Genomic DNA, 115,343 nt, shown 5'->3' on the forward strand with positions numbered 1-115,343 from the left:
ACAAGTGGCTCTGAAAGGCAATACTGGGTGGCTCTCAGGCCCTCAAATACTCAACCGGGTCATCGATGCCGGCATGCGGGTCTCGTGGTTCACCCTGGAGTCCCTGGCCACCGCGATCGGCCGGGCCGCCGTGGACGGCTCGACCAGCAAGGTCCTAGCCAGGATCACCCGCGCGCCGAGCTCGTGGTCGTTGACGACATCGGCATGCTCCCCACCGGGCAAGCCGCCGCCGAAGCGTTCTACCGACTCGTCGATGCCACCTACGAACGCCACAGTCTGGCCGTCACCAGCAATATCCACCCCGCTGGGTTGGATTCGTTCATGCCGACCACCCTGGCCACCGCTGCCGTGGACCGGCTGCTGCACCATGCTCACGTCATCGTCACCGAAGGCGCCTCGCTACGCCATGCCGAGGCCACCGCCGGACGAGGAGACAAACCCCTGACCTAACCGACAGGGAGATCAACTGACCGCCCACAGGGAGATAACCTGTCCGCCGACAGGGAGACTCCTTGTCCGCCCACGGGGAGATCACGGTGTCCCTTGACAGCTGGTCAGTGTGAATACCACGACGGCGCGCCGGCAGGTGCTGCCCAGAATCCCGCGGATCCATCACCCCCGCTGGATGGCCCAAGCCAGGCACCATCGTGATCCGGCGGAACCCTGGCCCCGTCGAGCACGTCCACGTGCTCCGGTGGCTGATGACGCCGCTGAGGGGCTTTCATGGCCTCGTGGACGCTAGTGGGCTGTGATGGTGGCCGCGAGTCGAGACCGGACTCGGCCTCGCTAACTCCCCCGGGCCCGCAACATCATGACCGACCGACACCTGGAGACAACAAAGCGGCTGAGGCCGGGAGACCCACGAGGGGACTCCCGGCCTCAGCCGCTGCTACTGCCACTACTGCAGATCAGAGGGGATCAGTGGGCGTGATCGCCCTTCGAGTACTCGAAGACCCAGCCGACCAGGAAGTAGATGCCCACACCGACGCCGATGAAGGCGATCCACGCATCGATGGCGAGACCGAGCACCAGTGCAGCGCAGGCCAGGCCGAGGCCCAGCGGCCACCAGCTCCACGCAGCAAAGCTCCCGTAGGTACCGGCGTACTGTGAGATCTCTCCGTGTTCGTCGTCATCCGGACCCTGACCGAACTTGCGCTCGGTGAGCCACAGGAAGACGGCGACCATCAGGGAGAGGCCAGCCACGGCGTAGAGGGCCGGGATGCCGGCCCACTCGGTCCACTGGACCCAGAAGCCGTAGACCGTGGCCACGACGATCAGGAATACACCGAGGATCGTGAACAGCTTGACGTTGGTTCTCACTTGGCAGCCGCCTTTTCTCCGAAGACCTCGGGCTCATGCTGCGGGGACGTCGGCAACAGTTCAGGGTGGTGCAGGTCCAAAGCCGGACGCTCCGAACGAATCCGCGGCAGGGAGTGGAAGTTGTGGCGCGGAGGCGGGCAGGACGTAGCCCACTCCAGGGAGCCACCGAAGCCCCAGGGATCGTCCACGGTGATCTTCTTGCCCTTGCGCGCTGTGATGTACACGTTCCAGAAGAACGGGATCAGCGAGGCGCCCAGGACGAAGGAGAAGATCGTGGAGAACTGGTTCATCAGGGTGAAGCCGTCCTCGACCATGTAGTCCGCGTAGCGGCGCGGCATGCCCATGACACCCAGCCAGTGCTGGATGAGGAAGGTGCCGTGGAAGCCGATGAACAGCATCCAGAACTGTATCTTGCCCAGACGCTCGTTGAGCATCTTGCCGGTGAACTTGGGCCACCAGAAGAAGAAGCCCGCGAACATGGCGAACACCACGGTGCCGAAGACGACGTAGTGGAAGTGTGCCACCACGAAGTACGTGTCGGAGACGTGGAAGTCCAGCGGCGGCGAGGCCAGGATGACACCGGTCAGGCCACCGAAGAGGAAGGTGACCATGAAGCCCAGGGACCACAGCATCGGATTCTCGAAGGTGATGGACCCCCGCCACATGGTGCCGATCCAGTTGACGAACTTCACGCCCGTCGGTACCGCGATCAGCATGGTCATCAGCGAGAAGAACGGCAACAGCACCGAGCCGGTGACGTACATGTGGTGGGCCCACACGGTCACGGACAGTGCGGCAATGGCCGTGGTGGCGAAGACCAGCGTCTTGTAGCCGAAGATCGGCTTGCGGCTGAAGACCGGGATGATCTCCGAGACGATGCCGAAGAACGGCAGGGCGATGATGTAGACCTCGGGGTGGCCGAAGAACCAGAAGAGGTGCTGCCACAGGATGGCGCCGCCGTTCTCCGGATCGAAGATATGACCACCGAAACGTCGGTCCATGCCCAGGGCACCCAACGCCGAAGCGAGCGGGGGGAAGGCCATGATTACGAGAATGGCGGTGATCAAGGTGTTCCAGGTGAAGATCGGCATCCGCCACATGGTCATGCCCGGGGCGCGCATCGTCAGGATGGTGGTGATGAAGTTAACGCCACCCATGATCGTGCCGAAGCCCTGCAGGAACAGGCCGAAGACCCAGAGGTCACCGCCCACTCCCGGCGAGTACGTCGTATTGGACAGCGGCGCATAGGCGAACCAGCCGAAGGAGGCGGCACCCTGCGGGGTGAGGAAGCCGGCCACGGCGATGATGGAGCCGAACAGGAAGAACCAGAACGCCAAGGCGTTCAGGCGAGGGAACGACACATCCGGCGCACCGATCTGCAACGGCATGATGACATTCGCGAAGCCGATGAACAGCGGGGTGGCGAACATCAGCAGCATGATCGTGCCGTGCATGGTGAACAGCTGGTTGTACTGCTCCTTGGTCTGCAGCAACTGCATGCCCGGTTCGAAGAGCTCGGCGCGGATCAGCAGCGCCATGACGCCACCGATGCAGAAGAACATGAACGAGGTGATCAGGTACATGTACCCGATGGTCTTGTGGTCAGTACTGGTGATCCAGTTGACGATGATCTTGCCCTTGGACTCGGGCACGACCCGCGGCTGAGCCGCGGCGGCGTCATCCGTGGCGTATTCGTAAGTGGTCATCAGTTATCTCCCTCGACCGTCGAGTCTTCGCCACCGGTCGGGCCGCCAGCGTCCTCGCGGGTGGTTCCGTCACCCTGGAGGGGCACTTCCTGGTTCTGAGCGCCATCCGGGTGCTCATTCGGGTTGCGGTTGTATTCGTCGCCCACGTGGCCGTCTTCCATCTGGGACAGCTGCGAGGTGAACTCCTGTTCAGAGACGACCTCGACGTTGAAGAGCATCTCCGAGTGGTACTCGCCGCAGAGTTCGGCGCACTTGCCCTGGAAGGTGCCCTCCTCGGTCGGCGTCAGGTACATGAAGTTCGACTTGCCGGGGACCATGTCCAGCTTGCGCAGGAACGCGGGAACCCAGAACGAGTGGATGACATCGCGCGACTTCAGCTCGAACTCGACCGGAACATCGACCGGCAGGTACAAGGTTGGCAGGGTCTCCTCGACACCCTCGGTGCCGTCGAGCTGCGCCTGGATGCCCTGGTAGTGCTTCTCTTCGCCCTCGTAGCTGTAGTTGAAGTCCCAAGCCCACTGCTTGCCGTAGACCTCCACGGTCAGCGGGGAGTCTTCCACGGGGGTGTCGATCTCACGCTGGACGCGGTCGGTGAAGCCCCACAGGGTCAGCACCATGATGACCGGGACAACAGTGAACAGCGTCTCCATCGGGACGTTGTACGCCATCTGACGTGGGTAGCCCTTGTCATGCTTCCGCCGGCGGTACGCGACCATGCACCACAGCATCATGCCCCAGGCCGCCAGGCCCACGATCAAGGCTGCGATCCAGGAGTTGACCCACAAATCGGTGATCTGGGCGGACTGGTTGGTGGTCTCCCGCGTGCCGGGCAGGAATCCTCGTTGAACCTGCTCCGAACAACCGGACAGGACCATGGCTGCCATGACGGCAAGCGCTCCCCCCTTCAGGAGACGCCTGCCACGGCTGCCGGCTTGATTCTGCGATCTCACAGACGGCCCTTCCTCTTCAATCTCGAGTGCGAATGCCTCCCGTGACCGCACTCCATCCAGACAGTGTCTGAACTGGAGCGACAAGGCCACAGGGGGACCCCTAGGTTTACTACCTACTGTAGAGCTTACCGCCCTGGTCGTCTGCCCTATGACACGCAAAAACGTCGGGCATCCGAACCAATTCCTGGCTCGGATGCCCGACGTCGCATGGTACGGAAGACCTAGTGGAAGGAATCACCGCAGGCACAGGAACCGCCGGCATTCGGGTTGTCGATGGTGAAGCCCTGCTTCGAGATGGTGTCCTCGAAATCGATCGAGGCACCGCTGAGGTAGGGGACGCTCATCTTGTCCACGATGACCTCGACGCCGTCGAAGTCGCGCAACGTGTCGCCGTCCAGCACACGCTCATCGAAATAGAGCTGGTAGATCAGTCCGGAGCAACCGCCCGGCTGCACGGCGACGCGCAGACGGAGGTCGGTGCGGCCCTCCTGCTCCAGCAGGGTGCGCACCTTGGCGGCGGCCACTTCACTCAGCTGGACCTCATGGGCGTCCAGGCCTTCTGCCGGCTGGGCAGTCGGGATCTCGGTCTCGGTGGATTCTGCGGAAACGCTCATGCTCGCTCCTTCATCTGCGTGCGTGCTCCCCCGGCTCGGCGACGGGCCGATCGGTGGTGCGGCCCGGAGGCCACTCTCCCCGGTCCCAACACCCGGTCCGGACGGTTCATTCCCGACGACCGGATCGAGACCTTCGGTGTCTGTCGAGTCTAGGTCAGTGACCGACCGCGGCCAACAGCAGGGCCTCCGCCAGCACGGCATGGCGGAAGTCGCCCAGATGCAGTGACTCATTGGCCGAATGGGCCCGGGAATCCGGGTCCTCGACGCCGGTGATCAGCAAGGTCGCCTCCGGGAACATCTCCACCAGGTCGGCGGTGAACGGGATGGAGCCACCCATGCCCGCCTCGACCGGCTCGGCCCCGAAGGCCTGCTGGAGGGCCGCCATCATCGTCCGGGCGGCGGGAGCAGAGGTGTCCGTGGCGAAGGGCTGCCCCGACTCCCCCGGCTCGAAGATGACCTCCGCACCCAACAGCGCGGTGGACCGAACCGATTCCACGTGGGAACGCACGGCGGCCATCGCCGTGACCGGATCCATGCCCGGACCCAGGCGCAGGCTGAACTTCGCGCGCGCCTCAGGCTGCAGGGTGTTGGACGCGACGTCGAGCCGGGTCACGTCCGTGCCGATGATGCTCAGGGCCGGCTTGTTCCACAGGCGGTCGGCCAAGGGGCCCGTACCGGCCAGCCGCACGGAGTCCAGCACGGAGGAGTCGGCGCGGTAGTCCGCCTCTGGATACTCGATCGACGAGTGGTGCTGCTGCTCGAGACCGGAGATGGCCACATTCCCCTCCTCGTCATGCAGGGTTGCGATCAGGCGTGCCAGCAAGGTCGGAGCGTCGAGCACCGGGCCGCCGAACATGCCGGAGTGGACGGCGTGGTCCAGGACCCGGACGCCGATGGTGCCGTCCACGAGTCCCCGCAACGAGGTGGTCAAGGCCGGGACACCGACCCTCCAGTTAGCGGAGTCGGCCACCACGATGACGTCTGCCGCCAGCTTCTCGCGGTGTCGCTCGAGGAAGGCCCGGAAGGTCGGAGAGCCGGCCTCCTCCTCCCCCTCGATGAAGAAGGTGACGCCCACACCTGAGTCCGCGCCGGCGTCGAGCATGGCCTGCAGTGCGGCGAGGTGCACCATGATCCCCGCCTTGTCATCCGCCGCTCCACGGCCATAGAGCCGGCCGTCCTTCTCCACGGCGGTGAACGGATCGGTCTCCCAGAGCGCCAGCTCCCCCACCGGCTGGACATCGTGGTGCGCGTAGAGCAGCACGGTCGGCTTTCCCGGCTGCGCCGGACGGCGTGCGACGACGGCCGGTCCCCCCGGGCGTTCCGAGCCGTCCGACTCCACCAGCGTCTCCGTCAGGATCTCCACGTCCTCCAGCCCCAGCGCCCGGATCAGTTCGGCGACGGCCTGGGCGGAACGTTCGAGCGGATCGCGGTCGAAGGAGTCCCAGGCGATGCCGGGGATGGCCACGAGCTCCTGGAGCGTGGCCACCGTCTGCGGCAACCGCTCCTCCACGGCAGTGGTGATCCGCGAGATCGTCTCGGGATCGAGGGGAAGGGCGGGCGGGGTCTGGGGTGTCTCAGGCATGAGGCCCAGCCTAGCGAGATGACAGCCGTCACAGCATTGACTCGGGGTGGCTTCGGCTCCGCCTAGAATGGATGGGTGTTTGGACGCAAGAAGACCGAGACCCCCGCCCCTGAGTCGGCGCCCGTGATCGAGACCCCCGAGCAGACGGCCGCGCGCCATCAGGCCAAGAAGGGGCCGACGCCGACGCGCGCGGAGCGGGAGGCCGCCCGCCGCCGTCCGCTGGTGCCGGAAGATCGCAAGGCGGCCCGCAAGGCCGCTCGCGATGCGGAGATGGTCGAACGCCAGAAGATGCGCGTGGCCATGGAGACCGGCGATGAGCGGAACATGCCGCTGCGCGACCGCGGCCCGCAAAAGCGCTACGCCCGTGACTGGGTGGACGCCCGCACCGGTGTCGGCGAATGGCTCATGGTGATCGTTCTGGTCTACGTCTTCCTGGCCTTCCTGCCCCAGTCGGACCTGCAGATCTGGCTGACCTTCTCCCTCTGGGCCATCGTGCTGCTCGTGGTGCTGGAGGGAGTCCTCATCTCCTTCCAGTTGAAGAAGCGTCTGGCGGAGAAGTTCGGGGAGGTCGAGCGCGGCGTGCGCTGGTACGGCGTCATGCGGGCCATGCAGCTGCGCAAGCTGCGTCTGCCCAAACCGCAGACCAAGCGCGGTCACTTCCCCGACTGATCCACGCCAGCTGGTCCCCGGGGACAGACTCCCTGCCCCCGGGACACGACTACCGTGCCAGCTCGCGGTTGATCCGGGCAGCCCAGAACGGTCCCTCGTAGAGGAACGCCGTGTAGCCCTGCACCAGGTCCGCCCCCAACTCAAGCCGCTCTCGGACCTCCGCACCGTTGGTGACTCCACCCACGGAGATCAAGGCCACCGATTCCGGCAGCGCGCCGCGCAGTCTGGTCAGCACCTCCAGCGACCGTTCCTTCAGCGGTGCACCCGACAGGCCCCCGGCCCCCATGGTCTCAACCTCTGCAGCGGGCGTGGCCAGCCCGTCCCGGGCAATCGTCGTGTTCGTGGCGATGACCCCGTCCAAGCCCAATTCCACGGCCATCGCGGCCACGGAGTCCACGTCCTCGTCGGCCAGGTCCGGGGCGATCTTCACGGCCAGCGGCACGTGACGGCCCGTGGTCCGATCCGCCTCCTGGCGCACTGCGGCCAGCAACGGCGCCAGCGCCTCGATGTCCTGCAGTTGGCGCAGCCCCGGCGTGTTGGGTGAGGACACGTTGACCACCAGATAGTCGGCGTGGATGGCCAGGGCGGCTGTGGAGGCCAGGTAGTCCTGCGTCGCCTCCTCGAGGGCCACCGTCTTCGTCTTGCCGATGTTCACCCCGAGCACCGGCCGACGCCGGCCGAAACGCCGGGTCAGCGTCTGCCGGGTGGCCTTCAGCCGCGGAGCCACCGCGCGGGCGCCGTCGTTGTTGAAACCCATCCGGTTGATGAGCGCCTTGTCCTCGACCAGGCGGAACAGCCGCGGAGCGGGGTTGCCCGGTTGTGCCTCACCGGTGATGGTGCCGACCTCGATGTGGCCGAAGCCGAGGTCCGCCAGGGCCGCCGCGCCCAAACCCTGCTTGTCGAAGCCCGCCGCGAGCCCGAACGGCGAGGGGAAGTCCAGGCCCATCACCCGGGTCGTCAGCGTCTGCGCCGGACGCGTGGCCCGGCGCAGGGCCATTGAGGCACCGGTGGACTCCGCGGCGCGGATCATCGAGAAGCCCACGTGATGCGCCTTCTCGGCGTCCATGCCCTTGAAGAACGTGTTGAAGAAGGCGGGATAGAGGCGAGCCTCGCGCGGCAGAGCAGTCATGCACTCATGGAACCACGATTCCGGTGCTGGTCCGGCCCACGTTTCGGCCTTAGCATGGCGTTCATATGAGCGCCACCGACCAGCCGTCCGGGGACACCCCGTTCTCGCCCTCTGCGGAGGCCACGCTCCTGACGGATTCCCCGCCCGGGGTGTGGGTCCCCGATCTGCTGGAGGGCTTCGAGCGGCTGACGATCCCCCTCGAGGTGGACGAGGAGGGCCCCAACGCGGCGACCCTGGTCCGGACGGCTCGCACACCTGCCTCCATTCCGGTCCACATCCGGGCCCCCGCGCCGGCGGACGACGTTACGCGCGAGCCAGGCGACGCCCCAGACGAAGCGAACGCGATCGGTGCCCGGCCGGCGTCGCGCATTCCGGTCTTGTACGTCCACGGATGGTCGGACTACTTCTACAACGCACCGCTCGCCGGCCACTTCGAGGAGCGCGGCTACGCCTTCTACGCACTGGACCTGCGCAAGTACGGCCGTTCGCTGCGTCCGGGGCAGACGCCGGGGTACGTGGACAGCCTCGAGGTGTACGACGACGAGATCGGCCAGGCACTGCGGATCATCGACCGCGACCATTCCCAGAAGCCCGTGTTGATGGGCCATTCCACGGGTGGGCTCATCCTCTCCCTGTGGGCCTCCCGGCACCCTGGCCGGGCCCGGGCGCTCGTGCTGAACAGCCCGTGGCTGGAAATGCAGGGCTCAGCGCTGGTCCGCCACATGGCCACTGCCGTCCTGGACCCGGTGGTGCGGCTGCAGCCGAAGAATTTCCTCAAGTTGCCCCGGGTGGACCACTACTGGCGCACGGTGTCCTCCGCCGCCGACGGCGATTGGGACCTGCACCCGTTGTGGCGTCCGCAGTACGCCTTCGAGGTGCCCGGAGGTTGGCTCAAGGCGGTGATGACGGGACATGCCGCCGTGGCCGAGGGGCTTGGCCTGGCGGAGCCGGTCTACGTGATGCTCTCGGACCGCACGGTGTTCTCGGCGGGGTGGCGCCAGGACATGACGGCCGCGGATATCGTGCTGGACGTGGAGATCCTGGCCCAGCGCGCCACCCGGCTCGGTCGACACGTCACCGTCGTCCGGCACGCCGGCGCCCTGCATGACGTGATGGCCTCGCCACAGGCCATCCGGCAAGACGCGGCTCGCGAGATGTTCCGCTGGCTGGGGGCCTACGCCGGTCCTGCCTGATCCACCGCTCCCCCATACCGGCGGTCGCGGCGGGCATAGACCTCGACGGCGTCCCACAGGGTCGTGCGGTCCACGTCCGGCCACAGGGTGTCCAGGAACACGAGTTCGGCGTAGGCCGACTGCCAGAGCAGGAAGTTGGACAGCCGCTGCTCGCCGGAGGTGCGCAGGAACAGGTCCACGTCCGGAACGTCGGGTTCGTCCAGGTGCCGGGCGATCGTCTCCTCGCGGATCCCGCCAGACGTCAACCGGCCCGTCTCCACCTCACGAGCGATGGCCTTGACCGCATCAGTGATCTCGGCGCGGGACCCGTAGTTCACGCACATGGTCAGGTTGCACCGGGTGTTGCCGCGGGTCTGCTCCTCCGCGATCTCCAACTCCTTGACCACGGAGGTCCACAGCCGGGGGCGGCGGCCGTTCCAGCGGATCCGCACGCCCCACGAATCGAGGGTGTCCCGCTGGCGGCGCAGCACGTCCCGGGAGAAGCCCATGAGGAAGCGGACCTCGTCCGGGGACCGCTTCCAGTTCTCGGTGGAGAACGCGTAGACGGAGACGTGTTCGATGCCCAGCTGCACGGCACCGGCCATGACGTCCAGCAGTGCGGCCTCCCCGGCCCGGTGCCCCTCGGTGCGCGGCAGTCCGCGCTGATTGGCCCACCGCCCGTTACCGTCCATGACAATGGCCACGTGGCGCGGGATGAACCGCGGATCCATCTGCGGCGGCCGGGCTCCCGAGGGGTGCGGATACGGTTCGGCGAGGGCAGGCCGGCGGGCAGAGGGGCGGGAGGGCATGTGCTCGGTCCTCGGGTTCAGGGGCTCTGGTCCATGACGGACAGGGACTTCAGGTGGCGTTCCAGGTGGAACTGGAGGTACCCGGACACGATACCGGCCGCCTCCCGGCGCGCCTGGTCCGGCGCGGCATCGGCGACCTCCCAGCGGCCTGACTGCAGGGCCGCGAGCAGTTCCACGGTGGCCGGGGCCGGAGTGGCCGAGCCGGGCGGGCGGCAGTCGTCGCAGACGCTGCCGCCGAGGGTGACGTTGACGGAGCGGTGGGGCCCAGGAGCTCCGCATTTGGAGCAGGTGGTGAAGCTGGCTGCCCAGCCTGCGGTGGCCAGGGACCGCAGCAGGTAGGAGTGCAGCAACAGCCGGGGGGCATGGGCGCCGCGGGCCAGGGCCGCCAGTGCCCCGTGGAGCAGCCGGTACTGGCTGGGTGCCTCCACCCGCCCGTCCGGCCGGGGCGGCTCCCCGCGCTCACCCACCTCCCCGATATCGCTCACGGTCAGCCGCTCGGCGGTCTCCACCATGGCGGAGGCGGCGGAGTAGGCATCGTAGTCCTGGGCGATCCACTGCCCGTAGGGCGTGACGGATTCGGCCTGCGTGATGATGTCCAGGTTCCGTCCGCGCACCAGTTGCAGCCGGGAGAGCATGAAGGGTTCCAGGGTGGCGCCGAACTTGGATGTCGTCCGGCGGACCCCCTTGGCCACGGCCCGGATCTGGCCGTGGCCAGGGGTCAGCAACACGATGATGCGATCGGCCTCACCGAGTTTGTAGGTGCGCAGGACCAGGGCGTTCGTGCGGTAGCTGTTCGCCGCATAGCCTGCGCCTCCCCGCCCCGTCGAGCGTCCACCCGAACCGGACACTAGGCCCTGGTGTCCATCCCGGCCCCCGGACCCGCCACGGCCTGGGCGAGCTCCTCATCGTCCCGGAGGGCACGGTTGACGGCGGAGACGACCGCCTTCAGCGAGGCCATGGTGGTGTTGTAGTCCAGGCCGGCCCCCCAGAGCACACGATCCCCCACCGCGCACTCGACGTAGGCGGCGGCCATCGCCGATCCGCCCTCGGACAGCGCGTGCTCGGAGTAGTCCAGCACCCGGATGTCCAGGCCGTCGTCAGCGAAGATCTTCACGAGGGCGGCGATGGGGCCGTTGGCGGTGACGGTGCGTTCCCGCTTCTCGCCGTCCACCTCTGCCTCGGCGGTCATGGTGAAACTGCCGTCCTCCTCCGTCGTCGAGCTGACCTGGCCCAGGCGGTAGCGGCCCCAGCGGGCGTTGTCATCAGCCGGGTCCTCGGCCGGCAGGTACTCGTCCTGGAAGACCTGCCAGAGCTGATCACCGGTGACCTCCCCGCCCTGGGAGTCGGCCATGTTCTGGATGACGTGGGAGAACTCGATCTGGGCGCGGCGCGGCAGGTCGAGATTGTGCTCGCTCTTGAGCAGGTACGCCACGCCGCCCTTGCCGGACTGCGAGTTCACCCGGATGACGGCCTCATAGGAGCGGCCGATGTCCTGCGGATCGATCGGCAGGTAGGGGACTCCCCACGGGATGCCGTCCCGGTCGGTGCCGGCCTCGGCGGCATCCGCGTCCATGAACTCGAAGCCCTTCTTGATGGCGTCCTGGTGGGAGCCGGAGAAGGCGGTGAAGACGAGGTCTCCCCCGTAGGGCACGCGCTCAGCGACCTGGAGCTGGTTGCAGTACTCCACGGTGCGGCGGATCTCATCCATGTTGGAGAAGTCGATCATCGGGTCGATCCCTTGGCTGTACAGGTTCATGCCCAGGGTCACCAGGTCCACGTTGCCCGTGCGTTCCCCGTTGCCGAACAGGCAGCCCTCGATGCGGTCCGCTCCGGCCATGTAGCCCAGCTCAGCAGCCGCCACGCCCGTGCCGCGGTCATTGTGGGGGTGCAGCGAGAGGATGATGCCGCTGCGGTTCTCCAGGTTGCGGTGCATCCACTCGATGGAGTCGGCGTAGACGTTTGGGGTGGCCATCTCCACGGTGGCGGGCAGGTTCAGGATCATCTGGCGGTCCGTGGAGGCCTCGAGGATCTCACCGACCGCGTTGGAGATGCGGGCGGCGAACTCCAGCTCGGTGCCCGTGAAGGACTCCGGCGAGTATTCATACACGATCTCCGTGCCCGTCATCTGCTCCTCGTACTTGCGGCACAGGCGGGCGCCGGTGGTGGCGATGTCCACGATGCCGTCCATGTCCTCGCGGAACACGACGCGCCGCTGGAGCACCGAGGTGGAGTTGTACAGGTGCACGATCGCCCGGTGGCAGCCCTCGAGGGCCTGATAGGTGCGCTCGATGAGGTGCTCACGGGACTGGGTGAGCACCTGGATGGTGACATCCTCGGGGATGCGGTCCTCGGTGATCAGCTGACGCACGAAGTCGAAGTCCGTCTGCGAGGCGGAGGGGAAGCCGACCTCGATCTCCTTGTAGCCCATGGAGACGAGCAGTTCGAACATCCGCATCTTGCGGTCCGGGCCCATGGGGTCGATGAGGGCCTGGTTGCCGTCCCGGAGGTCCACGGCGCACCACCGCGGTGCCTGGGTGATGACCTGGTCCGGCCAGGTGCGGTCCGGCAGATGGACCTCGATCTGGTCCTGGAAGGGGGTGTACTTCTGGAACTTCATCCCGGAGGACTTCTGGAAGTTGCGCATGGGGCTGGACGCCTGCCTTTCGTGAAACCCGGTGCGTGCACCGGAGGGGTCTGGCTGGTGGAAGGGCCGTGGAGCTACCTCCGCAACGGGGTTCCGGCCCGGCCAGGGTGCGATGCCCCCAGTGCGTCAGAGCGTGGCGGGCGCCACGACCGACGGCTCAGCCCCGTTGCGGCGGCGTAGTAGCAGCCCTTCAACGGTGTCCGGGGTGATCCCGGCGAGGTCCAGTCGGTCGAACATGATTTCAGCCTAGCACCGCCGGGACCGAGGGGATCAAAACCCGAGCCGGCCCAGCTGCTTGGGGTCGCGCTGCCATTCCTTGGCCACCTTCACCCGCAGGTCCAGGTACACGGCGGTCCCGAGGAGCTTCTCGATGGAACCCCGCGCCTGGGAGCCGATGGCCTTGAGGCGGGAGCCGCCCTTGCCGATGATGATGGCCTTCTGGCTGTCCCGCTCCACGAACACGTTGGCGTGGATGTCCAGCAGTGGACGGTCTGCGGGCCGTCCCTCGCGGGGGTTCATCTCGTCGACCACCACGGCCACCGAGTGCGGCAGCTCGTCCCGCACGCCCTCCAGGGCCGCCTCCCGGATGAGCTCGGCCACCATGGTCAGCTCGGGCTCGTCCGTGAGCTCACCGTCCGGATAGAGCGGAGGGGACAGCGGCAGCCGTTCGGCCAAGACCTTCGCCACCTCCTCCACCTGGTGGCCCTGGACGGCGGAGACAGGGACGACGGCGGCGAAGCCGGCCCCCTGGTTCTCCGGCCCGAGCACCTCGTCGCCGAGGGCGGTGACGGCGAGCAGCTGGGCCGCGATCGCGTCCGGCTTCACCTTGTCCGTCTTGGTCACCAGGGCGACCACGGGCTTGCGGTTGAGCAGTGCCAACTGGCTGGCGATGTACCGGTCGCCGGGGCCGATCTTCTCGTCCGCGGGGATACAGAACCCGACCGCGTCCACCTCGCCGAGGGTCTGGGTGACGAGGTCGTTGAGCCGCTGACCCAGCAGGGTCCGCGGACGGTGCAGCCCGGGCGTGTCCACGAGGACCAGCTGGAAGTCCTCGCGGTGCACGATCCCGCGGATGGTGTGACGGGTGGTCTGCGGCTTGGAGGAGGTGATGGCGACCTTCTCCCCCACCAGGGCGTTGGTCAGCGTGGACTTGCCGGCGTTGGGCCGGCCCACCAGGGAGACGAAGCCGGCGCGGAAGTCCTCCGGGGCGTTGCTGGGGTCGAACAGGGTGGTCATGGGGTCTCCCGGGAGGCTGGGGTGGATGCCGAGGCGGCGTGGCGATCGGTCAGGTGGGCTGGCAGCAGGTCGGTGCCGGGCCGGCGTCGGGCGTGGCCACCGTCCCGCGGGGACTCCCGCACCACCAGGCGCGCGACGCGGTTGCGCCGGCCCTGCAAGGATTCGGCCGTCAGTTCGATGCCCTGGACGGCCACGTGCGAGCCCTGGATGGGGACGCGGCCCAGCGTCTTGGCAAGGAGGCCGCCGACGGTGTCCACGTCCTCCTCGTCGTCCAGATCCATGCCGAACAGCTCGGCGAAGTCATCGATGCCCATGCGGGCGTCCACGCTGAACGAGCCGTCTTCAAGGGGTTCGACCTCGGGACGGTCCTGGCGGTCGTACTCGTCCGAGATCTCGCCGACGATCTCCTCGATGAGATCCTCGAGCGTCACGAGGCCTGCGGTGCCGCCATACTCGTCCACCACGACCGCGATGTGGGTGGACTCGCGCTGGAGCTCCTGCAGCAGCACAGACACCGGCTTGGACTCGGGGACGAAGCGTACGTCCCGGGCCACGGCGTCCACGGGGCTGGCCGGATCCGCAGCGCCATCTCCCAGGCCACGGTGCAATGCCCGGGCCACGTCCTTGAGGTAGACCATGCCGAAGACCTCGTCCGCGTTGTCCCCGATGAGCGGGATGCGGGAGCAGCCGGAGCGCAGGAACAGGTTCATCGCGTCTTCCAGGGTGGTGCCTGTCTCGACGGTGACGACGTCGGTGCGCGGCACCATCACGGCGCGCACCAGGGTATCTCCCATGTCGAACACGGAGCGGATGAGCTCGGCCTCGGCATCCTCCAGGACGTCGGCGTCATTGGCCCGGGCGACGAATTCACGGAAGTGGCGCTCCTCGATCTCGGCGGCTTCCTCCTCCTCGTCCTCCGACCTCGGACCGGGTGCCGCCACGCGGGCCGGCAGCGAGCCGAGCAGGGCGGTGAGGAAGCGGACGAGGCCCGCGGTGCGCTGGGCGGCCGCGACATCGTGCTTGGTCCCCACCTGGCGCGGCGAAAGCACGGTCAGCAGCAGGGCGACCAGCCCCATCAGCAGGAGGGACAACAGGGCGGTGATCCAGATGGTCCCGGTGAGGGAGTGGATGAACAGGGTGCCGGCCACGGCGGCGGTGGTCTCGGCGAACAGTCGCCAGAACCGCAGGGCGTGCAAGTGCTCCGGCAACCGGGCCATGACCGTGAGGATCGGGCTGCGCGGGCGGCGCATCGCGATTCCCTCGGCCTCCTTGCGGGACAGGTAGCCCAACGAGGCCTCGGCGACACCGAGGATCCAGGACAGGAACAGCAATGCGGCCAGCAGGACCGCCAGGATGAGGGAGGTGAGCATCAGGCTTCGGTGGGGTCTGGGGCCGGGCGGCCGAGGAAGTCGCTGAGCAGCTGGCGCTGGAGCGCGAACATCTCGTCCTTCTCCTCGGGCTCCTCATGGTCGAAGCCGAGCAGGTGGAGCAATCCGTGGACGAGCAGCAACAAGACCTCGTCTGCGGCGGAGTGTCCGCCGCGGGCGGCCTGCACGGCGGCGACCTGCGGACAGATCACCACGTCGCCCAGCAGCCCCTCCGGGCCCGGGTCCTCGGCGGTGCCCGGGCGGAGCTCATCCATGGGGAAGCTCATGACGTCCGTGGCGTCCGGCAGGTCCATCCACTCCAGGTGGAGCTGTTCCATGGCGGCCTCGTCCACGCACACCACGGAGAGTTCGGCACCCGGATGCACGTGCAGCGAGTCCAGGACGGAGCGGGACAGGGCGAGCAAGGACTCCTCGTCGACCTCAGCGCCGGACTCATTGACGATCTCAACGGCCATCGGTGTTCCCCCCAGCGTTCTCGTAGGCATCCACGATCCGGCTGACGAGGCGGTGGCGGACCACATCGACGGACTGCAGCCGGATGACGGCGATGTCCTCCACGCCCTCCAGGATGGAGACGGACTGCGCCAGGCCCGAGTTGGTCCCCCGCGGGAGGTCCACCTGACTGGTGTCGCCGGTGACGACCATGTGAGAGCCGAAGCCGAGACGGGTCAGGAACATCTTCATCTGCTCGACCGTGGTGTTCTGGGCCTCGTCGAGGATGATGAACGCATCGTTGAGCGTGCGTCCGCGCATGTAGGCCAGGGGCGCCACCTCGATCGTCCCGTCCGCCATGAGCCGCGGGATGGACTCGGGTTCGACCATGTCATGCAGGGCATCATAGAGGGGCCGTAAGTACGGGTCGATCTTCTCGCTGAGCGAGCCCGGCAGGTACCCCAACCGCTCCCCCGCCTCGACCGCCGGCCGGGTGAGGATGATCCGGTTGACCTCCTTGGCCTGCAACGCCTGGACCGCCTTGGCCATGGCCAGGTAGGTCTTGCCGGTGCCGGCCGGACCAAGCCCGAAGGTGATGGTGTTCTGGTCGATGCTCTCCACATAGTGCTGCTGGTTCGCCGTCTTGGGCCGGATCTTCCGGCCGCGGCTGGAGAGGATCGAGGCGGAGAGCAGTCCGGAGGCCTGGGCCCCGGAGCCACCCCGCACCAGGCTGGTCACCTGTTCGATGACCTCGGGGGTGATCGAGGTGCCGCGCCGGGCCAAGCCGTGCAGGTCCTCGATCACCTGGCGTGCCTGCCGCACGTCCGGTGCCGGGCCCTCCACGTCCAGGTCCTCACCGCGCACGGAGACGGTCAGATCCGGATAGAGGCCGTCCAGGATCCGCAGCAACAGGTCCTGCGGCCCAAAGGTCCGCACCATCGTCTCCGCCGAGGTGAAGGTGATGGTGATGTGGTCACGTTCCGTGGAAAGACTCAAGGGAGGTGCTTCAGCTCCTGGCTGGTGGGACAACTACTGGGACAAAGAGTGGGACGGGTGGACTACGAGGCCAGTCTACGGCCGCGGCCCGAACCGTCCCAGCAGCTGCTGGAGGACGGCGACGGCGGCCGGCCCGGCGGTGGAGGACCGGAGCACATGGTGCCCCAACAGCACCGGCCGTCCCCCGGCCTCGGACAGGGCTGCGGTCTCGGCCGGGCTGATGCCGCCCTCGGGGCCGACCACGAGCACGATCCGTTCCACCCGTTCTACGGTCTCGCCGGTCAGCATCCCCGCCTCGGCAACCGCGTCGCCCAGCGACTGCCGAGCGTCCTCGTGCAAGACGAGCACCAGGGAACCGGGGCCACAGACCGAGGCGACCCCGACACCGTCGAGCACCTTCTCCGTGCGGGGCACGCGGGTACGGCGTGCCTGCTTCGCGGCCGAGAGCAGGGCACCCTCCCACTTGGCCACGGCTTTGGCTGCCTTGTCCCCCTTCCACCGCACGATGGAACGTTCGGCCTGCCAGGGGTGCACGGCATCGAGGCCCAGTTCCGTCGCCGTCTGGATGGCCAGCACGTCCCGGTCGCCCTTGGCGAGGGCCTGGACGAGCACGAGCTCGGGGTACGGCGCCGGCTCGTCGTGGACGGTTTCGACGGTGACCTCCACCCGATCGGGCGCCGCGGAGTGCACGATGCCGCTCACCCGCCGGCCGGATCCGTCCGCCACGTCCACGCGCTCCCCCGGCGACAGCCGCATGACCTGGGCCGCGTGCCGGGCCTCGGCACCCGAGACCACCACGGTGGCCCCCGCCGAGGCGGGGGCCAGCTCGCCGTCACCGACGTAGAAGAGGGGGTTGCTCACAGGTTCTTGAGGTTGTCCCGGAACTTGGAGAACAACCCGCGGTGTTCCGTGGTGCCGTGCACCAGGTCCTCACCGCGCAGACCGGCCAGCTGCTCCAGCAGGGCGCGCTGCTCGTCGTCGAGTTTGGTGGGGGTCTCCACCCGCAGGGTCACCTTGAGATCCCCCCGGCCAGAGCTCCGCAACCGGCCGACGCCCAGGCCCTTGAGGGTCTGGACCTCTCCGGACTGGGTGCCGGCCTTCACCGGCACCTCCTTCTCACCGTCGAAGGTGTCCAGCGTGAGCGTGGTTCCCAGGGCGGCGGCGGCCATCGGCACGCTCATCGTGGCCAGCAGGTGATCGCCGTCGCGGACGAACACATCGTGCTGACGCACCTCGATCTCCACGTAGAGATCGGCATTCGGGCCACCACCGGGGCCGGCTTCGCCGCGGCCGGCGAGCTGGATCCGGGTCCCCGTGGCCACACCGGCGGGGATCTTGATGGTCAGTGAGGTGCGCTCACGGATGCGGCCCTGCCCGGAGCATTCGCGGCACGGATCCGGGATGACGGTCCCGAAGCCCTGGCAGGCCGAGCAGGTCTCGGCGGCCATGACGGTGCCGAGGATGGAGCGGACCGGCCGGCGGATGGCGCCCTGGCCATTGCAGATGGTGCAGGTCTCCGGATGCGTGCCCGGCTGGCTGCAGCTGCCGTCACAGGTGGGGCACACCACGGCGGTGTCCACCTCGAGGGTCTTCTCGGTGCCGAAGACCGCATCGCTGAGGTCGAGCTTGGCCGTGATGAGGGCGTCTTGTCCCCGCCGCGCACGACTGGCGGGGCCACCGCCCCTGCCGCCGCCCATGCCGCCGGAGCCGCCACCACCGAAGAACGTCTCGAAGATGTCCTGGAAACCACCGAAGTCGGCGCCACCGAAGCCGCCGCCCATGCCGCCGGTGCCGTTCTCATGGCCCGTGGCGTCATAGTTGCGGCGCTTCTCCTGGTCCGAGAGGACCTCGTAGGCACGCGTGACGTTCTTGAACTCCTCGGAGGCATCGGGAGCCGGATTCACGTCGGGATGGAGCTTGCGGGCCAACTTGCGGTAGGCGCGCTTGATCTCCTCGGCGGAGGCGTCCCGGCCAACGCCGAGCACCTCGTAGTGGTCAGCCACGGTCTGCGGTGTTCCTTCCGGTGGTGGGGTGGTGGATGCAGGTCCTGGCCGCTACTGCGACAGGATCCGGGACAGGTACCGGGCGATCGCCCGCACGGCGGTCATGGTGCCCGGGTAGTCCATGCGGGTGGGGCCCACGACGCCGAGCTTGGCGCCGGAGCCGGGGCCGTAGCCCGCGGCGACGACGGACGCCTCGGACAGGGAGCCGGTGTTCTCGGAGCCGATGCGCACGCTGAGGCCACGCACATCCTGCTCCATCTCGGTCAGCAGGCGCAACAACACGACCTGTTCCTCGAGGGCTTCCAGGATGGGGCCGATCGAGAACGGGAAGTCCCCGGTCGAGCGTGCCAGATTGGCCGTGCCGGCCATGATGATCCGGTCCTCCCGGCGTGCCGCGAACATCTGGTCCAGTTGGGCGGCGAAGGCCAGGGCAAGATCCCGGTCCTCCGCAGGCACCTCGGCCAGCGCGAGCCGGAGTCCCTCGGCAGCCTGGACCGGGGTCAGCCCGTCCAGGTAGCGCAGGAACTGCTGCTTCAGCACGGTCAGGGATGTCTCGTTGGCCTCGACATCGAGGCTGAAGGCCCGCTGGTCCACCTGTCCGGTGGACAGGATCACGACGACGAGGGCCCGGCGGGGCGCCAGGAAGACGAATTCGATGTGCCGGATGGTGGACGAGTCCACATGGGGATACTGCAGTACGGCCACCTGGTTGGTGAGCTGCGCGAGCAGCCGCACGGTGCGGGCCATCATCTCGTTGAAATCGCCATTGGCGTCCAGCAGCGTCTGCACCGCGCGCTTCTCGGCGGCTGACAGCGGCTTCACCTCGGAGATCTGGTCCACGAAGATCCGGTAGCCCTTGTCCGTGGGGATGCGTCCGGAAGAGGTGTGCGGGGCCACGATGAGCCCCTCCTCCTCGAGGGCGGCCATGTCATTCCGGACAGTGGCCGAGGATACGCCCAACTGGTGGCGGTCTACCAGGGCCTTGGAACCGACGGGCTCGCGGGAGGACACGTAGTCCTCCACGATGGCCTGCAGCACCTGCATGCGGCGTGGTTGTTCGCTCATCGGTTCCTCCCGCCTTTGATCCGATTTAGCACTCGACGCTTTGAAGTGCCAAGTCTAGTCCTTGTGTCCAATCGACGTACCACCACTTCTCCACGGCCCTGCGGGTGCCGGCCGGTTGCCTCCCCTCGCTAGCCCAGTGCCGACCGCGTGCCGCGCGAGCCGGTGCACGGCTACGCCGGGTCCTCTTGCTAGCGTCGGTGCCCGTGGAATGGAACAACTGGGGCCCGGGCACCCTCGACGGCGGCTTCCGCCCGACCGCCCGCACCGTAGAGCAGGTCCCCGCGAACCAGGGTGCCGTCCTGGAGGACACGGAGACCGGATTCACCGGTGCCGTCCTGCGGGTCGAGAAGTCCGGCGGCGTGCACCTGGTCGTCCTGGAGGACCGCCGGGGACGCACGAAGTCCTTCCCCCTGGGTTATGGCTTCCTCGTGGACGGTGAGCCCGTCGAGGTGGTGGCCCCCGCGCCGGGCCGTGCCCCCGGTGCCTCCCCAGCGAAACCGGCCCGGACGGCGTCGGGCTCCCTGCGCGTGGACAACGCCCGGGCCCGCACGGCGCGAGCCTCCCGCATCTGGGTCGAAGGGCTGCATGACGCCGAGCTCGTGGAGAAGGTCTGGGGTGAGGACCTGCGCCTGGAGGGGATCGTCGTCGAGCCACTCCACGGGGTGGACGACCTGGCTGGCGCCATCAGGGACTTCTCGCCCGGTCCGCAACGCCGGCTCGGCATCCTCGTGGACCACCTCGTGAGCGGGTCCAAGGAGGAGAGGATCGCCGCCGAGGCCATGAAGGTGCCCGGGGCCCGCGGCAACGTGCTGATCGTCGGCCATCCCTATGTGGACGTCTGGCAGGTCATCAAGCCCGCCGTCCTGGGCATCGGTGCCTGGCCCGTGGTGCCCCGGGGCCAGGACTGGAAGACGGGCATCCTTGCCGGCCTCGGATGGCCGCACCGGACCAAGGAGGACATCGGCCTGGGCTGGAAGCGGCTGCTGTCCCAGGTGCGGACCTATGCCGACCTGGAGCCGACCCTGCTGGGGCGGGTGGAAGAGGTCATCGATTTCCTGACCGCCGCGGAGCACTGACGGCTGACCGACCTGCAGGGAACTCCCGGAACGCGGCGGTACACTGGCGACCGAACGCCACCCATCACCTCCGAACGGAAAGGCCCAGGACGTGTCCCAGCAGCAGCCCGGCAGTCCGCACCGCCCGCGCCCCGGCGCCGCCCCCCGGCGCGACCAGCAGCTGCAGGGGTCACCGGATCAGGCCGAGCCGCTGACGCCGGCCGAGGACCGTCAGTGGGCCACCCTTGCGCACTTCGGCGGCTTTCTCGGATGCATCCCCTCCCTGGTGATCTACCTGGTCTTCCGCCACCGGGGCCCGTTCACGGCCCAGGAGGCCAAGGAGGCCCTGAACTTCACGCTGCCCCCCACGGTGCTGGCCATCGTGGCGAACCTGCTGGCCCTCATCCCGATCGTCGGAGGCATCTTCGGCATCGTCGCCATGCTCCTGTGGCTGTTCATGACGGTCTCTGGCGTGGCGGCGGGCATCCAGTGCAACAAGGGCCGCCCCTACCGCTACCCGCTGAACCTGCGCCTGATCCAGTAACGCCGGTCTGGAGCCGGCGCTAGAACCCGGCGAGCCGGCGCACGATCGCGTCGTCCAGCAGCCGCCCCTGCAGGGTGGGCACCACCCGGCCGGCCAGGGCCGCCCGCCCGTCCAGCAGTCCCTCACCGATCATCGCGGCGATCTCCCGCTTGGCCTGGGCGCCGCCGTCGGGCGCTTCCTCCAGGGCGGCCGTCGGCAGCCCGTCTGAGAGCCGGACGCCCAGCATGACGCGCTCCAGGAAGCGCGCTTCGGCATCGGGCTCCTCCCGGCCGACGGACGGGGAGATCCCGGTGGCCAATCGCTGCGCGTAGGCCGCCGGATGCTTGGCGTTCCAGAACCGGACGCCCGCCAGGTGTGAGTGGGCGCCGGGCCCGGCGCCCCACCAGTCCTGGTCACGCCAGTAGGCCACGTTGTGCCGGGCGCGGTGGAGACCTGAGCCGTCCGGGTCCAGCGCCCAGTTCGAGATCTCGTACCAGCGGTAGCCGGCCTCGGCGAAGAGCCGCTCGGCCAGCAGATACTTGTCCGCCTGGTCGTCCGGGTCCACGTCCGCAACGGTTCCGCGCTTGACCTGTGCGCCGAACTTGGTGCCCTCCTCCACGATGAGCGAGTATGCCGAGATGTGGTCGGGACGCAGGGCCAATGCGGCTTCCACGGTCGTCCGCCAGTCCTCCAGGGACTCCCCCGGGGTCCCGTAGATGAGATCCAGCGAGACTTCGAGCCCGGCCTCCCTGGTCCAGCCGACGGCGGCCGGCACGTTCTCCGGGCGATGGGTGCGTTCCAGCGTGGCCAGCACGTGCGGCACCGCGGACTGCATCCCGAAGGACACCCGGGTGAAGCCCCCGGCGGCCAGTTCCTGCAGGGATGCCGCAGTGACCGAGTCGGGATTTGCCTCGGTGGTCACCTCGGCATCAGCGGTCAGCCCGAAGACGTCCCGGGCGCGCCCGAGAATGCCCACCAGGTCCGCCGCGGGCAGCAGGGTCGGCGTGCCGCCGCCGAAGAACACGGTCTCCAGGGTGCGGTCCGGGATATCGGAGGCACGGAGCGCTTCGGCGGCGAAGTCGAGCTCGCCACAAACGGTGTCAGCGTACGAGGTCCGGGACGCGCCGGGACCCAGGTCCTCGGCGGTATAGGTGTTGAAGTCGCAGTAACCGCACCGCACTGTGCAGAACGGCACGTGCACGTACAGGCTGAAGGTGCGCGGGCTCCCGGCATCGGCCGCCGAGCGGATCCGGCGCCCGACCTCAGCAGGGAACCGGCCGTCGTCGGGCGCGGGGTCGCCGAGGGGAAGGATCGAAGGCAAGGTGTGGTCGTCCCCGCCCTACTTCTTGGCGCCGGTCTCGGAGCCCGCACCGTCCGAGGACAGCGCGGCGATGAAGGCCTCCTGGGGGACCTCCACGCGGCCGACCATCTTCATGCGCTTCTTGCCCTCCTTCTGCTTCTCCAGCAGCTTGCGCTTCCGGGAGATATCGCCGCCGTAGCACTTGGAGAGCACGTCCTTGCGGATGGCGCGAATGTTCTCGCGGGCGATGATGCGCGAGCCGATGGCGGCCTGGATCGGCACCTCGTACTGCTGGCGCGGGATCAGTTCCTTGAGCTTGCCGGTCATCATCACGCCATAGGCGTAGGCGTTGTCCTTGTGGGTGATGGAGCTGAACGCGTCCACGGTCTCGCCCTGGAGCAGGATGTCCACCTTGACCAGGTCGGAGGTCTGCTCGCCGTCGGCCTTCCAGTCCAGCGAGGCATAGCCCTTGGTGCGGGACTTCAGCAGGTCGAAGAAGTCGAAGACGATCTCCGCCAGCGGGATCCAGTAGCGGATCTCCACGCGCTCCTCGGAGAGGTAATCCATGCCCTTCATCTGGCCGCGCTTGCCCTGGCAGAGCTCCATGACGGAACCGATGAACTCGCTGGGGACGATGATCGTGGCCGACGCCATGGGCTCGGCGACCTCGTTGATCTTGCCCTCGGGGAACTCGGACGGGTTCGTCACCGTCACGACCGTCTTGTCCTCCTTGGTGACCTCGTAGACCACGTTCGGGGCGGTGGAGATCAGGTCCAGGTTGAACTCGCGCTCCAGGCGCTCCCGGATGATCTCCAGGTGCAGCAGGCCGAGGAAGCCCACGCGGAACCCGAAGCCGAGGGCCACGGACGTCTCGGGCTCGTACACCAGGGCGGCATCGTTGAGCTTGAGCTTGTCCAGGGCGTCACGCAGCACGGGATAGTCGGAACCGTCGATCGGGTACAGCCCCGAGAAGACCATCGGCTTGGGATCCTCATAGCCGCCGATCTGTTCCTGCGCCGGATTGCCGGCACCCGTCACCGTGTCACCGACCTTGGACTGGCGGACGTCCTTGACGCCGGTGATGAGGTAGCCCACCTCGCCGACGGAGAGCCCCTTGGAGGGCTTGGGCTCCGGGGAGGACACGCCGATCTCGAGGAGTTCGTGCGTGGCCCCCGTGGACATCATCCTGATCTTCTCGCGCGGGGACAGCTTGCCGTCCACCACCCGGACATAGGTGACCACGCCCCGGTAGGTGTCATACACGGAGTCGAAGATCATGGCCCGGGCCGGGGCGTCCGGGTTGCCCGTGGGAGCCGGGATCGCCTCCACCACACGATCGAGCAGTTCCTCGACCCCGACTCCGGTCTTGCCGGAGACCCGCAGGATGTCCTCCGGCTCGCAACCGATGAGCCCGGCGATCTCCGCGGCATACCGGTCCGGGTCGGCGGAGGGCAGGTCGATCTTGTTCAGCACAGGGATGATGGCCAGGTCGTTCTCCATGGCCAGGTAGAGGTTGGCCAGGGTCTGCGCCTCGATGCCCTGGGCCGCGTCCACCAGCAGGATGGCGCCCTCACAGGCCGCGAGGGACCGGGACACCTCGTACGTGAAGTCCACGTGCCCCGGCGTGTCGATCATGTTGAGCGCGAAGTCCGTGCCGTTGAGACTCCAGGGCATGCGCACGGCCTGCGACTTGATGGTGATGCCACGCTCGCGCTCGATGTCCATCCGGTCCAGGTACTGGGCCTTCATGTCCCGCGGCTGGACCACGCCGGTGGACTGCAGCATGCGGTCCGCCAGGGTCGACTTGCCGTGGTCGATGTGCGCGATGATGCAGAAATTCCTGATGACCGCGGGATCGGTGGCGGCGGGCGCGGGGGCGTTGCTCGCCATGGGCGACACGGGCATCTTCCTTCAACTCTGACAACAAGGGAGGGCCATCCCCTGGAACCAGCGGGTGGCTGATCCTCCATTCTTCCACGTTTCCGCGAAGACGGCCGCCCGGCATGACCGTCGGTTGTCACCTTGTGGCCCCGGCGTTGAACTTCAACCTGATGCCGTCCATCGGCCGGCTGGACCAGCGGGTGTTGGAGACCGTGTCCCAGCGGCTCCGGGACCGCAACGGGTGGTCGTGATAGACTAACTAGCTGTGTGTCCGCGCAGGTCGACGGGCACTCCCGGAACGGCTCAACAGGTATCCCCACGCCGCTCAGTCGCCGGATTCGGGATTACCCCTCACCGACCACGTCAGAAGACAACAGAAAGACCTTTCCTTGGCAAACATCAAGTCCCAGAAGAAGCGCATTCTCACCAACGAGAAGGCCCGCCTGCGTAACAACGCGGTGAAGTCCGAACTGCGCACCGCCATCCGCGCCGTGGACAAGGCCGTCGCCGCGGGCGACCAGGCTGCCACCACTTCCGCCGTCGCCCTGGCCAGCAAGAAGCTGGACAAGGCTGCCAGCAAGGGTGTCATCCACAAGAACCAGGCTGCCAACCGCAAGTCCGGTATCGCCAAGCGCGTCAACCGGGTGAACACTGTCGAGGCCTGAGCCTCTCAGATCTGGCCCGGCCCCTGACGGGGTCGAGGCACCGAAGCCCCCGTCCTGATGGACGGGGGCTTCGTGGTTAAGGACTACCGTCGAGCGGTCAGGGCAATCCGGGTGACGGCCCGCTCGACCGCATAGTCGGAGTCCTTGGACAGACCCTTGGCCTCAGCGTCCGCCTGGGCCACCCACTCGATCGCGGCCGCAATGGTGGCGGGGTTCCAGAACCGGACGGTCTCGGCCACGCGCTTGGCCTGCCACGGCGCCATGCCCAGCACGCCGGCGATCTGACCCTGGCCCACGCGAGCATCCACGATCCGGGCGATCTGGCGGGTCTTCATGGCGAGGGCGCCGGTGATGGCCGGCGCGGACACTCCCGTGGCCAGGGCATGGCGCAACAGGGCGGTGGCCTGCCCGGCTCGCCCCTCGATCGCGGCATCGGCCACCCGGAAGGCCGTGGCCTCCACCCGGCCGCCGTAGTAGCGGTCCACGATCTGGCTCGTGACGGTGCCCTCCGTGTCCTCGGCCAGCTGCTGGCAGGCGGCCGCCAGGTCCGTGAGCGAGCCACCGGCGGCATCGAGCAGGGAACGGACCGCTTCCGGATCGATCGAGCGGCGCCGGGACCGGAACTCGCCGTGGACGAAATCGGACTTCTCGGCGTCGGACTTGATCGGTTGGCAGTCCACGAGAACACCGGCGGCTGTGGCGGCATCCAGCAGCTTCTTGCCCCGGTTGCCTCCGGTGTGCCGCAGGATCAGTGTGACGTCCTCCGCCGGACTCTTGACGTAGTCGAGGCAGTCCGTCAGGAACGCCTCGTTCATGTCCTGGAGTCCGTCCACCTGCAGGATCTTGGCTTCACCGAACAGGGAGGGACTGGCGAGGACGGAGAGCTGGCCGCCCTCGTAGTCAGCCGCGTCCAGGCGGTGGACCTCGAGGCCCGGGTCCCGTTCCCGGAGTGCTGTGCGGACCCGGTCGATCACCCGGGCGGCGATGAAATCCTCGGGACCCTTGAGCAGCATCATCGGGGCCGGGCTCACGGTGCGCCAGTCTGCCCCGGAACTCGTGGATCGTCGGCTTCGACTCGGTGCGGGCATGCTTGCCATCCTATCCGTCCTCGCCCGCCTGCCGGGTGCCGGAGACCTCGGGTGCTCGGGCACCGGTGAGGGTGGGCACCAGCTCCCCATCGCGCAAGGACACCACCGTGGTCCCGTGGAGGTCGGTGCGGATCACCGGCCCGTGCCGCTCCAGCTCCCCGATGACCGAGGGGTGCGGGTGGCCATAGCCGTTGTCCCGGCCGACCTGCACCACGGACAACGCCGGGTCCACGGCCCGCACCACGTCCAGGCCCCCGTTGCGGGCACCGTGGTGGGCCACCTTGAGCACGTCCACGGACTCCGGCAGCACGTCCAGGCCCAGCAGCGCCCGGCTGGCCTCCTCCTCCATGTCCCCCGTCAACAGCACGCTGTAGTCACCCTCGGGGGTGTGCACGGTGGCGGTCATCTGCAGCGAGGCATCGTTCTCATTGTCCGCCTCCGGGTCCGCTTCCAGCACGGTCCAGTCCACCCAGTATCCCGACGCCGGCCGGTCACCGGCCCGGCCCGTCTCCCTGGGGACCGGCTGCCGGGCACCGGCGGGGACGCCCGGGCCGGGCGTCGACTCCAGGGTCGAGTACAGGATCTCGATGGGGTCGCAGCAACCGACGATGTCCGCCGCGGCCCCGGCATGGTCCTGGTGCAGATGGGACAGCACCAACAGGTCCACCCGCTCCACCCCGATCCGGTCCAGGCAGGTGGTCGCCGCGGCCGGGTCCGGCCCCGTGTCCACCACCATGGCGGCCCGCTCCCCCGTCCGCAGCATGAGCATGTCCCCCTGGCCGACATCACAGGCGGCCAGGGACCAGTCGGCTGGCAGGGATCCGGAGGGCGGCGCGATGACCAGGCCGAGCTGACTCCCGGCGGCCGCGCAGACCGTGGTCCACGCCGCGGCGAGGGACCAGCGGAGCTGTCCGGCCGGCGTCGGGCGTGGCCTGCCGTGCATGCCGAGGCGCCGGACCCGGGCCGGACGACTGCGCTCCCACCGCATCAGCAGCCACAGGAGGGCGAGGGAGGCGGCCACGTGCATCACCACCAGACCTGCGCCCAGGAACCCCTCCGGCCACGCATGGAGGGCGCCCGGCCAGCCGGAGACCTCGGAGGCGATCCAGCCGATCCCGGCGGCCGGCCAGCCCACCACCCAGAAGACCGCGGCCGCGAGTCCGGGCCACGGCACCGCCAGGACGGCGGCGAAGGTGCCGGGCACGGTGACGAACGGGACGAGGGGCGCCGCCAGCAGGTTGGCCGGCACCGAGTAGGCACTGAACTCGCCGGTCATCCCGACGAGGATGGGCTGGCAGGCAACCTGCGCGGTGACGGTCACGGCGAGGGCGGCGCCCAGGATCCCAGCCACGGGACCCGGCAGCGCGCGGCGCAAGACGGCGGTGAGCCACCGCTCCACGGGCCGGGCCGCCAACACGATGCCGGCCGTGGCCGCCAGGGAGAGCTGGAAGGCCGGCTCCCCGGCGAGTCCCGGTTGCCAGCACAGCAGCACGCAGGCCGCCAGGCACAACAGGGGCAAGGCCTGGCGGCCCCGGCCGAAGAACACGGCCCACGCCCCGAGGGCGCCCATCACAGCGGCCCGGATCACCGAGGGCTCGGGGCCCACGACGATCACGAAGACGACCAGCACCCCGAGGACCGCACCGAGCACGACCGGGCGGCGCATCCGCACCGACCTCAGCGCCATGGTGACGGCGCCGGCGATGAGCGTGCAATTTGCCCCGCTGACAGCACTCAAGTGACTGAGTCCGGACGTCTTCATGGACTCGTCCAGCGCCGGGTCCTGCGCGGACCGGTCGCCCAGGATCAGCCCGGGCAGCAACTGGGGCGCCGTGCCGACAGTCCCGGCAGCGGCCTGATGCACGGCCGCGCGGACGACATCCCGCCCCGTGGGGGCACCGTCCTGGCCTGGCACCCCGGTGTCACCGGAGCAGGATCCGGTCTGCGGCGCGGTGGAGGCGCGGGCGAACACCGTGGCTCCCTCGGCCTCCGGCGACGCGGTGAAACAGACCGCCGCGCCAGACTGCAACCCCTCCCAGTGACTGCCACCCGACACCACCACCTCCGCACCTCCCGGAATCTCACGGGACGGGTGTCCGAACGCCTCCACGGTCACCGTGAGGTGCCAGCTGTCGCCGAACGTCCCGGTACGCAGGACGGCCGGCCCGGCGGCTTCGCCCGACAGCCGCAACGGTCGTTCAGCGGCCACCGCATCCTCCCAGCCCGAGTCCCTGACCGGCGCACGATCGCCCACAGCCTGGACGGCGGCGACGGCCGCGATCCACAGGGCAATCGCGGCCAGGGCCGTGATGGCGGTGGTTCGGCCGCGGCGACGGCCCACGGTTGGGGCCGGGGCGTCCCCCGGTCTATGGCCTTGACCCGGAAACTGAAACTGGCTCCGACCCTGACCGGCGGATGCCCACATCATCAGGCCGGTGGCGCCGACCGCCATGATCGCCAGCACCCACGGCACCATGAGGGCCGCCTCGTAGGGAATCAGCGGTATCGCCAGACAGACCGAGAGGGTCAGCACCACGGCGGGGACCAACCGGAGGTCGACGGCCGCCGGAACGCTGCCCCGGGCCTGGACCATCACCAGGTGACCAGGCCGTCGAGGCGCTCCATCATGGCCGGTCCGATCCCTGACACGGCATCCAGATCCTCCAGAGAGCCGAACGGCCCCACCTGGTCCCGGTGCTCGACGATGCGTCCGGCCAGGGCCGGTCCGATGCCGGGCAGCTGCTCCAGGGCGGTGACATCCGCCGTGTTCAGGTTGACGGCTCCCGCCGCCTCCGGAGTGCCACCCGAACCACCGTTCGCCCCTCCTTCGGAGAGAGGAACGCCGGCCCCGTCCGCCCCGGCCGCTCCCCCGGACAGACCGTCCGGACCGGGCACGAGGATCTGACTGCCGTCCACGGCGGGGGCGGCCAGGTTCAGCAGTTCCAACGCAGCCTCCCCCGTGGGACCCCGGCGGCCTGCAGGGCATCGTCGACGCGGGCGCCAGCCGGCAGGGCCACGAGGCCGGGGTCCTGGACCTCCCCGGCCACATGGACGGTGACGGTTCCCTCGGTTCCGGCCGGGCCGGCGTCGGCCCCGGCCGACGATGCTCGATCCTCCCTCCCTGGGCCCGGTGGCGCAGTGGCGCCCGGACTGGCAGGGCCTGCCGCCGAACCGGGAGGAGCGGGATCAGCCGAGCTGGGCGGGGCATCCTCCACGGAGGCGGCCACGGGAACACTCGGACCACCCGGACCGGCCGGTGAGGTCAGCCAGCCGACCGCCCACCACGTCCCCGCGACAACGGCCAGGAGCAGCACGGCCGAACGGACGACGCGGGTTCGCCACAGGGGCGCCGGCGGCGGCGGTTCCTCCCAGTCATCCTCGTCCGGATCACTGAGCCCGTGGTTGTGGCGTCCCATGGGTTCCACCCTGGCCGCCGACGGGCGGGATCGGCAGGGGCAGGGTCAGCTGCTGGGGACGGCTCGCGGCTAGTGGGGTCGCTGTGCAGGAGCCACCGGGTTCAGCGTGACGCCCAGGGCGCCCAGGCCCAGGTGGGCAGCCAGCACGGCCGGGAGACGGATGACCGGCACCGGCATGGCAGAGAGGCTCTGCAGACGTCCGGCGAGCTCATGGGCGGCCGGCTCGTTGCCGAATCCGTGGACGGCGATCCGCTCGCCCCGGCCCTCGGACCCGGACACGAACTCCTGCGTCAGCTCCACGAGCCGCTCGGTGGCTCGGGCGGAGGTCCTCGGACGGTCCACGAGGGAGACGATCCCGTTGTCCAGGGTCAGCACCGGCTTGACGTGAAGCAGTGTCCCCAGCAACCCCGCCAGGGTACCGATGCGCCCGCCGCGCCGCAGTTGGTCCAGATTGGGCACGGTGAAGAAGACCCCGGCCTCCTGGGTGGCCTCGTCCACGTCCGCCAGCAGTTGTTCCGGTGCCATACCGAAGCCGGCCGAGATCACCGCGTCCAGCACCACGGTCCCGAGCGCGAACCCGCTGAGGTGGGAGTCCACCACCGTCACGGGGATCAGCGCGTCCCGCCCGGCGAGCCGGGCCGCCTCCACGGTGCCGGACAGCTGCCCCGAGATGTGGATCGAGATGATCTGCTCGAAGCCGGACTCCGCCAGTTCCTGATACACGGCGCTGAAGGAGCCGGGCGAGGGCCGGGAGGTCTTGACGGCGGTGCCCGCTGCCAGCGCCAAGGGCAGCTCACGCATCAGCTCTGCCGTGCCCTCGGCGTGAATCTGCTCGCCCACCATGACGGGCATGGGCACCTGACGCAGTCCCTTGGCCAACGGGTGCGCCAGCAGTTCAGCGGGGATGGAGGCCGAGGAGTCGGTGACGATCGCGGTACGGCCCTTGCGGGAGGGCGGCAGACCAAGGCGGACCCAGCCCGACTGCGTGCTGCGCACCTGCCGGATGTGCGTGAGCATGGCGCTCTGCCACTCGGCCAGATCGGCCATGCCCGCTCCTTCCCGCTAGGTCCCGCCCCGTGGTTCGCCGGCTGTCCTCAGACGACGATGTTGACGAGCTTCGGCTCGCGCACGATCACCTTGCGGATCTCGGCACCGTCCAGGGATCGTTGCACGGCCTCGGAGGCCAACGCCAGCTGTTCGAGGTCGGCGGCAGAGATGTCCACTGGGACCTCGAGGCGGTCGCGGACCTTGCCCTTGACCTGCACGACGGCGGTGGCGGTGTCCTGCACCAGCAGCGCCTCGTCCACGGCAGGCCAGCCCGCACGCGCCACCGATGGCTCGTGGCCGAGCTTGGCCCACATGTCCTCGGCGGTGTACGGCGCGAACAGGCTCAGCAGGATGGCGACGGCCTCCACGGCCTCGCGGACAGCCGGGTCGCCGGCCCCCAGGCCGGCTGCTCCGGCCGTCCCGTCGATCGCCTTGCGAACGCCGTTGACGAGCTCCATGGTACGGGCCACGACCACGTTGAACTTGTGGTCGTCCAGCAGCCGGGCCGCGTCCGCCACCGTGCGGTGGGTGAGCTGGCGCAGGGACCTCTCGCCGCCGTCGGGATCCGTGCCCGGAGCGGCACCGGACGACTCCACGTCCTGGGCCAGTCGCCACGCGCGCGCCAGGAACTTGGCCGAGCCACCGGGTGAGACGTCCGCCCAGTCCACATCGTCCTCCGGCGGGGAGGCGAAGATCATGGTCAGGCGGACGGCGTCCACACCGAAGGTGTCCAGCTGCTCGCCCAGGTCCACGCCATTGCCGAGGGACTTGGACATCGCCTTGCCTCCGTTGAGCACCTGGCCCTGGTTGAGCAGCGCCTTGAAGGGCTCCGTGAAGGAGATCAGGTCCATGTCATACAGCGCCTTGGTGAAGAAGCGCGAGTACAGCAGGTGGAGGATGGCGTGCTCCACGCCGCCCACGTACTGCTCGACGGGCAGCCACCGGTCCACGGCGGCACGGTCGAACACCTGGTCGTCGTCGTTCGGGGACGCGAAGCGCATGTAGTACCAGGACGAGTCCACGAAGGTGTCCATGGTGTCGGTATCCCGCCGGGAGGCCCCGCCGCAGCGGGGGCAGGTGGTGTTGACCCAGGACTCGATGCCGGCCAGCGGGGACTTGCCCTTCGGGGCGAGCTGCTCGCCGGCCACATCCTGGGGCAGCAGGATCGGCAGCTGATCCTCGGGGACGGGGACCTCGCCGCAGTCCGGGCAGTGCACGATCGGGATGGGCGCCCCCCAGAACCGCTGACGGGACAGCAGCCAGTCCCGCAGCCGGTAGTTGACGGTGCCTCGGCCGGTGCCGCGCTCGTCCAGGATCTCGATCGCCCGCGAGATGGCCTCGGCCTTGGCCAGGCCGTCCAGCTCGCCGGAGTTGACCAGCGTGCCGTCCCCGGTGGTGGCCGTCCCGGTCACCGCCGGATCCTCCTCACCGGTGTCCAGGACGCGGCGGACGTCCAGGCCCATGGTGCGGGCGAAGTCGAGGTCACGCTGATCGTGCGCCGGGACGGCCATGATGGCGCCGGTGCCGTAGTCGGCCAGCACATAGTCCGAGGCCCACATCGGCAGCCTCTCCCCGGTGAGCGGGTTGATGGCATGACGGCCCAGGAAGACGCCGGTCTTGGAGCGGTCGGTGGCCTGGCGTTCGATCTCCGAGACATTCTTGAGCCCCTCGCGGTACGTCTCGAGTGCCTCCCGGTGCTCGGCATCCACGAGCTCCAGGGCGAGATCCGCGTCCGCGGCGACCACCATGAAGGTGGCGCCGAACAGGGTGTCCGGACGGGTGGTGAAGACGGTGATGTCCTGGCCCGGCTGGCCATTCTGGCCCGCGGTGGCGGCCGTGGGCTCCACTCGGAAGTCCACATGGGCCCCCTCGGAGCGGCCGATCCAATTCCGCTGCATGGCGAGCACGCGTTCAGGCCAGTGGCCCTCGAGCTGCTGCATGTCCTCCAGCAGGCGATCCGCGTACTCGGTGATGCGGAAGTACCACTGGTTCAGGGACTTCTTCGTGACCGGAGTGCCACAGCGTTCGCAGGAGCCGTTGACGACCTGCTCGTTGGCCAACACCGTCTGGTCCTTGGGGCACCAGTTGACCGGCGAGTCCTTGCGGTAGGCCAGGCCCTTGGCGTGGAACTGCTGGAACAGCCACTGGGTCCACCGGTAGTACTCGGGGTCCGAGGTGTGCAGTTCGCGGGACCAGTCCGCCGAGATCCCATACCGCTGGAAGGAGGACTTCTGCGTGTCGATGTTCTTGTAGGTCCACTCCGCCGGGTGCGCGTTGCGCTTGATAGCGGCGTTCTCGGCCGGCAGCCCGAAGGAGTCCCAGCCGATGGGGTGCAGGACGTCATAGCCCTGCTGCATCCAGTACCGGGCCACCACGTCTCCCATGGCAAAAGCCTCGGCATGGCCCATGTGCAGGTCTCCCGAGGGGTACGGGAACATGTCCAGCACGTAGCGGCGCTCGGCGGAGCCGTCATCCAACGGCGCGAAGGTGCGGTGCTGCTCCCAGTAACCGCCCCAGCGCTCCTCGAGCGCCGCGAACGAGTACTCCTCGGTCTCGTCCTGCTGGGGAGTACCTTGCGCTGGCTGGCTCACGGAGGTCCTGTCCTTAAGTGTGGTGGTCGGAGAACGACGCCGGCCCGGTTCCCCGGGCGGTCGACGCGCCCAGCCATCCTACTCCGGCGGGCCGCCCCCTTCTGAATCCGGAGCCGCTGCCTGACCGGCGCCGTTCAGCCCTGGTCGGCCCATCCGAGGGACCGCTGGACGGCCTTGTCCCACTGGCCCAGGAGGCGATCCCGTTCCCCCGAGGACAGGGCCGGCTCCCATCGCCGGTCCTCCCGCCACAGCCCGGCCACCTCGTCGAGGTCCCGCCAGAGTCCGGAGGCCAGGCCGGCCGCATGTGCGGCCCCGACCGCAGTGGTCTCGACGAGTTCCGGACGCACCACGGGCAGGCCGAGGATGTCCGCCTGGAACTGCATGAGGTGGTCATTGACGGTCATGCCGCCGTCCACCCTCAGTTCCTCGGGCCGGTGGCCGGCGTCCGCCACCACGGCCTCGAGGACGTCCCGCGACTGATAGGCGGTGGCCTCCAGGGCCGCCCGGGCCAGGTGGCCGGCGGTCGCGAATCCGGTGAGCCCGGCGATGAGCCCGCGGGCGTCCGGACGCCAGTACGGCGCGTACAGCCCGGAGAAGGCCGGCACGAAGAACACCCCGCCGTTGTCCTGGACCGAGGCGGCGAGGGTCTCCACCTCGGCCGAGCTCCGGATGATCCCGAGGTTGTCCCGCAACCACTGGACCAGCGAGCCGGCGACCGCCACCGAGCCTTCCAGGGCGTAGTAGGCGGGCCCATCCTCCAATTGGTAGGCGACCGTGGTGACGAGGCCGTGGTCCGAGATCTCCGGCGTCGTGCCGATGTTCTGGAGGAGGAAGCAGCCGGTGCCGTAGGTGTTCTTCACGTCTCCCCGGTTGAAGGCCGACTGGCCGAAGGTCGCGGCCTGCTGGTCGCCGAGGATGCCGCACACCGAGAGGCCGCTGAGGGGTTCGGCGCCGATGATGGTCCCGAACTCCCCCACGGAGGGGTGGATCCGCGGCAGCATGCCCGCTGCCAGCTCGGGATCGATCCCGAACAGTCCGGTGAGGTCGTCGTCCCAGTCCAGGGTCTCCAGATCCATCAGCAGGGTCCGTGAGGCGTTGGTGACGTCCGTGGCATGGACGCCGCCGTCAGGACCGCCCGTGAGGTTCCACAGCAGCCAGCTGTCCATGGTGCCGGCCCGCAGGCGGCCGCTCCGTGCCAGTTCTCCGGCCTCGGGCACGTTCTCCAGGATCCAGCTGATCTTGCCGGCCGAGAAGTAGGAGGCCAGGGGCAGCCCGGTCCGGGCGCGCACGGCGTCCTCGTGCCCGTCCGCCTTGAGCCGGTCCATGAGCGCATCCGCCCGGGTGTCCTGCCAGACGAGCGCCTGGTGGACCGGACGCCCCGTGACCGCGTCCCACAGGACCGTCGTCTCGCGCTGGTTCGTGATCCCGACGGCGGCCACATCCGAGGTGCGCAGGCGTGCGCGGGTGAGGGCGAGACCGGTGAGTTCGCGGGTGTTCTCCCAGATCTCGACCGGGTCGTGCTCGACCCATCCGGGGTGCGGAAAGTACTGGCGGTGTTCTCGCTGGGCGCTGGCCAGGACGGAGCCGTCCTCGGCCATGACCACCACCCTCGTCGAGGTGGTTCCCTGGTCGATGCTGATGACGGCACGGCGCGAGGCCTTGGCCGTGGAGACGTCGCTGCTGGCTGGCTGCATGTCGGAAGCCTATCCACCCCCGCTCGTCCGATCCGGGCGCAACGGCGGAGCAGCCAGAGGTCCCCGGCGAAAAGCTGGTTAACCTGAGGGGGTGAGCACTCCCCCACGCCCGGTCACCGCACGCCCCCTGCCCATCCGTCTCCGCGATCGCGTGGTGGTCCCACCGGCCCCCCGGGACACCTCGGTCATCACGGGGTTCTCCGCGCGGACCCCGGAGCGGATCATGGTCGAGGTCCCGGACCCGGTGTCCGGCCGGCCCACGCCATTGGCGGTGTGGCACTACGCGGAGGAGTCTCCGGCCGGCGGGGATCGGACGCCGATCGTGGCCATCCACGGGTTCAGGGGGGACCACCACGGCTTGGCCCTGCTGGCGGACTGCCTGCCCGGCATGGAGATCTTCCTGCCCGAACTGCCCGGCTTCGGGCATTCGCCGGCCTTCCCGGATGCCCCGCACACCGTCGCCCACTATGTGACGGCCCTCGGCAGCGCCGTGGAGGCACTCAAGCTGGTACCGGGAACCTCCGCCGGCCGGCGCGCGGCCGCCCCGTCCGCCGGCCTGCCCCGGCCGACGCTGCTGGGACACTCCTTCGGTTCCGTGATCGCCGCCCAGCTGGCGGCCGCCGACCCGGACCGCTGGGAGGGCCTGGTGCTGCTCAACCCCATCTGTGAACCCGCCCTGACGGCGGATGATTCCACCTCCAAGGTCCTGATGTCCCGCATCGCGGAGGGCTATTACGAGGTCTCGGCGGCCCTGCCCGAACGGCTCGGGAGCGCCCTGCTGTCCTCGCCGATCGTCGTCTGGATCACCGGGACCGTCATGGCCAAGACCGCGGACCGCCACACCTTGGCCTACCTCCACGACCAGCACCAGAACTACTTCTCCGCCTATGACCACCGCCAGGTGCTCGTCGAGGCCTACCGGGCCTCCACCACGGGTTCGGTCCTGGACGTGGCCGAGCAGTTGCGGCTCCCGGTGCTGCTCGTGGCTGGCGCTGACGACGAACTGGGCTCCATCCGCGGACAGAAGAAGCTCGCCCGCCGCGTCGGCAGGGCCTCGCCCCGCGCCCAGCTGGAGATCCTCGACGGCGTAGGTCACCTCATCCACTACGAGCGCGCGCCCGAAGCGGCCGCGCTGATCTCGGCGTTCCGGGCGGAGCTCGGCCGGGCCTGACCGCGGTACCGCGTCACCGCGGCTCTGCCTCCGGCCGGTCACCGTCCGGAACGGTACGTCAGCTTCCGGAGCAGGACCTCGGCAGGCCCACGCCGGCCCGAGCGCTCCAAGGCATAGGCGCCTGCGACGGTCAGTGACCAGGTGGCCAGGGCCACTACTGCTGCGGACCAGCTGGACAGATGCGCTCCCAGACCGAACCCCCAGGCGGCCAACAGTGGGATGAAGAGCACCGACTGCGCGAGGTAGCCACTCAGGGAGCGGCGCCCCAGCGCGACGACGGCCTGCACCGGGACGAGACGGTCAAGGCCTCGCTGCGTGAGTGCATGGGCGACGAGGCCGAACAACGCGACATAGCCGATCCCCTGGCCGATGCCCGTCAGGAAATGCAGGGGCGAGAACACGCTGCCCCCGGCGGCGGTGACGATGCCGCTGTGCTCAAGGGCCAGCCCCACGCCGCCGAGAACACCACAGGCGATGCCGATGATCGCGAGACGACGCAGCAGCGGCAGGTGGCGCTCCGGTTCCTCCAGGACCCGATGCCGGGCGGCCAGCAGTCCTGCGAGGAACGCGGTCGGCAGCGCCAGGGTCAGGAGGCCCGAGGCCAGACCGACCACCCACATCCCGGTGCGATACAGCGCCGAGAGCACATAATCGGGCTCGGCCATGCTCAGCCGCTGCAGATCGGCCGGAACCACCCCGGCCGCAGTCGTGGGCGCCAGGACCGCGCCGAGGGTGGAGAGGAGCGCCCCGAGGGCGGAGACGGACAGCAACACGACGATCCAGACGCGCAGCGTGCGGTCACTGCGCGTCAGGAACAGCGGCACGAGGATCAGGCCGAGCAGGCCGTAGGTGCCCAGGATGTCCCCCTGCCACAGCAACACCGCATGCAGCGCCCCGAACACGATCATCCACCGGTGTCGGCGGCCCAGCAGGCGGCGCACCTCCGGCTCACCGACCCCGCGGGCATGCTGTCTCGAGTACATCTGTCCGATCCCGTAGGCGAACAGGAACGCGAACATCGTGTGGGTGCGTGCATCGACGGCGATGATCGTCATCACCTGGGCCCAGCGATCGACAGCGCTTCCCACGATGGGATGCATGCCCGAGACGCCCGCCGGCAGGTGGTACAGGAACCACGGAACGTGGGCGAGGGCGATGAACAGCAGCATCAGGCCCCGGGCGAGATCCGGGGCCAGTGCGCGGGCACTGAGCGGGGTGGTGGTGGCTCGTTCTGGTTGGGGCGTGGTGTGGACGCTCACGGCGCCTGAGGGGTCATTCATTGCAGTCCTCCACGTTCTGGAGCGGTGGGAGCCTTGCTGAACACCGCCGTCCCGTACACTGTGCTAGCTCCAGGACACAATGTAGCACAGTGTACCGGTACGCCGTACTAGTGCTGGTGGGCCCTGGCGGACCCACCGGGGAAAGGACCTCATGAACGACACCCGCGATCGCATCGTGGCAGCAGCAACGGCCATCGTGGTCGAAGGCTTGGAGACCCGTCCCAGCGTGCGCGCCGTGGCTGCTCGGGCCGGCGTGGGCGCGAGCACCCTACGCCACCACTTCCCCACGCAGCGTGAACTCCTCGAAACGGTGTGGGAGAAGATGTTCTCGGATCAGTATCCGGACGAGCGCATCCACGACACCTCCGTCCCAGCACGGGAACGGCTCCTGGAATGCCTGATGAACCTGCTGACACCCATCGGCGAGGGAGGCCAGGCCCGCGAGTTCTGGGTTCAATTGCTCCGCAGTTTCGAGGGGATCGTCTCGAACACCCGGACCAAATCCGCCTTGGCAGACTTCAGCCGCGGCGCGGACGCCCGAGTCGAGTCCTGGCTGGACGTGCTCAGCGCAGAGGGAGCAGTGGCCCCCGGTGACCGGTCACGCCAGGTTCTGTTCCTGCTCACCGTCATCGACGGCGTCGCCATCGGGCGGGCCATGCCCGCGTCCGGCGACCTGGACCGCGCCAGGGAACGGGGTGTGCTGGAGGACGCCATCGATGCGGTGCTGACGCCGTAGAGTCAAGGACCTGACGGACCCCGAGGCTGGCCCCCTACGGCAGGTCGAAGGGATCGATCCGCAGTCGGACGGGTTCGGTCAGACGACGTGCGCTCGAGGCGGAGCGGGCTGCCCGCAGCGCCTCGACGACGCTCCGAGCCGCGCCGTAGGGGAAGAACAACAGCGCCCGGTGTCGCAGCGGCTCAGCGCTGCCTGCCGGCCCGGAACCACCGCCGGTACCGCCCCTCCCCTCACCGCTGGCCCAGTCCTCCACCGGCACCGGTCCGATCCACGGCAGCTCCTTGGAAGCGCCCGGCAGTTCCACGAGGTCCATGAACGCCGTCACCGCGTTCGCCGGCCCCGAGACCTCGGCCATGCGGACGGCGGGCGGCAGGTGCAGCTCCCGCCGCTCAGCCAGCTGGCGGGACGCGTACCCGGCGGGGTCCATGCGCACGAGAGCCCCCACCACGTCCTCCTGGGACGCCGTGACCACCACCACTCCCCCGTCCTGGCGTGAGCGCACCAGGGCCGCCGCCGCGAACCAGCGGGACAGGACCTGCCCCGGAGTGCGCAGCCCCTCACGCTGCAGCTGCGAGTCTCCGTCCAGCAGCAGTGCCGTGGCGTAGCCCCCCGGCACCACGGGCTCAGCGCCGATCGTGGCGACCACGAGGGCCGGAGCGTCGTCCACGGTGGCGAGGATGTGGTCCCCGGAGGAGGAGAGCACCGGGAGGTTCGGGAACGCGCGTCCGAGCTCCTCGGCGGTCCGGTCCACGCCGCGGGAGCCGGCCCGCAGCCGCGAGGAGTCGCATTCGGGGCACTCGAAGTGCCGCTCGCGCCGTCCACACCACCGGCAGGCGGCCTCATTGCGGGCCGAGGAGGTGCGGTCCGGGAACCCCAGCGGGCCGGTGCAATGGCGGCAGCGGGCCGGAGTCCCGCAATCCCGGCAGATCAGCGCGGGGATGAAGCCGCTCCGGCCCACCTGCACCAGCACCGGCCCGGGTGCGCCGTGCTTGCCCTCCAGCCCTTCTCGCGCGGCTTTCCACGCTGCCTGCGGCAGCCGGGCGCGAGCCAACAGCGGATCACGCTCGGTCTCCCAGGAGTCCGCCGTGGACACCACGCGCGGGGTCACCGCGTGGATCGTCTCGCGGCCCACCCCCAGTTCCCCGAGCCACCCGGACTCCACCATCCGCTGCACCTCGGGGGTGCGCGAGGTCGAGGCCAGCAGGAGCCCGGCGCCGGCCAGCTCGGACCGCACCAGGGCGACGTCCCGCACGTGCTGATACGGAGACCGCTGTTCGGCGTGCAGGGAGTCGTCGTCGTTCCAGACGGCAACCAGGCCGGGATGCTCCACGGGTGCCCAGATGGCTGAGCGGGTGCCCACCGCGATCCGGCGCAGGCCTCGGCGCAGCTGCAGGAACGCACGGTACCGGGGTGTGGGGCCGTCGTCGGCGGTCAGGCGGGCATAACCCTCCGGGCCCACCCGCCGGTCCAGGGCACGGCACAGCCGTTCGAGGTCGCGCTGATCGGGCACCACCACCACGGCGGCCCGGCCGGCCTCCGCGGTCCGGGCGGCAGCATCCGCCAGGAGGGAGGCGGTGTCCCACGCGCCGTGGGCGCTCGGCACGGTGAGGGCTGCGCGGGGGCCGTCCCCGGCCCGGATCTGCTGGAAGAAGGCCTCGGCGCCCGTCAGCGGGGACCAGTCGAAGCCCTCGGCCGCAGTTGCGCCGGAGAAGCTACGGGCAGCCGGCGTACCCGTGGCCTCCGGCGCCTCCGCCTCGGCGTTCAGGGCCTTCTCGACCTTCGCCACGCGCGGCGGCACGGCCACCCGCAGCACATCGGCCACGTTTCCCGCGTAGCGCGCCGCCACGGCGCGGGCGAGGTCCAGGATCTCCGGGGTCAGCACCGGCTCCGGGGAGACCACCGAGCGCAACGGCAACAGTTTCGCGCCGGTGGAGGGTTCTGAACCGCGAGAGGTCAACCAGCCGAGGACGTCCTGGTGGCCGAAGCGCACGCGGACGCGCACGCCGGGACGGGCGTCGTCATCGAGGGAGCGGGGCACCAGGTAGTCGAATTCACGGTCCAGGTGCGGCACGCCAGAGTCCAGCAGCACACGGGCCACGGGATCTTCCGGCCAGCCGCCGGCCACCTCCGGCAGTCCCGTGACCGGTGGGGGCACGGGCAAATCGAAGAGGGGTTCGCCGGTCACCAACCGACGGCGGCGCGCACGGCGTCGACGCGGTCCAGCCGCTCCCACGTGAAGTCGGGGTCCTCACGGCCGAAGTGACCGTTGGCGGCCGTCTTGCGGTAGATCGGGCGGAGCAGGTTGAGGTCCCGGATGATGGCCAGCGGGCGCAGGTCGAACACCTCGTTGACGGCCTCGATGATCGTGGCCCGGTCCACTTTCTCGGTCCCGAACGTGTCCACGTACAGGCCGACCGGCCGGGCCTTGCCGATCGCGTAGGCGACCTGGAACTCGGCGCGGTCGGCGAGGCCGGCGGCGACCACGTTCTTGGCGACCCAGCGCATCGCGTAGGCCGCGGAGCGGTCCACCTTGGACGGGTCCTTGCCGGAGAAGGCGCCGCCGCCGTGGCGGGCCATCCCCCCGTAGGTGTCGACGATGATCTTGCGCCCGGTGAGGCCGGCGTCGCCGACGGGTCCGCCGATGACGAACTTGCCACCGGGGTTGACGATGAACGTGGCACCGGAGGTCTCCAGCCCGGACTGGGCCAGCACGGGCCGGATGACGTGCTCCACCACGTCCTGACGCAACTCATCGAGGGTGACCTCGTCCAGGTGCTGGGTGGAGACCACCACGGTCTCCACGGTCTTCGGCAGACCGTCCTCCCCGTAGCCGACGGTGACCTGTGTCTTGCCGTCCGGCAGCAGGTACGGCATGGGCGTCTGCTCCAGGTGCCGCACGGCGGTGAGCCGCTCGGAGAGCCGGTGCGCCAGGTAGATCGGGGCCGGCATGTACACCGGGGTCTCGTTCGAGGCGTAGCCGAACATGATGCCCTGGTCCCCGGCGCCCTGCAGGTCGATGTCGTCCGCGGAGCCCTCCCGGTTCTCCAGCGACTTCAGCACGCCATCCGAGATGTCGGAGGACTGCTGGCCGATCGAGATGTTGACGCCGCAGTTCGCGCCGTCGAAGCCGTTGGACGAGGAGTCATAGCCGATCGCCAGGATGGTGTCCCGGACGATCCGCGGGATCTCCACGTAGGCGGAGGTGTTGACCTCGCCGGCCACCTGCACGAGGCCCGTGGTGGTCAGGGTCTCGACGGCCACCTTGGCGTTCGGGTCCTGGGCGAGGATCGCATCCAGGATGGAGTCCGAGATCTGGTCGCAGATCTTGTCCGGATGACCGCTCGTCACGGACTCGGAGGTGAACAGCCGGAGCTCGCCTCCCCCGATGCCCTGGTAGGACTCGTAGCCGGTGGCACCCGGATTCTCTGCCTTCACTGTCTTCTCTGACTCAGTCACTGATCCATCCTATCCAGCCGGTCGAGCGGGCCCAGCAGGCCCGCCAGTTCGGTCACAATCGCCACGCCCACCTCCGATTTGTCTCCCGCCGCGGCCACCGGCTCCCGCCCGTCGGCGAAGAGCATGGTGACCTCGGTGGTGTCCTGACCGAAGACCTTGTCCCGGCCGACCTGGTTGACCACGAGCATCTCACAGCCCTTGCGGGCGAGCTTGGCGGCGCCGAATTCCAGCACGGATGCGGTGGCGTCACCGGTCTCGGCACCGAATCCGATGATGGCGCCCGGCATCGGCTGTCCGGCGGCTCGGGCCTGCACGGTCTCCGCGAGGATGTCCGGGGTGCGCTCTAGGCGGATGACCGGGTTGGAGCCGTCCTCCGACTTCTTGATCTTGGCGTCCACGTACTCCGCGGGGCGGAAATCGGCGACGGCGGCCGCCATCACCAGCGCATCGGCACCCGGTGCGTGGGCCATGACCGCATCGTGCAGCTCCTGGGTGGATTCGACACGGACCACCTCCGCCGCGGCGGGGGGCTCCACGCTCATGGCCCCTCCAATGAAGGTGACACGGGCGCCGGCGGCCAGGGCGGCCGCGGCCACGGCCACACCCTGCTTGCCGGAGGACCGGTTGCCGAGATAGCGCACCGGATCCAGGGCCTCCCGGGTGCCCCCGGCGGTCACGACGATGGTGCGTCCGGCCAATGCGCCGTTCTGCTGGGCCGTGGGGCGGCTGGTCCGCAGGCCGTCGGCCACGAGGTGCTGCGCCTGGGCCCAGATACGGTCCGGCTCGGGGAATCGCCCGGGGCCGGTGTCCTGTCCGGTGAGCCGCCCGGAATCGGGATCGAGCACGGTGATGCCGCGGGAGCGAAGCAGGTCGACATTGGCGGCGGTGGCCGGGTGGGTCCACATCTCGGTGTGCATGGCCGGGACCATCAGCACCGGGCAGGTGGCGGTCAGCAGGACGTTGCCGAGTAGGTCCGGGGCGAGGCCGGCAGCGGCGCGGGCGAGGGAATCAGCGGTGGCGGGCGCCACCACCACGAGCTCGGCCTCACGGCCCAGCCTCACATGGTTGACCGTCTCGACGGCCTCGAAGGTGTCCGTCCGCACGGGGCGCCCGGAGAGCGCCTCCCAGGTGGCCTGTCCCACGAAATTCAGGGCGGCAGGCGTGGGGACCACGTCCACCTGGTGACCGGCTTCGGTCATGAGCCGCAACAGCAGTGCGGACTTGTAGGCGGCGATACCGCCGGTGACTCCGAGAACGATCCTCATAGGGTCAAACCTAGTCGGCCCGTTCCCGGAGTCGAAAACGAGGTCAGGCCTGCTGCTCATCCTCGTCGGTGGTGTCGGTGTCAGCGATCTCGGTGATCTCGGTCGTCTCTGAACCGGCCTCTTCGCCCACGCCCTCGGCGGAGAACGCGTCGTCGGAGAATGCGGCCTCGGCCGAGCTCTGCAGGTCGAACGTGCCGAAGTCACCCTCGGCTTCGGCGGCGATCTGCTCCTCGGTCATCGGGGTGGCCTCGAGGAGGTCCTCCTCGATCTCCCGCATGGAGATGGACAGCGGCTTCTCGTTGAGCTTGGTGTCCACCAGCGGGCCGACGTACTCGAACAGGCCCTCATGGAGCTGCGAGTAGTACGCGTTGATCTGGCGGGCACGCTTGGCGGCGAAAAGCACCAGGGCGTACTTCGAGTCAACCTTCTCCAGCAGGGTGTCGATGGGCGGGTTGACGATGCCTTCGTACTGTTCGGTCACTAGTTCTCCACGGTTGGTGATTCTGTTGCTGATGCGTTGCCGGCGGGCTGCCGACGACCGCTCACGGTCCTCGCGCTGCGGTCCGGCCGAGCGGCCTAGAGATGGTCGTCAGGGTCCAATCCCATGATGCGGACCAGCTCCTGTGCGGCGCGTTCCACGGTGTCATTGACCACCACGGCATCGAACTCCGGCTCGGCAGCGAGTTCCATTCTAGCCGTTTCCAGCCGTCGGCGCTGTTCCTCCGGAGATTCCGTGCCGCGGCCGACCAGCCGATGCACCAATTCGTCCCAATTCGGTGGCGCGAGGAAGACGAACGTCGCCTCCGGCATGGCCTGCCTGACCTGCCGCGCCCCCTGCAGGTCGATCTCCAACAGGACGTGCTGGCCGTCGTCGAGGGCCCGCTGGACCGTGTCTCGACGGGTGCCATAGCGGTTCACGCCATGGACCACCGCCCATTCCAGCATCTGGTCCTGGGACACCAGCTCATCGAAGTGGTCGGACTCCACAAAGAAGTAGTGCTGCCCCTCGCGTTCGTTGGGCCGGGGCTTCCGCGTGGTGGCTGAGACGGAGAGCCACACCTGGGGATAGTGCTCCCGGATGAACTGGGAGACCGTGCCCTTGCCGACGGCGGTCGGTCCCGCGAGCACCGTGACGCGCGGGCGTTCCGCACCCGCGGCGGGCCGGTGTTCGGGTCGGAGGCTGACCGGCCGGGCGGCGGGGACGTCGGGGGTGGTCAATGAACCTCCTGTGGGGCTGGTGTGGCCCGGAAAAGGGCTACCGGCCAATATAGGCGATCAGTGCCTCCCGCTGCCGGCGGCCGAGGCCGCGAAGGCGCCGATTGGGGGAAATCCCACACGATTCCATGATCTTCGCGGCCCGCACCTCGCCCACTCCCTGCAGGGTCTGCAGCAGGTCCACCGTGCGCATCCGCCCGATGGCGGCGTCCTCGTCCGCCGCTGCGAAGACCGATTCGAGACTGGACTTGCCCGACCGGAAGGACTCCTTCAGGTCCGCACGCGCGGTACGTGCCTGCAGGGCCTTACTCCGGGCCGCTTCCCGTTCTGCGGCAGACAATTCCTTCAGGGCCATGACGTTCCACCTCGGGGACTAGGTTTCAACCATCACGGCAATATCGCCGTGACTTGGACGTAAGGTACCCGATGTACCCCGGTCAGGTCTGCAGCCCGCTATCGGGCAGCTGAAGTTTATCGAACGGTGATGCAGGTCACCCTCCGGGGCGCCGGCAGGCCACCACAGGTCACGATCAGGTCACGGCAGGGCCTCCATGCCGCGCATCGGAGGTGCATCACTACCGGCGCAGATCCTCCAGGGCCTCCCGGATGCCCTCGCGCAGTCCGCCGACGGACGGCCCCCGGCGCAGGATGGCGCGGCTGGAGGTGGCCAGCACGGAAGGCCAGGCCGAGCCGAAGCCGGCACGCATCCCGGCCCCCGAGGCCCCCTGGGCGCCGAATCCCGGAGCCAGCAGCGCGCCACGGACGCCGGCAAGGTCCAGGCCCAGCCGCTCGGCCTGGCCGGCCACGGTGGCGCCGACCACGAGACCGACCGGGCCCAGGGCCGGGCGGACCGCGGTGCCGCCCCCGGCCCCGGTCCCGGTCCCCTCGTTGACGCCGGTCGAGCCGGTGGTGCCGTTCGTGTCGGCGGTGCCGTTCGCGTCGGCGACGTGACCGGAGGCCAGCGCCCGTGCGTTGTCCCGGGCTGCCGAGGCGGTGATGGACCGGGCCACGGATCCCTCCAGACCGCCGGCGTGCTGGACCGAGGCGCCCTCGGGATTCGAGGTCAGGGCCAGGACGAACACTCCCCGCCCGGTGGCCACGGCGAGTTCGAGGGCCGGAGCCAACGAGTCATAGCCGAGATAGGGACTGAGGGTGACGGCGTCGGCGGCCAGCGGTGAATCGTCCGAGAGCCACGCCTCGGCGTAGCCGGCCATCGTGGACCCGATGTCCCCGCGCTTGGCGTCGGCGATCGTCAGCACCTGTTCGTCACGGGCCTCCCGCAGCAGCCGCTCCAGGACCGCGAAGCCAGCCGAACCATGCCGCTCATACAGGGCGACCTGCGGCTTGATGGCGGCGACGGCGGAGGACCCGTCCTCCCCCGCCGCGGCCTCCAGTGCCGTCATCGAGAACCGTTCCAGGCCCACGGGCGTGTCCGGAAGGTCCCAGTCGTGGAGGAGCTGCGGATGCGGGTCGATGCCCAGGCACAACGGGCCGGCCGCGTCCATCGCGGCCGCCAGCCGGGCACCCCACGGTGCCCGGCCGGCGTCTCCGGACCCGGCCGCCGGTGCTGTCATGCCCCGGAACCGGAGCGCGCGACGGCCGCGGCCAACCGCGCGTCGTGCTCCTGCAGGGAGGTGACATCCCACTCGTACTCGCGCAGGGCCTCCATGGCCTGGATGGCGGCGCCGAAGAGGGCGAGCGTGGTGATCGTGGGGATCCCCATCGAGGTGGCCGCCGCGCGGATCTCATAGCCATCACCGCGGGCGTCACCACCGGAGGGCGTGTTGACCACCAGGGCGATCTCACCGGCCTCGATCTGCTCGAGGATGGTGCCGGCGCCGGTGTTCCCCGGCTCCGTGCCGGCGCCGGCGTCGGCGATCTTGTCCACCACGTCCGCGTGGATGCCGTTGCGGCGCAGGACCTCCGCGGTGCCGCCGGTCGAGACGATGGTGAAGCCGAGGTCCACCAGCCGCTTGACGGGCATCACGAGTCCGCGCTTGTCCCGGTTCGCGACGGACACGAAGACCCGTCCGGAGGTCGGCAGCGGGTTGTTCGCTGCCGCCTGGCTCTTGGCGAAGGCGGTGTCGAAGTACTTGTCGATCCCCATGACCTCGCCGGTGGAGCGCATCTCGGGTCCCAGCAGGGAATCGACGACGCGACCCTCGCTGGTGCGGAAGCGGGCGAACGGCAGCACGGCCTCCTTGACGGCCACGGGGGCGTCGAGGGGCAGGGACGAGCCGTCATGACCGGAGGGCAGCCGGCCCTCGGCCTTGAGGTCGGCGATGGATCGTCCGGTGCCGATCAGCGCGGCGGCCTTGGCCAGCTGGACACCGGTGGCCTTGGAGACGAACGGCACGGTCCGCGAGGCGCGCGGGTTGGCTTCGATGACGTAGAGGATGTCCGAGGCCAGGGCGAACTGGATGTTGATCAGTCCGCGCACGCCGACTCCGGCGGCGATGCCGCGGGTGGCCTCGCGCACGCGGGCCAGGGTGTCCGGGCCGAGGTTGATCGGCGGGAGCACGCAGGCGGAGTCGCCGGAGTGGATGCCGGCCTCCTCGATGTGCTCCATGATGCCGCCGATGTACAGGTCGGTGCCGTCGAAGAGGGCGTCCACGTCGATCTCGATCGCGTCCTCGAGGAAGCGGTCCACCAGCACGGGGTGGTCCGCGGTGATCTCCGTGGCGTTGGTGATGTACCGCAGCAGGGATTCCTCGTCATACACGATCTCCATGCCGCGGCCGCCGAGCACGTAAGACGGACGGACCAGGACGGGGTAGCCGATCTCGTCAGCCACACGCTTGGCATCGGCGAAGGAGACGGCGGTGCCGTTCTTCGGGGACACCAGCCCGGCCTCGTCGAGGACGCGGGCGAACTCGCCACGGTGTTCGGCGAGATCGATCGCAGCCGGCGAGGTGCCGAGGATCGGTACGCCGGCGTCCGCCAACTCCTGGGCCAGCTTCAGCGGGGTCTGGCCGCCGAGCTGGACGAACACGCCCAGGACGCCACCGCTGCGCTCCTCGGCCGCGATGATCTCCAGCACGTCCTCCAGGGTGAGCGGCTCGAAGTACAGACGGTCGGAGATGTCGTAGTCCGTGGAGACGGTCTCGGGGTTGCAGTTGACCATCACGGTCTCGTGACCGGCCTCGCGCAGGGCCATGGTGGCGTGCACGCAAGAGTAGTCGAACTCGATGCCCTGGCCGATCCGGTTCGGGCCGGAGCCGAGGATGATCACGGAGGGCTTGGCATGGTCCGTGACCTCGTCCTCCAGGTCATAGCTGGAGTACCGGTACGGGGTGTAGGCCTCGAACTCGGCGGCGCAGGTGTCCACGGTCTTGTACACGGGGCGGATGCCCAAGGCGTGCCGGACGCCGCGCACCACGGCCGGGTCCAGGTGGCGCAGCTGGCCGATCTGGGTGTCCGAGAAGCCGTGGCGCTTGGCGTGCCGCAGAACGGTGGCGTCCAGCTCGGGGGCCGCGGCCACGTCCGTGGCGACCTCGTTGATCAGCACCAGCTGGTCGAGGAACCAGGGATCGATCTTGGTGGCCTCGAAGAGCTGCTCGAGGCTCGCGCCGCCCAGCAGCGCGCGCTGGACCTGGGCGAGGCGGTCCGTCGTCGGGATCCTGGACCGCTCGATCAGGGTGGCCACCTCGTCCGCATCCGGGATGTCGAAGGAGAGTTCGGCGCCCTTCTGCTCCAGGGACCGCAAGGCCTTCTGCAGGGCCTCGGAGAAGTTGCGGCCGATCGCCATGGCCTCGCCCACGGACTTCATGGTGGTGGTCAGGGTGGGGTCTGCCGCCGGGAACTTCTCGAAGGCGAAGCGCGGCACCTTGACGACCACGTAGTCCAGCACCGGCTCGAAGGAGGCCGGGGTCTTCCGCGTGATGTCGTTCGGGATCTCGTCCAGGGTGTAGCCGAGCGCGAGCTTGGTGGCGATCTTGGCGATGGCGAACCCGGTCGCCTTGGAGGCCAGGGCGGAGGACCGGGAGACGCGGGGGTTCATCTCGATCACGATGATGCGCCCGGTGGCCGGGTCCACGGCGAACTGGATGTTGCAGCCGCCGGTGTCCACACCGACCTCACGGATCACGGCGATCGAGATGTCCCGCATCGCCTGGTACTCGCGGTCGGTCAGGGTCATGGCCGGGGCCACCGTGATGGAGTCGCCGGTGTGGACGCCGACCGGGTCGAAGTTCTCGATGGAGCAGACCACCACGACGTTGTCGTTGCGGTCCCGCATCATCTCCAGCTCATACTCCTTCCAGCCGAGGATGGACTCCTCGAGCAAGACCTCGGAGGTGGGGCTGTACTGGATGCCGGCGCCGGCGATGCGGCGCAGGTCCTCCTCGTTGTAGGCCAGGCCGGAGCCCAGGCCGCCCATCGTGAAGGAGGGGCGGACCACCATGGGGTAGCCCAGCTTCTCCGCCGCGGCGAAGGCCTCGTCCATGGTGTGGACGATCTCGGACTTGGCGGACTCGGCGCCGCAGCGCTCCACGACGCCCTTGAACAGCTCGCGGTTCTCGCCGAGCTCGATGGCCTCGATGTTGGCGCCGATCAGCTCGACGCCGTACTTCTCGAGCACCCCGTTCTTGTCCAAGGCGATCGCGGTGTTCAGGGCGGTCTGGCCGCCGAGGGTCGCCAGCACCGCATCCGGACGTTCTGCGGCGATGATCTTCTCGACGACCTCGGGGGTGATCGGCTCCACATACGTGGCGTCGGCCAGCTCGGGGTCGGTCATGATGGTGGCCGGGTTCGAGTTGACCAGCACCACGCGCAGGCCCTCGTCCTTCAGGACCCGGATCGCCTGGGTGCCGGAGTAGTCGAACTCAGCGGCCTGGCCGATGACGATCGGGCCGGAGCCGATGACCAGGACGGACTTCAGATCGGTGCGCTTGGGCATCGGGGCTCAGGCTCCTTCGGAGGTAGAGGACTGCTCGGTCATCATCGCGATGAACCGGTCGAACAAGGGAACCGAATCGTGCGGGCCGGCGGCCGATTCGGGGTGGAACTGGACGGAGAAGGCGGGGCGGTCCAACAGGCGCAGGCCCTCGACCACCTGGTCGTTCAGGGACCAGTGCGAGACCTCGACGCGGCCGTAGGAGGCCTCGGGCGCCATGACGGGCTCGCCCAGCGGGGCGTCCACGGCGAAGCCGTGGTTCTGGGAGGTGATCTCCACGCGCCCGGTGGTCTTGTCCATGACGGGTTGGTTCGGGCCGCGGTGGCCGAAGGGCAGCTTGTAGGTGCCGAAGCCCAGGGCCCGGCCGAAGACCTGGTTGCCGAAGCAGATGCCGAAGAACGGCAGCCCGGCGTCAAGGACCTGCCGGAGCAGTGCCACCTGGTCGTCGGCGGTGGCGGGGTCGCCGGGACCGTTGGAGAGGAACACGCCGTCCGGGTCCAGGGCGGCGATGTCCTCGAAGGTGGAGGTCGCGGGCAGCACGTGGAGCCGGATCCCGCGGGCGGCCAGGTGCCGTGGCGTGGCGGCCTTCAGACCGAGGTCGAGGGCCACCACGGTGTGCAGCGGATCGCCCTCCCAGCCGTGCTCGGCCGGCTCGACGACGTAGGCGGACTCCGTGGTCACCTCATCCGCCAGGCGGGCACCGGCCATGGACGGCTGTGCCACCACCTCGGCGACGAGGTCGGCCAGCGGACGCCGGGCGGCCGCGCCGGAGAAGATCCCGGCCTTCATGGAACCGGCGGAGCGCAGGTGCCGGGTCACCGCACGGGTGTCCACTCCCTGGATCCCGACGACGCCCTGGGCTTCCAGCTCATCGTCCAGGCTTCGCTGGGAGCGCCAGTTCGACGGGACGCGGGCCGCCTCGCGGACCACGTATCCGGCGGCGAAGATGGCCCGGGACTCGGCATCCTCGTTGTTGACGCCGGTGTTGCCGATGTGCGGGAACGTCTGCACGATGATCTGGCGGGCGTAGGACGGATCGGTCAGCGTCTCCTGGTAGCCGGTCATGCCGGTGGTGAAGACGGCTTCGCCCAGGGTGGTTCCGGTCTGGCCATAGGCCTGGCCGTGATGGACGGTTCCATCGGCCAGGACCAGTACGGCCGGCTCGCGGTTCAAGAGGCTCACGAGTTGTTCTCCATCTGCGGGTGTGTCTGCGGGTGTGTGGGGTAGTCGTGCGGTCTGGTGTGCGGCGCGTGCTGCATCGGTCGGCTAGGCGTCCGGCGAGGACGCGGAGGTGGCCTTCGGGGCGGCCGGGGACTCACCGTCCACCAGGGCCTGGACGGCGGTCAACAGCGGATCACGGTCATCGGCGGCGCGGGTCCGGAATCCAGTGGAGACCTCGCGATCGCCCAGGGTCCACGAGACCACCAGCAGGCCGCCCTTCTCCACGAACTTGCCGCTCATGCCGGAATCGAGACGGACCTGGCGGAGGTCGGCCTGCGGGATGAACAGGTTGGTCCCGCCCTCCCGCAGCAGGGCCACGCCGGAGCGGTGCACCTCCAGCCGGGCATTGGTGCGCAAGCCGAGGCCGTGGACGGCGATCCGGTCCAGGTAGTCCTGCCCGCGCACCGTGGCGACGTACATGCCCTCGGCCGCGGCGAGGGGCTCGGACTCCAGAATCCCGGCAGGCACGGGGAGCGGGGCCGCGATGTCCTGCTGTCGTCGCTTGCGGTTACGCCATCCCCACCACATGAGCAGAAGCACCACGGCCAATCCGATGGCGGTGAGGATTCCGATGAGGGTGTACTCGGCGCTGTAATCGTTCACTGCTGGGTGCTTCCTGTCTGCTGCTGGTGGTGGTCCTGCTGGTGCTGCGTCCGCGGCGTGGCCAGGGCGCGGTCCCGGACCACCGGGTGCCCGTGATTGAAGACGTCGGTGACCTGACCCGGCAACTCCATCCCCCGGAAGGGACTGTTGCGGGACTTGGTGGCGTGTGACTCCGGGTCCACGGTCCGGGTGACCGTGGGGTCGTAGACGGTGAGGTTGGCGGGGGCCCCGATCTCGAAGACACCGTCCGGGGAGATCCGGCCCTGGTCCGCCACGCGGGCGATGCGGGCCGGCGTCGAGCTGAGGATCCGGGAGATGCCCGCCCAGTCCATCAGCCCGGTGTCCACGAGCGCCTGCTGGACCACCGGCAGGGCGGTCTCCAGGCCGGTCATGCCCATGGCCGCGACCGTCCACTCGCATTCCTTGGTCTCCGCGGTGTGCGGCGCGTGGTCGGTGCCGATCGTGTCGATCGTGCCGTCCGCCAGGCCCTCGCGCAACGCCATGACGTCCTGCTCCCGGCGCAGCGGCGGGTTGACCTTGTAGACCGGGTTGTAGGTGCGGACGAGTTCCTCGGTCAGCAGCAGGTGGTGCGGGGTCGCCTCGGCGGTGACCTCGATCCCGCGCTCCTTGGCCCAGCGGATGATCTCCACGGAACCGGCGGTGGAGACGTGACAGACGTGCAGTCGGGAGCCCACGTGCTGGGCCAGCAGCACGTCCCGGGCGATGATGGCCTCCTCCGCCACGGCGGGCCAGCCGGCCAGGCCCAGGACCGAGGACAGGGCGCCCTCGTTCATCTGGGCGCCGTCGGTGAGCTTCGGCTCTTGGGCGTGTTGCGCGATCACCCCATCGAAGGCCTTGACGTACTCCAGCGCCCGGCGCATCAGCACCGGGTCCCAGACGCACATGCCGTCATCGGAGAACACCCGGACCTCCGCCCGCGACTGCGCCATGGCACCGAGCTCCGCAAGGCGTTCGCCGCCCAGGCCCACGGTGACGGCACCCACGGGGTGGACGTCGCACCAGCCGGCCTCACGGCCCAGCTGCCAGACCTGCTCGACGACGCCCGCCGAGTCCGCGACCGGCGTGGAGTTCGCCATGGCATGCACCGAGGTGAAGCCGCCGAGGGCCGCGGCACGGGTGCCCGTCTCCACGGTCTCCGAGTCCTCACGGCCGGGCTGGCGCAGATGGGTGTGCAGGTCCACGAGCCCCGGGAGGACGATGCGGCCGGTGGCATCGATCATCTCAGCCGCCTCGGCCGAGGGCGTCGCGCCGCCGCGCATCCGGGCGTCCTGCCCGACGGCGGCCAGCAGGCCCTCCTCGATGAGGACATCCGCGGTGGTGCCGTCCGGCAGGGTGCCGCCGGTGATGAGGTACCGGTTGCGGTGGTCAAACGTGGCGCTCATGCGGTGGCCTTCCGGTCAGACGGTGCGGACGGTGCAGTCGGGGTGGACGGTTCAGGGCTGTCGGAGGCGGAGAGCAGCAGATACAGCACGGCCATCCGGACCGAGACGCCGTTGGCGACCTGTTCCAGGGCCGTGTTGCGCGCGGAGTCCGCGGCCGCCGCGGAGATCTCCAGGCCACGGTTCATGGGGCCCGGGTGCATGATGACCGCGTCATCCACACCGTTGGCCTCCAGCATCCCGAGCCGCTCATCCGTCAGTCCCCAGGACCGGGTGTACTCGGCGGCCGAGGGGAAGAACGCGTCATGCATGCGCTCGGACTGGACGCGCAGCATCATCACGGCATCCGGTGCGCCCGCCAGGGCCTCATCGAGTGAGTACGTCACGGTACAGGGCCAGTCCCCCACGCCCACCGGGACCAGGGTCGGTGGCGCGGCCAGGGTGACCTCGGCGCCGAGCGTGGTCAGCAGCCACAGATTGGAGCGGGCCACCCGGGAGTGCAGGATGTCCCCGACGATGACGACCTTCATCCCGGCCAGGTCCGTGCCGTGCGGCGCGGTGCCGTGGCGCAGCGCCAGGCGGCGGCGCAACGTGAAGGCGTCCAGCAACGCCTGCGTGGGGTGCTCGTGCGTGCCGTCCCCGGCGTTGACCACGGAGGACCGGATCCAGCCGGAGTCCGCGAGCTGGGCTGCCGCCCCGGAGCCCCAGTGGCGCATCACGATCGCGTCGGCCCCGATCGCCTCGAGGGTCTGGACGGTGTCCTTCAGGGACTCGCCCTTGGAGACGGAGGTGCCCTTGCCGGAGAAGTTGATGACGTCCGCGCTCAGGCGCTTGGCCGCGGCCTCGAAGGAGATCCGGGTCCGGGTGGAGTCCTCCAGGAAGAGGTTGACGACGGTGCGGCCGCGCAGGGCGGGAAGCTTCTTGACCTCGCGGCCGGAGACCGCGGCCATCTCCTCGGCGGTGTCGAGGATGCGCAGGGCATCGGCGTGGGAGAGGTCCTGGGTGGACAGCAGGTGCTTCACCGGGCCTCGCCCCGCCCGCTGGCCTCCGCGTGGTCGGTGATCGAGACGGCGTCCTCGGTGACCTCGGCGGTGGCATCCGGCCCGTCGATCTCCACGAGGCGGACCTGGACGCGCTCGGCGGTGGAGGTGGGCAGGTTCTTGCCCACGAAGTCGGCCCGGATCGGCAGTTCGCGGTGGCCACGGTCCACGAGGACGGCGAGGCGTACGGCGGCAGGGCGGCCGAAGTCGTTGAGGGCGTCCAGGGCGGCACGGATGGTCCGCCCGGAATAGAGCACATCGTCCACGAGCACCACGGTGGCGCCGTCGATTCCGGCGTCCGGCAGGCGGGTCGGCGCGGGGGTGCGGGAGGTGGAGCGGCGCAGGTCGTCCCGGTAGAGGGTGACGTCCAGTTCACCGGTCGAGGTGCCGGCGTCGAAGCCCGGTTCGATCCGGGCGAGCTTGCGGGCCAGTCGCTCGGCGAGGGGGACACCGCGGCGGGGGATGCCCAGGATGACCAGGCCGGCCGGGCCACGGTTCGATTCGAGGATCTCGTGGGCGATCCGGGTCAGCGCCCGGTCGATATCCGCCGCGGAAAGGACATTCCGGACGGTGCGCACAGCGCGGCTCTCAGCCTGCACACATGCCTCCTTCCCCGCCTCACAGGACGGAACTTAAAGGAAACGCAACCCTGGGTGGGGTGTGTTTGGTCCGGCGTCAACACTATCACCGCGGCGGGCTGACCCAGTGTCAGGATGGTTCCATGACGCAGCCGGTGAACTTCCCCGCACCACACCCATCGTCCGGGTCGCACGGACCCGGACCGGTGCCCCCTGCGAGCCATCCTGGGCCCACCGTCCCGTCGCCGGTGGCCTATCCTCCGGCGCAGCTGATCGCGCGGCGCAATCGCCGCTCGAACGCCTGGGGCATGGCCTTGCTCGTGACAGCCGCGCTCGTCGGCGCCCTGGTGGTCCTGTTCCTGGTCGGTGTGTTGGGCACCGAGACGCTCTTCGTGGTCGGGCTGCTCGCGCTGGTCCCCCTCGGCATCGTGGTGACCGCCCTCCTGTGGGTCGACCGGTGGGATCCCGAGCCCCGCGGCTGGCTGGTCTTCGCCTTCCTGTGGGGAGCGGGGGTTTCCGTGTTCGGCACCCTGTCGCTGGGCGAGGTGTTCATGGAGACCTTCAGCGGGCTGTCCTCGCTGGATTCGGCCACCTTCGGGGCGGTGGTGCAGGCCCCGGTGATCGAGGAGACCATGAAGGGTGCCGGCCTCGTGGTGATCTTCCTGGCGGCCAGCCGGCACTTCGACGGTCCCGTGGACGGGGTGGTCTACGCCGGCATGGTGGCGGCCGGTTTCGCATTCACGGAGAACATCCTGTATTTCGGCACGGCCTACACCGAGGCCGGGTGGGGCACCGAACTGGCGTTCACCTTCGTGCTGCGAGGACTGTTCTCGCCCTTCGCCCACGTGCTGTTCACCGTGTGGATCGGGTTCTTCCTGGGAGTGGCCGCGCATCGGCGGATCACCAGGGGCCGGCTCGGCCGGGTCGGCTGGGTCGGTTGGTTCCTGCTGGGGCTGGTCCCGGCCATGCTCGGGCACTTCCTGTGGAACGGCGGACTCGCCTTGATCTTCGATGACTTCTTCACGTTCTACCTGCTGCTGCAGGTCCCGCTGTTCATCGCGGCGGTCGCCGCCGTCGTGCTGCTGTTGCGGGCCGAGCGGCGGCTGACCCAACGCATGCTGGGCCGCTACGGAGTGGCGGGGTGGCTGTGGCCGGAGGAGATCGCCCTCTTCGGCACGGCTCCGGGACGGCGGCAGGGCCGCCGGTGGGCCGGCGGGCACGGGGCCCGGAGCCAGCACCGCGCCTTCGAGCGGACTGCCTTGCGCCTGGCCGCCCTGCGGCACCGGATCGAACGGGGCCACGATGTCCAAGCCAACAGCGCAGAAGAGCTCCGGCTGCTCCAGGACACGGTCCGGCAGCGGCAGGAGCTCTTCGGCGCGATCAGGCCCAGCGGCCCGGTCAGTCCAGCAGCGTCGGCTTGAGTTGCTGGATCCGGCCGAGCAGGCCGTTGACGTAGTCCGGGGAATCGTCCGTGGACAGTTCCTTGGCGATCGTCACCGCCTCGGCCACCGCCACGCGGTCCGGCACCTCGTCGTTGAACAGCAGTTCCCAGGCACCGATCCGCAGGATGGCGCGGTCCACTGCCGGCATGCGGTCCAGGGTCCAGCCCTGGGCGTAGGAGGACAGGATCTCGTCGATCCGCTCCTGTTCGGCCACCACGCCCTGGACGATCTCCACGGTGTACGGGTTGATCACCTGTGCCGTGGACGTCCTGCGGGAGGTGATGCCCTCATCCGGAGTGGTCCCGCGCTGTTCGGCCTCGAAGAGGACCTCCAGCGCGCGCCTCCGGGCTTTGCCTCGTGCGCTCACAGTGGGTCAGTCGTCCCGTCAGTCGTTCACGCGGCCGAGGTAGTCACCCGTGCGGGTGTCCACCTTGACCTTGGTGCCCTGGTCCACGAACAGCGGGACCTGGATCTCGTAGCCGGTCTCGAGGGTCGCAGGCTTGGTGCCGGCGGAGGACCGGTCGCCCTGCAGGCCCGGCTCGGTGTAGGTGATCTCCAGGACCACCGACGGCGGCATGTCCAGGTACAGCGGGGTGCCCTCGTTCATGGCGATGGTGACCTTCTGGTTCTCCAGCATGAAGTTGGCGGCGGTGCCCACGACAGCCGGGTTCACCGGGATCTGGTCGTAGGTGTCCGTGTCCATGAAGATGTAGTCCTCGCCGTCCTGGTACAGGTACTCGTAGTCCGAGCGGTCCACGGTGGCGGTCTCGATCTTGGCGCCGGCGTTGAAGGTCTTGTCCACCAGCTTGCCGGTGGTGATGTTCCGGATCTTGGTGCGGACGAACGCCCCGCCCTTGCCCGGCTTCACGTGCTGGAATTCGATGACGTTCCACAGGTGGCCGTCCATTTTCAGCACGGTGCCGTTCTTGATGTCGTTGCTGGTTGCCACTGTCAATCTCCGTCTGTCGGTATGGGGCCAGTCGATGGCGTCGGCGGGTCTCGCTGGAAGTCCAGTCGACCATTCTAGGTGATGGGGCCGGTACCCCGGATCACTGCCGGGTTCGCCCGGCGATCACTCGGCGGTCACTCCGCTATCTCCTGGTAGGTCGCGAACAGCAGCGAGGCGTCCGGGACGTCATAGGTGGTCGGCTTGCCCAGGCCGTCCAGGAGCACGAACCGCAGCTGGTCGCCGCGGTTCTTCTTGTCCCGGCGGATGCCGTCCAGCAGCGTCTCCCAGCGGCCGGAGGAGTACGACGTCGGCAGGCCGAGCGACTCGAGGATCGTGCGGTGACGATCGGCGGTGGCATCGTCGAGGCGTCCGACGGAACGCGCCAGTTCGGCCGCGAACACCAGGCCGACGGACACGGCGGCGCCGTGGCGCCACTGGTAACGCTCGACCAGTTCGATGGCGTGGGCCAGGGTGTGGCCGTAGTTCAGCATCTCGCGTGCGCCGGCCTCCCGCAGGTCACTGGACACCACCTGCGCCTTGACGGCGATCGAGCGCTCGATGAGTTCGCGCAGCTGGGCCGAATGCGGGTTCTGGGCCTGTTCCGGGGAGGACTCGATGATCGTGAGGATCTCGGGGTCCGCGATGAAGCCGCACTTGACGACCTCTGCGAGTCCGGACACCAGCTCGTTCGGCGGCAGGGTCAGCAGCGTGTCCAGGTCCGCGAGCACGCCGGCGGGCGGGTGGAACGCTCCCACCAGATTCTTGCCCTCGGCGGTGTTGATGCCGGTCTTGCCACCCACGGCGGCGTCCACCATGCCCAGGAGGGTGGTGGGGAAGTGCACGACGCGGACCCCGCGGAGCCAGGTGGCCGCCACGAAGCCGGCGACGTCGGAGACGGAACCGCCGCCCACGGACACCACGGCGTCCGAGCGGGTGAAGTCGTTCTGGCCCAGGACCTGCCAGCAGAACGCGGCCACCTGGACGTGTTTTCCCTCCTCGGCATCCGGGATCTCCGCGGTGAGGGCCTGGAAGCCGGCTGTCTCCAGATCGGCCTTGACCACGTCACCGGTGGCACGCAACGCCCGGGGGTGGATGACCAGGACGCGGCGGACCGAGGGCCCGAGCATGTCCGGCAGACGTCCCAGCAGGCCTTTGCCCACCACGACGTCGTAGCCACCGGTGCCCGCTGACCCCGATCCGCCGGCCACGGGGATGACGGTGGCATCGTCCGGGACGGGTTCGGTGGACGGGGTGTTCGGCTCAGTCATGGATGGACAGCTCCTGTGGTCGGGGTGGTGGACTCGGCCTGACGGACGAGGCGGATGATGTGGGTGGCCAGGTCTTCGGTGGAGCGGCCGGTGGTGTCCACCGTCCACTGCGATACCTCACGGTACAAGGCGTGACGTTCGGCGAGGATGCGGCGCCAGGTGCGTCCCGGGTCCCCCGCGAGGACTGGCCGGCCGAGGCCGCCGTTGAGCCGGGCCAGGGCCGCGTCCTCCGCCACCGTGAGGTAGACCACATGGGAGCCGTGGCGCAGCCGGTCGCGGGTCTGGGCGCTGAGCACCGCTCCCCCGCCCAGGGACAGCACGCAGGGTTCGGCCCGGGAGAGGACCTCGCCGATGACCTCCTCCTCCGCCTGGCGGAAGGCCGGTTCACCGTTGCGGGAGAAGTAATCGGAGATGACGCCGTGCTGGGCCACGAAGAGGTCATCGGCGTCCAGGCGCTGCAGGCCGAGCCTGCGGCCCAGGACGAGTCCGACGGTCGACTTGCCGGACCCCATGGGCCCCACGAGCACAATCCGCCGGCCAGGTGACCAACCAGGGCCGCCGCCGGTTGCAGAACTCACTGCAGCGGGTCACCCATGGGCGCCGCGGCCAGCTCGGCCGCCGCATCCACGTCCGAGACCGGCAGGGGTTCGAGCGAGGCCACGAAGGAGTCCAGGTTCCGCTTCGTCTCCGCCACGGAGTCTCCCCCGAACTTCTGCAGGACGGCTTGGGCGAGGACGAGGCAGACCATGGCCTCGGCCACGACTCCGGCCGCCGGCACGGCGCACACGTCCGAGCGCTGGTGGTGTGCCTTCGTGTCCTGGCCGGTGGCCGTGTCCACGGTGCGCAGGGCCTTGGGGACGGTGGCGATCGGCTTCATGCCTGCGCGCACGCGGACCACTCCCCCGGTGCTCATGCCGCCCTCGATGCCGCCGGCCCGGTTGGAGGTGCGGATCGGATACCCGTCGGGGCCGCGGACGATCTCGTCGTGGGCGGCGGTGCCGCGGCGGGCGGCCGTGGTGAAGCCGTCGCCGACCTCGACGCCCTTGATGGCCTGGATGCCCATGAGCGCGCCGGAGAGCAGCGAGTCCAGACGGCGGTCCCAGTGGACATGGCTGCCCAGTCCCACGGGCACGCCATAGGCCAGGACCTCGACGACACCGCCGAGGGTCTCGCCCTCCTTGTGGGCGGCATCGACCTCGGCGACCATGGCGTCCGAGGTGGACTTCTCGAAGCACCGCAGCGGATCGGCGTCCAGTGCGGTCGCGTCGTCCGGAGCGGGCAGCTCGGCGCCCTCCGGCACGGACACCGTGCCGACAGCCGTGGTGTGGGAGACGGTGCGGATGCCCAGTTCTGCCAGGAAGGAGGAGGCCACGGTGCCCAGGGCCACGCGCGCCGCGGTCTCTCGGGCGGAGGCGCGTTCCAGCAGGGGGCGGGCCTCATCGAAGCCGTACTTCTGCATGCCGGCCAGGTCGGCGTGACCGGGACGGGGACGGGTGAGGGCGGCGTTGCGGGCCAGGCCGTCGAGTTCGTCCGCGTCCACGGGATCGGCCGACATGACCTTCTCCCACTTCGGCCATTCGGTGTTGGCGATCTCGATGGCGACCGGGGAGCCCAGGGTGGAACCGTGGCGGACCCCGCCGACGAGGGTGACCTGGTCCTGCTCGAACTTCATGCGGGCACCACGGCCGTAGCCCAGGCGCCGGCGCGCCAGGGCATCCTGCACCATAGAGGTGGTCAGGGGGATGCCCGCGGGCATCCCTTCAATGATTCCAACGAGTGCGGGCCCATGTGATTCGCCCGCTGTCAACCAGCGCACCATGGATTCGATTCTCTCATGGTCCGCACGCGGTTCCGGACCGTGTGACCGGGTTCAGCGCTCCGGAAGGTCGATGGCGGCGGCCATCGCGGCGACGACGGCCGGCCAGTCGGGTTCCGTCCCGGCCGGGCGGAGGCGTTCCGTGCACAGGCGGACCTGCTCGACGGCCTGGTACAGCAGCATCTCCAGGCCGCTGACCACCTGGCCGCCCTGGTCTTGCCAGGACCGTGCCAGCGCTGACGGCCACGGGTCGTAGGCGGCGTCCAGCAAGGGAGGCAACGGTGAGGCTTCCGCATTCCCCGCGGTGTCCCCCTTCTGCGCCTCGGACAAAGCGCCGGCCAGGGCCTCGGCGGTGGGGTCCGCGGCGCGCGGGGGCAGCGTGGCGACGACCGCGCGGAAGCCGCGGGCCGCCGTCGGGAAATCCTCCAGCAGGCGGACGCGGGGGGTCAGGCCGAAGCCGCGTGCGAGTTCGGCGTGTTCGGCGGCCTTGGCCGGGGTTCGGACGAACAGGTCGACGCCGGCCAGCCCCAGCTTCTCCGCGGCGGCGATGGCCGCCGCGGCGGTCCCGCCACCGCCGAGGATGCCCATCCGGCCCCCGGTCACCTCGCGGCTGTAGCCGGCGAACACGAGCGACTCGACGATGCCCTCCACGTCCGTGTTGTAGGCCGTGGAGATCCCGTTCCCGTCCCAGACGACGGTGTTGAGGAACCCGAGCCGCTCGGCCCGCGGCGAGTAGCGGTCCACGAGCGGCATCATCGCGGACTTCAGCGGCATGGTGACGGAGAACCCGAGCCAGTCGTAGCCCGTCTCCGGACTCCGGTCCAGGCCGGCCATGAAGGCCGGCAGCGCCTCCGGTGTCACGTCATGGGCGTCATAGGCGACATGCAGGCCCAGGGCGCGGTACGCGGCCCGGTGCAGGGCCGGTGACTTCGAGTGCGAGATGGGGTGGCCGAGGACACCGGCGGACGGCCTAACCACAGATTTCCGCATGGTCGGCGCAGTAGTCGCGGTATTCCTGCTGGTAGATGCGGTGCTGGGCATAGTCCTCTGCGAACTTCGTCTCGCCGGTCTCGATGTTGGTGGTCACCCAGTAGTAGTAGTCGTTGTCCTCCGGGTGGGCCGCCGCATCGATGGCCTGGGTGGATGGGGCACCGATGGGTCCGGGTGGCAGTCCACGGTGGGCATAGGTGTTGTACTCATTGGAGGCGTCCTGCTTGTCCTCCTCCGAGAACTGCAGCTGGCGCTGTCCGAGCCCGTAGATCACCGTGGCGTCGATCTGCAGGTAACCACCGGTCTCCTCGTTGGCCGGATCGAGGCGATTCTCGATGATGCCGGCGACGATCGGGTAGTCGTCCGTCAGCGCCTCGGCCTCGAGGATGGAGGCGATCGTGATGACGCGGAACTGCTCGGCCTCGTCCGTGATCCCCTGTTCTTCGAGCTCGGCCATGGTCGGCTCGATCATCATGGCGAAGATCTCAGCGGGTTCGGCGTCCACCGGGAAGCGATACTCCCCCGGAGCCAGGTAGCCCTCCAGGCTGGGGGCCTCGGCGGGAAGCCCGAAGTCAGTGGGGTCCGCCGCGGCCGCCTCCAGGTCCTGGACGGAGATGCCCGTGGACTCGCTGACGGCGCTCAAGGCCTCATTCAGGCGCATGCCGCGGTTCACGGCGACGTAGTGGACCTGACCCTGACCGTCGCGCTGGAGGATGGCGGCAGCATCCGCGGCCGCCATCTTCTTCTTCAGTGGATAGTCCCCCGGCTGGATGGAGTTCTCCGACCGCGACTGGTTGACGGCCTCGATGAAGGCGGCGCTGCTGGCCACGATGTCCTCTTCCACGAGCCGATTCCCGATGGCGATGGCACCCTCACCCTCATGGACGGAGAACACCACCTCCGCACCGCCGGGGCCCGGATAGTCCTCGGCCACGGGATCCGGCAGGATGGCCTTCAGCGCGAAGGACAGCCCCGCCACCAGCAGCACGAACACGGCGAAGGCCGAGGTCAAAGCGATGTTGCGGCGGCGGCGCCGTTTCCGGCGCGCCTCCTTCTTCGCCTGCTTCTCGGCGTCCAGGGAACGGTCCCGATTGACGGTGACGGTCTGGTATCCCTTGCGGCCGGCCGGGCGGACGATGACGGGGGTCCCTGAACTGTCGGTACCCACGACGACGGCGTCGTCACCCGACGCGCCATGGTTCTGCCCGTGACCGCCTCCGCCGTCTCCGTCTTCGTTGACCTCGTTGAGTTCGCTGTCTTCATCCTGCTGACCGGGGTATTCGCGGCGGTCTTCCTCCAGGGGCGACTCTGGAGCGGCCCGGCGCGCCTCCTCGCGGCGGCGCTGTTCGCGCCGGGTCAGCGGGGACTGCGGGTCCGAGGGATGGTCAGGAGTCGGATCGTCAGGAGTCAGGTCAGCCACGTGTCCCGTCCTCTCCCTCTGGTCCTTCTGGCGCAGGAACTAGCACGGGGCGCCCGGCGTCCCGCTGGAGTGATTGTTGCATATTCAAGGCCTGCTCGAGTATCTGCACGGCCGCCACCTGGTCCACGACCTCACGGTGGGTCCGGCTCCCCCGGCCGGCCTCATGCAGTTGGCGGTGGGCCGTGACGGTGCTGAGGCGTTCGTCCACCAGGTGCACCCGTGCCGGGCTTCCGGCCGCGAGCAGCTCCGCCGCCAGGTGCTGGGCATAGCGGTGGGCGTCCTCGGTGGATTCCGTGGCGCGGCCCTGCATGTTGACCGGATAACCGACGTAGACGACCACGGCCGCCCGTTCCAGGGCCTCCCGGACGATCAGCCGCCGGTCGAACCCCTTCTTGAGGTCCCGCCGGAGCGTCTTCACCGGGGTGGCCAGGATGCCGTCGGGGTCCGAGGCGGCGAGGCCGACGCGGGCCTGGCCGACGTCGACCCCGAGCCGGACCCCACGCTGCAGTGCACCGCTCACGCGCCCGCGGCCCCGACCGTCGACTCGATCGCCGTCCGAACGGCCACCAGGGCGTCATCGATGCGAGTGGCATCCTGGCCGCCGCCCTGGGCCACGTCATCCTTGCCACCGCCGCCTCCGCCGAGCACTCCGCAGGCGGTCTTGACGAGGGCGCCGGCCTTCAGGCCGGACTCGCGGGCGGCCTGGTTGGTGCCGACCACCACGAGCGGACGTCCCTTGGCGGTGCCTGCCATGGCCACCACCACGGGGGTGCCCGCGGCGTTCCCGGACTGGTTCTCCAACCGGGAGCGCAGGTCCAGCACGAGGGTCCGCAGCTCGTCGCCCGAGCCGACCGGGCCGGCGTCGTGCGCCAGGACCGTGACGGTGGCGCCGGTGCCGGACACCGCCACGGCGTTCTCGACGAGGCGGCCGGCCTCGGCCTGCAGCTGGGCCGAGCGCAGGACGGCGAGTTCCTTCTCGACCTCCTTGAGCCGGGCCAGGGTGCCGGCCACCCGGTCCTTGACCTGGTCCGCCGGTACCTTGAGCAGGCCGGTGAGCTCGTTGACGAGCGTGCGCTCGGTGGCCAGGTGGCGGAAGGCATCCAGCCCGACGAGGGCCTCGACGCGGCGGTTGCCCGACCCCACGGACTGCTCTCCGAGCAGGGCCAGGGAACCGATCTCCGCCGTGGCGCCCACATGGGTGCCACCGCACAGCTCGCGGGACCAGGCACCGTTGACCTCGACCACACGCACGCGGTCTCCGTACTTCTCGCCGAACAGGCTCATCGCCCCGAGTTCGCGCGCCTCGTCCAGGCCCATCTCCCGCGTGAGCACGGGGTGGTTGTCCCGGATGGCCAGGTTGGAGACCTCCTCGACCTCGGACCGGGCCATCTCACTCATGGCCTCGCCCCAGCGGAAGTCGAACCGCAGGTAGCCCTCCTTGTTGAAGGAGCCGGACTGTGTGGCCTCCGGGCCGAGGATCTGGTGGAGGGCGGCATGCACGAGGTGCGTGCCCGTGTGGGCCTTCTGGGCGTCCAGGCGCCGCTGCAGGTCGATGGCGCCGACGGCGGTGGCCCCGGCGGGCACCTCACCCTCGACGACCTTGACCTGGTGCACGCTCAGGCCGCGGACCGGGGACTGGACGTCGAGGACCTCGAGCACGAAGCCGTCGCCGGTGATGAGACCGGTGTCAGCGGCCTGGCCTCCGGACTCGGCGTAGAAGGGCGTGGCGTCCAGCACCAATTCGAGTTCCTGCCCGGCAGAGGCCGAGCTGACCTGCTGGCCGCCGCTCAGCAGGCCGCGGATGCGGGCCTCGGTGGTGTGCTCGGTGTAGCCGGTGAAGACGGTGTCCCCCTCGGCCTGCAGCTGACGGTACGCCGAGGAGTCCACGTGACCGGCCTTCTTGGACTTGGCGTCCTGGCGGGCACGGTTGCGCTGCTCGGTCATGAGCTCGCGGAAACCGGCCTCGTCCACGGCCACCCCGGCCTCCTCGGCCATCTCGAGGGTGAGGTCGATCGGGAACCCGTAGGTGTCATGCAGTTCGAACGCGTCCGCCCCGGAGATTCCGGCCGTCGTGGCGCCTCCCTCTCCGGCGGCGCGCGCAGCGGACTTCGCGGCCGTGACGGCCGAGTCCATCCGGGCGGTGCCGGCGGCGATGGTCCGCAGGAAGGCCTTCTCCTCGTTGTAGGCGATCCGGGCGATGCGGTCGAAGTCCCGCTCGACCTCCGGGTAGGTGCCCTTCATGGCGTCGCGGGAGACCGGCAGCAGCTCGGGCAGCACCGGATCGGTCACGCCCATCAGGCGCATGGCCCGCACGGCGCGGCGGATCAGGCGGCGCAGCACGTACCCGCCGGCCTCGTTGCCGGGCACCACGCCGTCGGTGATGAGCATCAACGCAGAGCGGATGTGGTCGGCGATCATCCGCAGGCGCACGTCGTCCGTGTAGCGCGGATCCGTGGCGTCCTCGGTGGAGGAGTACTCCTTGCCGGCCAGTGCGGCGGCGCGGTCCAGGACGGGGCGGACCTGGTCCGTCTCATACATGTTCTCCACGCCCTGCAGGATCATGGCGAGGCGTTCGAGTCCCAGTCCGGTGTCGATGTTCTTGTGGTCCAGCTCGCCGGCCACGGTGAAGTCGGTCTGCGAGTTGACCTCGGAGAGCTGGTACTGCATGAAGACCAGGTTCCAAATCTCCATGTAGCGGTTCTCGTCCGCGGACGGGCCGCCCTCGCGGCCGTACTCCGGTCCCCGGTCATAGAAGATCTCCGAGTCCGGGCCACCGGGGCCCGGCTGGCCGGTGTGCCAGTAGTTGTCCTCCTTGCCCAGGCGCTGGATGCGTTCGGCCGGGAAGCCGACCTCCTCGCGCCAGATGCGCTCGGCCTCGTCATCCTCCTCATACACCGTGACCCACAGCCGCTCGGGCTCCAGGCCGAAGCCGCCCTGGTCCTGGGGTGTCGTCAGCAGCTCCCAGGCGTAGGGGATGGCCTTCTCCTTGAAGTAGTCGCCGAAGGAGAAATTGCCGCACATCTGGAAGAAGGTGCCGTGGCGGACCGTCTTGCCGACCTCTTCGATGTCCGCGGTGCGGATGCACTTCTGCACGGTGGTGGCCCGCTGGTAGGGCGGGGTCTCCTGGCCCAGGAAGTACGGGATGAAGGGGACCATGCCGGCGATCGTGAACAGCAACGACGGGTCCGGGGAGACCAGCGATGCCGAGGGAACGACGGAGTGGTCCTTCTTGGCGAAGAAATCCAGCCAGCGGCTGGCGATGTCCTGGGACTTCATGACTGCTCTACGACTGCTTTCGGGGGTCGGTGGGTCGGGGTGTGGACCGGTCCGCGGGGCCTTCCGTGGCGGTACCCGTGATGGTGGTGTGCGCGGCGTCCGGGACATCCTGGGCGGTTGCAGCGGCCGTGGCCCGGGACTGCTTCTGCTGCGGCGCGGGGTCGGCCAGGGAGGATGACATCGTCTTCCAGGCCGGGACCTCCTCGCGCAGCTGATAGGCGAAGGAACGGGCGCTGGCGGCCAGGGCGGTGGCCGCGGCCTGCCCGGCGTTGCGCCCGATGTTCTCCGGGTTCAGCGTGTGGCGGATCGTCTCCTCGGCCCGCAGGGCTGCGGCGTCACGTCCCTTGCTGAAGACGGTGTGTCCGAGCCAGCCGACGGCTGCCCCCACTCCCACCAGCATTACGCGCTTGATCACGGGATTTCCTTTCGCTTCAGTGCCTGGTCCACCCTACCGGGGCCGCGGCCCCGGCGTGGAACATCAGCGCGCGACGCCGGCCCTGGCTCCCCGGGGTCCGGGCGCCAGGTCTGCCTTCCGTCCGTCCTTAAAGCCGAAACCCGGCGTCCCCTCGAGGGGACGCCGGGTTCTCAGGCAGTTTCCGCCGCAGCAGATCCGGAAGGGATCAGCGTGCGTAGTACTCGACCACGAGCTGCTCTTCGCAGGTCACGGGGACCTCGGAGCGCTTCGGGCGGCGGGACAGCTTGGCCTGCAGCTTGTCGATCTCGACGTCCAGGTAACCCGGGACGGCCGGCAGGACGTCCTGGTGGGCGCCGGTGGCGGAGATCTGGAAGGGGACCATCTTTTCCGAACGCTCGTGCACGTGGATCAGCTGGCCCTCCTTCACGCGGAAGGACGGGCGGTCCACGCGGGCGCCGTCCACCATGATGTGGCGGTGCACGACCATCTGGCGGGCCTGCTGGATGGTGCGGGCGAAGCCGGCGCGCAGCACGAGGGCGTCAAGACGCATCTCGAGCAGCTCGACCAGGTTCTCACCGGTCAGGCCCGAGGTGCGCTTGGCCTCTTCGAAGTAGCGGCGCATCTGCGCCTCGCGGATGTTGTACTGGGCGCGCAGACGCTGCTTCTCCTTGAGGCGCACCGAGTAGTCGGAGTCGGCCTTGCGACGGGCACGGCCATGCTGGCCGGGGCCGTACGGACGGCGCTCCATGTACTTCTCGGCCTTGGGAGTCAGGGCAATGCCGAGTGCGCGCGAGTGGCGCACGGTGCGGCGGGTACGGAGGTTGGAAGCCACGAGGGACCTTTCTTGTCAGGCGGCACGGTTCTGGTTTGTCTCCGGTCCTGACACGAGGCGGGGGCTCCCGCGGTGTGACAAGGGTGGACCGGAACCTGGCCTCCCGTGCGTCCTTCGGGAGAGCTGAGGGGCATGCCGCTGCCCGTCATTGCTACAGCGCCGCAGGACCCGGACGGGGTCTCCCCACACCACCGGCGCAGGCCGGAAGGAGGCAGGGAGAACTGGCGGCGCTTGCCAGACAGCAGAAGAGTCTACCAGTTCTGCACCGCTCCCCCGACCGCCGGATCCGGGTCCGAGGGTCGGGGCTGAGCCGGGGCTAAGCCTCGGGACCCTGTTCCGGCATGGGCTGCCCGTTGGCCACCTGTGCGGCCTGGCTGATGTGGGAGGCCTCCACGAGCACATCGTAGGACTCGGCCTCCATGACCTGGATCGAGGAGAAGTCCCGGCGGCCTCGGGTGGCGGCATGGCCGAGGGCTCCGAAGATCGCTCCCCACACCGCGCCGAAGCCGAGTGCCAGAAGCAGGATCAGGAAGAAGTTGCCGGGTGCCAGGATCAGGAACAGGATGCCGATCATCAGGCCGAACCACAGGCCGCCGAGGGCTCCCTGCCCAGCGGCCTTGCCGGTGGTCATCCGGCCGGTGACCTGCTCGACCGATCGGAGGCCTGTGCCGACGATCCTGGTCTTCTCCACGGGGAAGCCGCCATCGGAGAGGCGGTCCACCAGTTCCTGGGCCTGCTCGTAGGCGGCCACCGACTTGAGGATCCGGTAGTCGACCTCGGCGGTGTTCTGCACGAGCCGGCTGGCCGGGTTGTTCGCGGGAGTGGACATGACGGATACTCCGATCTCCGCGGCCGATGGCCCCTGCACGTGGCCCGAGGCCGAACCGCGGTCCTGGCGGGTACGGACACCCCCAGCTTAGAGGCCTACGCGCCCGATTCGTTCCGTTCAGAGGCCGGTGGCGCCGGTGGTGCCGGTGGCGGCGTGCCCCGGATGATCGACCTCAGGTGTTGCACCCGGTCCCCCAGGTTCCGCTCGACGCCGTTCTGTTTGGGACGGTAGTAGTCCTTCCCACGGAGCGGATCCGGCAGGTACTGCTGCCGGGCCACCGAATGCGGTGCGTCATGGGAGTAGATGTACCCCTTACCGTGGCCCAGCCCCGCCGCCCCCGGGTAGTGGGCGTCCCGCAGGTGGGGCGGCACCTCTCCGGACAGCCCGGCACGGACATCCGCCACGGCCTCGTTGATGGCGGCGTAGGACGCGTTGGACTTGGGTGCGGTGGCCAGATGCACCGTGGCCTCGGCCAGGACCAGCCGCCCCTCCGGCATGCCGATGAGCTGCACCGCCTGTGCTGCCGCGACGGCGGTCTGCAGCGCGGTCGGATCAGCCATCCCGATGTCCTCGGAGGCGGAGATGATCAGGCGCCGGGAGATGAATCGCGGGTCCTCCCCCGCCTCCAGCATCCGTGCCAGGTAGTGCAGGGAGGCATCGACGTCCGAACCGCGGATCGACTTGATGAACGCGCTGATGACGTCATAGTGCTGGTCACCGGCCTTGTCATAGCGCAGTACCGCACGGTCCATGGCCTGGGCCGCGTCCTGGAGGCTGATGGAGGGCAGTTCGGGCCGGTCCTCGGATTCGTCCGACTCGGCGGGCTCGCCTGATTCGTCGAGGCCGGCGGCCTCCCACCGGTCCAGGGCCACGCCGGCGCTGGCCTCCAGGGTGGTCAGCCCCCGGCGGGCATCGCCCTGGGCCATGCGCACCAGGTACTCGCGGGCCTCGTCCTCCAGCACGACCGTCCCGTTGAGTCCCCGCTCGTCAGCGACCGCACGGTCCAGCACGCCGCCGATGTCCGCGTCCGTGAGCGGCTTGAGCGTGAGCATGATGGACCGGGACAGCAGCGGTGCCACCACGGAGAAGGACGGGTTCTCGGTGGTCGCGGCCACCAGCACCACCCATCGGTTCTCCACCCCGGGCAGCAGGGCGTCCTGCTGCGCCTTGTTGAACCGGTGGATCTCGTCCAGGAACAACACCGTGGTCCGGCCGTAGAGATCCCGGTCGTTCAACGCCTGTTCCATGACCGCTCGCACGTCCTTGACGCCGGCGTTGATGGCGGACAGCTCCACGAACTTGCGGCCCGGCCCCCGGGCGATCACGGTCGCCAGAGTGGTCTTGCCGGTGCCGGGCGGGCCGTAGAGGATGAGCGACGACGGCCCGGCGCCACGGCCGCCACCGCCGCCGGCCGCGCCCACCGCCAGCTTCCGCAGCGGCGACCCGACGTGGAGCAGGTGCTGCTGGCCGACGACCTCGTCAACGGTGCGCGGACGCATGCGCACGGCCAAGGGGGCACTGGGGCGGTCCCGACCGCCCGAGGAGGCGCCGTCGTCGTGCGTGGTATCCGCCTCCACGTCACCGTCGTGGTCCCCGCCGCCGAGCACACTGAACAAATCACTCACCGGCTCAGCCTAGCCGCCGCCCCGGACGGGCTGGGCGCCCGTGGCGGGGAGCATGCGGGGAGAATGGAGCCATGAGAGCTGTGCTGCAGAGGGCAACGTCCGCGTCCGTGACCGTCGAGGGGCGGGTGACCGGTCGCCTGGACTCCCCCGGGCTCGTGGTGCTGCTGGGAGTCTCCGTCCAGGACACCGAGGCGGAGGCGGTGCAGCTGGCCGAGAAGGTGGCGCACCTGCGCATCCTCGACGGCGAGGAGTCCCTCGTCGGAGCCGGTGCCGCCGCCCTCGTGGTCAGCCAGTTCACCCTGTACGGGGACGTCCGGAAGGGACGCCGGCCCTCGTGGACACGGTCCGCGAAGGCCGACCAGGCCGAGCCGCTGTACGAGCGGTTCATCACCGCGCTGGAGGCGGTCGGCGTGCCGGTGGAGCGCGGAATGTTCGGGGCCATGATGGACGTCACCCTGGTCAACTCGGGGCCGTTCACCGTGTGGGTGGACACGGAGGAGCTGAACGGCCCGCGGCGGGGCTGACCACCCTCACCTCACCGCTGGCGAGACGACCAGATCTTCAGCACGACGACCTGAGCCAGCAGGCCGCCGCCCAGGGCCAGAGCCCAGCGCAGCAGGAAGTGCCAGTCGGTCGTCATGTCGATCAGCATGCTGAGCCCGAAGGTCACCACCAGGACCGGCAGCAGGCGGATCGCGGTGGGCGGGACGTCCGCGGGGCGCTGCCGCCGCTCGGGCTCAGCCATCTCAGGCTCCGGTGGTCTCGGCTGCGGCGGGGGACGCCGCGGACTCCTTCGGCTCCGGCTTGGCGTCCACGCCGGCCTCCTTGCGCTGCTGGTCCGTGATGGGAGCCGGCGCGGCGGTCAGGGGGTCATAGCCGTTGCCGGTCTTCGGGAAGGCGATGACGTCCCGGATGGACTCGGTGCCGGCCAGCAGGGCGACGATGCGGTCCCAGCCGAAGGCGATGCCGCCATGCGGCGGGGCGCCGTACTTGAAGCCCTCCAGGAGGAAGCCGAACTTGGACTGCGCGGACTCCTCGTCCAGGCCCATGAGCTTGAACACCCGCTCCTGGACCTCGCCCTGGTGGATACGGATGGAGCCGCCGCCCACCTCGTTGCCGTTGACCACGATGTCGTAGGCGTAGGACAGCGCGTTGGCCGGATCCGTGTCAAAAGTGTCCATGAACTCGGGCTTCGGCGAGGTGAAGGCGTGGTGCACCGCGGTCCAGGCACCCGAGCCCACGGCGACGTCGCCGGAGGCCACAGCCTCCGAGGCGGGCTCGAACATGGGGGCGTCCACGACCCACACGAACGCCCAGTCGGCCTCGGCGGCGGGCACGTCCGGGCCGGCGTCCTTGATGAGGCCGACGCGGTGGCCGATCTCCACACGGGCGGCGCCGAGGATGGCGCGGGAGGGGGTGACCTCACCGGCGGCGAAGAAGATGCAGTCACCCGGGTTGGCACCGGTGGCCGCGGCCAGGCCGGCCTTCTCCTCCTCGGAGATGTTCTTGGAGACCGGGCCGGTCAGCGAGCCGTCCTCCTGGATGAGCACGTACGCCAGGCCGCGGGCCCCGCGCTGCTTGGCCCATTCCTGCCAGGCGTCCAGGGTGCGGCGCGGCTGGGAGGCACCGCCGGGCATGACCACGGCACCCACGTAGGGAGCCTTGAACACGCGGAACGGGGTGTCCGCGAAGTACTCGGTGAGGTCCGTCAGCTCGAGGCCGAAGCGCAGGTCCGGCTTGTCCGAACCGTACTTCTCCATCGCCTCGCGGTAGGTCATGCGGCGGATCGGGGTCGGCACGTCCACGCCGACCAGCGACCAGACCGACTTCACAATCTTCTCGCCGAGGGCGATCACGTCGTCCTGCTCCACGAAGGAGGCCTCGATGTCCAGCTGCGTGAACTCCGGCTGACGGTCGGCGCGGAAGTCCTCATCCCGGTAGCAGCGGGCGATCTGGAAGTACTTCTCGATCCCGCCGACCTGCAGCAGCTGCTTGAACAGCTGCGGGGACTGGGGCAGGGCATACCAGGAGCCGGGCGCGAGGCGGGCCGGGACCAGGAAGTCGCGGGCGCCCTCGGGGGTGGAGCGGGTCAGGGTCGGGGTCTCGACCTCGATGAACCCCTCCTCGTGCAGCAGGTTCCGGGCGGTGCGGTTGACCTCGGAGCGCAGGCGCATGATGCGGGCCGGCTCCGGGCGGCGCAGGTCCAGGTAGCGGTGGCGCAGCCGGGCCTCCTCGCCGACCTCCACGTGCTCGTCGATCTGGAACGGCAGCGGGGCCGCGGCGTTGAGCACGGTCACGGCGTCCGCGATGAGCTCGATCTCGCCGGAGGGCAGGGCGGGGTTCTCATTGCCCTCGGGGCGGCGTTCCACCGTGCCGGTGACCTGCAGGACGAACTCGTTGCGTAGCGGATCGAAGTCCTTCTCGTCCCGCACCACGACCTGGGCGAAGCCGGAGGCATCACGCAGGTCCACGAAGGCCACCCCACCGTGGTCACGGCGGCGTGCCACCCATCCGGTCACGGTGACGGTCTGTCCGATGAGCGAGGCGTTGAGTTCGCCCAGCTGGTGGGTGCGCAGCACTGATGGTCCTTCCGGTCCCGGTTCACCGGGATGTTCTCTGAGGGTGGTATCACTGGTTCGGCCCATCAGGGCAGAACGGTTCCCGGATGATTCTAGTGGGTGGAGCGCATGCCTCTTCGACCGTCTCAGCCAGCATCCGCTGGTGCATCCCTCGAACGACGCCTGGGGTTGCCCGGGGCCGTGGTCATCGGGGTCGGTTCCATGGTCGGAGCCGGGGTGTTCTCCGCCCTCGGCCTGGCCGCGGCGCAGGCCGGCGGCCTGCTGATGGCAGCCCTGCTGGTGGCCGGGGTGACGGCCTGTCTCAATGCCATCTCCACGGCCCAATTGGCAGCGGTGCACCCGACCTCCGGCGGGGCCTACACCTTCGGCCGCCGGCAACTCGGTGAGTGGGCCGGCTTTGTGGCCGGCTGGGGTTTCGTCACCGGGAAGTCCGCCTCCATCGCCGCCATGGCCTACACCGTCGGCCTCTACGTGGTGCCCGGTACCGACTGGACCGCACGCTGGGTGGCGATCGCCGCCGTCGTGCTCCTGACCGGCGTGAACCTGCTCGGCATCACCCGGACGGTGCAGGTCACCGTGGCCATCCTGGTCCCGGTGGTGCTGATCCTCGCCCTGGTCATCGTGGCGGGCCTGGCCTCCGGACCCGACGCCGGCTCCCCCGCTCCCCCGGCCGGCTCGGCTGCACCGGTGGAGCCTTCGGCCTTCGGGGTGCTGCAGGCCTCGGGACTGCTGTTCTTCGCCTTCGCCGGCTACGCCCGAATCGCGACGATGGGTGAGGAGGTCCGCGATCCCCGCCGGACGATCCCCCGCGCGGTGCTGGGTGCCCTGGCGTTCACGCTGGTGCTCTACGGGCTGTTGGCCTGGAGCCTGACGCGCGTGCTGGGTACGGACGGGCTGGCGGCCTCGGAGGCGCCGGTCCGGGACGCCGTGGGCGTACTCTTCGGCACGGACTGGCTCTGGCTCGCCGTGGCCGGAGCGGCTCTGGCCAGCCTGGGTTCCCTGCTCAACCTCGTGGCCGGGATCTCCCGCACCGGGCTGGCCATGGCCCGCGAGGGTGACTTGCCACGGCCCCTGGCCCGGGTATCCACCCGCACCTCCGTACCGTGGGTGGCCCAGCTGACGGCCGCCGCGGTGGTAATTATCCTGCTGCTGACGGCGGATGTGCTCACGGTGGTGGGCTTCTCCTCCTTCGGCGTGCTGGTGTACTACGCCGTCTCCAACCTGGCGGCCTTCACCCTGACCGAGCGCGTGGTGCGTTCACCCCGTTGGCTGAATCTCACCGGCGCCGTGCTCTGCCTGGTTCTGGCGTTCACCCTGCCGGCGATGTCAGTGCTCGTCATGCTCGCGGTGTTTGCCGTGGGACTGCTCGGCAGGCTGATTGTCTTGCGTGTTCGGGCTTGACGATCTGGACGGGTGGCGTGGTGCGCCGGGGATTCTTGCGTGTGTCGGAAGACGCCCGCGCACCGGACATGTCACCGGACGGGTCTTACGGGACACTGTCGAGGCGTACTCTCGTTCGTCCAGGTCAGCGGTGAGTGTATCCGGTGGGGGTTCCCCTTACGAGACCTGGGTGGCGAGTCGAGTCAGCTCGGCACGTTAGCACGTTAGGGAGGGCGTCCACGGCAGGTGTTAGAATGGTGGGCGCGGCGAAAACGATTTCGCGCTTTAGGGAGATCGGAGGAGATGAGTTGATGACGGTCGTGGAGACCACCGCGGTGTGCGGTACCCGAATCATCCTCATTTCCCAGGCCTCGGCCTGACCTGAGCTTGCCTTCCTCCCTGCGGGAGTAATGCCGGCACGCTTGTTGTCTGGCGAGGCCTCCTTTCAAAGGTCTCCACGTTGTTTAATCAACCCACTTCACATCCACCTGCTTTTTCTTCTCTTTCGCGTGTGCTGACTCTGGCCGATTACGGCTGGGACGGTGAACGTGAGCGCTCCTTCTCCGGCTTCCGGGCCGACGGACTGGTTCCGGGCCGCGTCGTGCGAGCCGAGCTCGGCCGGTGCGACCTCGTCACCGAGACCGAGGTCGTCAGCGCGCTGGTCGGCACCTCATGGGGCGCCGGTGAACGGTTAACGCCGTGCACCGGCGACTGGGTGGCCGTCCGGCCGGCCACGGCGGCCAGCTCCGCTACCGTCGTCGAGGTACTGGAGCGCCGGACGGCCGTGGTCCGTTCCAGCGCCTCGCGTACCTCCCAGGCCCAGGTCCTGGCCGCCAACGTCGACACCGTGGCGGTGACCGTCTCCCTCGCCGATCCGCTCAAACAAGGGCGGATCGAGCGGCTGCTCGCCCTGGCCTGGGGTAGCGACGCCACGCCGGTGATGGTGCTCACCAAGGCCGACCGGTCCGCCGACCCCATCTCGGCGGCCTCCGAGGTGGCCGCGATCGCCCCCGGTGTGGAGGTGCTGGTCACCAGCGCCGCCACCGGTGAGGGCATGGACGCCCTCACCGCCGTCCTGTCGGGCACGGTCGTGTTGCTCGGGCCATCGGGGGCGGGCAAGTCCACCCTCGGCAACCGCCTGCTCGGCGAGGACCGCCTGGCCACCGGCTCGGTGCGCACCAGCGACGGCAAGGGCCGGCACACCACCGCATGGCGGGAGCTGGTGCCGCTGCCCCACGGCGGGGTCCTGCTGGACACCCCGGGCCTGCGTGGTGTGGGCCTGCACGACGCCGACGAGGGCCTGGACAAGACCTTCGCCGAGATCACCGACCTGGCGCGGGACTGCCGTTTCGCGGACTGCGCCCACACCACCGAACCGGGCTGCGCCGTCCTGACCGCCATCGAGGACGGCCACCTCACCCGGCGGCGCCTGGACAGCTACCACCGCCTCCAGCGCGAGAACGCCCACACCGCTTCCCGCACCGACGCGCGGCTGCGCGCCGAGCTGGAGCGGCCGAAGAAGCAGATCGCGCGCCAAGCACGCGCCCTCAAGAAGTTCCCGCACTTCAAGGCATGACTGAAAGGAATACGACCATGGACCTTCCCCGGATCTTTACCATCCGCGAGAGCAGCCACCGCATCCACAACCCGCTGACCGCGGACCAGTTCGCGGCCCTGGGTGCATCACTCCGCCTCCCCGCTGGGACCAGGGTGCTCGATCTGGCCAGCGGCTCGGGCGAGATGCTGTGCACCTGGGCACGGGACCTGGGCTTCACGGGCACCGGGGTGGATATCAGCACGGTCTTCACCGAGCAGGCCCGGGCCCGCGCCGAGGAACTCGGCGTCACCGACCAGGTGACGTTCGTCCACGGCGATGCCGCCGGCCATGTCGCAGCCGAGCCTGTCGATCTTGCCGCCTGTGTCGGGGCCACCTGGATCGGCAACGGCGTCGCCGGAACCACGGAACTGCTGAGCCGGAGCCTCCGTGACGGAGGCCTGATGCTGATCGGCGAGCCGTACTGGCGGCGGACTCCTCCGGACGAGGAGACCGCCACAGCGTGCGGGGCCACCGCCGTCGCCGATTTCCTGGAACTGCACGGCCTGATCGGGAAATTCCAGGATCTCGGGTACGACGTCGTGGAAATGACGCTGGCCGATCAGGACAGCTGGGACCGGTACGCCGCGGCCCAGTGGCTCAACATGCGCCGCTGGCTCGACCGCAACCCGGAGGACGAAATGGCCTCCGAAGTCCGGGACGAGCTCGTCAATGAACCCGCCCGCTATGCGCGCTACGGGCGTGAGTACCTCGGTTGGGGCGTCTTTGCCCTCATGAAGCGCTGATGCGCCCATCCCGTTCGGGGCCCGAACCTCACACCGTCCGGGTCCCGAACGGGACAACGCCCAACCGAGAAGCGGCCCGAAGGCCGCACCCCCTGACATCAGACAGAAGGATCCAAAGCCAAGTCCCTGGAAGTGGCGGAGCGACCGGAGAGGGATCCGTTTGCGGGGAGCGCACTACGAACTCTGTCGTCGCCTCGGTTCGTGCAGCGAGGCCGTCAAAGGTCGTCCCGCTCTCGCCCATCAGGTGTAGTCGTTCGTGCACAGGGTGTGGCGCACTGCCTGTCCTGACCCTGCGTCATCTAAGCCATTGTCCGCGCAGGTGGTGCTTCCACCCGCTCCACATCTGCGATCAACTCGATTGCACTCTGGTAGCGCTGATCAGGGTCGTTCACAGCACATTTGTGGATGATCTGACCTACCGTGTCGCTGGCTGGCGGAAGTGATTCCCTGCCGGTGAAGATGTATGCAAGGACCCAAGCGATCGAGTACATCTCGTTGACTACTGAGTAATCCTTGAAGCTTCCGAGTACCGGGTCGCGGTGCGTTCCCTTCATTTCTGTCTGCGTTCGCGTGAAGTCCTTGGCCTGGTCCTTCACCAAGCCGAAGTCTGACAACTTCACTAGCACAGCGCCCTCTCCGAAGACCTTGAGCAAGACGTTCTGGAGGCTGATATCGCGGTGCAACAGCTTGTTCAGATGCAGGTAGTTGATGCCGTAGAGGAACTGAAGGGCGATACGTTTGCGAGCCGCGAACGAGAGCTTGGTGTTCTGTCTGCGGACGTACTCGCGAAGCGTGGTATCGCAGTACTCCATTCGGTACTCGTTGAGGGTCTCGTCGTAGCGGTAAACCTCCACTACGTAGGGGAAGCTGAGCCTCTTCATGACCTTGAACTCCTGCTTGAAGCGCTGCAGGTCTCGTTCTTCAAGGCCCCTCTTCGCTCGCTTCACGGCGAACTTGATGCCGTAGTCAGGGTCGACGTACGAGTACACGTTGGCGTAGGAGCCGCTGCCCACCATTCTGAGTTCAACGGGCCGTTGTTGCTTCTCTAGCTTCACGCTGCGGGCCGCGTGGACGAAGACTGGCTCGTAGGTGATCAGTGTGGTGGATTCAAAGTCCTCCGGTACGGCACTGCCTCCGCTCGGGGATAGCCACGGTCTGCATCGGTCAAGTGCGTCCTGGTAGGCAGGAGCCAGCTCGACCTCTATGCCAGATCTCTTCAGAGTGTGGAGATCCATCTCGATCTCGTCGATGAGCGCGAGCAGATCGCGGCTGTTATCGGCCCAGTAGTGGCGGGTGGTTTTTGCACGGCCGTTGATATCGCCGAAGTGTTGGTTCATCCGCTTGTGGAGCACGGCGAACATGTGGCCCAAGTCTGCCTCGCCGTAGAGGCGCGTGAATGCCGGCGAGGCGGGCATGGCCTCGTACTTCTCTCTAAGGTCGGCCATCATTAACGTCACAGGATCAACCACAGCATCCTCCTCTCACTTGAGACCATGATCTCATCGCACCGACTTCCTCGCAGTTGCGTACCCCCACGTACGTTGCCTGCATGCCTTCCGCTCCCGGTACGGATCGACTTTGTCGCAGAGCATCCCCAAACGCACACGCCTGCCCCCCAAAGGCAATATCGGGTGGCCTCCAAACCTTCGGATACTCAGCGGTCACAGAAGACCGCCATCTAGCGGTCTAATGCACAGGGCGCGCCACCGATCGCCCACGTACGGCACTGATCGACCATGGGACGCCTTGCATCCTTTGGGTTGGAAGACAAGCCTGTACGAGATGCAACGGAAGAATCCTGCCAGTTGTTATTGAACGTCAGTTTGAGTCTGCACCTGTGTCTGATGATTTGGAGGGTGGGAGTCGTTCCGATTCTCTGACCGAGTTAAATCGGGGCAGCTCTTCCAGTATCTTGATCGTCTCTTCCCTGCTTGGGCGTTCGACGTCGAACGTCAGACGTGCCGAGGCGCTGAGATGCAGTGAAGCTTGGGCGGCGTCGTGGTTGAGGAAGTAGAAAGCACTCCAGACTCTTGCCAGGTCTGCAAAGTCTTGTTCCTCAGCGTCAAAGAGCACTTCCGGCGGTTGTCCGTGCTGCCCTCGTTTAGGCTTGTATACCTTGCTGTGCGGACGGCCGTCAGGATCGGCGAATCTGAACCCGTGGGCTGCGAGATTGCGTTTCTCGTACCAAGCCACATACCGCTCTCTGAGGTCCTCTAGTGGCGAGCTGATCTCGCCCAATTCCTCGAATGCTTTCGCAAGTGGGGAACCGCTCGACCCGTGTATTCCTTTCGTGGGCAAACCCAGTAATGGGCGCGCCATGAGAGCCAGCCCAATGAGTGTGGAGTCACAGCGTGCACCCTCAGTGATTACACGTCCAACGTAGTAGGCGTAATCCTCTTCCTTCCAGTGAAGGGCGTTCAGCTGCACCCCGTCGTGGCGGTGGGTCGGTACGACGAACCACGAGTCCTCCAGGAACTTCGCCTCGTGATCAGCCACGACGTGTGTCCATGTTCTCTGACCGGATAGGGACAGAGATCCTGACGCGACGTGCACTCGGACGCCCACACCAGCCACCGCACGGACGCCGCGCACCTCACGATGCGCTACTTCTAAGACCACCTCACCGTTCCCATTGACAATCCGCAGGTAGCTGATTCCCAACGCGAGGACTTGGGGCTCCCCGGCGTCGCTGTAGCCAGCGGACGCCGTAAAAAAATCCTCACGGGGATACCCCCATTCGGTGAGAGCTTGGGTTCCACCTAGGACGTGATCCCCTTCGTACCAGATGTCTTCGCCAGCGTTGCTCATAAGAGAACTCACACTACGTAGATCGGCTCTCTCCCGCCACGACTCCGTGGTCCTCTGACGTGACCGCTCAGGAACGACCTGCGGGACGCCTCAATCCATTTGGGTTGAGGCGTCCCGCAGGTCGATCCCCATACGGGGTCGTAAAAACGGCAGAGATGAGAGCGGGAAGCGAGCGACCTTTACTGTAAGACGCCTTAACGCAGGCGATACGTTGCTTTGACCAGGAACATTGCCTTCTGGACGCCCTGCAATGCCCCTCTAGGATGAGGTCATGGTGAAGGCCAGCGAAATCTCCGTCCAGAAGCTGCTTGAGGGCTCATACTCCTACCAGATCCCGCTGTATCAGCGGACGTATTCGTGGACGCGCGATCAGCTCGAACGTCTGTGGGAAGACGTTGTCACTCTGGCCGAGGAACGATCGGAAGATGCCAAGGCCACGCACTTCATCGGATCGATCGTGTTGGCTCCGGGCGCGGGCAACGGGCCGGGGGTCCATGAGTATCTGGTGGTGGATGGTCAGCAACGGCTGACGACCTTGACGCTGTTGTTGGCCGCGGTCCGAGACCACCGTCGGGACCATGAGGCCCCGCAGCACTTCGACCGCATCAATGAGAAGTACCTGCTCAACAAGTGGGAATCTGGGGTGCATCGCTACAAGCTGCTGCCGACCCAGGCCGATCGGGCCAGCTATCAGGCGTGTATTGATGCGACACCACATGCCGGCGGCACGGACGGCATCGGCACTGCATACCGCTACTTCCAATCCCAATTGATCGCAGCGGATGACCCAGACGATCCCGTGGACATCGAACGGATCGAGGAAGCCGTGACGGCGGGCCTGGCCCTGGTCAGCGTGACCACCTCCGTAGAAGACAACACGTATCGGATTTTCGAGTCCCTAAACAACACCGGTCTGCAGTTGACCCAGGGTGATCTTCTGCGGAATTACATCTTCATGCGACTGCCCACGCAGGGAGAGACCGTCTATCAGAGCCTGTGGCTTCCTCTGCAAAACCAGTTGGAGAGTCGAGACCTCGAACTGCTCTTCTGGCTCGACCTGGTCCAGAAGGACCCCTCGGTCAAGCAGACGGACACCTATGAAGCGCAGAAGCGACGCATGGAGCGCCTCAAGACCGAGGACGACATTCGTCAGGACGTCGAACGGCTGGCCCGGCTCGGAGGTCTCCTCTCCGTCATTCTCAAACCGAACACGGAGCATGACGCGAGCGTCCGCACGCGTTTGCAGCGGCTCCGGGCCTGGGGAACCACCACGGTGTATCCCATCCTGTTGTTCCTGCTCGATCAGCGCGCACAGGGAGCAGCCAGCAGCGAGACGATCGCCCAGGCGATGCTGTATCTCGAAAGCTTCCTGGTCCGGCGAGTCCTGGCCGGACAAGCGACCACCGGCATCAATCGCATCCTCCTGGGAGCCGTGGTCGAGATTCAGAAGGCCGAGGACGTCGCCGCTGGACTGCACCGGTATCTGTCCACGGGGCGAAAGTACTTCCTGCGTGATGACCGCCTGGTGTCCGCGCTCCAGACCATTCCCTTTTACCTGAACGGTCGCAGCAATCAACGCAAGCTGATCCTGCAGTGGCTCGAGGAGTCGTTCGAGAACAAGGAACCGGTGGATCTAACCACGTTGACCATCGAGCACGTCATGCCGCGCACCTTGACCCAGGAGTGGCGCAATGACCTCGCAAGGGATCTGACTGCAGACGAAACCGCCGAGGAAATCCACGAAGCCCTCCTGCATACGCTGGGCAACCTGACGCTGACCGGATACAACAGCTCCTTGAGCAACAGCCCCTTCGCGGTGAAGCGGGCACAGTTGACCCAAAGCGGGTTGCGCATGAATCAGTCCATTGCCAAGCATCAGACGTGGGGACGCCCGGAGATCCTGGCACGAGCTGAGAGCTTGGCCCAACGCATCGCACAGATCTGGCCGGCACCGGTAGACGTCGCCGAGACAACACCCTTCGCTCCCGGGTGGATGCTGATGGAGCAGGCAGTCGCCGCGCTGCCCCCAGGCGGGTGGACGACCTACGGTGATCTGGCCGCACTGATCGGCAGCCATCCGGTCCCCGTCGGCCAACGCGTGGCGACCCGGCCGCTCAAGAACGGCCACCGGGTGCTCCAGGCGGCCGGGACCATCTCGCCAGGTTTCCGCTGGTATGAAACCGACCGCACGGACGACCCCATCCAGGTGTTGAGCGAAGAAGGCGTCCAATTCGACGACCAGAACCGGGCCGACCCGGCCCAGCGACTGGACGTTGATGACTTGGCTCGCCTGGTCGGGGCCGATCTTGAAGAGAGCACTGAGCCGTTGGCCGTCCCCGACGGAGGAACCCCCGAACGCAGGGACTCCTTCCTCAACCAGCTCACGGACAACGGGGCCGATGTCACGCAGGCGGTCCTCCGCGTGATCAACGAATGGTCCGGCTTGGGAGGAGCGGTCAGATACGGCTCGGCAGCCATGACATCGTGCTATCTGGAGTATCCAATGGCCGACGGCCAGCCCATGGCCCCAGTGATCATCTACCCCAATGCCCACTTCGAAGTGGTTTTCATGTACCTCCAGGGACACGAACCGTTCCAAGACCCAGCACTGTTGGAAGAGCTGCGGGTACGCATCAACCAGATCCCAGGCGTAGACATCCCCGGCAATCAGCCCTTGAAGCGCCCGAACATTCGACTGGAGACCTTGGTCCACAAGGGAGCCGTCGAAGCACTCGGGGACGCTTTGCGGTGGTTCTACGACACCATGAACATCTGCGAAAAGAAGGCGCCTGAACTGCAGAAGTCATAAGGCCTGCACGCCTCAGATCAGAACGACTCAGCGCAACAACGCGGGACACCCTTCTGAACATCTCATCCATTTCCTGGCTATGCAGAAGCACGAGAAAGGCATCGACCACATCGATCCCCACCCCACAAGGGGTGGCACACAGCACCACCGACCTAGCCGATCACTGCACGAGCAGGGGGTAAAGAGACGTGGTATTGAAATTTACTCGGCATGACGTGCGGCGAGCAACAAGCATCAGACAGTTCTTTCCACCCTCGCGATCACGTTGCGGCATCTACATCCTCGGGTTCGCGGATGGCCAGGGTTACGTCGGCCAGGCGGTAGATGTGGTGCGACGATTCGCCCAACATCGGCACACCTGGGAAGACATCGTGGACTTCTGCTTCGCTGACTGCCCGCGCGAGGAACTGGACCGGTGGGAACAACTCACGATCCGAGACCAGCACCCCACGCGAATACTGCGCAACGTTGTGGACGTGCCACCCGGCCGAGTGGGGCCCGCCGATCTGGACGCTGTGGCCTCCATCGACGAACAAGAAAAATGGCTTGCCGCAGGAGGGAGTGTTCCGGACGGGGGCACGCGACACCAGGACCTGCAACTGCGAGCCGCTCATCATGCGGCGTACCAGCGCCTGGAAGCGTCCGGGCACCTCGCCGACGTGGTTCAGGTGTTCCGCCCCTATATAGGACTCGTGGTGCCCTATCCGCGACGGACCGAGCGTGAATTCTGGGCCGTGAGCGCGATGCCATCAACGAACCGGACCCGACGACACCAACGCCTCGCTGCCTTGTCCATCAACAACGTCGAGACGCTGGTCATGTACCGGTACGACGAGGAGACGTTCGGATTTCTGAACCTATCGAAGTCCGTCTTCGTTGACATGAGCGGAGGTTCGGAGGAAGCCGAGTTGAGGGCAGAGGGTTATGTCGTAGAGGATGCCGAGTACAGGACCGGAGCGGGCGACGTCGTCCGCATCGATGGTCAACCCGAAATGTTGAGCGCTTTACTGACCCGGCCAGCTGTCGTGGACGCCGCGAAGCATCTCAACCTGAACCTAATGCGCCGCGGACGGTCTTTCCAGTGGAGATGGCACAACTATGAATTGGCCGACCGGCTTCTGGAGTGAGCACTTTTTTGAGCCAGGAAACGTCTGCGGGCGATGTCAATATCGGGAGTCATCTGCATGACGTTCCAACTGTCTCAACAATCGTTGGCGCTCTACCGAACTGCGCCGGATGTGGAACTGATCGCCAAATGGCGGTCTTCTGTGATCGCTTGATGGCGCTGTCCAGGGGCGCAGGCGTGTCCGTTTGGGGATCCGTTTACGGACAGGCACTGTCACACATGCAGCCTCGGGAGGCCCCGCGAACGGGCACCGTAAGTCGTTCGCCCACTGGTTGTTCCATACTGAGGCCATGCAGACCATGGGCGTTGATCCCCGGGACCAGACCTGGGAACTCGCGGACCCGCGATACCGGATATATTTCTGGGCCGGGACCGCCTCCGATGAATGGGAGATCTCGGGCGCAGACGTTCAGGACGTCCTCGCCTGGGCGGAGGCGAACCGCGGCGATCGCACCTACACGCTGTACGCGTGTGTCCCCCAGGACGGGTTGGGCCTTGTCCGACTGGCCGGCGAAGATCCCAACGAACTCCGAAGTGGCTGACGGAATTACCGCCGTCCTCGGAGACCAGAGCGGACGATAGGCACCTCTCGGGTCGTTGCCGCCTATCCTTTTGCCCCAGAGGCGGACCTGTCGGTAAAGCGGGACTCCGGTCGGGAAGCCGAGAAGGGCAGGAAGTAGACGCGGGTCCCTTGCCTCGCACCCAGCCTCCGCGCCGTAAAGCGATCCAGCAGCGGGGCGGGTCAGCCAGTCGCCGACCGTTGCAACAAGTATCGGTTGAATTGTGCCCACGATGAAGAAAGCATCCCGCCTCTAATCTTGGTGGATGGATGACCTGGAGTTCTCGATCGATGATGAGTTGTTCCGCGTGAGCCAGAGGCGGCAACCCACCGGGATGATGAGCTATGACTACGCTTGGCTCAACGGACCGGACCACGGTAATTACGGCTTCACCGTGGGCTTCTCGGTCGCTTGGTCGGACCCCAGGGCACAAAGGACACCGGAGCAGCTAATGGACGAAGCGCGTGGCTTCATCGAAGGCTTCTATGAACCGGGTGGCATCGGGGAGGAAGACTTTCCCGACCACATTCCAGCTCGCACCCGCAGGACGGGCGATCAATAGATGATCCGCCCTACGGCACGGCACCGGTGGCCACTGACCACTCGCCCGGAGCAATCCCGGTGGGGATTCCGGCGGCGAACGCTTCGTCAGCCACGGCCTGATTCTTCAGGCGGGCGTTTCCTGACAAGCTGGAATACCGCGTAGGCCAAGAGCAGACAACTTAGAATGAGAACGGCCCAGGAGGCCCACGCAAGTCCTCTATCCGATGAAAGTACTAGAAGAACCTGACTCGCAATAGTCAACAACATAGCGATGGCAATGACTCCGGACACGAATCGTGTTGGTCGATTCATCAATTCGAATCTCATATCGGAAGTCTAGGTCCACCGTTCCTCCTCGGCTGTCGCGCTCTGTCTGGGTAGTGACATTGCGAACCCCGAAGGTAGTCGACCGGTGACCGCAGAGGGATCGGCCGGTGGCCATCCTCAACGAGATGCCGGGCATTTCGGCCATCATGAGCAACATGATCGTCGGCCACGCAACTGTGGACCGTAGGGGCCGGGCACGAGGAGCGCAACTGGCACGGTAACTGGCTTCAATCCCCGACGTCCTTACCTATACCCGTCCTAGAAACGCATCGGCTCTTCGCGTACCTGCCCTAGACCTTCAAGGTCACCAAACGAGGATGTCGAGCAGTCTCAGGTCGGTCAGCCGCGTCATGTCGCGGACGCGCTGCTGGTCGGCTGGCTCGTGGTGTTTGTACCGGGCCAAGGCGTCGCGCAATCCCTCTATGGCACCGGATGAACGGGCGGTGAGTAGGTCGTCGCGCACGGCGATCCACCTGAGCTGGCTCTGCCGTAGGTCTGGGTGTCGAGCCGCGTGGGCCCGGGCGGCCGTGCGGTATGCCTTCCACAAACGAGAGTCCAAGAGCGGGAACGCAGCCGGAAACTTCAGGTGTAGGACCTTAGAAACCTTCGCGAAGGAAATCCCGCGAGGAGCCGTCCCGGCGAAGTGCCAGTACAGGTCCGACATATTGTCGAAGAGCCCTCCGCGCACTTCCGGGTCCGCGTCGGCGAGATTCGCACCCGTCGTGATCCACGGGGCATTCGCAGCCCGTGCGATGAAATAGTCACCCTCGACGTGGGAGATCCTCGAGCTGATGTACCGAGTCCGCCTTATCTCCTCCGGGGTGATTGTGCCGTGGTCACCGGGCGGCGGGTAGTCGAACCTGGCGGGCGTCTTGCGCGGATAGCCGGCGAAGTGGTCGAGCGCTTGATCGAGCGTGTATTCGATGCCTGCGACGGTGAACGCGGCGGTGGTGACCATAGCTCGGACACTATCAGCAGCCATGGTTCGAGGCCCCGTATGCGGACGTCCATTATCGCAAACTGTGTCGTGGGGGCGGCTCCCGTTCACCGCTGGTGATACTGGCGGAGGCTCCATGCCGTAAGCCATTCCCTGAACTGAACGTCAGCCCGCTGTGCGGAATAACGGTGCTCTTGTGGCCAGCACAAGATCGTCAGCGTCGACTAATCGCTTACTTGACGAAGGGAGCCCCTTGGATGAGGGCTCCGGAAGGGCCCTGTCAGCCTGGGCGACGGCGCGTCGGTCACCGACCCACGCCTCTGCGGGACTAACGATTCTCGATCCGGCCCTGCAGCCGCTGCATGTCGGTCAGCGCGTCTTGAATTTCCTCGTTGGATACAGCCTTTCCATGCACGAGTCGATTGCGAACGTCGACCACCCCTCGCAACTCCTCAGCCGTCCGTTTGTCGAGGACACCTGAGTGGAGAACCGTTGACGTCGGATTCCGACCAGCCGCAGTCTCACCTAGCGTTCTGGCGTTGAAGCCGCGAACGGTGAGCTCAAGGTCGTTGTACTGGCTAAGAAATCGGCCAGTCAGCCCGTGCCGGCTCTCTGCCTCACTCGGACCACGAAGCCCCCTGGCGTCTAGCCTTCGAGCCGCCTCAAGTGCAGCACGACTGGCCAAGTAACCGAACGCACCCGTGACTGCAGTGAGGAGGCCAACGCTTTCCTGAGGACTACGCGAACCCAGTTCTGGCCCCAACCAGAGAAGCACCCCGACAATTGCCGCGGCTGCGAACACCAGGCCGTAGACGCTAAGCATGCGTTCCCGGATGCCACGCCGTGTTGTTCCAGACACACCTGAGGACGTCCGCTCTGCTGCAGCGATGACATCTCGCACAGTGACCTCGGGAGCGTATCCGGAAGTGGATTCACTCGCGTTATCGCGCGCGCGTCGAAGGACTTCCTCACGAATATCATCCAGGTACTCATCGAGCGCTGCGGCTGCGGCCTCGGTCAATGGTGGTTCAAATGGTGATGAAGTCATGAACGTTCTCCAACCAGATCCAAGATCGTTCCCGTCAGGGAGACGCCAATCGACGCGACAAACAGGACGAGTCCCCACCATTCGTCGAGGTTGTTGGTAGCGACACCCACACCAACAAGTGCAAGTGCCACACAGATTCGCCAAGCGATCTCACCTTTAGATGGGCGGGTTGGTCGCCGGTAGGCCCTCCGGAGCAAGCGATCCGCGTCCGTCACCATCGAACTGGTGAACTCGGCCGCGGAACCACCACCCGATCGCTGCGCGACCTCCAGGCGTTCCACCTCCTCCAGGAGATCGTCGGCGTACTTTCGTATGCATCGGTGGAACTCCACAGCTGGAGGAGTGCCGTCCGGCATCCCAGGCACGGCGGCTGGGGCAAGAGGCACACGAGGCGGTTGACTCACTTGGCCTCCAGGCAAGGACTCAGGGAAGTGGCTGACACAAGTACTCTAGCCAACCCTGTCTCCTTGATCTGCGCCGCCTGCGACATCGAATACTGAATACGGACCTCTCCTCAGCATGTCGGGCCGCCCGAAGTGCTGAAGGCGCAATGTACTTTCATTCGCATGACAGCGCACCAAGTTGAGGGTGTGCTGATTGAGGAACGGCCTACGGCGGCAGTTCAAAGTTGCTGCCGAGGGTCATCTGGGCGACGGTTCGGGCCCGGATGGGGATCCGCTAGCGGAATGATCCGCCTGGTCGCCGAGATGTCGGGGCCCGTCAACTGTCTGCGTGGCCTCACCGTCTTGGGGAGAGGTGTACATGGAGCCATTCCACCGCTTCGAGGGTCTCTCCTGGGAGTCGGAACGCCTCGGGGGAGGCTATGACCTGAGATGCTGCGGCCAGCGCCCGCTGAACTTGTGCGCCTGACGGATTGTGCCGGCGGCGGCTCTTCGCCGTGGCCAGTTCATCGCGGATGGCAGCGACGGCATCGATGAGCTGGCGAAGGTCCGCACCCTGCTGCTCACCAAGGGGATGGATGACCTCAATATCGAGCCAGTCGAGCTGGCAGGCCATCTCGCCCCGGACGTGCTTGGCGATAGACCGCCTGATGCCGTCACCATGGTCGGGGACGCGGATGATGCTACTGGCCTGGTCTCCGAATGCCTCTGCCAGCTGTTGGGCTTTCTCCAGCACCGAGGTGTATTCCTCGAATCGGAACCTACAGTCCGGCATTGCGGGGAACGTCTCGACCTCGGGCCCATAGCCGTGTTCCCAAGCCCAGTCATCCCAGACCAACTCATCACCGGTGCGTGACAATCTCACGGTCAGCGATCCGTCACCCGGGTCGCCGCATAGACAGGTGAGCAAGGTCAGGCGGTCCTCGGATAGAAAATCGTTCGGCAAGGACGCTTCACCCAGCATGATCTTGGCAGCGTTCGCGGCGTCGGTGACTTCGAAGAGGGAGACCGGTTCGGGTTCGGCATCGACCGGGTTCAGTTCCGAGAGGGGACGCCCGTCCAAGAGAAACTCGATGCGAGAGACCACTTTCTGAGTGACCCAGCCTTTATCGTAGGGGGCCCACATGCCCAGGGCCCAAGGCTCAGGCCGCACTCCCAATGACGTCATGCAAGAGATCATTCCACGGGCCAACGTATGACCATGCCCCAATCCGATGCCCAAGCCGTCCCAGGGCGCTCCGCCTCACGCGAATCCGGTAGAGGAACCCTCTCCGGACGCATCTCGATCGGCTTCCAAGTGGAGCTATCTGACTGGACACTCGGCAGGAGATCGCGCGGTCGCGGCAGTGTGGTCCCGCAACGGAGATCTTCAGGATGTACGGCTTCCGTCAGAGCGACGGTTGCTTCCAGCATCGGTGCCGCGAGCCCTTGTCGGGCCGACGGTCTCCCGCCAGACTGAGGTGGTCCGTGAGCGAAAGGCACAACATGAAGAGTCGCTGGCCTGTTTTGCTCTTCGTCGTCGCGGCCCTCATCCTGCTGCTGTTCGGGATTTGGATTGAGCTTCCCGGGTGGCTCATCGCGGTCATGGTGCTAGTTCCGCTATCACTGGCCGTGTTTTTCCTGTTTTTGGGGCGTCATAGGCGCGATCCCGGGCCGGCCGACAAGTACGAGATTTCATCGGCGGGAGCACACAGCGAAGGCCACCTTGAGCTGAATATCCCGACGGTGCAGCTCGAACCTGCTTTTAGGGCAACCGTGGCCACGATTCCCCGACTCCAGTTGCGCGCGTGCAGTGCGGCAGGGGCCGAGATCGATGCTGCCTTGAACTGGAAGACTTGGGGATTGATCATGTCGGCAGAATTCCAGCCAGCTAACGGGAATCGAACTCACATCTCGGTCATCACCCGCCCAAGGCTGACAGCGACGGTGACCGATTGGGGGCAGGGCCGTTCAGACATCCATAGTCTGTTCGAGGCGCTGGAACGCCAGGTTGCGATAGGCCAGCCTCAACGCTGACCCTACTCAGTCGTGTCCGATTGACAATCCATAAACGGAACATGTGGAAGCGCCCTGAGAGGGGCAACGGCGTCGGTCGGTTTGTCTCCAGTGCTTTTGGGGCCACGGCTAGTGGCGTGGTTCCTCGCGGACCGGTTTGAGGTGAAGGGGGACGGAGTCGGGTGTCGCTTCGGGGAATTCGCAGGTGAACTCCCCGTGGTAGCCGAACAGGAAGCCGAAGATCGGGTTGTGGACCTGCATGCTGATGGTGAAGACATTTCGGTCTTCGTCGTAGGTCTCATGCAGTTCGGCGGTGCCGGTCAACGCTGCCGGGATGGTGAATCCCAGGGCATGTTCGTAAAAGCGTTGCGCACCGGTTCTCAGGTGCAGGGAACCGTCCGGTCGGACTTTCAGCTCCAGCCCGGTGGCCAGGTGCTGGTGGGTGCCCAGATAGTCGATAATCTTCCCCTGGCCGGGACTGTAGACCATGGTGGCGTCGAAGCGGCGGCTTCGTCGTGGGCTTACCTGCAGCGTTCGGACGAAGGTGACGGTCTCGCGGCCAAGTCCGTCGACGTAGGGGTAGTTCTCGATCGTGAAGGGAATGTCCCGTCCGCTGTCGGGAAAGAGGATGTTGCGGAAAGCGCCGAAGCGCAGGAACGGCACCGTCCACCAGGCACCGCGCCGGACCTCCGTGAAGGTGCCGCGCCCTACGCAGGCGTATCCGGAATCCACGCCCACGCCGAAGCGCTTGCGCAGCATCGGATGGAGCCGGTTGAAGTCCGCCCCCAGCGTTGTGGCGAAGATGGAGCTCATGAACCGGTGCCCTTTCCTGCCGCCCCGGGGCCGTCCTGTGCGGGGGCGGGCAGTGTCGCCAACGCGGACGGGGCGGCCCCCGCATGCTTGTCCGGCGCGTGGCGCAGGCAGCGCCTCGCGCGCGGGACGGTTCGGTGCACCGGGATCGTGAAGACCGCCGTCACGGCCGCCACCGCAAGAAGCGGAAGGGCCGTGGGGTGGCCGGGGCCCGCCTCGGATCGCCGGAGCAGTAGGGCCGCGACGGCCAGTCCTCCGGCCCGGGCGGTGCGGTCCAGGATCCAGGCGGTGCGGGCGGTTGCCGGGTCGACGTCGGATTCGGCCCACAAGCGCAGCCGGTCGAAACTCCACGCGGTTGCCCAGCCCAAGGCGGGCCGTGTGACCCGCCGGTCCAAGACCCGACCGACCAGGCCCAAGCCGGGCTCGTAGTCGTATCCGGTGATGAACCGCACCCCGCCCTCACAGGGGACGTACCGCCAATAGCCGGCACCGGAACCGATCGGGGATAGGGGATCGGTGGTGGAGAACTTCAGCACGGATGTCGCCTGTCCGTCCGCCCGCCGGCGGTGGCCCAGCGAAATCCCGGTTCCCCGGATGGTGTGGAAGGGGAGCTTGAACTCGTAACGGAAGCGCGTGTTCCCGTCGCTCCCGGTGCCGGTGGGAACGATGGCCGTAAACCGCAGGTCCCACCGCGGGTGCGCGCCGGGGTCCTGGCTCATCTCCCAGAGGCGGTCCAAGGGTGCTCGGATGAACGTTTCGACGTAGATCCGCTCACGGACGGAAGGCGCCCCCCTGTAGATTCTCCCCACGTCAGAAGCCTAACTTGTCCGCCACCGAGGCACTTGCCGGAGGCCGACAGGAATGTCTGCACTTCAACTGCCAGCGTGCATTCGGAAGTAGTGTCACCGGGTTGTTGCTCTACGCGGTCTTCGCTGCCTAACGCCAGACGCCCACCCGTCTCACAAGTCGATCCCTATCCGGATGCCTCTCTAGAGTGATCAGGAAGCAGCGCACCCGGTTTGCCGATTGCCTCAGCCTCGGAGGTCGTCAGCTTCGGTGCGGATCGACTGTCGTGTCTCCTCGGGCATCATCCCGAACTGCATGTTCATGGCAACTCTTGCTTGATCCCGCGACAAGCCAAATTGATCTTCCAGGGCCGCCTCGGCCGCCGTCCGGTCGGCGGCAGAACACACGATGTCGAGGAACCGATGCGGATTATCTGTCGCTTGAATGAGACCCTCCAAGATGTGGAGCCGAGCGGCACGCTTCCACTGTTCTTCACGCTAACCGCTGCGATGGTCGCTGCGCTTTGCAGATGCAATTCTCGCCAATAGGACCACCACGGTAATGACCAGAGCGACCGCCACTATTGACACGATCACCGTTACTTGCCATCCCTGAAGCCTTCCCATGTCGCGAGTCTACGAGTTCACATAAGAGCAACCATTGAGTCATGCCCGTTCTGCGATCCCTGTGCGGATGAGGGAGGAATGTCGCGCATCTACTCTGGGGGTATGAGCGACTTGGAGTTCTCGATCGCCGGCGAGATGTTCCGCGTGAGTGAGAGGCGTCAGTCCAGCGGGATGATGAGCTACGACTTCGCATGGCTCAATGGACCCGACGGAGGGGCATACGGGTTCACCGTGGGCCTTCAGTCGGCCCCAGGCTCGGAGCCGAACGCCCGCATGACGCGGGAGGACCTGATGACCGAAGCCCGCGGCTTTATCGAGGGGTTCTACGAACCGGGCGGTATCGGAGAAGAAGACTTCCCCGACCACACGCCGCCCCGCGCGCTCAAAGAGCCCGGCCAGCAATAGACGCGTCCGCAGGAGGATCCCTCTCTGACTCTCTTGGGCGTCAGTTCAAGGAAAGAAGACTCGATATCCCTCATCTCGGATCGAGAGCACGTCAAGCTCGATGGGCGTCTCAGGCCCCGTTGGCCCATAGACCTCTGCTGGGATCAGGCTCCCGCCTTGTTCTCCTTCGCGGATCAGCGCGGAGTGGGCGTCCACATTGAGTTGGTCCAGCTGTTTGCTCAGGCCAGCCAGCGCATCCACCATCTGCTCGTCGGTAACCGAATTGGTGGCGAACTTACATGCCTGGCCGGGGTCCTGGGTTTGAGCTGCGGCGATCAATCCCCGGATGGCTTCGTCTGCTGTTGCCGGAGACGGCCCACCATCGCAGGTTTCCCCCTCCGTAGAAGAACAACCGGCCAAGGTGCCACCCGCAAACGCAAGGGCAATCAGAATGGCTGCGCCGGCACGTCGTTTCACTACTTGTCCCCGTCTCCTAGCTCGAATCAAATCAGGTGAACAATGTAACCGGCGTTGCCGGCGTTTCACGGCTTTGGAGCCACTCAGTCCAAGATGCTGGATCGTGTCCGTGCTTCGCCAGTAAGGACGGAGTGCTAATCAGCCTCGCAACCGGCGGGCCACTCGCCTCAACGGTCTCCACAAGGCTGCGACCTCAGCAGACCGTGCAGTGAGCGAGCCGATGATGGAGCTCTCAACGAGCAGGTACCGAACCTGGGCCACGCTGAATGGGGACCTCTTGCCGAAAGATCTTAGACCTTGGCCTCATGGCCAATGAGTGACACCGACAAGCCGAGCAATCCATGGGGATGGCGTCGGCCTCGGACTCTCGCGCCCTGAAACGTATGCTGACGGCATGAGGTGGAGAAGCCGTGTACGCAGGGTGTGGATCGTGCAACAGGATGAGACGCCTGACAATGTCGTCTTGGGAGTCTTCGACGATCCGGACGAAGCCGATGGCTACGCCGAAGCGATCAAGGACGACTTTCCCGGGCATGTCATCATCGAGGAATACCCCCTCGGTTACAAGTACACCGATGGATCGGCGGGGTTCTCCGATATCGCATATCCAGCCTTCTGTGGACGCGCCTACCGCTCGCCCGGCTCTCCGTGAGCACGATGCGGCATGTGGTCGGGGAAGCCCGATGCTCCGATTCCACCAGGCTCATAGAACCTTCGATGAAGCCACGGCCTGGTCCACCAGCTGCTCTCACGTCATTCGCGCGGCGGGATACAGACCAGGGGCGGAGGAGAGGCCCACAGTGAAGCCGTATGTCCCATCATCGAGTCCGCTGAGCCACGCAAAGTCATAGCTCATCATTCTGCTGGACTGCCGCCTCTCCGTCACACGAAACAACTCATGGTCGATGGAGAATTCCACGTCATCCATTCAACAAGAGTAGATGCGGGGCTTCCCTCCCGGGTCCGGTGAGAGATCTCACTCCGAACGCTTCTGCCGTTAGCTGTCTCAGGCGCGGCGTGGCTTAAAGCGGGCGGGGCGGATTCTCGAGGTCTTCTTCCTGACTCGATCCGCCGAAGAGCAATCCCACGCGGGCCAGAGACTTGGCAGGCGGATACCACTGGATGGGGGCGTCCGTGAGCCGGTCGTAGAGCTCCTCGAGAGTGTCCGGACCAAAGGAAGAATAGCCCTCGCCTTCCCCGGCAATAGTCGGGTCGACGATCCAGTAATCAACGGAGAATCCAAAGTCGTCGGGACGAGGTTCTCGGCGACGAGGACTCGACCCATAAACAACGATGAGCACCTCATGGCCTTGCCACGGGCCGCTGAGGACTCGCCCAGCAAACTCGCGACGACCCGCCAGTATGGCCTCCCAACTGGGGTTGTAGCCCCGCTCTGGCTCCGCAGCCGCCTCAAGTGCACGCATGCTGGACACGCGTTTAGCCCACTCTCTTTTACGTTTCCACCACACGGGCCGAGCCTACAGTTCTGGACCACGTAGGAGGGCGCCGGCGTCCAGTGTGGATGTCGGGTACTGGACAGCCGGCGCCACCAAGGTTTCACCGTCGGGATGTTGATTCCGCGAGATCGGTCTCGGCCGCGGTCCGTTGGCGTTCGATGGCACGGTAGACCGTCGAGCGGCCGACTCCGAAGAGTTCACCGACCTCGAGGATGCTGTACTGACCGCTGTGAACCAACGAAACCAGGTGCGCCTCCTGGCGACGGTTCAGCTTGGGCTGCTTGCCCCGTAAACGCCCCTTGGCCCGGGCGACCTTCATCCCCTCGCGGGTGCGCAACCGGATCAGGTCGGACTCGAACTCCGCGACCATGGCCAGAACATTGAACAACAGTCGCCCGACTGCATCGGTGGGGTCATAGACCGCCCCACCCAGCGACAGACTGATCTGCCGGGCCGTCAGCTCGTCGGCGATGGCCCGGGCATCGAGCACAGACCGGGCCAGGCGATCGAGCTTGGTCACCACCAAAGTGTCACCCGCACGGCCAGCAGCCAGTGCCTCGCGCAGTCCAGGTCGTTCACGGTTCGTGCCGGTGAGGCCGTGGTCGACGTAGATCCGTTCTGGCTCGACGCCAAAGCCGAGCAGGGCGTCTCGTTGGGCAGTCAGGTCTTGCTGGTCGGTTGAGCATCGGGCGTACCCGATGAGCAGTGCGCTCATGGCGCACCTCCAAGAAGGTTGACTCGGCCAAGCCCGGAGTGGCTGGGCTCGAGCATCGAGCCGCGCTCGACCCTGTCACTAAGCGCCTCCCGCCAGTAGCCATGCAAGGTCCAATGACCACCGCTCTATGGCGACGAATTTGCGCCGGACGGTCGCGGACCACAACGACCGGCCCGCTCCCAAATGACGATCGCCTTACGGCGCAAGCAGATCCTGCCAGGTCGTCGCATTGGAAACCGATCGCGCTGTCATCGAACTGCTGTCCACTGACCAGGCAGGACAGGTCTTGTCGGTGTTGGATCACTGGCCACTGGCGCCTGGCCTGTCACGGGTACTCAGTAGTTCGCGTGGGGTGGGTCGTCCCGGGTGCGCTTTTCGAGATCACGCCACCCGAAGTAGACAAGCACACCGCAGACCAGCGCCCCGGCAACGATCCACCAGTTCTGGAAGTACAGCCCCAGGATGAGTATTCCTATGCAGCTGAACGCCTGCCTGCGATGAAACCAGCGGCCCCGTTCGCGGATCGTCATGTCGCTAAAGCGTTTCATCGTCGCTCCTTCACAGGGCATGGACAGCGTTCGGGGTGATCCCTGGCGTAGCGCCTGGCGCGACGGGACTCGCGAATGATGATCGGCAAGGAGATCAGGACCAGCAGAGGCAGACCGATCACCAGTCCGAGGGCGACCGGATACAAAGGGTCAGAGGGACCGTCGGGCAGGTTCCAGACCTGCTGCAACCAGAGTCCGCCGAATAGGAGCGTGAGCTGGGCGATCTGGAAGGGGTAGTACACCGCCATGATGCCGGCGTATGCCGCGGCCTGATTCTGGGCGTCCTCGGACAGCGAGTCGTTCTTGTTGCGCAGCACCACCCGGACGATGGCCTTTTGGGTGGCGTGGTCCCGGCCGAGGACCCGACGCATGTCCTTCACGAGCGGCCATGCCACCACGAGGCAGGCGAAGGATGCAGCCAAGCACCCGAGCGAGAGCCCATAGATGACCGAGGACCCGAGCGACAGGCCGTCTCCCTCACCCAGGGTGAGTCCCAGCACGAGAATCGCCCCACTACCAACCATGCTGGCTATGGCGAAGACGATGACAACGCGCAGGATCGCCCGCCTGACCCGGGATCGGGGCCACGATGCCCAGGTCCTGTGCTCAGCTGATTCGTCGACAAGGCGCTGCTGGAAACGCCTCCCGAGGCGGATACCGCTCCACAGCAGCACGATCGACAGGGCGACAACACCTACGAGGTATCCGGCGCTGTCCGGAGCGGCAATCGCCACGAGCACCAATCCCAGCACGCCAAGCAGTTGGATCCCGGCGACCACGTAGACCAGACGGCGCAGTAACCGTCGGCCGTCTGGACCCTCAAGATTGAACGAAACATTCGCGACTATCAGACAGGCGTGAGCCGGCACCGGGACCAGGAGCATGGTGCACACGAACGCCGTGACAACCATCCACGGCTGGTGGTCTGCCAACAGCAGGCCAATCCCGAGGCCGACGGCCAACGTCAGGATGGCGATTCCGGCACTGAACAACAACACCGAGCGAAGCTTCATCGGTTTGGTGCCTCCGATCGATGGATGCGCTTAACACCCTTTGCGGGATGCAGCGCGCGGAGGTAGGAAAGGCCGGATCGCAGGCGGAAGCCGGAGGCAAGGGCCCCAACCAGGACCGGTCCCCAGATGAACCACCAATCGAGTTCGGGCCGAGCCAGGGACCCGGCCAGTACTCCCACCACGGCGGAAACCATCACCGCGAATATCTCGATGCGTTCGCACGCGAAAACGCCCGTGGTCCTCCGCACGGCGGGATCGGTTGGCACCGCCCCAGTCTCGGCGGCCGCCACCAGAGCCCTGCGGCGTTGTGCCGTATCGACCTCGGGGTCCTGGCGCGGACGGGGCGCGCGAGTCAGGTAGTGGACGATCACGGTCAGGACGATTACGCACAGGTAGACCAGCAGCGCCCAGGGCGTTCGGTCATCCTGGGCGGCATCGGACGGCAGGGCCAGGGCCGCGATCGGGGCACCGAACACGAGCACCGCGCAGCTCGGCAGCACGCGCACAAAGGTCCGGCGCGCCGAGGGCACGGGCACCTCTGCGCCCCTCAGGGCATGCCTGGGGTGTCCCATCAACCCAAGCTAGCGCCCCGAGCCCCTGGGTGTCTGCAATCCTCCGCAGGGGAACACCCCTATATGGGATCCCATGCACGTATCGCAAGGAGGACCACCACGGCAATGATCAAGGTGACCGCCGTTAATGATGCGACTGCCGTGATTTGCTGGCGATGCCAGGGGTGGGTCGGCTCGGCTCCTGTGAGGTCGGTACACAGTTGGCATGTAGTAGACCAACCGCGCCTTCCAAGACGGTGACCGCGCGAGGATACTGAGCTCATGCAAGACAGAGCGTTTCCCATCCTCAGCGTCCAGGACCTGACGGCGACGCGTTCCTTCTATGAGCGGCTCGGGTTCACGCAGACATATCAGTTCCCGTCCGAAGGTGAACCAGGATTCGTGACAATGGAGCGCGGCACTTCGAGTATCGGCATCGGCGTAGGCAGTGATAGCGGAGAAGACGCTTTCAGCCTGTGGGTCTACGTCGATGACGTCGACGAGACTCTCGCAGCTCTGGGCACGTCGGGTGCGCCGGTGATCTCCGAGCCCGAAGACCAGCCGTGGGGTGAGCGCGTGGCCCGGACCAGAGATCCCCAGGGGAATCTGGTCATCCTCGGAGCTGCCCTCTGACGGCCGGGAGGCAAATGCTTCTCTGCCGACTGCAGGCATGGCGTCCAGCTCGAACATCAGCTCATGCCTTTACCGCGTCCGCCGTGGGGTGGGATCATGACGATTCCGGGCCGCATCACCCAGAATCACCCGGATCGCCACTCACCGCTTCCCACCGCCAGGACCCTGCTCATGTCCATCAAGCTCGAGAACGTCGGCATCGCCGTGCGGGACCTGGAAGCGGCCATCGCCTTCTTCACCGACCTGGGACTGACCGTCCTGGGACGGGACACCATCAGTGGTCCGTGGGCGGACACCGCGGTCGGCCTCGACGGCAACCACGCCAACATCGCCATGCTCCAGACGCCGGACGGCAGCGGCCGCATTGAACTCTTCGAGTATCTCCACCCCGACGCCATCGAGACGGAACCCACCCAGCCGCACGAGATCGGGATGCACCGCGTCGCCTTCTCCGTCGACGACATCGACGAGGCTCTCGAGATCGCCGCGCGGCACGGCTGCCACCCACTGCGCGGCGTGGCCACCTACGAGGACGTGTACAAGCTCACCTACGTCCGTGGCCCCAGCGGCATCCTCGTGATGCTCGCCCAGGACCTGACGAAATCCTGACCCGGAACTCAGTTCGGCAGGACCTGGGGCCGCAGGTCCGACTCCGGCGGCATCCAGGTCGCCGGATCGACCTGCACCTGCTCGCCCGAGCGGATGTCCTTGACCTCGTGGACGGTGGCACCGTCGTCGCCGGTCTGGGTGAACCAGACGAACGGGATGCCGCGCTTGTCCGCGTACTTGATCTGCTTGCCGAACTTCTCCGCGGACACGGCCACCTCGGCGGGGATTCCCCGGCCGCGCAGGGACTGCGCGGTGTCCTGCGCAGCCGACCAGTCGTCGTCGTGCGTCAGGGCGATGTAGACGGCCGTGGGCACGGAGCGGGAGGCGCGCGCCATCTCCTGGGAGAAGATGCGCATCATCAGCCGGGTCACGCCGATCGAGAGCCCCACGCCCGGGAACGTGCGGTTGCCCTTGGACGCCAGCGCGTCATAGCGGCCACCGGAGCAGATGGACCCGAGCTGCTCGTGGCCCACCAGCACCGTCTCGTAGACCGTCCCCGTGTAGTAGTCGAGGCCGCGGGCAATGGACAGGTCCGCCACGGCGCGCCCAGGCGCACGGCGGTGCAATTCCCCGACGACGCCGGCCAGCTCCTCGAGCCCTTCCTCCAGCAACTCGTGGGTCACCCCCAAGGCGCGGACCTGCTCCACGAACGAGGTGTCCTCGGTGCGGATGGCCGCCAGGGCCAGGGCCTGCGCGGCCTGGTCCTGGGTGGCACCGAGCTCGGACTGGAGCAGGCGGGACACCTCGTCCGCGCCGATCTTCTCCAGCTTGTCGATGTTGCGCAGCACGCCGGCGGTGTCCTCGAGGCCGAGCCCGCGGTAGAAGCCCTCGGCGAGCTTGCGGTTGTTGATGCGGATGGTGAAGCCGCCGATCGGCAGGGCTCCGAGGGCCTCGGCCATCACCAGGGCGACGTCCACGTCCGAGCGGAACGACAGCGTGCCATCCCCCACCACGTCGATGTCCGCCTGGGTGAACTCGCGGGCCCGGCCCTCCTGCGGACGCTCACCACGCCAGACCTTCTGGATCTGGTACCGGCGGAACGGGAAGGACAGGTGCCCGGCGTTCTCCACCACGTAGCGGGCGAAGGGCACCGTCAGGTCGAAGTGCAGGGCCAGGCGGTTCGGGTCCTGGGCATCCTGGGGCTGCTGAGTCTTCCCCGCCCCCTGCTCCGTGTCCGCCTGCAGGCGCGAGACGGCGTAGACCTCCTTGTCGATCTCGCCCTTGCGCAGCAACTGCCCGAGGGTCTCCACGGCGCGGGTCTCGATGGAGGAGAAGCCATGCAGCTCGAAGGTGTTCCGCAGGGTGTCCAGCACATGCTGTTCCACGATCCGTTCGGCGGGAAGCCACTCGTGGAAACCGGACAGGGATGCCTTGCGGGACATGGGCCACCTTCTGTAGGAACTGCTGGGGGGACATTCGGCTCCCCATTCTAGGTCCAGCCGGTACGCTGGACGTGACCGTATCCACTATTCCCTGCGGCCGCGCGCCGGTGCAGGGCACCAGCAGAGAGTTCTAGCGGTGACCACCAGTCAAGAATCCGACGATCAGCAGTCCATCCAGCAGACCTCCAACGAGGCCCCCGTGGCAGTGTCTGAGCAGTCCGCCCCAGAGGTTCCGGAGCAGGAAGCCGAGCACGTAGCTGAGCAGGCGACCGAACCTGCGGCACTGGCCGAGACCGAGGCCGTACTGGCCTCCGTCGAGGCGACCGAGGCGCCCTCCGTCGACCCCGCGCCCAGTGACGAGGTGACCTCGGAAGCGCCCACCCCGGCGCCGGCGTCGTCCACTGAAGAGGCACCGGCAGAGTCCGCAGCCCCCGCTCCCGCGGCGCCGAAGCCCGGCGTGCCCAAGCCCGGCAAGGCCCCGAAGCCCTCCAACCTGCCGCGGCCGGCCGCCCAGGCCGGCCAAGGGAAGGCAACCTCGGCCACCGCCCCCGCCTCACCGATGCCGGCCCCGAGCTTCACGACCCCGCTCGAGGACGCCGCGAAGTTCGCCAAGGTCAGCGACGACGGCCACGTCATTCTGATCGATGGCGCCGAGGAGCACCCGGTCGGCCAGTTCCCGGACGGGACCAAGGACGAGGCCCTCGCCTACTTCAGCCGTAAGTACGACGAGGTCGTCTCCCAGGTGATGCTCCTCGAGCAGCGCGTGGCCACGGGTGCCCCGGCCGGCGAGATCCAGAAGACCCTGGGCCATCTGCGTCAGACCATCGGCGAACGCGGCATGGTGGGCGACATGCCCGCCCTGCGCGCCCGCGTCGAGGCCCTGCAGACCCGCTTGGACGACCTCAAGCTGGCCGAGAAGCTGGCTCTGGAGAAGGCCCAGGCCCAGCAGCTGGCCACCCGCGAGGCGATCGTGGCCGAAGCCGAGGAACTGGCCGCGAAGGATCCGCAGCAGGTGCAGTGGAAGCAGGCCAGCGCCCGCATGGCCGAGCTGTTCGAGAACTGGAAGGCCGCGCAGAAGGCCGGTCCCCGCCTCGGCAAGTCGGTCGAGGACGGCCTGTGGAAGCGATTCCGCACGGCCCGCACCACGCACGACAAGCACCGCCGCGCCTTCTTCTCCCAGCTGGACGCCACCAACTCCAAGGCCAAGTCCGCCAAGGAGAAGCTGATCGCCCGCGCAGAAGCCCTCTCCACCTCCACCGACTGGGGACCCACGGCCGGCGCCTACCGGGATCTCATGGACGAGTGGAAGGCCGCCCCTCGCGCCTCCCGCAAGGAGGACGACGCCCTCTGGGCCCGCTTCCGCGCCGCCCAGGACGTCTTCTTCAACGCCCGCAAGGCGACCAACGACGAGATCGACAAGGAATACGGCGAGAACCTCAAGGTCAAGGAACAGATCCTGGCTGAAGGCCAGAAGCTGCTGCCCGTGAAGGACGTCAAGGCCGCTCGCAAAGTCCTGAACGATCTGCGTGGCCGTTGGGAGGACGCCGGGCGCGTGCCCCGCAAGGACGTCTCCCGCATGGAGTCGGCGTTCCGCAAACTGGAGGAAGGCCTGAAGTCGGCCGAGGACGAGCACTGGCGCAAGACCAACCCCGAGACCAAGGCCCGGACGAACTCCGCCCTGACCCAGCTCGAGGACAAGGTCGCCGAACTCGAGGACGACCTGGCCAAGGCCCAGTCCAAGGGTGACGCCAAGGCCATCGCCAAGGCGCAGGAAGCGCTCGATGCCCGCAAGATGTGGCTCGAGACCCTGCAGAAGTCAGCCCAGGGACTGCGCTGACCCGCTGACTCTCAGTGGGCCCCGCGGGGATTCCCGTGTGAATCCCCGCGTTGTCCACAGCTGTGGCCCGGCCCCGTGCCGGGCCACAGCTGTTTCTGCCACGCTGGGACGGTGACCCTGACCGCTGCACCCGGTGCTGATTCCCCTGCTGCATCCCCTGCTGCACCCCCTGCTGCGTCCATCGCTGAATCCGGCGCCCAGCCCACCGGCGTACCGACCGTGGCGGACCCCGGCCCTACACCGATGGATTTCCTGGTGCCCGGACTGCCCTACGCCGGTCCGGAACTCCGGGCCATGGAACTCTCCGGCCTGGTCCTCCACGTCATCGGAGACCTGTACGTGGAGGCAGACCAGAGCGAGTCGGGATCAGCGGCACCGAGGCTCCGGGCGGCGGCCGTGCACCGGCTCGCCGCACCCGTCATCACGGGCCGGTGGGCAGCCATGGGCCTCACGGCGGCTTGGGCATTCACCGGCGGTTCGGCACCGGCGGTGCTGGAGGCCTCCGTGGAGCATTTCCATCGGATTCCGCTGCAGCCACTGTCCGTCGCACTGCGGTTGGAGCAGTCAGACGTCGCCGGCCAGCCGGCCGACGTCGTGGACCTCCACGGGCTGCCGTGCACGAGCGTGGACCGGACCATCGAGGACCTGCTGCGCCGCACCGGTGACCCACGCCTGACTGCGGCGGCGATGGCGGCGGCGACGCGCCTGCTGCCGCTGACCGATACCGTCGCACTCCGGGACCGGTTCGAGTCCCGCCGGAAGCGTCCCGGCATGGCACCCGCTCGGCGCGCGTTGGGGCGCCTGCTGCGAGCCTGAGGATTCGGTCCGTCAGTCCTCCGCTGCGGTGCGGCTCTGGCCGGCGGTGCGGTACACGTCGTACACACCGTCGATCCGCCGCACCGAGGACAGCACGTGGCTCAGGTACTTCGGATCGCCCATCTCGAAGACGAACTTGCTGATGGCCACCCGGCTCCGGGAGGTGTTCACCGATGCCGAGAGGATGTTGACGTGGTGTTCTGCCAGCATCCGCGTCACGTCCGAGAGCAGGGACTTGCGGTCCAGCGCCTCGACCTGGATCTCCACCAGGAACACGGAGGACTGCGTGGGGGCCCAGGAGACCTCCACGATCCGGTCCGGCTCCTCCTTGAGGTGGTCGATGTTCTTGCAGTCGGCGCGGTGCACGGACACGCCGGAACCACGGGTGACGAAACCGATGATCTCGTCCGGCGGCACGGGGGTGCAGCAGCGCGCCAGCTTGGCCATGACGTCGCCGGAGCCCTGGACCATGACCCCGGAGTCCGACTGCCGGGTCGGGGCCGCGATGCGGGTGATCGGGATCGCCGAGGTGTCCAGGGACTCCTCAGTCTCCTCCGCCACCGCATGCAGCTTCTGCAGATGCTCGATCACGTTCTGCACGGAGACGTTGGCGTCCCCGATCGCGGCGTAGAGGGTGGCGATGTCCGGCAGGTTCAGCTGCCCCGCCACCTCGGTGAGCGAATCGGACCCCATCATCTGGTGCAGGGGCAGGTTCATCTTGCGCAGCTGGCGGGTGAGCTGTTCCTTGCCCTTCTCGATGGACTCCTCGCGGCGTTCCTTCGAGAACCAGTGGCGGATCTTGTTCCGGGCCCGTGGGCTGCGGACGAATCCGAGCCAGTCCTGGCTGGGCCCGGCGCCCTCGGTCTTGGAGGTGAAGATCTCCACCCAGTCACCGTGGTGCAATTCGCTGTTCAGCGGCACGAGCTTGCCGTTGACCCGGGCGCCGATGGTGCGGTGGCCGACCTCGGTGTGCACGGCGTACGCGAAGTCCACGGGGGTCGAGCCGGCCGGCAGGGCCATGACCTCGCCCTTGGGCGTGAACACGAAGACCTCGGCGGCGTCGATCTCCGCGCGCAGCGATTCCAGGAACTCGTTCGGGTCCGTGGTGTCCTTCTGCCAGTCCATGACGGACCGCAGCCACCCGGGGGTCTGATCACCACTGGACGGGGCACCCTGAGCCGCCTGGTCCTTGTACTTCCAGTGCGCCGCCACACCGTACTCCGCGCGGCGGTGCATCTCGTGCGTACGCAGCTGGATCTCCACGGGTTTGCCGCCCGGACCGATCACCGTGGTGTGCAGCGACTGGTACATGTTCAGCTTGGGCATGGCGATGTAGTCCTTGAAGCGGCCCGGCAGCGGGCTCCACTTCGCGTGCAGGACACCGAGCGCGCCATAGCAGTCCCGGACCGAGTCGACCAGCACGCGGACTCCCGTGAGGTCGTGGATCTCGTCGAAGTCCTTCCCGCGGACGATCATCTTCTGGTAGATCGAGTAGAAGTGCTTCGGCCGCCCCGTGACGGTGGCCCGCACCCGGGCGTCCTTGAGGTCCTTCTCGATCTGCCCGCGCAGCACGGCCAGGTTCTTCTCCCGCTCGGGGGTCCGCTCCCCCACCAGCCGCACGATCTCCGCGTACACCTTGGGGTACAGGGCCGCGAAGGACAGGTCCTCCAGCTCCCACTTGATCGTGTTCATGCCGAGCCGGTGGGCCAGCGGCGCGTAGATCTCCAGGGTCTCCTTGGCCTTGCGCGCACTCGACGCCGGGGCCACGTACCGCCACGTACGGGCATTGTGCAGCCGGTCGGCGAGTTTGATGACCAGGACCCGGACGTCGTCCGCCATGGCCAGCACCATCTTGCGGACGGTCTCGGCCTGCGCTGCGTCGCCGAACTTGACCTTGTCCAGCTTGGTGACACCGTCCACCAGGACGGCCACCTCGTCCCCGAAGTCCCGGCGCAGCTGCTCGAGGGAGTAGCTGGTGTCCTCCACCGTGTCATGCAGCAGGGCCCCAGCCAGGGTGGTGCCGTTCATGCCCAGTTCGGCGAGGATCGTGGCCACGGCCACGGGGTGGGTGATGTACGGATCGCCGCTCTTGCGCTTCTGGCCCGCGTGGGCCTTCTCGGCCACCTCGAACGCCCGGATGATCAGGTCGAGATCTTCCTTCGGCTGGCGGACCTTGAGGGTGCGGACCAGGGGTTCCAGGATCGGCGAGTAGTCGTTGGTGACGCGGCCGGTCAACCGTGCCAGCCGGCTGCGGGGCCGCCGCGAGACGATCGCACCGCCCGCCGGGCTGCCCGCCGTCGCCGCACCGGACGACGCCCCGCGCCGGGTATCGGTCGAGGTGCTGGGAGCCGGGCTCGTCACTGGTGCGGTGGGGGCGCGCTTCGGCGCCGCGGACGCCTCAGTCCTGGTGGCCGACGTCGGCTCATTGGTTTCCGCTTCCTGCTCCGGCCCGCTGGGCACGGCCGAGGAATAGGTCTGGTTGGGCGTGGGGTGCGGGACGGCACCGGGGCCGGACGAGCGCGGCCGTTCTGACTCTGAACCCATGGCTACCGTCCTTCCCGCAGTCAGCGCAGATCTCCCGCGCTACCGTTGTGCTCAACCCTCAACCGGGTAGTGATCCATTCTACGGCCACCATGAGAGGTGGCCGGCACTCCTCAGTCAGAGTACCGGCCACCAGACGTGATCAGCGCAGGTCAGGCAGCAGCGGACGTCTCCGCTTCGCGACGCTCGAGGACCTTGGCGTCATTGGCCTGGATCTTCGGCTCGCCCTTGCGCAGCAACGCGTACAGCGGCGCCTGGATGAAGATCGTGGCCAGGGTGCCCACGATGATGCCGACGAAGATGGCCAGCGAGATGTCACGCAGCGTGCCCGCCCCGAGCAGGAATGCGCCGATGAACAGGATCGAGGCCACCGGGAGGATGGCCACCACGGAGGTGTTGATCGAACGGACCAGGGTCTGGTTGATCGCCAGGTTGACGTTCTCCCGGAAGGTCCGGGTGGTCTCCTCGAGGTTGTGCTCCGTGTTCTCCCGGATCTTGTCGAAGACCACCACCGTGTCATAGAGCGCGTAACTCAGGATGGTCAGGAAGCCGATGATGGCACTCGGGGTGACCTCGAATCCGGTGGCACCGTAGATGCCCGCGGTCACCGCCACCACGTACAGCAGCCCGATCACCGCGGCCAGGGACATCTTCCAGGTGCGGAAGTAGGCGGCCATCAGCAACGCCACGAGGACGATGAAGACGACCAGGCCGAGCAGCGCCTGCTGCGTCACCCCCTGGCCCCAGGTGGGACCCACGAAGTTGGAGGTCACCTGGTCCTGCTCGACCCCGTAGGCCGCCTGCAGGTTCGCCGCGACCTCAAGGGTCTGATCGTCGTCCAGCCGGTCCGTCTGGATCCGCATGGTGCCCGGCGCGATGTTGGTGACGGTGGCCTCGGCGTCCGGCACGGCATCCTGCACGGCGTCCTCACCAGGGGCGACGTCCGTGTTGGACACCGCGGAGACCGTGAACTCCGAGCCGCCGCGGAAGTCGATACCGAGGTTGAAGCCGCCGCGGGCCAGAGTCATGCCGACCACCGCGACGAGGATGATCAGGGCCAGGGCGAACCAGGTCTTCCACTTCGTGGTGAAGGGGTAGGAACGCTTGCCGGTGTAGAGCTGGTTGCCCCAGGTGGCCAGTGCACTCACTTTTGCTCCTCCGTCCGATCGGTCGAGGTGGTACTGCCGTCGGCGGAGTCAGCCGCAGAGTCGGGGGCACTGGAGCCGCCGAGTGACGCGAACTGCTCGGCCCTCCGGCGTTCGGCGATCGTCTGCCGTTTGGCCGCCTCCTTGGACGACTTCTGGCTCTTCTTGGGTGCCTTGCCGGAGGACGCTGGCGGGACCGGCCTGAACTCCCGGATCTTCCCGGCGCCCTGGTACAGGGGTTCGCGGCCGAGCAGCGAGGGGTCGAGTCCGGAGAACTTGTGCCCGCCTCCGAAGAACCGCGTGTTCGCCAGCATCTGCAGCACCGGGTGGGTGAACATGAAGACCACCACGAGGTCCGCCACGGCGGTCAGGCCGAGCGTGAACGCGAACCCGCGCACGTTGCCCACCGCCACGAAGTACAGCACGACGGCGGCCAGCAGGTTGACGGCCTTGGACGCGACCACGGTGCGCTTGGCCCGGAGCCAGCCGTATTCCACGGCTTCGGCCAGGCTCCGCCCGTTGCGCAACTCATCCTTGATGCGTTCGAAGTAGACGATGAAGGAGTCCGCCGTGAGGCCGATGGCCACGATCAGGCCCGCTATGCCGGCCAAGGACAACCGATAGTTGTCCGACCAGCCCAATAGGACGATCGCCAGATAGGTCAGCACCCCCGCCACCACGAGCGAGGCCATGGTGACCAGCCCCAGCAGCCGGTACTGGAAGAACGAGTACACGGCGACCAAGGCCAGGCCGATGAGCCCGGCGATGAGGCCGAGGCGCAACTGGTCGGCACCGAGGGTGGCGGAGATCTGCTGCTCGGACTCGATGGTGAAGCTGATCGGCAGCGCGCCGTACTTCAGCTGCTCGGCCAGGGCCGCGGCCGACTCCTCGGTGAAGTTGCCGGAGATCTGGGCCCGGCCGTCGGTGATGACGGCCTGGGACTGTGGCGCGGAGACGACCATGCCGTCCAAGACAATGGCGAACTGCTTGCGAGGGTCGCCCTCCTGGAAGGGGGTCAGGCGCTGGGTGACCTCGCGGAAGGCGTCCGTGCCGGCGTTGTTGAAGGTCAGGTTCACGGCCCACTGGTTGGTGGACACGCCGGTGGCCGTGTTGACCAGACCGTAGTCGGCGTCGGCGATGTCGGTGCCGGGGACCTCAACCGGTCCGACGATGTACTTCACACCCTGATTCGGATCGCAGACGATCGCGGCCTCATCCGTGGGCAGCGGCTCGCGATTGGGGTCACCGAGCACGGCGGGGCAGTCGTAGGCCTCGAACTCGGCGGCCAGCTCCGGAGTGATCCAGTTCGGGTCCGAGCCGTTCTCGGGCTCGGCCGTGGGCTCCGGGAATTCCTCCACCGGCGTCCGCTGGTCCTCCGGCGTCGCGGTGAAGGATCCCATGGTGATGACCGGACGGAACTCCATGTTGGCGGAAGCCTGGATCAACTCACGGGTCTCCTGGTCCGGGACACCGGGCAGGGACACCACCACATTGCGACCGCTCTGGGTGGCGATCTCGGCCTCGGAGACACCGGAGCCATCCACACGCTGCCGGATGATCTCCACCGCCTGGTCGAGCTGTTCCGCGGACACGTCTTGGCCACCGGTGACCTCCGGGGCGAGCACCATCTGCGTGCCGCCTTCCAGGTCGAGGGCGAGCTTGGGGGCCAGTTGGGCCTGGCCGGTGGCCACGCCGACACCGAGGATCGCCGCCAGGGCGACCATCAGGCCGGCGAGCCACCAGAGCGTGCGCTTGGCGCGGCCCCGGGGGGTCTTATCAGACATGGAAGGCTACGGCTTTCGGTTCACGGGACGAGGGCGTGCGTCTGCTCAGTCAGACGGAGTCAGGCAGACGGGCGATCCGTGCCGGGACGCTGGTCGTCCGGGCCGTTGCCATCGGTCTCATGGCGATCGGTCCCACCGTTGGTCTCCTCCAGGCCCGCCGGGGAATCCGGGACGGTGGTCTCCGGCTCGCCGACCACGGCGGCACCGGCGGCGGGATCCACAGCCTTGCCGATGGCCTGCAGGTGCACGGTGGCCGTGTTACCCGGGGAGATCTCGATGACGGCCTTGTTCTCTTCCTTGTCCACGGACAGGATGGTGCCGAACAGACCCATGGTGGTCATGACCTCCACGCCCGGGGCGAGGGACTGGTGGAGTTGCTGCTGCTGCTGCTGGGCTTTCTTGCTGCGGCGGAACATGCTGAAGATCAGCAGCGCGAAGATCGCGAGCATGATCAGCAGGAAGGGGTCGAACGGCAGGCCGCCACCGCCTTCCGGATTGGCGCCTTCGGCGACAAGCGAGACAGTTGGGGAGGCGATCAGCTGGGTCACTTCGGGGACACCACATTCCAGAGTCGGGGCACAGGACAACCCGATTAGTCTACGGGTAGGTTCGCACCGCCCGTTCAGACGCGTCCTTCCGGGGCACATTGTTCACCGATTTCCCAGAAATGTTCCGAGCTCAGGGGTTGAGCGCAGTTGAGCGCAGAGGCTCAGGGGTCGAAGAGCGTATCGGCCGTACCGTCCACGCCGGCCCCCGCACCCCGGGCAGGCCGGCTGGAGTCCTCGCCACCGTCACTCGTCGCCGGCACCGTCCAGAACGCCGCCCCCGGAGACTCGGGGGGCGGGACCAGGCCCAGGTGTTCCCAGGCGGCGGGCATGGCGATCCGTCCTCGAGGCGTCCGACCCAGCAGGCCCTCGCGCACCAGGAAGGGCTCTGCCACGGTCTCCACCGTCTCGGTCTCCTCCCCCACGGCGATGGCCAGCGTGGACAGGCCCACTGGTCCTCCCGCGAACTTGCGGCACAGGGCCTCGAGCACTGAGCGGTCGAGCCGGTCCAGGCCCTTCTCATCCACCTCGTACATCTCCAAGGCGGCGGAGGCGGCGCGCGAGTCCACCTGGTCCAGCCCACCGACCAGGGCCCAGTCACGCACCCGGCGCAGCAGCCGGTTGGCGATGCGCGGCGTTCCCCGCGACCGGCTGGCGATCTGGGTGAACCCCGCGGAGTTGACCTTCATGTCCAGCAACAGGGCGGAGCGGCGCAGGACCAGCTCCAGTTCCTCGGTGCTGTAGAACTCGAGGTGACCGGTGAAGCCGAAGCGATCGCGGAGCGGCCCGGGCAGCAGCCCGGCACGGGTGGTGGCCCCCACCAGCGTGAACGGCGGGATCTCCAGGGGGATGGAGGTGGCGCCGGCCCCCTTGCCGACCACGATGTCCACCCGGAAGTCCTCCATGGCCATGTAGAGCATCTCCTCGGCCGGGCGGGACATGCGGTGGATCTCGTCCAGGAAGAGCACTTCCCCCTCGGTCAGGGAGGACAGGATGGCAGCCAGGTCACCGGCGTGCTGGATCGCCGGTCCGGAGGAGATCCGCAGGGGCGCATTCATCTCCGCCGCGATGATCATGGCCAGGGTGGTCTTGCCCAGTCCGGGCGGCCCGGACATCAGCACGTGGTCGGCGGTGCGCCCCCGCAACCGGGCCGCCTCCAGGACGAGCGAGAGCTGCCGGCGGACCCGCTGCTGGCCCACGAAGTCGTCGAGGTTCTTGGGACGCAGGGCGGCCTCGAGCTCCCGCTCCTCACCCTCCGCGGCCCCGGCCACGAGCCGGCCGTCTGGCTGTTCCGTCATGCGCTACCCCCTACCGTCCCGACCGGGCGGACTGCCCCTGGCCTAGGTGGCGCAGCGTGGACTTGAGCACGCTGGCCACGGTGCCGGACTCCTCGAGTTCGGGCTCATGCCGGATGGTGTCCCGCACTGCCTTCTCGGCGTCCTTCTCCGTCCAGCCCAGCCCGGTCAGCGCCTCCAGGACGCGGTCCATCCAGGGCATGGAGCCGGCCAGCGCCGGCTGGTCCTCGGCCCCGGGTGCCGGCACACCCGTGGGCACGAGCTTGTCCGTCAGCTCCAGGACGATGCGCCGCGCGCCCTTGGGTCCGATCCCGGGGACCTTGGTGAAGGCCTTGTCATCCCCCGTGGACGCCGCCACCCGGACCGCCTCCGGAGCGTGGACCGCCAACACGGCCAGGGCCAGCCGGGGGCCGACGCCGGAGACCCCGAGCAGCACCTCGAAGACCTCCCTCTCGTCTTCCGTGGCGAAGCCGAACAGGGTCATGGAGTCCTCGCGCACCACCATGGAGGTCAGGACCCGCCCGGCCTCCCCCGGGTGGAGCCCCGCCAGCGTCTGAGGGGTGGCGGAGAACCGCATGCCGAAGCCAGACACGGTGAGGACAGCGTGGTTCAACCCCACGGATTCCACGGTGCCGGTCAGGGACGAAATCATGCTCAACTCGCTCTTCTCGGAATGGCAATTGGACAACAGCCGGACGACAACGGGTCAGGTGCCGGACTGCGGCCCGGTTCGAACGTATCTACGAAGACCTTAGCCCATGGCTGGTATCAGATCCGGGACCCGCCGCTCCAGCCCTTCGAACCCCGGCTCCGCTGCTCAGCGGCGAGCCAGGCCTGCTGGGCCGGCGTCGACCCCCCGGTGCGGCGCCCGCCGGAGCCGCCGGCCGGCGTCGGGAACCGCGAGGCTCGCTGGGGACTGGTGAGGTTGCCTGTCTCCAGTCCGCGGCCCATCAGCCCGCCACGCCAGGCATGGGTGATGGCCAGGGCGAGGGCATCGGCGGCATCGGCGGGCTTGGGCGGGGCATCGAGGCGCAGGATCCTGGTGACCATGGCGGTGACCTGGTCCTTGCCCGCGGTACCGCTGCCGGTGACCGCGGCCTTCACCTCGGAGGGGGTGTGGAGCGCCACCGGGATGCCGCGCCGGGCGGCCGCCGCGATGACCACGCCGGAGGCCTGGGCGGTGCCCATCACCGTCGGCGTGTTGTTCTGCGCGAACATGCGTTCCACGGCCACGTGGTCCGGGCTGTGGCGGTCGAGCCACTCGTTGATCGCCTCGTCGATGGCGAGCAGCCGCAGGTCGAGCGACTGTTCGGCCGGAGAGCCGACGACCGTCACCGCCACCAGCGTGGCAGTGCGGTTGGGCGCGACGTCCACCACGGCGATGCCGCAGCGTGTCAGGCCGGGATCGACACCGAGCACCCGCAGCGGACTCGGCGCCCGGCGTCCCGCGACTCCGGGGCGGACGGTCAAGGGCGGATCAGTCCTCGTCCAGCTGGGCGAGGACCTCCGGGGAGATGTCCACGTTGGAGTAGACGCTCTGCACGTCGTCCAGGTCCTCCAGCGCGTCCTCCAGGTTGAAGTACGTCTTGGCGCCCTTGGCGTCCAGGTCCACCTTCATGGTGGCCACGAACTCCATCTCGTCCGTCTCGTACTCGATCCCGGCCTCTTCCAGGGCGGTGGCCACGGCACGCAGGTCGGAGGGGTCGCACAGGATCTCGAAGGAGTCCCCGGACTGCATGACCTCCTCGGCGCCGGCGTCCAGCACCGCCATCAGGATGTCATCCTCGGTGTGCCCCTCGGCCGGCAGGCGGACCAGGCCGGTGCGGTTGAACAGGAAGGCCACGGAGCCCGAGTCGGCCATGGTGCCGCCGTTGCGCGTCACCGCGGTGCGGACGTCCGCGGCGGCCCGGTTCTTGTTGTCCGTCAGGCATTCGACCATGAGGGCGGATCCCTGGGGCCCACGGACCTCGTAGATGATCTCCGTGTACTCGATGACCTCACCGGTCAGGCCGGCACCGCGCTTGATGGCGCGCTCGATGTTGTCATTGGGCACAGACTGCTTCTTGGCCTTGGTGACCGCCAGCTCGAGGGCGGGGTTGCCGACCAGGTCGGGCCCGCCGGCGCGGGCCGCCACCTCGATGCCCTTGACGTACTTGGCGAAGGCCTTGGCGCGCCGCGAGTCGATGATGGCCTTCTTGTGCTTGGTGGTCGCCCACTTCGAATGCCCTGCCACGTGCTCTCCTCTCCGAGCCGGCCATGCCGGAGCACGGCCCGCATCGGCTGTTGGTGATGATCGGGTTCGTCTTGGCCCGGACGCCGCGGCGCCGGACCCTGCCGCTGCCGGCAGAAGTCTGGCTTCGATTCTACGGGAGGCGCCGCCGGTGACACCGTCCGTGCGGGACACAGTGCGGACGGCCAGTACTGGCGGACCCTGTCCAGTAAACCCAAGGTGTGAAACAGTTGCTGACTATGACGACTGACACTCCCGCCTCCACGAGCACCAATCCCCTCCTGGCGCCGTCCCCGCTGCCCTATGGGCTCCCCGACTTCGCGGCCCTCGACGACGAGCACTTCCTGCCCGCCTACCGTGCCGGTATGGCCGAGCACCGCGCCGAACTCGACGCGATCACTGCGGATTCCGCCGAGCCGGCGTTCGAGAACACGTTCCTCGCCGTCGAGCGTTCCGGGCAGCTGCTGCGCAGGGTGCACCAGGTCTTCTCCAACCTCCTGGCCGCCGACGGCACCGAGGTCCGGCAGGAGATCGACGAGGAGATCAGTCCCGAGTTGTCCGCCCACTGGGATGCGATCCACCTTGACGCGGCCCTCTACAGCCGACTGGCGAGGGTGGACCTGGATGGCATCGGCGGACCGGAGTCCGAGGACCGCCGGCTGGCCGAGGAGACCCTCAAGACCTTCCGGCTGCTCGGTGCGGAACTGGACCGGGAGGCGAAGGTGCGCCTCGCCGCCATCAACGAACGCCTCGCCGTGCTGTCCTCCCAGTACGGGCGCCGCATGGTCGCGGAGAACACCGCCTCGGCCGTCTGGTTCGGCTCTGCCGGGGAAGTGGCCGGGCTCTCCGAGCAGGACCTCGCCTCGGCCGCCGCCGCGGCCCGGAACGCCGGGCACGACGCCGGCTACCTCCTGACGCTGTCCATGTTCACCTCGCAGCCCTGGTTGGAGACCCTCGAGAACCCCGACTCGCGCCGGCGCGTCCACGAGGCCGCCTGGCGGCGCGGCACCACCCCGGGGAAGAACTTCGCCCTCGACCTGGCCGTGGAGCAGGCCGGCCTGCGCGCCGAGAAGGCCCAACTGCTGGGTTTCTCCAGCTGGGCCGACTACGCGCTGCAGGACCGGACCGCCCCGAGCCTGGACGCCGTCCGCGACCTGCTGGACCGGATCATCCCGGCGGCCACCGCGAACGCCCGCCGGGAGAAGACCGAGATCGAGGCCGAGGCCGGCCACCCGGTGGAGGCCTGGGACTGGCCCTTCTACGCGGCCCGTATCGAGCGGGAGAGGTACCGCGTGGACACCACCGCGCTGCGCTCCTACTTCGAGCTGGACCGGGTGCTCACCGAGGGGGTGTTCGCCGCCGCGACGGCTCTGTACGGCATCACCTTCCGCGAGCGCCCGGACCTGCACGGGTACCAACCGGATGTCCGTGTCTGGGAGGTGCTGGAGGCCGACGGCACCGAGCTCGGCTTGTTCGTCGGGGATTTCTTCACCCGTCCCACGAAGTCCGGCGGAGCCTGGATGAACTCGTTCCGTGAGGCGTCCACGTTCTTCGGCGAGCGCCCGGTGGTGAGCAACAACCTGAACATCCCGAGGCCGGCGGCCGGCGAACCGGCGTTGCTGACCGTGGACCAGGTGAACACCCTGTTCCACGAGTTCGGCCACGCCCTGCACGGCCTGCTGTCCTCCGGCCGGTACGCCACCCTGTCCGGAACCGCCGTTCCCCGGGACTTCGTGGAGTTCCCCTCGCAGGTCAACGAGATGTGGATGTACTGGCCGGAGATCGTCTCCGCCTACGCGCGCCACGTGGGGACCGGTGAGACGATCGACCCCGACGTGCTGGCGGCCATCGAGGCCTCCTCCCTGTGGGGCGAGGGCTTCCGCACCACGGAGTACCTGGGGGCTGCCATGCTGGACCTCGCGTGGCACTCCCTGGCACCGGGCACCACGGTGGAGGATCCGCTGGCCTTCGAGGCCGAGCAGTTGCGGGCGGCCGGCCTGGACCCGGACCTCGTGGCTCCCCGGTACCGTTCGAGCTACTTCAAGCACATCTTCGGCGGCGGATACGCGGCCGGGTACTACTCCTACCTCTGGTCCGAGGTCCTGGACGCGGACACCGTGGAGTGGTTCCGTGCCCATGGCGGGCTGAGCCGGGAGAACGGCGAGCGCTTCCGCTCCGAGTTGCTCGCCCGCGGCAACACGCGTGACCCGATGGAGTCCTACCGCCGGTTCCGCGGCGGCGACGCGGACCCGGAGCACCTGTTGCGGCGCCGGGGGCTGCTCGGCTGAGCTCCGGTGCCGTCGCCTGCGCGGCTCAGCTCAGGTGGAGGAGGCCGTGAGCTGGGCCAGCCCGGGCCGCGGTGAGGTCAGCACGGCGTGCAGCCACAGGCGGGCGGCGTGGTCCCACTTCTCCGGGTCCACGTTCCACTCACGGGTGTGGCGTGCCAGGTGGAACCGGACGAAGGTGACCAGCTGGGGGACCTTGGCGGCGAGTTCCATGGACGGGCCCACCGGGACGAAGTCGTCATCCTCTGAGTGGAGGATGAGGGTCGGCACCCGCAGGTGGTCCGCCCGGGAGAGCCAGTCCATCGCCTTGAGGTCAACGGGCGCGGCGAGGCCGGTGGCCCACCGTCCGGCCTTGTTGCTCATGAGCCACTGTCCCAGCCGGCCCACGGCGTCCGGCAGCCGGTTCAGCCGGGCCTGGTGCGCCAGCACGTCGATCCAGTTGATGACGGGCCCGTCCAGGACCATGGCGGCGACCATGGAGGACAACTCGGAGCGGTCCGCCATCTGCAGGCACACGGCACCGCCCATGGACCAGCCGAACAGGACCACTTCGCGGGCGCCCCGCTCGAGGGCATAGGCGACGGCCGCCTCGACGTCCTTCCACTCGGTGCTGCCCAGGCCGTAGCGCCCGTCCCCGGCGGCCGGGGCCTCACCGTCGTTGCGGTAGGAGATCAGCAGGGAGGTCATCCCCAGGGCCCGGGCGGTGCCGATGGCCCTGATGCCTTCCGCGCGCTTGGAGCCGCGGCCGTGGACCATGATGGCCCACACCCCCTCGCCGGCGAGCCGAGGTGCAGCGTCATCGCCGGCCGGGGATGGTTCCGGGCGGACGAGCCAGGCGGGGGCCGTGCCGTTCTCGACCGGGATCCTCACGTCCTCGGTCTCGTAGCCCAGGGTGCGCGGCTCGGGGTAGACGAATCCGGTCCACCGGCCACGGACGGCCCGGTGCAGATCACCGCTGTAGACCTCCTCGACCTCCCGCTGGACCGTCCCGTCGCGCGGGTCGAACGAGGTCACCGCACCGATGCGGGCGATCCCGGCGCCGGCGTCGAACACCAGGGAGTAGGTCCCGGGGACGGTGGTCTCCTCGGTCACGGGCAGGATGATCTCCAGGCCGGACGCCCCCTGCACCACGGCGAGGACCTCGAGGTCCTCGGCCGGGGTCTTGACGGGGGTGACCACGGTGCGGGCGAAGAGGCCGGCCAGCCCGGAAACGGTCCCAGCTGCCACCGAACCGGCCACCACTCCGCCCACGGCAGCCAGGGAGGACCACCGCATGACCGGCTCGGCCTGGCCGATGGACTTCTGGATCTTGGTGCGGCGGCTCGCCGAGCGGGCGGAGCGGGAAGGGCGGGAGGTCATGCCCTATTCTGTCCACGTCCGGCCCGCCATGGCCAGCCGGGTGCCCGGCTGGCTGCCGTAAGACCCCCGTGACGGGCTGCGTTCGGCCCTGTAAGACCGCCGTGAGACTCCCGGGGCGGAAACAACGGGGTGGTTCGTGGTGTTATGGCTGTCATGAGCGATACACCCCTTTCCTCCCCCGCCGACCAGCCGGACCAGTCGAACCAGTCGAACCAGTCGAATCAGCCGGTTCAGGCACCGAATACCCCGGATCCCACCGCCCGGGACCGCTCGGACGCCGAATGGCGTGAGCGGCTCAGTCCCGAGGAGTTCCAGGTCCTCCGCCAGGCCGGCACCGAACGCCCCTTCACGGGCGAGTACTGGGACGCGCAGACCGAGGGCGTCTACGCGTGCCGCGCCTGCGGTGCCGAACTGTTCCGCTCGGAGACGAAATTCGACGCCAACTGCGGCTGGCCCTCCTTCTTCGCCCCCTTGGCCGAAGACCGGGTCGAGTACATCCGGGACACCGCCCTGGGCATGGAGCGCATCGAGGTCCGCTGTGCCAACTGCGGTTCCCACATGGGTCACGTCTTCCAGGGCGAGGGCTTCGACACTCCCACGGACCTGCGCTACTGCATGAACTCCGTCTCCCTGACGCTCCAGCCGAAGGCCGACGCGTGAGGGGCTTCGCCTCGGACAACTACGCGGGCGTCCACCCGGAGGTCCTGGCGGCCGTCGGCCGGGCCAACGTGGACCACGAGCCGGCGTACGGGGACGATTCCTGGACCGCGCGGCTGCAGGGCCTGGTCCGCGCCGAGTTCGGCGAACAGGCGGAGGCCTTCCCGGTGTTCAACGGCACGGGCGCCAACGTGCTGGCGCTGCAGGCCCTGCTCCCGGCATGGGGCGCGGTGATCTGCGCGGAGTCGGCCCACATCCACCAGGACGAGGGCGGTGCCCCCGAACGCATCGCCCACACGAAGCTCTACACGGTCCCCACGGAGGACGGGAAGCTGACCCCCGAGCTGATCGACCTCCAGGCCCACGGGATCGGCTTCGTGCACCGGGCCCAGCCGGCCGTCGTCGAGATCGCCCAGGTCACCGAGCTGGGCACGGTCTACACGGCGGAGGAGGTCCGGGCCGTCACGGATCACGCGCACTCGCTGGGGATGTCCGTCTACATGGACGGCGCGCGGCTGGCGAACGCCGCGGCCGCCCTGGGGGCTCCCTTGCGCTCCTTCACGACGGATGCCGGGGTGGACGTGATCTCCTTCGGCGGCACCAAGAACGGCGCCCTGGGTGCCGAGATGGTGGTGGTCCTGAATCCCGACGCCGTCCTGTCCGGTGCCGGCGGACGGCGCCAGGAGGGTGCGGCTCAGGCACTGGGTTACCTGCGCAAGTCCTCCATGCAGCTCTCCTCCAAGATGCGCTTCGTCTCCGCCCAGCTGGTCGCCCTGCTGACCGACGAGCTGTGGCTGCGCTCGGCCCGGCACGCGAACGCGATGGCCGCCCGGCTCGCCGCCGGCACCGGCGCGCTGGACGGAGTCACCCTCACGCAGACACCCCAGGCGAACCAGGTCCTGGCCGTTCTGGATCCCACGGTCGCCGCGGCCGTGCGGGCCGACTATCCCTTCTACGACTGGGACGAACCGCGGAACGAGGTGCGCTGGATGACCTCCTGGGACACCACCGAGCAGGACGTCGACGGGTTCGTGTCCGCACTGTCCGCAGCCCTCTCCGCGCCGCGCGTGTAGCCGGCCACGGCGCGCCGCCCCAGGATCGAGCGGGAGCGGCTTTAGCCTTGGTTGCGTGACTGCCCTTGGCCACCGCCCCGCAGAGATGCGACCGCTTCCCGGAGAGTTCCGTGAGGCGTTGTCAGGGTTGCGCCGTGCTCGGCACCGGCAGGAGATCACCCTGGACGAGATACCCGCCCCGGGACGCCTCGCACCCTTCGCCGTGGCCCTCGCGGCCGAGGTCCACGATCCGACG

At 68.0% G+C, this 115,343-nt stretch carries 108 protein-coding genes (1 of these 108 running past the window's edge); 29 read left to right on the top strand and 79 right to left on the bottom strand.

What is annotated here, in order from left to right:
- Positions 1–42: 42 nt before the first annotated feature.
- On the bottom strand, positions 43–273 hold the full coding sequence (locus IEX49_RS16840; RefSeq protein WP_229672619.1) for a hypothetical protein: 231 nt from the start codon (positions 271–273) through the stop codon (positions 43–45).
- On the opposite strand from IEX49_RS16840, the gene IEX49_RS16845 reads away from it, so the two are divergent.
- Positions 205–450, top strand: a complete 246-nt coding sequence (locus tag IEX49_RS16845) for an ATP-binding protein (RefSeq protein WP_229672600.1) — start codon at positions 205–207, stop codon at positions 448–450. The genes IEX49_RS16840 and IEX49_RS16845 overlap by 69 nt on opposite strands.
- Positions 451–918: 468 nt before the next feature.
- Here the strand turns inward: IEX49_RS16845 and IEX49_RS10675 are convergent, their stop codons facing one another.
- The 5 genes from IEX49_RS10675 to IEX49_RS10695 all read right to left on the bottom strand — a co-directional run bounded on the left by IEX49_RS10675 (position 919) and on the right by IEX49_RS10695 (position 6,172).
- Positions 919–1,320 carry a cytochrome c oxidase subunit 4 gene (locus IEX49_RS10675; protein ID WP_188806157.1) on the bottom strand — a complete coding sequence of 134 codons (402 nt, stop codon included), beginning with the start codon at positions 1,318–1,320 and terminating at the stop codon, positions 919–921.
- Positions 1,317–3,026 carry an aa3-type cytochrome oxidase subunit I gene (gene ctaD / locus IEX49_RS10680; RefSeq protein ID WP_188806158.1) on the bottom strand — a complete coding sequence of 570 codons (1,710 nt, stop codon included), beginning with the start codon at positions 3,024–3,026 and terminating at the stop codon, positions 1,317–1,319. The genes IEX49_RS10675 and ctaD overlap by 4 nt, the downstream gene beginning before the upstream one ends.
- The gene (gene ctaC, locus IEX49_RS10685) at positions 3,026–3,976 is read right to left on the bottom strand and encodes an aa3-type cytochrome oxidase subunit II (RefSeq protein ID WP_188806159.1); all 951 of its coding nucleotides are present in this window, start codon (positions 3,974–3,976) and stop codon (positions 3,026–3,028) included. The genes ctaD and ctaC overlap by 1 nt, the downstream gene beginning before the upstream one ends.
- A gap of 221 nt (positions 3,977–4,197) precedes the next feature.
- Positions 4,198–4,590: a HesB/IscA family protein gene (locus IEX49_RS10690; RefSeq protein WP_188806160.1), complete on the bottom strand. Its 393-nt coding sequence runs from the start codon at positions 4,588–4,590 to the stop codon at positions 4,198–4,200.
- Positions 4,591–4,744: 154 nt separating this feature from the next.
- On the bottom strand, positions 4,745–6,172 hold the full coding sequence (locus IEX49_RS10695; protein ID WP_188806161.1) for a dipeptidase: 1,428 nt from the start codon (positions 6,170–6,172) through the stop codon (positions 4,745–4,747).
- A 75-nt stretch (positions 6,173–6,247) separates the two neighbouring features.
- Here IEX49_RS10695 and IEX49_RS10700 point away from each other — a divergent pair, with 75 nt between their 5' ends.
- Positions 6,248–6,841 (top strand): DUF3043 domain-containing protein, encoded by a 594-nt coding sequence (locus IEX49_RS10700; protein ID WP_115931315.1) that lies wholly within the window; start codon positions 6,248–6,250, stop codon positions 6,839–6,841.
- 49 nt (positions 6,842–6,890) lie between these two features.
- On the opposite strand, the gene IEX49_RS10705 is transcribed toward IEX49_RS10700, so the two are convergent.
- On the bottom strand, positions 6,891–7,970 hold the full coding sequence (locus IEX49_RS10705) for a quinone-dependent dihydroorotate dehydrogenase (protein ID WP_188806162.1): 1,080 nt from the start codon (positions 7,968–7,970) through the stop codon (positions 6,891–6,893).
- Between the two features lie 65 nt (positions 7,971–8,035).
- Between IEX49_RS10705 and IEX49_RS10710 the strand changes: the two genes are divergently transcribed.
- Entirely contained in the window at positions 8,036–9,163 is a 1,128-nt protein-coding gene (locus IEX49_RS10710) for an alpha/beta hydrolase (RefSeq protein ID WP_188806163.1), read from the top strand.
- Here IEX49_RS10710 and IEX49_RS10715 read toward each other — a convergent pair.
- The 10 genes from IEX49_RS10715 to hrcA all read right to left on the bottom strand — a co-directional run bounded on the left by IEX49_RS10715 (position 9,145) and on the right by hrcA (position 19,715).
- Positions 9,145–9,951: an isoprenyl transferase gene (locus IEX49_RS10715; RefSeq protein WP_188806164.1), complete on the bottom strand. Its 807-nt coding sequence runs from the start codon at positions 9,949–9,951 to the stop codon at positions 9,145–9,147. The genes IEX49_RS10710 and IEX49_RS10715 overlap by 19 nt on opposite strands.
- Before the next feature lie 17 nt (positions 9,952–9,968).
- The gene (recO, locus tag IEX49_RS10720) at positions 9,969–10,799 is read right to left on the bottom strand and encodes a DNA repair protein RecO (protein ID WP_188806165.1); all 831 of its coding nucleotides are present in this window, start codon (positions 10,797–10,799) and stop codon (positions 9,969–9,971) included.
- Positions 10,799–12,595 carry a 2-isopropylmalate synthase gene (gene leuA / locus IEX49_RS10725; RefSeq protein ID WP_188806166.1) on the bottom strand — a complete coding sequence of 599 codons (1,797 nt, stop codon included), beginning with the start codon at positions 12,593–12,595 and terminating at the stop codon, positions 10,799–10,801. The genes recO and leuA overlap by 1 nt, the downstream gene beginning before the upstream one ends.
- A gap of 270 nt (positions 12,596–12,865) precedes the next feature.
- Positions 12,866–13,831, bottom strand: a complete 966-nt coding sequence (gene era / locus IEX49_RS10730) for a GTPase Era (RefSeq protein WP_188806167.1) — start codon at positions 13,829–13,831, stop codon at positions 12,866–12,868.
- Positions 13,828–15,201, bottom strand: a complete 1,374-nt coding sequence (locus IEX49_RS10735) for a hemolysin family protein (protein WP_188806168.1) — start codon at positions 15,199–15,201, stop codon at positions 13,828–13,830. The genes era and IEX49_RS10735 overlap by 4 nt, the downstream gene beginning before the upstream one ends.
- Complete coding sequence (gene ybeY / locus IEX49_RS10740; RefSeq protein WP_188806169.1) at positions 15,201–15,674, bottom strand: rRNA maturation RNase YbeY; 474 nt, start codon at positions 15,672–15,674, stop codon at positions 15,201–15,203. Before ybeY ends, IEX49_RS10735 begins: the two co-directional genes overlap by 1 nt.
- Positions 15,664–16,680: a PhoH family protein gene (locus IEX49_RS10745; RefSeq protein ID WP_373286719.1), complete on the bottom strand. Its 1,017-nt coding sequence runs from the start codon at positions 16,678–16,680 to the stop codon at positions 15,664–15,666. The genes ybeY and IEX49_RS10745 overlap by 11 nt, the downstream gene beginning before the upstream one ends.
- A 42-nt stretch (positions 16,681–16,722) precedes the next feature.
- Entirely contained in the window at positions 16,723–17,508 is a 786-nt protein-coding gene (locus IEX49_RS10750; RefSeq protein ID WP_188806170.1) for a 16S rRNA (uracil(1498)-N(3))-methyltransferase, read from the bottom strand.
- Positions 17,505–18,650: a molecular chaperone DnaJ gene (gene dnaJ / locus IEX49_RS10755; RefSeq protein WP_188806171.1), complete on the bottom strand. Its 1,146-nt coding sequence runs from the start codon at positions 18,648–18,650 to the stop codon at positions 17,505–17,507. The genes IEX49_RS10750 and dnaJ overlap by 4 nt, the downstream gene beginning before the upstream one ends.
- 51 nt (positions 18,651–18,701) lie before the next feature.
- Entirely contained in the window at positions 18,702–19,715 is a 1,014-nt protein-coding gene (hrcA, locus tag IEX49_RS10760; RefSeq protein WP_188806172.1) for a heat-inducible transcriptional repressor HrcA, read from the bottom strand.
- 203 nt (positions 19,716–19,918) lie between these two features.
- Here hrcA and IEX49_RS10765 point away from each other — a divergent pair, with 203 nt between their 5' ends.
- Complete coding sequence (locus tag IEX49_RS10765; protein ID WP_188806173.1) at positions 19,919–20,791, top strand: DUF3097 family protein; 873 nt, start codon at positions 19,919–19,921, stop codon at positions 20,789–20,791.
- Between the two features lie 91 nt (positions 20,792–20,882).
- A complete protein-coding gene (locus tag IEX49_RS10770) occupies positions 20,883–21,314 on the top strand; it encodes a DUF4870 domain-containing protein (protein WP_115931328.1) in 432 nt (143 codons plus the stop codon).
- A 19-nt stretch (positions 21,315–21,333) separates the two neighbouring features.
- Here IEX49_RS10770 and hemW read toward each other — a convergent pair whose 3' ends face one another.
- Together hemW and lepA are read right to left on the bottom strand one after the other, a co-directional pair.
- Entirely contained in the window at positions 21,334–22,614 is a 1,281-nt protein-coding gene (hemW, locus tag IEX49_RS10775; RefSeq protein WP_188806174.1) for a radical SAM family heme chaperone HemW, read from the bottom strand.
- 18 nt (positions 22,615–22,632) lie between these two features.
- A complete protein-coding gene (lepA, locus tag IEX49_RS10780) occupies positions 22,633–24,492 on the bottom strand; it encodes a translation elongation factor 4 (RefSeq protein ID WP_188806175.1) in 1,860 nt (619 codons plus the stop codon).
- 104 nt (positions 24,493–24,596) lie between these two features.
- Between lepA and IEX49_RS17025 the strand changes: the two genes are divergently transcribed.
- Together IEX49_RS17025 and rpsT are read left to right on the top strand one after the other, a co-directional pair.
- Positions 24,597–24,725 (top strand): hypothetical protein, encoded by a 129-nt coding sequence (locus IEX49_RS17025; RefSeq protein WP_268237715.1) that lies wholly within the window; start codon positions 24,597–24,599, stop codon positions 24,723–24,725.
- A gap of 138 nt (positions 24,726–24,863) precedes the next feature.
- Positions 24,864–25,139, top strand: coding sequence for a 30S ribosomal protein S20 (rpsT, locus tag IEX49_RS10785; protein ID WP_188806176.1), 276 nt, complete (start codon positions 24,864–24,866; stop codon positions 25,137–25,139).
- An 83-nt stretch (positions 25,140–25,222) separates the two neighbouring features.
- Here rpsT and holA read toward each other — a convergent pair whose 3' ends face one another.
- The 7 genes from holA to glpK all read right to left on the bottom strand — a co-directional run bounded on the left by holA (position 25,223) and on the right by glpK (position 34,975).
- Positions 25,223–26,227 (bottom strand): DNA polymerase III subunit delta, encoded by a 1,005-nt coding sequence (holA, locus tag IEX49_RS10790; RefSeq protein WP_188806177.1) that lies wholly within the window; start codon positions 26,225–26,227, stop codon positions 25,223–25,225.
- A gap of 10 nt (positions 26,228–26,237) precedes the next feature.
- A complete protein-coding gene (locus IEX49_RS10795; RefSeq protein ID WP_229672605.1) occupies positions 26,238–28,820 on the bottom strand; it encodes a ComEC/Rec2 family competence protein in 2,583 nt (860 codons plus the stop codon).
- On the bottom strand, positions 28,820–29,173 hold the full coding sequence (locus tag IEX49_RS16850) for a ComEA family DNA-binding protein (protein WP_229672559.1): 354 nt from the start codon (positions 29,171–29,173) through the stop codon (positions 28,820–28,822). The genes IEX49_RS10795 and IEX49_RS16850 overlap by 1 nt, the downstream gene beginning before the upstream one ends.
- The gene (locus tag IEX49_RS16855; protein WP_229672561.1) at positions 29,161–29,643 is read right to left on the bottom strand and encodes an SLBB domain-containing protein; all 483 of its coding nucleotides are present in this window, start codon (positions 29,641–29,643) and stop codon (positions 29,161–29,163) included. Before IEX49_RS16855 ends, IEX49_RS16850 begins: the two co-directional genes overlap by 13 nt.
- Positions 29,644–29,712: 69 nt before the next feature.
- The gene (locus IEX49_RS10805; protein ID WP_188806179.1) at positions 29,713–30,690 is read right to left on the bottom strand and encodes a DegV family protein; all 978 of its coding nucleotides are present in this window, start codon (positions 30,688–30,690) and stop codon (positions 29,713–29,715) included.
- A 47-nt stretch (positions 30,691–30,737) separates the two neighbouring features.
- Positions 30,738–33,281, bottom strand: coding sequence for a leucine--tRNA ligase (leuS, locus tag IEX49_RS10810; protein ID WP_188806180.1), 2,544 nt, complete (start codon positions 33,279–33,281; stop codon positions 30,738–30,740).
- 134 nt (positions 33,282–33,415) lie between these two features.
- Complete coding sequence (glpK, locus tag IEX49_RS10815; protein WP_188806181.1) at positions 33,416–34,975, bottom strand: glycerol kinase GlpK; 1,560 nt, start codon at positions 34,973–34,975, stop codon at positions 33,416–33,418.
- A gap of 91 nt (positions 34,976–35,066) precedes the next feature.
- On the opposite strand from glpK, the gene IEX49_RS10820 reads away from it, so the two are divergent.
- On the top strand, positions 35,067–36,146 hold the full coding sequence (locus tag IEX49_RS10820) for an alpha/beta fold hydrolase (RefSeq protein WP_229672562.1): 1,080 nt from the start codon (positions 35,067–35,069) through the stop codon (positions 36,144–36,146).
- Between the two features lie 38 nt (positions 36,147–36,184).
- Here the strand turns inward: IEX49_RS10820 and IEX49_RS10825 are convergent, their stop codons facing one another.
- Entirely contained in the window at positions 36,185–37,426 is a 1,242-nt protein-coding gene (locus tag IEX49_RS10825) for a DUF418 domain-containing protein (protein WP_188806182.1), read from the bottom strand.
- Between the two features lie 151 nt (positions 37,427–37,577).
- On the opposite strand from IEX49_RS10825, the gene IEX49_RS10830 reads away from it, so the two are divergent.
- Positions 37,578–38,162 carry a TetR family transcriptional regulator gene (locus IEX49_RS10830; RefSeq protein WP_188806183.1) on the top strand — a complete coding sequence of 195 codons (585 nt, stop codon included), beginning with the start codon at positions 37,578–37,580 and terminating at the stop codon, positions 38,160–38,162.
- A 34-nt stretch (positions 38,163–38,196) separates the two neighbouring features.
- On the opposite strand, the gene IEX49_RS10835 is transcribed toward IEX49_RS10830, so the two are convergent.
- The 13 genes from IEX49_RS10835 to pyrR form a co-directional block, all read right to left on the bottom strand.
- A complete protein-coding gene (locus tag IEX49_RS10835) occupies positions 38,197–40,317 on the bottom strand; it encodes a primosomal protein N' family DNA-binding protein (protein WP_229672563.1) in 2,121 nt (706 codons plus the stop codon).
- A gap of 26 nt (positions 40,318–40,343) precedes the next feature.
- The gene (gene metK, locus IEX49_RS10840) at positions 40,344–41,549 is read right to left on the bottom strand and encodes a methionine adenosyltransferase (protein WP_188806352.1); all 1,206 of its coding nucleotides are present in this window, start codon (positions 41,547–41,549) and stop codon (positions 40,344–40,346) included.
- Between the two features lie 65 nt (positions 41,550–41,614).
- A complete protein-coding gene (coaBC, locus tag IEX49_RS10845) occupies positions 41,615–42,883 on the bottom strand; it encodes a bifunctional phosphopantothenoylcysteine decarboxylase/phosphopantothenate--cysteine ligase CoaBC (protein WP_188806185.1) in 1,269 nt (422 codons plus the stop codon).
- Positions 42,884–42,926: 43 nt separating this feature from the next.
- The gene (rpoZ, locus tag IEX49_RS17060) at positions 42,927–43,364 is read right to left on the bottom strand and encodes a DNA-directed RNA polymerase subunit omega (protein WP_308421933.1); all 438 of its coding nucleotides are present in this window, start codon (positions 43,362–43,364) and stop codon (positions 42,927–42,929) included.
- Positions 43,365–43,459: 95 nt separating this feature from the next.
- Positions 43,460–44,101 carry a guanylate kinase gene (gene gmk, locus IEX49_RS10855; protein WP_188806186.1) on the bottom strand — a complete coding sequence of 214 codons (642 nt, stop codon included), beginning with the start codon at positions 44,099–44,101 and terminating at the stop codon, positions 43,460–43,462.
- Positions 44,102–44,138: 37 nt separating this feature from the next.
- On the bottom strand, positions 44,139–44,453 hold the full coding sequence (mihF, locus tag IEX49_RS10860) for an integration host factor, actinobacterial type (protein WP_115931342.1): 315 nt from the start codon (positions 44,451–44,453) through the stop codon (positions 44,139–44,141).
- Between the two features lie 220 nt (positions 44,454–44,673).
- Positions 44,674–45,672, bottom strand: a complete 999-nt coding sequence (pyrF, locus tag IEX49_RS10865) for an orotidine-5'-phosphate decarboxylase (protein WP_188806187.1) — start codon at positions 45,670–45,672, stop codon at positions 44,674–44,676.
- The gene (carB, locus tag IEX49_RS10870) at positions 45,669–48,995 is read right to left on the bottom strand and encodes a carbamoyl-phosphate synthase large subunit (RefSeq protein WP_188806188.1); all 3,327 of its coding nucleotides are present in this window, start codon (positions 48,993–48,995) and stop codon (positions 45,669–45,671) included. Before carB ends, pyrF begins: the two co-directional genes overlap by 4 nt.
- Before the next feature lie 6 nt (positions 48,996–49,001).
- A complete protein-coding gene (carA, locus tag IEX49_RS10875) occupies positions 49,002–50,174 on the bottom strand; it encodes a glutamine-hydrolyzing carbamoyl-phosphate synthase small subunit (RefSeq protein ID WP_188806189.1) in 1,173 nt (390 codons plus the stop codon).
- 84 nt (positions 50,175–50,258) lie between these two features.
- Positions 50,259–50,816, bottom strand: coding sequence for a PH-like domain-containing protein (locus IEX49_RS10880; RefSeq protein ID WP_308421934.1), 558 nt, complete (start codon positions 50,814–50,816; stop codon positions 50,259–50,261).
- On the bottom strand, positions 50,813–52,219 hold the full coding sequence (locus tag IEX49_RS10885; RefSeq protein WP_188806190.1) for a dihydroorotase: 1,407 nt from the start codon (positions 52,217–52,219) through the stop codon (positions 50,813–50,815). The genes IEX49_RS10880 and IEX49_RS10885 overlap by 4 nt, the downstream gene beginning before the upstream one ends.
- Positions 52,216–53,238, bottom strand: coding sequence for an aspartate carbamoyltransferase catalytic subunit (locus tag IEX49_RS10890; RefSeq protein ID WP_188806191.1), 1,023 nt, complete (start codon positions 53,236–53,238; stop codon positions 52,216–52,218). The genes IEX49_RS10885 and IEX49_RS10890 overlap by 4 nt, the downstream gene beginning before the upstream one ends.
- Positions 53,235–53,855, bottom strand: coding sequence for a bifunctional pyr operon transcriptional regulator/uracil phosphoribosyltransferase PyrR (gene pyrR / locus IEX49_RS10895; protein ID WP_308421935.1), 621 nt, complete (start codon positions 53,853–53,855; stop codon positions 53,235–53,237). The genes IEX49_RS10890 and pyrR overlap by 4 nt, the downstream gene beginning before the upstream one ends.
- 227 nt (positions 53,856–54,082) lie before the next feature.
- Here pyrR and IEX49_RS10900 point away from each other — a divergent pair, with 227 nt between their 5' ends.
- Positions 54,083–55,255: a PrsW family intramembrane metalloprotease gene (locus IEX49_RS10900; protein ID WP_188806192.1), complete on the top strand. Its 1,173-nt coding sequence runs from the start codon at positions 54,083–54,085 to the stop codon at positions 55,253–55,255.
- Here IEX49_RS10900 and nusB read toward each other — a convergent pair.
- The 13 genes from nusB to IEX49_RS10965 all read right to left on the bottom strand — a co-directional run bounded on the left by nusB (position 55,233) and on the right by IEX49_RS10965 (position 68,696).
- Positions 55,233–55,643: a transcription antitermination factor NusB gene (nusB, locus tag IEX49_RS10905; protein ID WP_188806193.1), complete on the bottom strand. Its 411-nt coding sequence runs from the start codon at positions 55,641–55,643 to the stop codon at positions 55,233–55,235. The two genes, IEX49_RS10900 and nusB, sit on opposite strands and share 23 nt — an antisense overlap.
- Before the next feature lie 18 nt (positions 55,644–55,661).
- Positions 55,662–56,225, bottom strand: a complete 564-nt coding sequence (gene efp / locus IEX49_RS10910) for an elongation factor P (protein WP_188806194.1) — start codon at positions 56,223–56,225, stop codon at positions 55,662–55,664.
- A 134-nt stretch (positions 56,226–56,359) separates the two neighbouring features.
- Entirely contained in the window at positions 56,360–57,493 is a 1,134-nt protein-coding gene (aroB, locus tag IEX49_RS10915; RefSeq protein ID WP_188806195.1) for a 3-dehydroquinate synthase, read from the bottom strand.
- Positions 57,490–58,071: a shikimate kinase gene (locus IEX49_RS10920; protein WP_344321628.1), complete on the bottom strand. Its 582-nt coding sequence runs from the start codon at positions 58,069–58,071 to the stop codon at positions 57,490–57,492. Before IEX49_RS10920 ends, aroB begins: the two co-directional genes overlap by 4 nt.
- Positions 58,068–59,312, bottom strand: a complete 1,245-nt coding sequence (aroC, locus tag IEX49_RS10925) for a chorismate synthase (protein ID WP_188806197.1) — start codon at positions 59,310–59,312, stop codon at positions 58,068–58,070. Before aroC ends, IEX49_RS10920 begins: the two co-directional genes overlap by 4 nt.
- 51 nt (positions 59,313–59,363) lie before the next feature.
- Positions 59,364–60,299, bottom strand: a complete 936-nt coding sequence (locus IEX49_RS10930; RefSeq protein ID WP_188806198.1) for a shikimate dehydrogenase family protein — start codon at positions 60,297–60,299, stop codon at positions 59,364–59,366.
- Complete coding sequence (gene mltG, locus IEX49_RS10935) at positions 60,280–61,719, bottom strand: endolytic transglycosylase MltG (RefSeq protein WP_188806199.1); 1,440 nt, start codon at positions 61,717–61,719, stop codon at positions 60,280–60,282. Before mltG ends, IEX49_RS10930 begins: the two co-directional genes overlap by 20 nt.
- On the bottom strand, positions 61,712–62,239 hold the full coding sequence (gene ruvX / locus IEX49_RS10940; RefSeq protein ID WP_188806200.1) for a Holliday junction resolvase RuvX: 528 nt from the start codon (positions 62,237–62,239) through the stop codon (positions 61,712–61,714). Before ruvX ends, mltG begins: the two co-directional genes overlap by 8 nt.
- Complete coding sequence (gene alaS / locus IEX49_RS10945; RefSeq protein WP_188806201.1) at positions 62,236–64,995, bottom strand: alanine--tRNA ligase; 2,760 nt, start codon at positions 64,993–64,995, stop codon at positions 62,236–62,238. Before alaS ends, ruvX begins: the two co-directional genes overlap by 4 nt.
- Positions 64,996–65,002: 7 nt before the next feature.
- Positions 65,003–65,410 carry a hypothetical protein gene (locus IEX49_RS10950; RefSeq protein ID WP_188806202.1) on the bottom strand — a complete coding sequence of 136 codons (408 nt, stop codon included), beginning with the start codon at positions 65,408–65,410 and terminating at the stop codon, positions 65,003–65,005.
- A 205-nt stretch (positions 65,411–65,615) separates the two neighbouring features.
- Positions 65,616–66,242, bottom strand: coding sequence for a 30S ribosomal protein S4 (gene rpsD, locus IEX49_RS10955; protein WP_188806203.1), 627 nt, complete (start codon positions 66,240–66,242; stop codon positions 65,616–65,618).
- Positions 66,243–66,558: 316 nt separating this feature from the next.
- On the bottom strand, positions 66,559–67,071 hold the full coding sequence (locus tag IEX49_RS10960) for a general stress protein (RefSeq protein ID WP_188806204.1): 513 nt from the start codon (positions 67,069–67,071) through the stop codon (positions 66,559–66,561).
- A 95-nt stretch (positions 67,072–67,166) separates the two neighbouring features.
- Positions 67,167–68,696, bottom strand: coding sequence for a replication-associated recombination protein A (locus tag IEX49_RS10965; RefSeq protein WP_373286721.1), 1,530 nt, complete (start codon positions 68,694–68,696; stop codon positions 67,167–67,169).
- 71 nt (positions 68,697–68,767) lie between these two features.
- On the opposite strand from IEX49_RS10965, the gene dtd reads away from it, so the two are divergent.
- The gene (gene dtd, locus IEX49_RS10970) at positions 68,768–69,220 is read left to right on the top strand and encodes a D-aminoacyl-tRNA deacylase (protein WP_188806205.1); all 453 of its coding nucleotides are present in this window, start codon (positions 68,768–68,770) and stop codon (positions 69,218–69,220) included.
- 11 nt (positions 69,221–69,231) lie between these two features.
- On the opposite strand, the gene IEX49_RS10975 is transcribed toward dtd, so the two are convergent.
- On the bottom strand, positions 69,232–69,441 hold the full coding sequence (locus tag IEX49_RS10975; RefSeq protein WP_188806206.1) for a hypothetical protein: 210 nt from the start codon (positions 69,439–69,441) through the stop codon (positions 69,232–69,234).
- Between the two features lies 1 nt (position 69,442).
- Positions 69,443–71,275, bottom strand: coding sequence for an aspartate--tRNA ligase (aspS, locus tag IEX49_RS10980; protein ID WP_188806207.1), 1,833 nt, complete (start codon positions 71,273–71,275; stop codon positions 69,443–69,445).
- Between the two features lie 108 nt (positions 71,276–71,383).
- On the opposite strand from aspS, the gene IEX49_RS10985 reads away from it, so the two are divergent.
- The 3 genes from IEX49_RS10985 to IEX49_RS10995 all read left to right on the top strand — a co-directional run bounded on the left by IEX49_RS10985 (position 71,384) and on the right by IEX49_RS10995 (position 74,995).
- The gene (locus IEX49_RS10985; RefSeq protein ID WP_188806208.1) at positions 71,384–72,676 is read left to right on the top strand and encodes an APC family permease; all 1,293 of its coding nucleotides are present in this window, start codon (positions 71,384–71,386) and stop codon (positions 72,674–72,676) included.
- Positions 72,677–73,166: 490 nt separating this feature from the next.
- Entirely contained in the window at positions 73,167–74,231 is a 1,065-nt protein-coding gene (rsgA, locus tag IEX49_RS10990; RefSeq protein WP_229672564.1) for a ribosome small subunit-dependent GTPase A, read from the top strand.
- Between the two features lie 17 nt (positions 74,232–74,248).
- The gene (locus IEX49_RS10995) at positions 74,249–74,995 is read left to right on the top strand and encodes a methyltransferase domain-containing protein (RefSeq protein ID WP_188806209.1); all 747 of its coding nucleotides are present in this window, start codon (positions 74,249–74,251) and stop codon (positions 74,993–74,995) included.
- 299 nt (positions 74,996–75,294) lie between these two features.
- Here the strand turns inward: IEX49_RS10995 and IEX49_RS11000 are convergent, their stop codons facing one another.
- The gene (locus IEX49_RS11000; RefSeq protein ID WP_229672565.1) at positions 75,295–76,464 is read right to left on the bottom strand and encodes a protein kinase family protein; all 1,170 of its coding nucleotides are present in this window, start codon (positions 76,462–76,464) and stop codon (positions 75,295–75,297) included.
- A gap of 349 nt (positions 76,465–76,813) precedes the next feature.
- Positions 76,814–77,803: a hypothetical protein gene (locus tag IEX49_RS11005; RefSeq protein ID WP_188806210.1), complete on the bottom strand. Its 990-nt coding sequence runs from the start codon at positions 77,801–77,803 to the stop codon at positions 76,814–76,816.
- 271 nt (positions 77,804–78,074) lie between these two features.
- Between IEX49_RS11005 and IEX49_RS11010 the strand changes: the two genes are divergently transcribed.
- The 4 genes from IEX49_RS11010 to IEX49_RS11025 all read left to right on the top strand — a co-directional run bounded on the left by IEX49_RS11010 (position 78,075) and on the right by IEX49_RS11025 (position 82,860).
- Positions 78,075–80,612, top strand: coding sequence for a GmrSD restriction endonuclease domain-containing protein (locus tag IEX49_RS11010; protein ID WP_188806211.1), 2,538 nt, complete (start codon positions 78,075–78,077; stop codon positions 80,610–80,612).
- Between the two features lie 188 nt (positions 80,613–80,800).
- On the top strand, positions 80,801–81,739 hold the full coding sequence (locus tag IEX49_RS11015) for a GIY-YIG nuclease family protein (protein WP_188806212.1): 939 nt from the start codon (positions 80,801–80,803) through the stop codon (positions 81,737–81,739).
- Between the two features lie 289 nt (positions 81,740–82,028).
- A complete protein-coding gene (locus IEX49_RS11020; protein ID WP_188806213.1) occupies positions 82,029–82,280 on the top strand; it encodes a hypothetical protein in 252 nt (83 codons plus the stop codon).
- A 283-nt stretch (positions 82,281–82,563) separates the two neighbouring features.
- A complete protein-coding gene (locus IEX49_RS11025) occupies positions 82,564–82,860 on the top strand; it encodes a hypothetical protein (protein ID WP_188806214.1) in 297 nt (98 codons plus the stop codon).
- A gap of 612 nt (positions 82,861–83,472) precedes the next feature.
- Here the strand turns inward: IEX49_RS11025 and IEX49_RS11030 are convergent.
- The 3 genes from IEX49_RS11030 to IEX49_RS11040 form a co-directional block, all read right to left on the bottom strand.
- Complete coding sequence (locus IEX49_RS11030) at positions 83,473–84,126, bottom strand: DUF6308 family protein (RefSeq protein ID WP_188806215.1); 654 nt, start codon at positions 84,124–84,126, stop codon at positions 83,473–83,475.
- Between the two features lie 307 nt (positions 84,127–84,433).
- Positions 84,434–85,153 carry a hypothetical protein gene (locus IEX49_RS11035; protein WP_188806216.1) on the bottom strand — a complete coding sequence of 240 codons (720 nt, stop codon included), beginning with the start codon at positions 85,151–85,153 and terminating at the stop codon, positions 84,434–84,436.
- Between the two features lie 738 nt (positions 85,154–85,891).
- On the bottom strand, positions 85,892–86,722 hold the full coding sequence (locus tag IEX49_RS11040) for a hypothetical protein (RefSeq protein WP_188806217.1): 831 nt from the start codon (positions 86,720–86,722) through the stop codon (positions 85,892–85,894).
- Positions 86,723–87,021: 299 nt separating this feature from the next.
- Between IEX49_RS11040 and IEX49_RS11045 the strand changes: the two genes are divergently transcribed.
- Positions 87,022–87,570 (top strand): hypothetical protein, encoded by a 549-nt coding sequence (locus IEX49_RS11045; protein WP_188806218.1) that lies wholly within the window; start codon positions 87,022–87,024, stop codon positions 87,568–87,570.
- Positions 87,571–87,678: 108 nt separating this feature from the next.
- On the opposite strand, the gene IEX49_RS11050 is transcribed toward IEX49_RS11045, so the two are convergent.
- The 3 genes from IEX49_RS11050 to IEX49_RS11060 form a co-directional block, all read right to left on the bottom strand.
- Positions 87,679–88,362, bottom strand: coding sequence for a DUF4166 domain-containing protein (locus tag IEX49_RS11050; protein WP_188806219.1), 684 nt, complete (start codon positions 88,360–88,362; stop codon positions 87,679–87,681).
- Positions 88,359–89,078, bottom strand: coding sequence for a hypothetical protein (locus IEX49_RS11055; RefSeq protein WP_188806220.1), 720 nt, complete (start codon positions 89,076–89,078; stop codon positions 88,359–88,361). Before IEX49_RS11055 ends, IEX49_RS11050 begins: the two co-directional genes overlap by 4 nt.
- Positions 89,079–89,390: 312 nt before the next feature.
- Positions 89,391–89,603 carry a hypothetical protein gene (locus tag IEX49_RS11060; protein ID WP_188806221.1) on the bottom strand — a complete coding sequence of 71 codons (213 nt, stop codon included), beginning with the start codon at positions 89,601–89,603 and terminating at the stop codon, positions 89,391–89,393.
- 270 nt (positions 89,604–89,873) lie between these two features.
- Here IEX49_RS11060 and IEX49_RS11065 point away from each other — a divergent pair, with 270 nt between their 5' ends.
- Positions 89,874–90,176 carry a hypothetical protein gene (locus IEX49_RS11065; RefSeq protein ID WP_188806222.1) on the top strand — a complete coding sequence of 101 codons (303 nt, stop codon included), beginning with the start codon at positions 89,874–89,876 and terminating at the stop codon, positions 90,174–90,176.
- A gap of 45 nt (positions 90,177–90,221) precedes the next feature.
- Here the strand turns inward: IEX49_RS11065 and IEX49_RS11070 are convergent, their stop codons facing one another.
- A complete protein-coding gene (locus tag IEX49_RS11070) occupies positions 90,222–90,632 on the bottom strand; it encodes a hypothetical protein (RefSeq protein ID WP_188806223.1) in 411 nt (136 codons plus the stop codon).
- A 430-nt stretch (positions 90,633–91,062) separates the two neighbouring features.
- Here IEX49_RS11070 and IEX49_RS11075 point away from each other — a divergent pair, with 430 nt between their 5' ends.
- Complete coding sequence (locus tag IEX49_RS11075; protein WP_188806224.1) at positions 91,063–91,284, top strand: hypothetical protein; 222 nt, start codon at positions 91,063–91,065, stop codon at positions 91,282–91,284.
- Between the two features lie 370 nt (positions 91,285–91,654).
- On the opposite strand, the gene IEX49_RS11080 is transcribed toward IEX49_RS11075, so the two are convergent.
- The 5 genes from IEX49_RS11080 to IEX49_RS11100 form a co-directional block, all read right to left on the bottom strand.
- Positions 91,655–92,065, bottom strand: coding sequence for a hypothetical protein (locus IEX49_RS11080; RefSeq protein ID WP_188806225.1), 411 nt, complete (start codon positions 92,063–92,065; stop codon positions 91,655–91,657).
- Positions 92,066–92,189: 124 nt separating this feature from the next.
- Positions 92,190–92,804, bottom strand: coding sequence for a recombinase family protein (locus tag IEX49_RS11085; protein WP_188806226.1), 615 nt, complete (start codon positions 92,802–92,804; stop codon positions 92,190–92,192).
- Between the two features lie 335 nt (positions 92,805–93,139).
- The gene (locus tag IEX49_RS11090) at positions 93,140–93,352 is read right to left on the bottom strand and encodes a hypothetical protein (RefSeq protein ID WP_188806227.1); all 213 of its coding nucleotides are present in this window, start codon (positions 93,350–93,352) and stop codon (positions 93,140–93,142) included.
- On the bottom strand, positions 93,349–94,365 hold the full coding sequence (locus IEX49_RS11095) for a hypothetical protein (protein ID WP_188806228.1): 1,017 nt from the start codon (positions 94,363–94,365) through the stop codon (positions 93,349–93,351). Before IEX49_RS11095 ends, IEX49_RS11090 begins: the two co-directional genes overlap by 4 nt.
- Complete coding sequence (locus tag IEX49_RS11100) at positions 94,362–94,895, bottom strand: hypothetical protein (protein WP_188806229.1); 534 nt, start codon at positions 94,893–94,895, stop codon at positions 94,362–94,364. The genes IEX49_RS11095 and IEX49_RS11100 overlap by 4 nt, the downstream gene beginning before the upstream one ends.
- Before the next feature lie 303 nt (positions 94,896–95,198).
- Here IEX49_RS11100 and IEX49_RS11105 point away from each other — a divergent pair, with 303 nt between their 5' ends.
- Together IEX49_RS11105 and IEX49_RS11110 are read left to right on the top strand one after the other, a co-directional pair.
- The gene (locus tag IEX49_RS11105; RefSeq protein ID WP_188806230.1) at positions 95,199–95,549 is read left to right on the top strand and encodes a VOC family protein; all 351 of its coding nucleotides are present in this window, start codon (positions 95,199–95,201) and stop codon (positions 95,547–95,549) included.
- A 171-nt stretch (positions 95,550–95,720) separates the two neighbouring features.
- Complete coding sequence (locus tag IEX49_RS11110) at positions 95,721–96,158, top strand: VOC family protein (RefSeq protein ID WP_188806359.1); 438 nt, start codon at positions 95,721–95,723, stop codon at positions 96,156–96,158.
- Between the two features lie 8 nt (positions 96,159–96,166).
- On the opposite strand, the gene hisS is transcribed toward IEX49_RS11110, so the two are convergent.
- Positions 96,167–97,540 carry a histidine--tRNA ligase gene (gene hisS / locus IEX49_RS11115; protein WP_188806231.1) on the bottom strand — a complete coding sequence of 458 codons (1,374 nt, stop codon included), beginning with the start codon at positions 97,538–97,540 and terminating at the stop codon, positions 96,167–96,169.
- A 136-nt stretch (positions 97,541–97,676) separates the two neighbouring features.
- Here hisS and IEX49_RS11120 point away from each other — a divergent pair, with 136 nt between their 5' ends.
- Positions 97,677–99,377: a DUF349 domain-containing protein gene (locus tag IEX49_RS11120; protein WP_229672566.1), complete on the top strand. Its 1,701-nt coding sequence runs from the start codon at positions 97,677–97,679 to the stop codon at positions 99,375–99,377.
- Positions 99,378–99,632: 255 nt separating this feature from the next.
- A complete protein-coding gene (locus tag IEX49_RS11125; protein WP_188806232.1) occupies positions 99,633–100,193 on the top strand; it encodes a hypothetical protein in 561 nt (186 codons plus the stop codon).
- A gap of 12 nt (positions 100,194–100,205) precedes the next feature.
- Here the strand turns inward: IEX49_RS11125 and IEX49_RS11130 are convergent, their stop codons facing one another.
- The 8 genes from IEX49_RS11130 to IEX49_RS11165 form a co-directional block, all read right to left on the bottom strand.
- Positions 100,206–102,737, bottom strand: coding sequence for a RelA/SpoT family protein (locus IEX49_RS11130; protein ID WP_229672568.1), 2,532 nt, complete (start codon positions 102,735–102,737; stop codon positions 100,206–100,208).
- 150 nt (positions 102,738–102,887) lie between these two features.
- Positions 102,888–103,883 (bottom strand): protein translocase subunit SecF, encoded by a 996-nt coding sequence (gene secF / locus IEX49_RS11135; protein ID WP_188806233.1) that lies wholly within the window; start codon positions 103,881–103,883, stop codon positions 102,888–102,890.
- The gene (gene secD, locus IEX49_RS11140; protein ID WP_188806234.1) at positions 103,880–105,664 is read right to left on the bottom strand and encodes a protein translocase subunit SecD; all 1,785 of its coding nucleotides are present in this window, start codon (positions 105,662–105,664) and stop codon (positions 103,880–103,882) included. Before secD ends, secF begins: the two co-directional genes overlap by 4 nt.
- A gap of 59 nt (positions 105,665–105,723) precedes the next feature.
- Complete coding sequence (gene yajC / locus IEX49_RS11145) at positions 105,724–106,212, bottom strand: preprotein translocase subunit YajC (protein ID WP_229672570.1); 489 nt, start codon at positions 106,210–106,212, stop codon at positions 105,724–105,726.
- Between the two features lie 161 nt (positions 106,213–106,373).
- Positions 106,374–107,507 (bottom strand): Holliday junction branch migration DNA helicase RuvB, encoded by a 1,134-nt coding sequence (gene ruvB, locus IEX49_RS11150; RefSeq protein ID WP_188806235.1) that lies wholly within the window; start codon positions 107,505–107,507, stop codon positions 106,374–106,376.
- 10 nt (positions 107,508–107,517) lie between these two features.
- On the bottom strand, positions 107,518–108,156 hold the full coding sequence (gene ruvA, locus IEX49_RS11155) for a Holliday junction branch migration protein RuvA (RefSeq protein ID WP_188806363.1): 639 nt from the start codon (positions 108,154–108,156) through the stop codon (positions 107,518–107,520).
- Positions 108,157–108,272: 116 nt separating this feature from the next.
- Complete coding sequence (ruvC, locus tag IEX49_RS11160) at positions 108,273–108,974, bottom strand: crossover junction endodeoxyribonuclease RuvC (protein ID WP_229672572.1); 702 nt, start codon at positions 108,972–108,974, stop codon at positions 108,273–108,275.
- A gap of 7 nt (positions 108,975–108,981) precedes the next feature.
- Positions 108,982–109,737 (bottom strand): YebC/PmpR family DNA-binding transcriptional regulator, encoded by a 756-nt coding sequence (locus IEX49_RS11165; RefSeq protein ID WP_188806236.1) that lies wholly within the window; start codon positions 109,735–109,737, stop codon positions 108,982–108,984.
- Positions 109,738–109,973: 236 nt separating this feature from the next.
- Here IEX49_RS11165 and IEX49_RS11170 point away from each other — a divergent pair, with 236 nt between their 5' ends.
- Complete coding sequence (locus tag IEX49_RS11170) at positions 109,974–112,022, top strand: M3 family metallopeptidase (protein ID WP_188806237.1); 2,049 nt, start codon at positions 109,974–109,976, stop codon at positions 112,020–112,022.
- Positions 112,023–112,052: 30 nt separating this feature from the next.
- Here IEX49_RS11170 and IEX49_RS11175 read toward each other — a convergent pair whose 3' ends face one another.
- On the bottom strand, positions 112,053–113,378 hold the full coding sequence (locus IEX49_RS11175; RefSeq protein ID WP_188806238.1) for an alpha/beta hydrolase family protein: 1,326 nt from the start codon (positions 113,376–113,378) through the stop codon (positions 112,053–112,055).
- A 144-nt stretch (positions 113,379–113,522) separates the two neighbouring features.
- On the opposite strand from IEX49_RS11175, the gene msrB reads away from it, so the two are divergent.
- The 3 genes from msrB to IEX49_RS11190 form a co-directional block, all read left to right on the top strand.
- Positions 113,523–114,038, top strand: coding sequence for a peptide-methionine (R)-S-oxide reductase MsrB (gene msrB / locus IEX49_RS11180; protein ID WP_188806239.1), 516 nt, complete (start codon positions 113,523–113,525; stop codon positions 114,036–114,038).
- Positions 114,035–115,108 carry a threonine aldolase family protein gene (locus IEX49_RS11185; protein WP_229672574.1) on the top strand — a complete coding sequence of 358 codons (1,074 nt, stop codon included), beginning with the start codon at positions 114,035–114,037 and terminating at the stop codon, positions 115,106–115,108. Before msrB ends, IEX49_RS11185 begins: the two co-directional genes overlap by 4 nt.
- Before the next feature lie 85 nt (positions 115,109–115,193).
- Positions 115,194–115,343 carry the beginning of a DUF3000 domain-containing protein gene (locus tag IEX49_RS11190; protein ID WP_188806366.1) on the top strand. It continues 423 nt past the right edge of the window, so 150 of the gene's 573 nt are visible here — the first part of the coding sequence; its start codon is at positions 115,194–115,196; its stop codon lies beyond the right edge, outside the window.

The organism is Citricoccus zhacaiensis (genome assembly GCF_014645315.1).
In the GTDB taxonomy this organism is placed as follows: Bacteria; Actinomycetota; Actinomycetes; order Actinomycetales; family Micrococcaceae; genus Citricoccus; species Citricoccus zhacaiensis.

Bases quoted from the DNA above. Each gene is read 5' to 3' on its own strand.
- era (WP_188806167.1), bottom strand. From the start codon at position 13,831: ATGACCACCCTGTTCGACCCCAGCAACGCCCCGGAGGACTTCCGCGCC.
- IEX49_RS11055 (WP_188806220.1), bottom strand. From the start codon at position 89,078: ATGAGCCAGGACCCCGGCGCGCACCCGCGGTGGGACCTGCGGTTTACG.
- IEX49_RS10735 (WP_188806168.1), bottom strand. From the start codon at position 15,201: ATGCTCACCTCCCTCATCCTGGCGGTCCTGCTGGCCGCATTGCTGTTC.
- ctaD (WP_188806158.1), bottom strand. From the start codon at position 3,026: ATGACCACTTACGAATACGCCACGGATGACGCCGCCGCGGCTCAGCCG.
- IEX49_RS10825 (WP_188806182.1), bottom strand. From the start codon at position 37,426: ATGAATGACCCCTCAGGCGCCGTGAGCGTCCACACCACGCCCCAACCA.
- ybeY (WP_188806169.1), bottom strand. From the start codon at position 15,674: ATGGCCGTTGAGATCGTCAATGAGTCCGGCGCTGAGGTCGACGAGGAG.
- IEX49_RS11130 (WP_229672568.1), bottom strand. From the start codon at position 102,737: ATGGGTTCAGAGTCAGAACGGCCGCGCTCGTCCGGCCCCGGTGCCGTC.
- coaBC (WP_188806185.1), bottom strand. From the start codon at position 42,883: ATGAGGATCGTTCTCGGAGTCACCGGCGGTATCGCCGCCTACAAGTCC.
- IEX49_RS11020 (WP_188806213.1), top strand. From the start codon at position 82,029: ATGCAGACCATGGGCGTTGATCCCCGGGACCAGACCTGGGAACTCGCG.
- IEX49_RS11030 (WP_188806215.1), bottom strand. From the start codon at position 84,126: ATGGTCACCACCGCCGCGTTCACCGTCGCAGGCATCGAATACACGCTC.
- IEX49_RS10795 (WP_229672605.1), bottom strand. From the start codon at position 28,820: ATGGTCCAGGCCCGGGGCAGCGTTCCGGCGGCCGTCGACCTCCGGTTG.
- IEX49_RS11040 (WP_188806217.1), bottom strand. From the start codon at position 86,722: ATGACGTCATTGGGAGTGCGGCCTGAGCCTTGGGCCCTGGGCATGTGG.
- hisS (WP_188806231.1), bottom strand. From the start codon at position 97,540: ATGTCCCGCAAGGCATCCCTGTCCGGTTTCCACGAGTGGCTTCCCGCC.
- IEX49_RS10705 (WP_188806162.1), bottom strand. From the start codon at position 7,970: ATGACTGCTCTGCCGCGCGAGGCTCGCCTCTATCCCGCCTTCTTCAAC.
- IEX49_RS11175 (WP_188806238.1), bottom strand. From the start codon at position 113,378: ATGACCTCCCGCCCTTCCCGCTCCGCCCGCTCGGCGAGCCGCCGCACC.
- ruvB (WP_188806235.1), bottom strand. From the start codon at position 107,507: ATGACGGAACAGCCAGACGGCCGGCTCGTGGCCGGGGCCGCGGAGGGT.
- secD (WP_188806234.1), bottom strand. From the start codon at position 105,664: ATGTCTGATAAGACCCCCCGGGGCCGCGCCAAGCGCACGCTCTGGTGG.
- IEX49_RS10930 (WP_188806198.1), bottom strand. From the start codon at position 60,299: ATGCGGAAATCTGTGGTTAGGCCGTCCGCCGGTGTCCTCGGCCACCCC.
- holA (WP_188806177.1), bottom strand. From the start codon at position 26,227: ATGCCCGCACCGAGTCGAAGCCGACGATCCACGAGTTCCGGGGCAGAC.
- IEX49_RS11170 (WP_188806237.1), top strand. From the start codon at position 109,974: ATGACGACTGACACTCCCGCCTCCACGAGCACCAATCCCCTCCTGGCG.
- IEX49_RS10985 (WP_188806208.1), top strand. From the start codon at position 71,384: ATGCCTCTTCGACCGTCTCAGCCAGCATCCGCTGGTGCATCCCTCGAA.
- IEX49_RS11005 (WP_188806210.1), bottom strand. From the start codon at position 77,803: ATGAGCAACGCTGGCGAAGACATCTGGTACGAAGGGGATCACGTCCTA.
- IEX49_RS10715 (WP_188806164.1), bottom strand. From the start codon at position 9,951: ATGCCCTCCCGCCCCTCTGCCCGCCGGCCTGCCCTCGCCGAACCGTAT.
- IEX49_RS11010 (WP_188806211.1), top strand. From the start codon at position 78,075: ATGGTGAAGGCCAGCGAAATCTCCGTCCAGAAGCTGCTTGAGGGCTCA.
- IEX49_RS10995 (WP_188806209.1), top strand. From the start codon at position 74,249: ATGGACCTTCCCCGGATCTTTACCATCCGCGAGAGCAGCCACCGCATC.
- IEX49_RS11090 (WP_188806227.1), bottom strand. From the start codon at position 93,352: ATGAAACGCTTTAGCGACATGACGATCCGCGAACGGGGCCGCTGGTTT.
- pyrF (WP_188806187.1), bottom strand. From the start codon at position 45,672: ATGACAGCACCGGCGGCCGGGTCCGGAGACGCCGGCCGGGCACCGTGG.
- mihF (WP_115931342.1), bottom strand. From the start codon at position 44,453: ATGGCCCTGAAGGAATTGTCTGCCGCAGAACGGGAAGCGGCCCGGAGT.
- IEX49_RS11065 (WP_188806222.1), top strand. From the start codon at position 89,874: ATGAGCGACTTGGAGTTCTCGATCGCCGGCGAGATGTTCCGCGTGAGT.
- IEX49_RS11050 (WP_188806219.1), bottom strand. From the start codon at position 88,362: ATGAGCTCCATCTTCGCCACAACGCTGGGGGCGGACTTCAACCGGCTC.
- msrB (WP_188806239.1), top strand. From the start codon at position 113,523: ATGGCTGTCATGAGCGATACACCCCTTTCCTCCCCCGCCGACCAGCCG.
- alaS (WP_188806201.1), bottom strand. From the start codon at position 64,995: ATGAAGTCCCAGGACATCGCCAGCCGCTGGCTGGATTTCTTCGCCAAG.
- IEX49_RS11110 (WP_188806359.1), top strand. From the start codon at position 95,721: ATGTCCATCAAGCTCGAGAACGTCGGCATCGCCGTGCGGGACCTGGAA.
- aroC (WP_188806197.1), bottom strand. From the start codon at position 59,312: ATGGTGCGCTGGTTGACAGCGGGCGAATCACATGGGCCCGCACTCGTT.
- IEX49_RS10830 (WP_188806183.1), top strand. From the start codon at position 37,578: ATGAACGACACCCGCGATCGCATCGTGGCAGCAGCAACGGCCATCGTG.
- IEX49_RS10885 (WP_188806190.1), bottom strand. From the start codon at position 52,219: ATGAGCGCCACGTTTGACCACCGCAACCGGTACCTCATCACCGGCGGC.
- IEX49_RS17025 (WP_268237715.1), top strand. From the start codon at position 24,597: ATGACCGTCGGTTGTCACCTTGTGGCCCCGGCGTTGAACTTCAACCTG.
- IEX49_RS10710 (WP_188806163.1), top strand. From the start codon at position 8,036: ATGAGCGCCACCGACCAGCCGTCCGGGGACACCCCGTTCTCGCCCTCT.
- IEX49_RS10975 (WP_188806206.1), bottom strand. From the start codon at position 69,441: ATGGCTGAGCCCGAGCGGCGGCAGCGCCCCGCGGACGTCCCGCCCACC.
- IEX49_RS11025 (WP_188806214.1), top strand. From the start codon at position 82,564: ATGGATGACCTGGAGTTCTCGATCGATGATGAGTTGTTCCGCGTGAGC.
- IEX49_RS10695 (WP_188806161.1), bottom strand. From the start codon at position 6,172: ATGCCTGAGACACCCCAGACCCCGCCCGCCCTTCCCCTCGATCCCGAG.
- hrcA (WP_188806172.1), bottom strand. From the start codon at position 19,715: ATGAGCGAACAACCACGCCGCATGCAGGTGCTGCAGGCCATCGTGGAG.
- IEX49_RS10805 (WP_188806179.1), bottom strand. From the start codon at position 30,690: ATGGCCGATCTGGCCGAGTGGCAGAGCGCCATGCTCACGCACATCCGG.
- IEX49_RS11105 (WP_188806230.1), top strand. From the start codon at position 95,199: ATGCAAGACAGAGCGTTTCCCATCCTCAGCGTCCAGGACCTGACGGCG.
- IEX49_RS11035 (WP_188806216.1), bottom strand. From the start codon at position 85,153: ATGACTTCATCACCATTTGAACCACCATTGACCGAGGCCGCAGCCGCA.
- leuA (WP_188806166.1), bottom strand. From the start codon at position 12,595: ATGCGCAACTTCCAGAAGTCCTCCGGGATGAAGTTCCAGAAGTACACC.
- IEX49_RS16855 (WP_229672561.1), bottom strand. From the start codon at position 29,643: ATGGGACGCCACAACCACGGGCTCAGTGATCCGGACGAGGATGACTGG.
- glpK (WP_188806181.1), bottom strand. From the start codon at position 34,975: ATGCAGCCAGCCAGCAGCGACGTCTCCACGGCCAAGGCCTCGCGCCGT.
- dtd (WP_188806205.1), top strand. From the start codon at position 68,768: ATGAGAGCTGTGCTGCAGAGGGCAACGTCCGCGTCCGTGACCGTCGAG.
- IEX49_RS11095 (WP_188806228.1), bottom strand. From the start codon at position 94,365: ATGAAGCTTCGCTCGGTGTTGTTGTTCAGTGCCGGAATCGCCATCCTG.
- IEX49_RS16845 (WP_229672600.1), top strand. From the start codon at position 205: ATGCTCCCCACCGGGCAAGCCGCCGCCGAAGCGTTCTACCGACTCGTC.
- IEX49_RS10690 (WP_188806160.1), bottom strand. From the start codon at position 4,590: ATGAGCGTTTCCGCAGAATCCACCGAGACCGAGATCCCGACTGCCCAG.
- aroB (WP_188806195.1), bottom strand. From the start codon at position 57,493: ATGACTGAGCCGAACACCCCGTCCACCGAACCCGTCCCGGACGATGCC.
- ruvA (WP_188806363.1), bottom strand. From the start codon at position 108,156: ATGATTTCGTCCCTGACCGGCACCGTGGAATCCGTGGGGTTGAACCAC.
- carB (WP_188806188.1), bottom strand. From the start codon at position 48,995: ATGCCCAAGCGCACCGATCTGAAGTCCGTCCTGGTCATCGGCTCCGGC.
- IEX49_RS10960 (WP_188806204.1), bottom strand. From the start codon at position 67,071: ATGTCCACTCCCGCGAACAACCCGGCCAGCCGGCTCGTGCAGAACACC.
- IEX49_RS11085 (WP_188806226.1), bottom strand. From the start codon at position 92,804: ATGAGCGCACTGCTCATCGGGTACGCCCGATGCTCAACCGACCAGCAA.